Origin of the sequence: Bradyrhizobium sp. RD5-C2 (genome assembly GCF_019972155.1) — a bacterium.
Taxonomy (GTDB): Bacteria; Pseudomonadota; Alphaproteobacteria; order Rhizobiales; family Xanthobacteraceae; genus Bradyrhizobium.
In genome coordinates this window covers 19334-133127 of sequence record NZ_BOVL01000067.1, presented here as the reverse complement: position 1 = coordinate 133127, position 113794 = coordinate 19334, and the positions used below count along the sequence as shown (strand labels likewise).

At 65.1% G+C, this 113794-nt stretch carries 105 protein-coding genes and 1 tRNA gene (1 of these 106 only partly in view); 58 read left to right on the top strand and 48 right to left on the bottom strand.

All coding sequences use genetic code 11. The features are described 5' to 3' along the window. Positions 1-517 carry the 5' portion of a glycoside hydrolase family 3 N-terminal domain-containing protein gene (locus BraRD5C2_RS39215; protein ID WP_223977848.1) on the bottom strand. It extends 485 nt beyond the left edge of the window, so 517 of the gene's 1002 nt are visible here — the first part of the coding sequence; its start codon is at positions 515-517; the stop codon falls past the left edge of the window. A 187-nt stretch (positions 518-704) separates the two neighbouring features. Here BraRD5C2_RS39215 and BraRD5C2_RS39210 point away from each other — a divergent pair, with 187 nt between their 5' ends. Beyond that, complete coding sequence (locus tag BraRD5C2_RS39210; protein ID WP_223977844.1) at positions 705-2750, top strand: acetoacetate--CoA ligase; 2046 nt, start codon at positions 705-707, stop codon at positions 2748-2750. A 16-nt stretch (positions 2751-2766) separates the two neighbouring features. Here the strand turns inward: BraRD5C2_RS39210 and BraRD5C2_RS39205 are convergent, their stop codons facing one another. Further along, complete coding sequence (locus BraRD5C2_RS39205) at positions 2767-3690, bottom strand: LysR substrate-binding domain-containing protein (RefSeq protein WP_223977841.1); 924 nt, start codon at positions 3688-3690, stop codon at positions 2767-2769. Between the two features lie 71 nt (positions 3691-3761). Here BraRD5C2_RS39205 and BraRD5C2_RS39200 point away from each other — a divergent pair, with 71 nt between their 5' ends. From BraRD5C2_RS39200 to BraRD5C2_RS39190, 3 genes are read left to right on the top strand one after another with little or no spacing between them, the layout of a single operon-like run. Then, positions 3762-4922, top strand: coding sequence for a DSD1 family PLP-dependent enzyme (locus tag BraRD5C2_RS39200; protein ID WP_374708102.1), 1161 nt, complete (start codon positions 3762-3764; stop codon positions 4920-4922). A 17-nt stretch (positions 4923-4939) separates the two neighbouring features. Beyond that, entirely contained in the window at positions 4940-5596 is a 657-nt protein-coding gene (locus BraRD5C2_RS39195) for an HAD-IA family hydrolase (RefSeq protein WP_223977834.1), read from the top strand. Between the two features lie 13 nt (positions 5597-5609). After that, positions 5610-6743, top strand: coding sequence for a threonine synthase (locus tag BraRD5C2_RS39190; RefSeq protein WP_223977830.1), 1134 nt, complete (start codon positions 5610-5612; stop codon positions 6741-6743). Positions 6744-6758: 15 nt separating this feature from the next. Here BraRD5C2_RS39190 and BraRD5C2_RS39185 read toward each other — a convergent pair whose 3' ends face one another. The 4 genes from BraRD5C2_RS39185 to BraRD5C2_RS39170 are packed head-to-tail and all read right to left on the bottom strand — an operon-like array spanning position 6759 to position 10138. Continuing rightward, positions 6759-7790, bottom strand: a complete 1032-nt coding sequence (locus BraRD5C2_RS39185) for a glycosyltransferase family 4 protein (protein ID WP_275945296.1) — start codon at positions 7788-7790, stop codon at positions 6759-6761. Continuing rightward, positions 7790-8893 carry a UDP-2,3-diacylglucosamine diphosphatase gene (locus BraRD5C2_RS39180; RefSeq protein ID WP_308444491.1) on the bottom strand — a complete coding sequence of 368 codons (1104 nt, stop codon included), beginning with the start codon at positions 8891-8893 and terminating at the stop codon, positions 7790-7792. Before BraRD5C2_RS39180 ends, BraRD5C2_RS39185 begins: the two co-directional genes overlap by 1 nt. Next, on the bottom strand, positions 8890-9549 hold the full coding sequence (locus tag BraRD5C2_RS39175) for a DedA family protein (protein WP_223977827.1): 660 nt from the start codon (positions 9547-9549) through the stop codon (positions 8890-8892). Before BraRD5C2_RS39175 ends, BraRD5C2_RS39180 begins: the two co-directional genes overlap by 4 nt. A gap of 10 nt (positions 9550-9559) precedes the next feature. Next, on the bottom strand, positions 9560-10138 hold the full coding sequence (locus BraRD5C2_RS39170; RefSeq protein WP_223977824.1) for a class I SAM-dependent methyltransferase: 579 nt from the start codon (positions 10136-10138) through the stop codon (positions 9560-9562). 323 nt (positions 10139-10461) lie between these two features. Here BraRD5C2_RS39170 and BraRD5C2_RS39165 point away from each other — a divergent pair, with 323 nt between their 5' ends. Beyond that, entirely contained in the window at positions 10462-11136 is a 675-nt protein-coding gene (locus BraRD5C2_RS39165; RefSeq protein WP_223977821.1) for a response regulator transcription factor, read from the top strand. 5 nt (positions 11137-11141) lie between these two features. After that, positions 11142-12497, top strand: a complete 1356-nt coding sequence (locus BraRD5C2_RS39160) for a sensor histidine kinase (RefSeq protein WP_223977881.1) — start codon at positions 11142-11144, stop codon at positions 12495-12497. Here BraRD5C2_RS39160 and acmB read toward each other — a convergent pair. Beyond that, the gene (acmB, locus tag BraRD5C2_RS39155) at positions 12494-13687 is read right to left on the bottom strand and encodes a methyl acetate hydrolase AcmB (protein ID WP_223977819.1); all 1194 of its coding nucleotides are present in this window, start codon (positions 13685-13687) and stop codon (positions 12494-12496) included. The genes BraRD5C2_RS39160 and acmB overlap by 4 nt on opposite strands. A gap of 91 nt (positions 13688-13778) precedes the next feature. Next, entirely contained in the window at positions 13779-15419 is a 1641-nt protein-coding gene (locus BraRD5C2_RS39150; RefSeq protein WP_223977817.1) for a flavin-containing monooxygenase, read from the bottom strand. 299 nt (positions 15420-15718) lie between these two features. Between BraRD5C2_RS39150 and BraRD5C2_RS39145 the strand changes: the two genes are divergently transcribed. Beyond that, complete coding sequence (locus BraRD5C2_RS39145) at positions 15719-16621, top strand: helix-turn-helix transcriptional regulator (RefSeq protein ID WP_223977815.1); 903 nt, start codon at positions 15719-15721, stop codon at positions 16619-16621. A gap of 30 nt (positions 16622-16651) precedes the next feature. Here the strand turns inward: BraRD5C2_RS39145 and BraRD5C2_RS39140 are convergent, their stop codons facing one another. Continuing rightward, complete coding sequence (locus BraRD5C2_RS39140) at positions 16652-17686, bottom strand: aldo/keto reductase (RefSeq protein ID WP_223977813.1); 1035 nt, start codon at positions 17684-17686, stop codon at positions 16652-16654. Positions 17687-17708: 22 nt separating this feature from the next. After that, positions 17709-18890 carry an MFS transporter gene (locus BraRD5C2_RS39135; RefSeq protein WP_223977811.1) on the bottom strand — a complete coding sequence of 394 codons (1182 nt, stop codon included), beginning with the start codon at positions 18888-18890 and terminating at the stop codon, positions 17709-17711. A 101-nt stretch (positions 18891-18991) separates the two neighbouring features. On the opposite strand from BraRD5C2_RS39135, the gene BraRD5C2_RS39130 reads away from it, so the two are divergent. Both BraRD5C2_RS39130 and BraRD5C2_RS39125 read left to right on the top strand, forming a co-directional pair. Further along, the gene (locus BraRD5C2_RS39130) at positions 18992-19948 is read left to right on the top strand and encodes a LysR family transcriptional regulator (RefSeq protein ID WP_223977809.1); all 957 of its coding nucleotides are present in this window, start codon (positions 18992-18994) and stop codon (positions 19946-19948) included. Between the two features lie 7 nt (positions 19949-19955). Continuing rightward, positions 19956-20444 carry an SRPBCC family protein gene (locus BraRD5C2_RS39125; RefSeq protein WP_223977807.1) on the top strand — a complete coding sequence of 163 codons (489 nt, stop codon included), beginning with the start codon at positions 19956-19958 and terminating at the stop codon, positions 20442-20444. A 19-nt stretch (positions 20445-20463) separates the two neighbouring features. On the opposite strand, the gene BraRD5C2_RS39120 is transcribed toward BraRD5C2_RS39125, so the two are convergent. Next, a complete protein-coding gene (locus BraRD5C2_RS39120) occupies positions 20464-21213 on the bottom strand; it encodes a class I SAM-dependent methyltransferase (RefSeq protein WP_223977805.1) in 750 nt (249 codons plus the stop codon). A 348-nt stretch (positions 21214-21561) separates the two neighbouring features. Between BraRD5C2_RS39120 and BraRD5C2_RS39115 the strand changes: the two genes are divergently transcribed. The 4 genes from BraRD5C2_RS39115 (at position 21562) to BraRD5C2_RS39100 (ending at position 28483) form a co-directional block, all read left to right on the top strand. After that, a complete protein-coding gene (locus BraRD5C2_RS39115) occupies positions 21562-23937 on the top strand; it encodes a membrane-bound PQQ-dependent dehydrogenase, glucose/quinate/shikimate family (RefSeq protein ID WP_223977803.1) in 2376 nt (791 codons plus the stop codon). Positions 23938-23954: 17 nt separating this feature from the next. Next, a complete protein-coding gene (locus tag BraRD5C2_RS39110) occupies positions 23955-25316 on the top strand; it encodes a carbohydrate porin (protein ID WP_223977801.1) in 1362 nt (453 codons plus the stop codon). Between the two features lie 120 nt (positions 25317-25436). Beyond that, the gene (locus tag BraRD5C2_RS39105) at positions 25437-26756 is read left to right on the top strand and encodes an Hsp70 family protein (protein WP_223977799.1); all 1320 of its coding nucleotides are present in this window, start codon (positions 25437-25439) and stop codon (positions 26754-26756) included. A gap of 137 nt (positions 26757-26893) precedes the next feature. Next, positions 26894-28483 (top strand): ABC-F family ATP-binding cassette domain-containing protein, encoded by a 1590-nt coding sequence (locus BraRD5C2_RS39100; RefSeq protein WP_223977796.1) that lies wholly within the window; start codon positions 26894-26896, stop codon positions 28481-28483. An 812-nt stretch (positions 28484-29295) separates the two neighbouring features. Here the strand turns inward: BraRD5C2_RS39100 and BraRD5C2_RS39095 are convergent. Both BraRD5C2_RS39095 and BraRD5C2_RS39090 read right to left on the bottom strand, forming a co-directional pair. Then, positions 29296-29475, bottom strand: coding sequence for a DUF1127 domain-containing protein (locus tag BraRD5C2_RS39095; protein ID WP_223977794.1), 180 nt, complete (start codon positions 29473-29475; stop codon positions 29296-29298). A gap of 56 nt (positions 29476-29531) precedes the next feature. Beyond that, on the bottom strand, positions 29532-30947 hold the full coding sequence (locus BraRD5C2_RS39090; protein WP_223977792.1) for an MFS transporter: 1416 nt from the start codon (positions 30945-30947) through the stop codon (positions 29532-29534). A gap of 30 nt (positions 30948-30977) precedes the next feature. Here BraRD5C2_RS39090 and BraRD5C2_RS39085 point away from each other — a divergent pair, with 30 nt between their 5' ends. Further along, the gene (locus BraRD5C2_RS39085; protein WP_308444490.1) at positions 30978-31949 is read left to right on the top strand and encodes an ArsR/SmtB family transcription factor; all 972 of its coding nucleotides are present in this window, start codon (positions 30978-30980) and stop codon (positions 31947-31949) included. Positions 31950-31995: 46 nt separating this feature from the next. Here the strand turns inward: BraRD5C2_RS39085 and BraRD5C2_RS39080 are convergent, their stop codons facing one another. The 3 genes from BraRD5C2_RS39080 to BraRD5C2_RS39070 form a co-directional block, all read right to left on the bottom strand. Next, the gene (locus BraRD5C2_RS39080; protein ID WP_223977879.1) at positions 31996-32502 is read right to left on the bottom strand and encodes a GNAT family N-acetyltransferase; all 507 of its coding nucleotides are present in this window, start codon (positions 32500-32502) and stop codon (positions 31996-31998) included. A 147-nt stretch (positions 32503-32649) separates the two neighbouring features. Continuing rightward, complete coding sequence (locus tag BraRD5C2_RS39075) at positions 32650-32898, bottom strand: GIY-YIG nuclease family protein (RefSeq protein WP_223977790.1); 249 nt, start codon at positions 32896-32898, stop codon at positions 32650-32652. Between the two features lie 170 nt (positions 32899-33068). Continuing rightward, positions 33069-33158 (bottom strand) — tRNA-Ser (locus BraRD5C2_RS39070). A gap of 211 nt (positions 33159-33369) precedes the next feature. Between BraRD5C2_RS39070 and BraRD5C2_RS39065 the strand changes: the two genes are divergently transcribed. Next, a complete protein-coding gene (locus tag BraRD5C2_RS39065; RefSeq protein WP_223977787.1) occupies positions 33370-34233 on the top strand; it encodes an alpha/beta fold hydrolase in 864 nt (287 codons plus the stop codon). A 210-nt stretch (positions 34234-34443) separates the two neighbouring features. Here the strand turns inward: BraRD5C2_RS39065 and BraRD5C2_RS39060 are convergent, their stop codons facing one another. Both BraRD5C2_RS39060 and BraRD5C2_RS39055 read right to left on the bottom strand, forming a co-directional pair. Next, the gene (locus BraRD5C2_RS39060; RefSeq protein ID WP_223977785.1) at positions 34444-35601 is read right to left on the bottom strand and encodes an ROK family protein; all 1158 of its coding nucleotides are present in this window, start codon (positions 35599-35601) and stop codon (positions 34444-34446) included. Positions 35602-35710: 109 nt separating this feature from the next. Next, on the bottom strand, positions 35711-36514 hold the full coding sequence (locus BraRD5C2_RS39055) for an SDR family NAD(P)-dependent oxidoreductase (RefSeq protein WP_223977783.1): 804 nt from the start codon (positions 36512-36514) through the stop codon (positions 35711-35713). A gap of 124 nt (positions 36515-36638) precedes the next feature. On the opposite strand from BraRD5C2_RS39055, the gene BraRD5C2_RS39050 reads away from it, so the two are divergent. The 4 genes from BraRD5C2_RS39050 to BraRD5C2_RS39035 all read left to right on the top strand — a co-directional run bounded on the left by BraRD5C2_RS39050 (position 36639) and on the right by BraRD5C2_RS39035 (position 39452). Next, positions 36639-37589 carry a GlxA family transcriptional regulator gene (locus tag BraRD5C2_RS39050; protein ID WP_223977781.1) on the top strand — a complete coding sequence of 317 codons (951 nt, stop codon included), beginning with the start codon at positions 36639-36641 and terminating at the stop codon, positions 37587-37589. 255 nt (positions 37590-37844) lie between these two features. Beyond that, positions 37845-38324 carry a 50S ribosomal protein L21 gene (gene rplU / locus BraRD5C2_RS39045; protein ID WP_223977779.1) on the top strand — a complete coding sequence of 160 codons (480 nt, stop codon included), beginning with the start codon at positions 37845-37847 and terminating at the stop codon, positions 38322-38324. A gap of 92 nt (positions 38325-38416) precedes the next feature. Beyond that, positions 38417-38686: a 50S ribosomal protein L27 gene (rpmA, locus tag BraRD5C2_RS39040; RefSeq protein ID WP_024583287.1), complete on the top strand. Its 270-nt coding sequence runs from the start codon at positions 38417-38419 to the stop codon at positions 38684-38686. A gap of 169 nt (positions 38687-38855) precedes the next feature. Beyond that, positions 38856-39452 carry a GNAT family N-acetyltransferase gene (locus tag BraRD5C2_RS39035; protein WP_223977777.1) on the top strand — a complete coding sequence of 199 codons (597 nt, stop codon included), beginning with the start codon at positions 38856-38858 and terminating at the stop codon, positions 39450-39452. A 191-nt stretch (positions 39453-39643) separates the two neighbouring features. On the opposite strand, the gene BraRD5C2_RS39030 is transcribed toward BraRD5C2_RS39035, so the two are convergent. Further along, a complete protein-coding gene (locus BraRD5C2_RS39030; RefSeq protein ID WP_223977775.1) occupies positions 39644-40558 on the bottom strand; it encodes a DMT family transporter in 915 nt (304 codons plus the stop codon). A gap of 268 nt (positions 40559-40826) precedes the next feature. Here BraRD5C2_RS39030 and BraRD5C2_RS39025 point away from each other — a divergent pair, with 268 nt between their 5' ends. The 12 genes from BraRD5C2_RS39025 to BraRD5C2_RS38970 all read left to right on the top strand — a co-directional run bounded on the left by BraRD5C2_RS39025 (position 40827) and on the right by BraRD5C2_RS38970 (position 52189). Continuing rightward, positions 40827-41306 carry a MaoC family dehydratase gene (locus BraRD5C2_RS39025; protein ID WP_223977773.1) on the top strand — a complete coding sequence of 160 codons (480 nt, stop codon included), beginning with the start codon at positions 40827-40829 and terminating at the stop codon, positions 41304-41306. Positions 41307-41407: 101 nt separating this feature from the next. After that, complete coding sequence (obgE, locus tag BraRD5C2_RS39020) at positions 41408-42457, top strand: GTPase ObgE (protein WP_097675894.1); 1050 nt, start codon at positions 41408-41410, stop codon at positions 42455-42457. 91 nt (positions 42458-42548) lie between these two features. Then, complete coding sequence (gene proB / locus BraRD5C2_RS39015; protein ID WP_223977771.1) at positions 42549-43691, top strand: glutamate 5-kinase; 1143 nt, start codon at positions 42549-42551, stop codon at positions 43689-43691. Positions 43692-43814: 123 nt separating this feature from the next. Continuing rightward, the gene (locus tag BraRD5C2_RS39010; RefSeq protein WP_223977769.1) at positions 43815-45107 is read left to right on the top strand and encodes a glutamate-5-semialdehyde dehydrogenase; all 1293 of its coding nucleotides are present in this window, start codon (positions 43815-43817) and stop codon (positions 45105-45107) included. A 45-nt stretch (positions 45108-45152) separates the two neighbouring features. After that, the gene (locus BraRD5C2_RS39005) at positions 45153-45776 is read left to right on the top strand and encodes a nicotinate-nucleotide adenylyltransferase (RefSeq protein WP_223977877.1); all 624 of its coding nucleotides are present in this window, start codon (positions 45153-45155) and stop codon (positions 45774-45776) included. A gap of 184 nt (positions 45777-45960) precedes the next feature. Beyond that, complete coding sequence (gene rsfS / locus BraRD5C2_RS39000; RefSeq protein WP_092121653.1) at positions 45961-46329, top strand: ribosome silencing factor; 369 nt, start codon at positions 45961-45963, stop codon at positions 46327-46329. A 50-nt stretch (positions 46330-46379) separates the two neighbouring features. Continuing rightward, the gene (rlmH, locus tag BraRD5C2_RS38995) at positions 46380-46862 is read left to right on the top strand and encodes a 23S rRNA (pseudouridine(1915)-N(3))-methyltransferase RlmH (protein WP_223977767.1); all 483 of its coding nucleotides are present in this window, start codon (positions 46380-46382) and stop codon (positions 46860-46862) included. A 40-nt stretch (positions 46863-46902) separates the two neighbouring features. Continuing rightward, positions 46903-48303, top strand: coding sequence for a murein hydrolase activator EnvC family protein (locus BraRD5C2_RS38990; protein ID WP_223977765.1), 1401 nt, complete (start codon positions 46903-46905; stop codon positions 48301-48303). Beyond that, positions 48300-49685, top strand: a complete 1386-nt coding sequence (locus BraRD5C2_RS38985) for a S41 family peptidase (RefSeq protein WP_173639618.1) — start codon at positions 48300-48302, stop codon at positions 49683-49685. The genes BraRD5C2_RS38990 and BraRD5C2_RS38985 overlap by 4 nt, the downstream gene beginning before the upstream one ends. A gap of 150 nt (positions 49686-49835) precedes the next feature. Continuing rightward, on the top strand, positions 49836-51050 hold the full coding sequence (locus BraRD5C2_RS38980) for a divergent polysaccharide deacetylase family protein (protein WP_223977763.1): 1215 nt from the start codon (positions 49836-49838) through the stop codon (positions 51048-51050). A gap of 82 nt (positions 51051-51132) precedes the next feature. After that, entirely contained in the window at positions 51133-51636 is a 504-nt protein-coding gene (locus BraRD5C2_RS38975; RefSeq protein WP_223977761.1) for an RNA pyrophosphohydrolase, read from the top strand. 46 nt (positions 51637-51682) lie between these two features. After that, the gene (locus tag BraRD5C2_RS38970; RefSeq protein WP_223977759.1) at positions 51683-52189 is read left to right on the top strand and encodes an RNA pyrophosphohydrolase; all 507 of its coding nucleotides are present in this window, start codon (positions 51683-51685) and stop codon (positions 52187-52189) included. Positions 52190-52214: 25 nt separating this feature from the next. On the opposite strand, the gene BraRD5C2_RS38965 is transcribed toward BraRD5C2_RS38970, so the two are convergent. The 7 genes from BraRD5C2_RS38965 to BraRD5C2_RS38935 all read right to left on the bottom strand — a co-directional run bounded on the left by BraRD5C2_RS38965 (position 52215) and on the right by BraRD5C2_RS38935 (position 60419). Beyond that, positions 52215-53237 (bottom strand): helix-turn-helix transcriptional regulator, encoded by a 1023-nt coding sequence (locus BraRD5C2_RS38965; RefSeq protein WP_223977757.1) that lies wholly within the window; start codon positions 53235-53237, stop codon positions 52215-52217. 226 nt (positions 53238-53463) lie between these two features. Continuing rightward, positions 53464-55134, bottom strand: coding sequence for an adenylate/guanylate cyclase domain-containing protein (locus BraRD5C2_RS38960; RefSeq protein WP_223977754.1), 1671 nt, complete (start codon positions 55132-55134; stop codon positions 53464-53466). Positions 55135-55339: 205 nt separating this feature from the next. After that, positions 55340-55747, bottom strand: a complete 408-nt coding sequence (locus tag BraRD5C2_RS38955) for a F0F1 ATP synthase subunit epsilon (RefSeq protein WP_223977752.1) — start codon at positions 55745-55747, stop codon at positions 55340-55342. A gap of 116 nt (positions 55748-55863) precedes the next feature. Then, the gene (atpD, locus tag BraRD5C2_RS38950) at positions 55864-57306 is read right to left on the bottom strand and encodes a F0F1 ATP synthase subunit beta (RefSeq protein ID WP_163150765.1); all 1443 of its coding nucleotides are present in this window, start codon (positions 57304-57306) and stop codon (positions 55864-55866) included. Between the two features lie 25 nt (positions 57307-57331). Then, a complete protein-coding gene (locus BraRD5C2_RS38945) occupies positions 57332-58210 on the bottom strand; it encodes a F0F1 ATP synthase subunit gamma (protein ID WP_223977750.1) in 879 nt (292 codons plus the stop codon). Between the two features lie 119 nt (positions 58211-58329). Beyond that, positions 58330-59859, bottom strand: coding sequence for a F0F1 ATP synthase subunit alpha (gene atpA / locus BraRD5C2_RS38940; RefSeq protein WP_223977748.1), 1530 nt, complete (start codon positions 59857-59859; stop codon positions 58330-58332). After that, a complete protein-coding gene (locus BraRD5C2_RS38935) occupies positions 59859-60419 on the bottom strand; it encodes a F0F1 ATP synthase subunit delta (RefSeq protein WP_223977746.1) in 561 nt (186 codons plus the stop codon). Before BraRD5C2_RS38935 ends, atpA begins: the two co-directional genes overlap by 1 nt. A gap of 629 nt (positions 60420-61048) precedes the next feature. Between BraRD5C2_RS38935 and BraRD5C2_RS38930 the strand changes: the two genes are divergently transcribed. Then, positions 61049-61540, top strand: coding sequence for a septal ring lytic transglycosylase RlpA family protein (locus BraRD5C2_RS38930; RefSeq protein WP_223977745.1), 492 nt, complete (start codon positions 61049-61051; stop codon positions 61538-61540). A 102-nt stretch (positions 61541-61642) separates the two neighbouring features. On the opposite strand, the gene BraRD5C2_RS38925 is transcribed toward BraRD5C2_RS38930, so the two are convergent. Next, the gene (locus BraRD5C2_RS38925) at positions 61643-63853 is read right to left on the bottom strand and encodes a primosomal protein N' (protein ID WP_223977743.1); all 2211 of its coding nucleotides are present in this window, start codon (positions 63851-63853) and stop codon (positions 61643-61645) included. Positions 63854-64004: 151 nt separating this feature from the next. On the opposite strand from BraRD5C2_RS38925, the gene BraRD5C2_RS38920 reads away from it, so the two are divergent. Continuing rightward, complete coding sequence (locus BraRD5C2_RS38920) at positions 64005-64955, top strand: tyrosine recombinase XerC (protein WP_374708101.1); 951 nt, start codon at positions 64005-64007, stop codon at positions 64953-64955. A 159-nt stretch (positions 64956-65114) separates the two neighbouring features. Continuing rightward, the gene (locus BraRD5C2_RS38915) at positions 65115-65705 is read left to right on the top strand and encodes a DUF4337 domain-containing protein (RefSeq protein WP_223977739.1); all 591 of its coding nucleotides are present in this window, start codon (positions 65115-65117) and stop codon (positions 65703-65705) included. A gap of 172 nt (positions 65706-65877) precedes the next feature. Here BraRD5C2_RS38915 and BraRD5C2_RS38910 read toward each other — a convergent pair whose 3' ends face one another. The 12 genes from BraRD5C2_RS38910 to BraRD5C2_RS38855 all read right to left on the bottom strand — a co-directional run bounded on the left by BraRD5C2_RS38910 (position 65878) and on the right by BraRD5C2_RS38855 (position 80059). Further along, a complete protein-coding gene (locus tag BraRD5C2_RS38910) occupies positions 65878-66417 on the bottom strand; it encodes a hypothetical protein (RefSeq protein ID WP_092121615.1) in 540 nt (179 codons plus the stop codon). A 37-nt stretch (positions 66418-66454) separates the two neighbouring features. Beyond that, positions 66455-67855, bottom strand: coding sequence for a dihydrolipoyl dehydrogenase (gene lpdA / locus BraRD5C2_RS38905; RefSeq protein ID WP_223977736.1), 1401 nt, complete (start codon positions 67853-67855; stop codon positions 66455-66457). 81 nt (positions 67856-67936) lie between these two features. Further along, a complete protein-coding gene (locus BraRD5C2_RS38900) occupies positions 67937-68686 on the bottom strand; it encodes an SDR family oxidoreductase (RefSeq protein ID WP_223977733.1) in 750 nt (249 codons plus the stop codon). A gap of 72 nt (positions 68687-68758) precedes the next feature. Then, complete coding sequence (gene odhB, locus BraRD5C2_RS38895) at positions 68759-70003, bottom strand: 2-oxoglutarate dehydrogenase complex dihydrolipoyllysine-residue succinyltransferase (protein WP_092121612.1); 1245 nt, start codon at positions 70001-70003, stop codon at positions 68759-68761. A 173-nt stretch (positions 70004-70176) separates the two neighbouring features. Continuing rightward, the gene (locus BraRD5C2_RS38890; protein ID WP_223977731.1) at positions 70177-73137 is read right to left on the bottom strand and encodes a 2-oxoglutarate dehydrogenase E1 component; all 2961 of its coding nucleotides are present in this window, start codon (positions 73135-73137) and stop codon (positions 70177-70179) included. Positions 73138-73394: 257 nt separating this feature from the next. Continuing rightward, positions 73395-74276, bottom strand: coding sequence for a succinate--CoA ligase subunit alpha (gene sucD, locus BraRD5C2_RS38885; RefSeq protein ID WP_223977729.1), 882 nt, complete (start codon positions 74274-74276; stop codon positions 73395-73397). A 37-nt stretch (positions 74277-74313) separates the two neighbouring features. After that, complete coding sequence (locus BraRD5C2_RS38880) at positions 74314-74790, bottom strand: DUF1579 family protein (protein WP_092121609.1); 477 nt, start codon at positions 74788-74790, stop codon at positions 74314-74316. A 2-nt stretch (positions 74791-74792) separates the two neighbouring features. Beyond that, positions 74793-75989 (bottom strand): ADP-forming succinate--CoA ligase subunit beta, encoded by a 1197-nt coding sequence (gene sucC, locus BraRD5C2_RS38875; RefSeq protein WP_223977727.1) that lies wholly within the window; start codon positions 75987-75989, stop codon positions 74793-74795. Between the two features lie 161 nt (positions 75990-76150). Continuing rightward, positions 76151-77119, bottom strand: a complete 969-nt coding sequence (gene mdh, locus BraRD5C2_RS38870; RefSeq protein WP_223977725.1) for a malate dehydrogenase — start codon at positions 77117-77119, stop codon at positions 76151-76153. Between the two features lie 233 nt (positions 77120-77352). Then, positions 77353-78540: a cell division protein ZapE gene (zapE, locus tag BraRD5C2_RS38865; protein ID WP_223977723.1), complete on the bottom strand. Its 1188-nt coding sequence runs from the start codon at positions 78538-78540 to the stop codon at positions 77353-77355. A 157-nt stretch (positions 78541-78697) separates the two neighbouring features. Further along, positions 78698-79234 (bottom strand): RNA 2',3'-cyclic phosphodiesterase, encoded by a 537-nt coding sequence (gene thpR, locus BraRD5C2_RS38860; RefSeq protein WP_223977720.1) that lies wholly within the window; start codon positions 79232-79234, stop codon positions 78698-78700. Positions 79235-79399: 165 nt separating this feature from the next. Further along, positions 79400-80059: an arylesterase gene (locus tag BraRD5C2_RS38855; protein ID WP_374708104.1), complete on the bottom strand. Its 660-nt coding sequence runs from the start codon at positions 80057-80059 to the stop codon at positions 79400-79402. A 55-nt stretch (positions 80060-80114) separates the two neighbouring features. Between BraRD5C2_RS38855 and BraRD5C2_RS38850 the strand changes: the two genes are divergently transcribed. The 4 genes from BraRD5C2_RS38850 to BraRD5C2_RS38835 all read left to right on the top strand — a co-directional run bounded on the left by BraRD5C2_RS38850 (position 80115) and on the right by BraRD5C2_RS38835 (position 85057). Then, positions 80115-80834: an ABC transporter ATP-binding protein gene (locus BraRD5C2_RS38850; RefSeq protein ID WP_223977718.1), complete on the top strand. Its 720-nt coding sequence runs from the start codon at positions 80115-80117 to the stop codon at positions 80832-80834. Continuing rightward, entirely contained in the window at positions 80831-83401 is a 2571-nt protein-coding gene (locus tag BraRD5C2_RS38845; protein WP_223977716.1) for an ABC transporter permease, read from the top strand. Before BraRD5C2_RS38850 ends, BraRD5C2_RS38845 begins: the two co-directional genes overlap by 4 nt. A 234-nt stretch (positions 83402-83635) precedes the next feature. Then, a complete protein-coding gene (locus tag BraRD5C2_RS38840) occupies positions 83636-84427 on the top strand; it encodes a Bax inhibitor-1/YccA family protein (RefSeq protein WP_097675972.1) in 792 nt (263 codons plus the stop codon). Positions 84428-84526: 99 nt separating this feature from the next. Next, the gene (locus BraRD5C2_RS38835; RefSeq protein ID WP_223977873.1) at positions 84527-85057 is read left to right on the top strand and encodes a GNAT family N-acetyltransferase; all 531 of its coding nucleotides are present in this window, start codon (positions 84527-84529) and stop codon (positions 85055-85057) included. Positions 85058-85115: 58 nt separating this feature from the next. On the opposite strand, the gene BraRD5C2_RS38830 is transcribed toward BraRD5C2_RS38835, so the two are convergent. The 3 genes from BraRD5C2_RS38830 to acnA all read right to left on the bottom strand — a co-directional run bounded on the left by BraRD5C2_RS38830 (position 85116) and on the right by acnA (position 89703). Next, positions 85116-85487 carry a DUF2794 domain-containing protein gene (locus BraRD5C2_RS38830; RefSeq protein ID WP_223977714.1) on the bottom strand — a complete coding sequence of 124 codons (372 nt, stop codon included), beginning with the start codon at positions 85485-85487 and terminating at the stop codon, positions 85116-85118. A 509-nt stretch (positions 85488-85996) separates the two neighbouring features. Then, a complete protein-coding gene (locus BraRD5C2_RS38825; RefSeq protein ID WP_223977712.1) occupies positions 85997-86758 on the bottom strand; it encodes a DUF1223 domain-containing protein in 762 nt (253 codons plus the stop codon). A 224-nt stretch (positions 86759-86982) separates the two neighbouring features. Next, positions 86983-89703, bottom strand: a complete 2721-nt coding sequence (acnA, locus tag BraRD5C2_RS38820) for an aconitate hydratase AcnA (protein ID WP_223977709.1) — start codon at positions 89701-89703, stop codon at positions 86983-86985. Positions 89704-89943: 240 nt separating this feature from the next. Between acnA and ccmA the strand changes: the two genes are divergently transcribed. The 6 genes from ccmA (at position 89944) to BraRD5C2_RS38790 (ending at position 93396) form a co-directional block, all read left to right on the top strand. Further along, positions 89944-90546: a heme ABC exporter ATP-binding protein CcmA gene (gene ccmA, locus BraRD5C2_RS38815; RefSeq protein WP_223977870.1), complete on the top strand. Its 603-nt coding sequence runs from the start codon at positions 89944-89946 to the stop codon at positions 90544-90546. Continuing rightward, complete coding sequence (gene ccmB, locus BraRD5C2_RS38810) at positions 90543-91211, top strand: heme exporter protein CcmB (RefSeq protein WP_223977707.1); 669 nt, start codon at positions 90543-90545, stop codon at positions 91209-91211. Before ccmA ends, ccmB begins: the two co-directional genes overlap by 4 nt. A gap of 75 nt (positions 91212-91286) precedes the next feature. Next, complete coding sequence (locus tag BraRD5C2_RS38805; RefSeq protein WP_223977705.1) at positions 91287-92072, top strand: heme ABC transporter permease; 786 nt, start codon at positions 91287-91289, stop codon at positions 92070-92072. 4 nt (positions 92073-92076) lie between these two features. Then, positions 92077-92256 carry a heme exporter protein CcmD gene (gene ccmD / locus BraRD5C2_RS38800; RefSeq protein ID WP_223977703.1) on the top strand — a complete coding sequence of 60 codons (180 nt, stop codon included), beginning with the start codon at positions 92077-92079 and terminating at the stop codon, positions 92254-92256. Continuing rightward, positions 92253-92846 carry a DsbE family thiol:disulfide interchange protein gene (locus tag BraRD5C2_RS38795; protein WP_223977701.1) on the top strand — a complete coding sequence of 198 codons (594 nt, stop codon included), beginning with the start codon at positions 92253-92255 and terminating at the stop codon, positions 92844-92846. Before ccmD ends, BraRD5C2_RS38795 begins: the two co-directional genes overlap by 4 nt. Positions 92847-93021: 175 nt before the next feature. Beyond that, entirely contained in the window at positions 93022-93396 is a 375-nt protein-coding gene (locus tag BraRD5C2_RS38790; protein ID WP_223977699.1) for a ComEA family DNA-binding protein, read from the top strand. Positions 93397-93609: 213 nt separating this feature from the next. Here BraRD5C2_RS38790 and BraRD5C2_RS38785 read toward each other — a convergent pair whose 3' ends face one another. Beyond that, on the bottom strand, positions 93610-94212 hold the full coding sequence (locus tag BraRD5C2_RS38785; protein ID WP_223977697.1) for a septation protein A: 603 nt from the start codon (positions 94210-94212) through the stop codon (positions 93610-93612). A gap of 158 nt (positions 94213-94370) precedes the next feature. Beyond that, on the bottom strand, positions 94371-95309 hold the full coding sequence (gene ftsY / locus BraRD5C2_RS38780; RefSeq protein WP_223977696.1) for a signal recognition particle-docking protein FtsY: 939 nt from the start codon (positions 95307-95309) through the stop codon (positions 94371-94373). Positions 95310-95358: 49 nt separating this feature from the next. Between ftsY and BraRD5C2_RS38775 the strand changes: the two genes are divergently transcribed. The 3 genes from BraRD5C2_RS38775 (at position 95359) to BraRD5C2_RS38765 (ending at position 98579) form a co-directional block, all read left to right on the top strand. Further along, positions 95359-96060, top strand: a complete 702-nt coding sequence (locus BraRD5C2_RS38775) for an RluA family pseudouridine synthase (protein ID WP_223977694.1) — start codon at positions 95359-95361, stop codon at positions 96058-96060. 107 nt (positions 96061-96167) lie between these two features. After that, on the top strand, positions 96168-97307 hold the full coding sequence (locus BraRD5C2_RS38770; RefSeq protein WP_223977692.1) for a DUF2336 domain-containing protein: 1140 nt from the start codon (positions 96168-96170) through the stop codon (positions 97305-97307). Positions 97308-97613: 306 nt separating this feature from the next. Then, positions 97614-98579 carry a Bug family tripartite tricarboxylate transporter substrate binding protein gene (locus BraRD5C2_RS38765; protein WP_223977690.1) on the top strand — a complete coding sequence of 322 codons (966 nt, stop codon included), beginning with the start codon at positions 97614-97616 and terminating at the stop codon, positions 98577-98579. A gap of 289 nt (positions 98580-98868) precedes the next feature. Here BraRD5C2_RS38765 and mtaB read toward each other — a convergent pair whose 3' ends face one another. Together mtaB and dapF are read right to left on the bottom strand one after the other, a co-directional pair. Beyond that, positions 98869-100152: a tRNA (N(6)-L-threonylcarbamoyladenosine(37)-C(2))-methylthiotransferase MtaB gene (mtaB, locus tag BraRD5C2_RS38760; RefSeq protein ID WP_223977688.1), complete on the bottom strand. Its 1284-nt coding sequence runs from the start codon at positions 100150-100152 to the stop codon at positions 98869-98871. Between the two features lie 5 nt (positions 100153-100157). After that, entirely contained in the window at positions 100158-101033 is an 876-nt protein-coding gene (gene dapF, locus BraRD5C2_RS38755) for a diaminopimelate epimerase (protein WP_223977686.1), read from the bottom strand. A 186-nt stretch (positions 101034-101219) separates the two neighbouring features. Between dapF and BraRD5C2_RS38750 the strand changes: the two genes are divergently transcribed. Together BraRD5C2_RS38750 and BraRD5C2_RS38745 are read left to right on the top strand one after the other, a co-directional pair. After that, positions 101220-101930 carry a GyrI-like domain-containing protein gene (locus tag BraRD5C2_RS38750; RefSeq protein WP_223977684.1) on the top strand — a complete coding sequence of 237 codons (711 nt, stop codon included), beginning with the start codon at positions 101220-101222 and terminating at the stop codon, positions 101928-101930. A gap of 5 nt (positions 101931-101935) precedes the next feature. Then, entirely contained in the window at positions 101936-102664 is a 729-nt protein-coding gene (locus BraRD5C2_RS38745) for an SIMPL domain-containing protein (RefSeq protein ID WP_223977682.1), read from the top strand. A gap of 47 nt (positions 102665-102711) precedes the next feature. Here the strand turns inward: BraRD5C2_RS38745 and BraRD5C2_RS38740 are convergent, their stop codons facing one another. Further along, positions 102712-103779: an MBL fold metallo-hydrolase gene (locus tag BraRD5C2_RS38740; protein ID WP_223977680.1), complete on the bottom strand. Its 1068-nt coding sequence runs from the start codon at positions 103777-103779 to the stop codon at positions 102712-102714. A 377-nt stretch (positions 103780-104156) separates the two neighbouring features. Between BraRD5C2_RS38740 and ffh the strand changes: the two genes are divergently transcribed. From ffh to rimM, 3 genes are all read left to right on the top strand, one after another. Then, positions 104157-105704 (top strand): signal recognition particle protein, encoded by a 1548-nt coding sequence (ffh, locus tag BraRD5C2_RS38735; RefSeq protein ID WP_223977678.1) that lies wholly within the window; start codon positions 104157-104159, stop codon positions 105702-105704. 85 nt (positions 105705-105789) lie between these two features. Further along, the gene (rpsP, locus tag BraRD5C2_RS38730) at positions 105790-106122 is read left to right on the top strand and encodes a 30S ribosomal protein S16 (RefSeq protein ID WP_050402543.1); all 333 of its coding nucleotides are present in this window, start codon (positions 105790-105792) and stop codon (positions 106120-106122) included. Positions 106123-106139: 17 nt separating this feature from the next. Next, positions 106140-106661 (top strand): ribosome maturation factor RimM, encoded by a 522-nt coding sequence (gene rimM, locus BraRD5C2_RS38725; protein ID WP_223977676.1) that lies wholly within the window; start codon positions 106140-106142, stop codon positions 106659-106661. A gap of 10 nt (positions 106662-106671) precedes the next feature. Here rimM and gcvA read toward each other — a convergent pair whose 3' ends face one another. After that, positions 106672-107583 (bottom strand): transcriptional regulator GcvA, encoded by a 912-nt coding sequence (gene gcvA, locus BraRD5C2_RS38720; RefSeq protein WP_223977673.1) that lies wholly within the window; start codon positions 107581-107583, stop codon positions 106672-106674. A gap of 171 nt (positions 107584-107754) precedes the next feature. On the opposite strand from gcvA, the gene BraRD5C2_RS38715 reads away from it, so the two are divergent. The 6 genes from BraRD5C2_RS38715 to BraRD5C2_RS38690 all read left to right on the top strand — a co-directional run bounded on the left by BraRD5C2_RS38715 (position 107755) and on the right by BraRD5C2_RS38690 (position 113604). Further along, positions 107755-108954, top strand: a complete 1200-nt coding sequence (locus tag BraRD5C2_RS38715) for an MFS transporter (protein ID WP_223977671.1) — start codon at positions 107755-107757, stop codon at positions 108952-108954. Between the two features lie 135 nt (positions 108955-109089). Continuing rightward, entirely contained in the window at positions 109090-110172 is a 1083-nt protein-coding gene (locus BraRD5C2_RS38710; protein ID WP_223977669.1) for a quinone oxidoreductase family protein, read from the top strand. 9 nt (positions 110173-110181) lie between these two features. Then, a complete protein-coding gene (gene trmD / locus BraRD5C2_RS38705) occupies positions 110182-110943 on the top strand; it encodes a tRNA (guanosine(37)-N1)-methyltransferase TrmD (RefSeq protein WP_223977667.1) in 762 nt (253 codons plus the stop codon). Between the two features lie 108 nt (positions 110944-111051). Continuing rightward, positions 111052-111432 (top strand): 50S ribosomal protein L19, encoded by a 381-nt coding sequence (rplS, locus tag BraRD5C2_RS38700; RefSeq protein ID WP_092126446.1) that lies wholly within the window; start codon positions 111052-111054, stop codon positions 111430-111432. Between the two features lie 448 nt (positions 111433-111880). Continuing rightward, positions 111881-113287 carry a 3-isopropylmalate dehydratase large subunit gene (gene leuC / locus BraRD5C2_RS38695; protein WP_223977665.1) on the top strand — a complete coding sequence of 469 codons (1407 nt, stop codon included), beginning with the start codon at positions 111881-111883 and terminating at the stop codon, positions 113285-113287. Between the two features lie 107 nt (positions 113288-113394). Continuing rightward, on the top strand, positions 113395-113604 hold the full coding sequence (locus BraRD5C2_RS38690) for a hypothetical protein (RefSeq protein WP_223977663.1): 210 nt from the start codon (positions 113395-113397) through the stop codon (positions 113602-113604). The last annotated feature ends 190 nt before the right edge of the window (positions 113605-113794 follow it).

Genomic DNA, 113794 nt, shown 5'->3' with positions numbered 1-113794 from the left:
AAAGACCGACGCCTGCCTGCCGCGCCGCAGCGTCGACCAGGCGGGCGTTGGCCTCGACCTCGCCGATCTCGGACGAATAGGACCGCTTGATCCTGCCGATGTTGGGATTGTCGGAATTGTAATCCACGTCGATGACGGGCGCGAAATTGTAGCTGATGCCAAGCCGGCGCAGCTCGCCATAGCTTGCGGCCAGGATCGCCTGCTTGTCCGCATGTGCGAGCCGATTGAAATCCTTCGCGCTCGGCAGCGGCTGAAAACCCAGCCCGTCCTTGAGCCGGCGCACCAGACCGCCCTCCTGATCAATGAAGACCAGCGGCTGCGACGGCAGCGCTGCGATCTCGGCGCAGAGCGACCGCAGCTGCGCGGGCGAGGCGACGTTGTTGTCGTATTGCCGGGTCTGGCACGAGTAATCGAACAGGATCACCCCGCCGAGCCCGAACCGCGCAGCAAATTCCCTCAGCCAGGACGGGATGACCTTGCCGTGGAAGCCGAGGATGAAAAGTTCGCCGACGGACATGGCCGCTCGCTATCGGATAGGCATGGAATCAGCCCCGCACCCAACGCAATAGCACGCTACGGCGGCGGTAAGAATATGACGCAAGCCGCGACCGCGACTGCGTTCCCCGTGCTCGCATCACTATGTTAAGACACGAAGGCTTGCCTCGATCGCGCATGCCACAACACAAGAGATTCCGGAAACGCCCATGACCGCACCTTACGTCCCGCAAATGGCCCTGTACCGCGACTGGCTGAAGGAGACGCGCGGCCTTGCGTTTGCGGATTTCGAGGCGATGCGGCGCTGGTCGGTCACCGATATCGACGCCTTCTGGCAGAGCGTCTGGGACTATTTCGACCTGCGCTCGCCGACGCCGCATGCGGCAGTGCTGGCCGAGCGCAAGATGCCGGGCGCGGTGTGGTTTCCCGGCGCTTCGGTGAATTATGCGCGTCAGGTCTTTCGCCATGTCGCGCCGGCGCATGCCGCCGGCCTGCCGGCCCTGATCTCGAGCGGCGAGGATGGCAAGTTGTCGGAGATGAGCTGGCCGGAGCTGCAGCGCAAATCGGCGGCGCTGGCGCTGCACCTAAAGGCCAAGGGCGTCCGCGCCGGCGATCGCGTTGCGGCCTATCTGCCGAACATCCCCGAGACGATCATCGCGTTTCTGGCGACCGCGAGCCTGGGTGCGATCTGGAGCGTCTGCGCGCCCGACATGGCGGCGCCTGCGGTGATCGACCGCTTCAAGCAGATCGAGCCGACGGTGCTGATCGCCTGCGACGCCGTGACCTATGCGGGCCGGCGTCATGACCGGCAAGGTGTGATCGAGGAATTGCGGCGCGCACTGCCGACGGTCGAGCATGTCATCCTGCACAGCGACGCCGCGCCGTCAGAGACCCGATTGTCGTCCATCCTTGCGGGCCAGAGCGTGGAGATCGACGCCTTCGAGCCGGAATGGCTGCCGTTCCATCATCCGCTCTGGATCGTCTATTCCTCGGGCACCACGGGATTGCCGAAGCCGATCCTGCACAGCCATGGCGGCGTGATCGTCGTGGCGCTGCCGCTCTCGACCCTGCACAACGACATCGGCTGCAGCTATCAGCAAAACTCGTTCGGCGAACGCTTCCACTGGTACTCGTCGACCGGCTGGATCATGTGGAATTGCCAGGCCAACGGCCTGCTCAACGGCACGACCTGCTGCATCTTCGACGGCAGCCCTGGCGGCACCAAGGACAAGCCGGACTGGACCACGCTGTGGCGCTTCGTCGCCGACGCCAAGGCGACCTTCTTCGGCGCCGGCGCGGCGTTCTTCGCCAATTGCACCAAGGCCGAGATCGATCTCGCAGGTGTCGGCGACCTCTCGGGCCTGCGCACACTCGGCTCGACCGGCTCGCCGCTCAGTGCCGACACGCAGGCCTGGTTCAACGAACGCTTCGCCGCGCTTTCGAAGCGCAACGGCAACGCCGCGCAGGCCGACATCTGGTGGGCCAACATCTCCGGCGGCACCGACTTCGCGGGCGCCTTCATTGGCGGCAACCGCGAGCTGCCGCAGACGCCGGGCATCATGCAGTGCCGGCTGCTCGGCTGTGCGGTGGAAGCCTTCGACGAGCAGGGCCGCGCCGTGATCGACGAGGTCGGCGAGCTCGTCTGCACCGAGCCGCTGCCCTCGATGCCGCTGCGCTTCTGGAACGATCCCGGCAATGCGCGTTATCTGTCGAGCTATTTCGAGACCTATCCCGACAATTTCGACGGAAGTGGCCGCGGCCCGGTGTGGCGGCATGGCGACTGGCTCAAGATCAACCCCGACGGCTCCTGCGTGATCTACGGCCGCAGCGACGCCACCATCAACCGCCATGGCTTGCGGATGGGCACCAGCGAGCTCTATTCGGCGATCGAGGCGCTGCCGGAGGTGCTGGATTCGATGGTCGTCGATCTCGAATACCTCGGCCGTGACAGCTACATGCCGCTGTTCGTGGTGCTGCGCGAGGGCGTTGCCCTCGATGCTGCGATGAAGGCGAAGATCAACAAGGCGGTTGAGGCCGGGCTGTCGCGCCGCTTCCTGCCCAGCGACATCTTCGTGGTGGCGGAAATTCCGCGCACGCTGTCCGGCAAGAAGCAGGAGCTGCCGGTCAAGAAGCTGTTGCTCGGCCACCCCGTCGAGAAAGTCATCAACCGCGACGCGATGGCCAATCCCGGCTGCCTCGACTGGTATCTCGATTTTGCAAGGAGCTATCTGAGCAGGCAGGCCGGCGCGGCATAAGCGATCGCGCCGTCCGTCAGCGCGGCCTGCTGCGCCAGGGCGGCGGCGTAAGGGCGGCGCGCAGATGCTCGACAAAAGCCTGCGTGCGCCTAGCCCGCCCGCCGCGGCCCGGATTGAGCAGCGCAACGATGTCGGCCGGCGGCAGGCGGAAGTTCGGCAGCACACGCACCAGCCGGCCACCGGCGAGGTCCTCGGCGACATCCCACTCCGACCTCACGATCAGGCCGTGATCCATGAGCGCCCAGGCCTTCACCACCTCGCCGTCATTGCTCGACAGCATCGGCTCGATCCTGACGACGTCAGGCTCCGACGCCGCGCGCCTTCGCGAGAAGCGCCAGAGCGTGACGTCCTCCTCGTTCTCGCGCAACGCGATGCATTGATGCCCGCGCAGATCCTGCGGGCTCGCCGGCATTCCCTTGCGCTTCAGATAGGCCGGTGCGGCGCAAAGAAAGCGTTCATTGGGCGCAAGGCGCAGCAAGCGAAGCGTGGAATCCTTCAGCGCCCCGATATGGATCATGACATCCCACGCGCTCGCGGCGGCACGCGCCGGCCGATCGGACAGTTCGAGCTCGACCGACACATCGGGATGCCGGGACCGGAAGGCAGCAACGACCGGGGCGACGTAGCGGCGTCCGAAGCCGAGCGGCGCAAGAATTTTCAGGTGGCCGGCGATGGTTCCGCGCCGCGCCTGCAGCGCTTCCGTCAACTCCGTCGCCTCGTCGAGCAGCGTGCCGCCGCGCAGCACCAGCAGCTCGCCCTCATCGGTCAATGTCAGCCGCCGGGCCGAACGGCTGACCAGTTGAACGCCCAGGCGCTGCTCGAGGCTCTGCAGCCGCTGCGAGACGGCTGAAGGCGTCACGTCGAGCGCTCGGGCCGCGGCCGCGAGCGACCGGGCCGCAGCGATGGCCAGGAAGAAGCGGATGTCGTCGGTGGAGAGCATTAAGTCCAGACTTAATCCAAGAATGACATTCGGTAAATTGTACTTAGCATGGAAACGGCTAGTCTCGCCGGATGTCAGCAGCCCCTGTTTTGAACGCCCCGCATCCGCTTGCCGATATCGAGACACCCTGCCTCGTCCTCGACGAAGACCGGATGCTGCACAATATCGCCCGCCTGAAGACGCGGCTGTCGCGGCTTGGCGTGCCGCTGCGCCCGCATCTGAAGACCGCGAAATCCATTCCGGCGGCGCGCGCCGTCATGGACGGCCCAGGCGGCCCGGCGGCGGTCTCGACCCTCCAGGAAGCCGAGGTGTTTGCTGCGGCAGGCGTGAAAGACATCCTCTATGCCGTCGGCATCGCGCCGCAAAAGCTTGATCGCGTCGCCGCGCTGCGGCGGCAGGGCGTGGACCTCTCTGTGGTGCTCGACAGCCCTGAGCAGGCGGCGGCCGTCACCACGATGGCGCGCATGACGAACGATCGCATTCCCGTGCTGATCGAGATCGATTGCGACGGCCATCGCGCCGGTGTCGGCGCGCACGAGCCGCAGCTGGTCGAGATCGGCCGCGCGCTGCATCAAGGCGGCGCTGAACTGCGCGGCGTGATGGCGCATGCCGGCGAATCCTATTCCTGCCGCAGCGTAGCGGCGCTCGAGCAGGCGGCCGAACAGGAGCGTGCCGCCGCGGTCGCCTGCGCCGAGGCATTGCGCGCGGCCGGACTGCCCTGCCCCGCGGTCAGCGTCGGCTCGACGCCGACCGCGCATTTCGCGTGCCGGCTCGATGGCGTCACCGAGGTGCGCGCCGGCGTGTTCGTGATGTTCGACCTTGTCATGGCCGGGATCGGGGTCTGTACGGTCGAGGACATTGCGCTGTCGGTGCTGACGACGGTGATCGGCCATCGCGCCGATCGCGGCTGGACCTTCATCGATGCGGGCTGGATGGCGCTGTCGCGCGATCGCGGCACCGCGAAGCAGCCGATCGACCAGGGCTACGGCATCGTCTGCGATATCGATGGACGGCCCTATCCCGATTTGATCGTGACCGAAACCAATCAGGAGCACGGCATCATCGCGCTCCGTCCCGGCAGCACCGCGCCGCAGGTGACGCTGCCGATCGGCACGAAGGTGCGGATCCTGCCGAACCATGCCTGCGCGACCGGAGCCCAGCACGACCGCTACCATGTCGTCGCCGCCGGCTCCGGCTCGGTCCGGCAATGGGAGCGGTTTCGCGGATGGTAGGAAACGGAGCACAGCCCATGACCCGAGCCTATGACGCCGTTCTGTTCGATCTGCTGACCGCGCTGCTCGACAGCTGGACACTCTGGAACAAGGTGGCGGGCTCCGACGAAGCCGGGCTGCGCTGGCGTGCCGAGTATCTCAGGAACACCTATGCCACCGGACGCTATCGTCCCTATGAGGATCTGGTGGGCGAGGCTGCGCGCAATGTCGGGCTGCCGTTCGAATTGGCCGAGGAGCTCGGCGCAAGCTATGCTAAGCTCGATCCCTGGCCCGAGGTTTTCGATGTCCTGCAAACGCTGCACGAGGCCGGCGTCGCGCTCGGCGTCGTGACCAACTGCTCGGAGCGACTCGGCCGCATCGCCGCCGATCGCCTCGGCGTTCCCCTCACCGTGTTCGTGACGGCCGAACGCGCCGGCTATTACAAGCCGCAGCCGCAACCCTATCAGCTCGCCCTCGACGAATTGCCGGTCCCGGCCAATCGATGCCTGTTCGTCGCGGGATCGGGCTATGATCTGTTCGGTACGGCACGTGTGCAGTTGCCGACTTGGTGGCATAATCGGGCCGAAATGAACCTGCCGGAAGGGGCGCCCGCCCCGATCATGGTTCGTGACAGCCTTGCGACCTTGCCGGCTTTCGTGCTCGGTCGCGAAATGTCCGACCGGACCGTGCCTTGAGGACTGAATAGAGATGCCTTCACCTGGTTATATCGACCCGCTCAACGGAAAGCTCTATCCGCTGGATGTTCCGCGCTGGTGCTCCGACGAGGGCAAGCCGCTGCTCGTCACACCGCTGCCCGGCATCTCCCGCGACGAGGTCGACCGCGGGACGCGCTCGCTGTGGCGCTACCGCGCGGCGCTGCCGGTCGAGATCAGGCAGCCGATCACGATGGGCGAAGGCTGCACGCCCGCGGTCGAGAAGCCGTGGGGCGATCTGCGGCCGCATTTCAAGCTCGAATGGTTCAACCCGACCGCAAGCTTCAAGGATCGCGGCACCACCGTGATGCTGTCTTTCCTGCGCCAGCTCGGCGTCGACGCGGTGCTGGAGGACTCTTCCGGCAATGGCGGCGCGTCGGTCTCGGCCTATGGCGCGGCGGGCGGCATGCGGGTCAGGATCCTTGCGCCGGCGACGACATCGCCGATGAAGGTGGCGCAGATGCACGCCTTCGGCGCCGAGGTGCAACTGGTCGAGGGCCCGCGCGAGGAATCCGAGGCGGAAGCGATCCGCCAGTCGAAGCAGACCTTCTACTCCAGCCACAACTGGCAGCCATTCTTCCTGCAGGGCACCAAGTCGCTGGCCTACGAGATCTGGGAGGACTTCGGCTTCACCGCGCCGGACAATGTCATCATGCCGGTCGGCGCCGGCAGCAGCCTGCTCGGCTGCCATATCGGCTTCAAGGAGCTGCTTGCGGCCGGTCAGATCAAGAAGCTGCCGCGGCTGTTTGCCGCGCAACCACTCAATTGCTCGCCGGTCGATGCCAGCTTCGCCGCCGGCCTCGACACGCCGGTCGATCGCGCGGTCCGCAAGACCATCGCCGAGGGTACCGCGATCAAGCATCCGCTGCGCCTCAAGCAGATGATCGCGGCGCTGAAGGAGAGCGGCGGCGGCACGGTCGCGATTCCCGAAGACGGCATCGTCGCCGCATTGAAGCGGATGGCGCATACGGGCCTGTTCGTCGAGCCGACCTCGGCCTCGGCCGCCGCCGCACTCGACGTCCTGAAGGAGCGCGGCGCGATCCGGCCGGCAGAGCGCACCGTCGTCATCATCAGCGGGACCGGGATCAAGGCAGCCGGGCTGATCACCGAATTGCTGGGTAACCAGTAGGCCCGGAAACCGGCCTCATCCTCCCGCTACGGCGGCGCGCGCCGGTGAGGCGTGCGCCCGCCCGATATTGTCGAGGAACTGACGCACGCTTTCCTGCCAGGTGAAGGTCAGGGCGTGGGCGCGGCATTTCTCGCGCGGCACCTGCAGCGCGCCGAGCGCCGCGCGGCGCAGATCATGATCGAGACAACCGCAGCCTGACTTGCCGATCACGTCGAGCGGCCCCATCACCGGAAAGGCCGCAACCGGCAGGCCGCTGGCCAGCGCCTCGAGGATCACCATCCCGAACGTATCGGTCAGACTTGGAAACACCATGACGTCGGCGGATGCATAGACATCGGCGAGCGCGCGGCCGGTCCGCGTGCCGAGAAAATGGACCTGCGGAAACCGGGCCTGCAATGTGCTGCGCTGCGGCCCGTCCCCGACCACGACTTTCGAGCCCGGCAGGTCGAGACCGAGAAAGGCATCGAGGTTCTTCTCGACCGCAACGCGGCCGACATAGAGGAACACCGGCGCCGGGAAGGCGAGCGGCCGCTCGGCACGCGGACAAAACAGCTCGGCATCGACGCCGCGCGACCATGGCATCAATTTGCGGAAGCCATGGGCCTTCAGCGCCTGCTCGAGCGACGCCGAGCCGACCATGATGCCGTCTCCGCTATTATGGAAACGGCGCAACGCCGCGTAGCTCCACCGCAGCGGGACCGGCAGCCGCGCGGCGAGATATTCGGGAAAGCGCGTGTGATAGCTGGTCGTGAACGGATAGCCGCGGGTCTGGCAGACGTGTCGGCTGATCCAGCCGATCGGACCTTCGGTCGCGATGTGCACCGAGTCCGGGCGCGCAGCCGCGATGGCACGCGCGATCTGTCCGATCGTCGGCAGCGCGAGCCGGATTTCGGGATAGCCGGGCAGCGGCACGGTACGGAAATCGGCCGGCGTCAAGAAGCTGATCTGGGCGCCGAGCGACGGCGCTTCACTGGCGAGATATTCGAGCGAGCGGACCACACCGTTGATCTGCGGCCGCCAGGCGTCGGTTGCCACCAGCACGCGCATCAGGCCGCCGCCTGCGCGAGCGGCACAAGCTCCGCCGCATCCAGCGTCGTTCGCGCCTCCGTCCATCGGACGATTTCAAACTGCCCGTCATAGCGCTCGACCACGCCCGTGCACGACTCCACCCAATCCCCGGTGTTGATGTAGCGGACGCCGAAATCGTCGTGCAGCGCCGCGTGATGGATGTGGCCGCAGATCACGCCCTGAACGTTGCTGCGCGCGGCCTCCGACGCCAGCACCTCCTCGGACCGGCCGATGTGGTTGACCGCATTCTTGACCCGCAATTTCACCCAGGAGGAGAACGACCAGTAGCCGAACCCAAATCGGCGCCTGATCCAGTTGAGCCAGATATTGCAGGCGAGCGCAGCCCGATAGCCGGCATCGCCGATCAGCGCGAGCCAGCGCGCATGCCGCACCACGAGATCGAAATGATCGCCGTGAACGACGAGATAGTCGCGTCCGTCGAGGCCACGATGGATCGCCCGATCGACAATCTCGACGCCGCCGAACGCCGCACCGGCATAGTCACGCAGGAACTCGTCGTGATTTCCGGGAATGTAGACCAGGCGACAGCCTCGTTGCGCGAGCTCGATCAGCTCCCGCGCAACCGCATTATGCGCCGTGGGCCAGTACCAGCTCGAGCGCAGACACCAGCCGTCGACGATGTCGCCGACCAGGAATACGGTTTCGGCATCATGGTGACGAAGGAAGTCGATCAACCGCTCGGCCTGGCATCCCCTAGTTCCGAGATGGACTTCGGAGACGAACAGGCTCCTGACCTTGACGACATCCCGAGGCGTGTGATTGCCAGCCCCATGCATCGCAAGTTGGGAGTCGACCTTGCCGTCCGGCCGAAACGCCGCCGCCATGGCTTCGACCAATCCCGCAAGAACCTTCGTAACATCGCGGCTGGCGCATCGCCGGAAGATCGATCGGTGCCAATAGATGCCTGCGATAAGCACCAGCAGCGCGAACTCGGCGGCACGATATCGCCCGCCGGAAGCCGCGTGACCGAACTGATAGCTTGCGGCCAGGACCAGCAGCGTCGCGGCGGCGCGCTCGAGCGTATCCGAGCCCGGCCGCAGGCGGGACAACAGGGTTCTCATACGCCTTCCTCCACCGGCAAGCGTGAGGGTAGCGCGAGCGGTTTTGCCAAAGGCCGCGGCGCGAGCGAGCGCTTGTAGAAGCGAAATCCCAGGAACAGCGCGACCTCCACGGCGATCAGGATGACCACCACCCAGAAGCCGAGGCTGATCGGATCTTGGCCGCTGCCGCGCAGGACATAGCCAAGTGTGAGGAACGGCATGTTCCAGATCAGGGTCCCGATCGCCGTCGCCATCACGAAGGCGCGCGGCTCCAGGTGCAACACACCGGCTGGGAGAGCGAGGTAAATCCGCACGGTAGGCAAGTTCTGACCGATCAGCGTCACCCAGAAATGATTGCCGCGATAGGCGTCGGTGAGCTGTCGATAGAGCGAAGGCCGCAGCAACACGAACTTGCCATAGCGCGCCACCAGCCCCTCGATGCGCCGCGAGCCGAGCGCGCGCCCGAGCCCGTACCAACCGATGGCACCGACGACGGACCCGACGCTGGTCGCGAGGATGGTCATTGCGAGCATCGAGCCGTCGGAGATCGTCAAGCCGAGCAGCATCAGCAGCACGTAGGACGGCAGCAGCGGAATGAATTTCTCGGCGACGGCGAGGCAGCCAACGCCCACCAGGCCGAAGTGCAGAAACATCGCGATCGTGCTCGACGTGTCCATGGCGCCTCGATCAAGCGTGGGTGTGGCGGCGGCTGATCCGGTACACGGAAGCCGGCGGCAGGTTGAGGAACGTCTGCCCGATGCAGCTCGCCTGCAGATCGAGACGATCCAGGATCGCGTCTGCGACAGGACACCGCGGGCCATAGGTGATCTGGTAGAACGCGCCGCCAGCGCGGAGATAGCCGAAGGCGCCGTGCAGGATGGTGATGACCTTCTCCGGCGGCATCATGAGAAGCCCGAGGCCGCTTACGACCGCACCGACCGGCGCCCCGTCGAACAGGCTCTCCCTGCGCAGCCAGGCCGCGTCCATCCAGAACACCCGCGCGCCCGGGAAGCGCCGCTGCAGCAGCGGGATGAACTCGGAGCCGTACTCCACGAGCGTGAGATCCTGCTGCCTCACGCCACGCTTCAGCAACGCGCGGGTGAAGACGCCCGTGCCGGGGCCGAGCTCGAGCACGGGGCCGGTGTCCGCGGTGATTTCCTGCGCCATGAGCGACGAGACCGCGGGCCCCGACGGCGCGACCGCGGCGACACGCAACGGATTACGCACCCAGGCGCGGACGAACGGCAGGATGTCAGCGGCGGACATGCTGGAGCTGCCGCACGGTGAGCGCGCAATCGGTCTGGCGCCGCGGATTCGATAACAAGAGCATTCGCGTGTCTTTCGCATTGCGGGGGCCCACCATCATGTGTGGTAGGCTCCCGTCGGTTGAGCAGTGCCGGTCGGTGTCGAGACGATTCGATCGTCCCGATGCACGCTTCTGTCTCATGCGAAGCTTGCGCGAGCCTGTCGCGAATCCACGCGCGTGCGAAATTTTGGCGTACGACGCAATCACGCGGAGCAAACCGCAAGGTTGCCGCAATGAATGAGACATAAAGTCGGCAGATCGATGCGGAGGTAGAGACAACGAAATGCGGGTGCTGTTGGTGGAGGACCAGCCGGACATGGTCGCGGCGTTGCGTGCGGCACTCGCTCGCCACGACATGCTGGTCGATCACGCGCCGGATCTTCTGGAAGCCGAGGCGATTGCCGCAGCGGGAATTTACGACGCGATCGTGCTCGACCGCCAATTGCCTGACGGCGACGGGCTGTCGCTGATCCCGAAATTGCGCGCGAGCGGCAACACCGTGCCGGTGCTGGTGCTGACCGCGCGCGGCGAGCTGGCGGACCGAATCTCGGGCCTCGACAGCGGTGCGGACGATTATCTCGGCAAGCCGTTTGCGTTCGAGGAGCTGCTGGCTCGGCTGCGCGCGCTGCTGCGCCGGCCCGCCAACGTGCAGCAGCATGCCGCGCGGATCGGCCGCCTGTCGTTCGACTTCACCCATCGCGAGGCCAGCGTCGACGGACGCCCGCTGGAGATGCCGCGTCGCGAGCGGCTGGTGCTTGAAACACTGATGCATCGGATGGGACGCATGGTGCAGCGCTCCGCGCTGATGGAGGCGGTCTACGGCCTCGACGACGACGTGCAGCCCAATGCGCTGGACAGTCATGTGTCGCGCTTGCGCCGCAGGCTCACAGAGGCCGACGCCGGCGTCACCATCAACGGCGTTCGTGGCCTAGGCTATATGCTGCGAGAGACACCGTGAGCCTGCTGCGACCGCGATCCCTCACCTGGCGCCTGGTCGGACGCCTCGCGGGTCTGCAGGCCGTTGCGTTGACTCTCCTGATTCTGCTGATCGGGGCCGCCGCGATCGGGCTGCTGTGGGCAGGGCTCTTGATCGGCGAGTACCAAGGCAGCACCCTCGATACGCTGAGGGACGCCATCACACGCGATGAAGCGGGCGGACTGACGCTGCGCAAGACACCGGAATTGGCCGCCTTGCGCGCCGAGCACGCCGATCTCTGGTTCATCATCCGCGACGCTGACGGTCACCAGATCTCCGAGGGCACCGTGCCCTCGCAATTCGCACCGATCGCATCGGCCCTCGAGCATGTCAGCGAGGCGGTGCTCAAGTGGAACGACGCCGTGGCCGCGCGTCCCGCTGGGCTCGTCAAATCGGTCGACACGTCGGCTGGATCAGTCCAGATCCTGACCGGAACATACGGCGAGCTCTCGATGTGGCGAGCCCTGCAGATCACACCGCAGCTGTTCCTCAACATGATCCTGCCGATCGTCGTGCTGATGACGCTGGCGACGTTGGTCGCGACCCCTTTCGTGGTGCGCCGGGCAATGAAAGGCCTCGCACTGGTCGCGGCGCAGGCCGAACGCATCGACATCGACCAGCGCGGCGCGCAATTGCCGCTCGACGAGGTGCCGGTCGAGATCACCCCGCTGGTCAAGGCCATCAATGCCGCGCTCGACCGCCTCGACAAGGGTTACGAACGCCATCGCCGCTTCCTTGCTGATGCCGCGCACGAGCTGCGCACGCCGATCGCTATCCTCTCGACACGGGTCGCTTCGCTGGAGGCCGGACCGGAGAAGACCCATCTGCTCGAAGACGCGACCCGCCTCAGCGTCATGGCCGGCCAGCTGCTGGACCTGCAGCGGCTCGATCAGCGCGCCGACACGTTCGGCCCCGTCAATCTCGTCGGCATCGCGCGGCAGGTCGTGCTCGACCTCGCGCCGCTGGCTTTCGCGGCCGGGTATGAAATGTCGTTTGAGCACGATGGCGAGACGGTCATGGTGACCGGCGACCAGACCTCGCTCGAACGGGCCCTCACCAATCTCGTGCAGAACGCTGTCGACCACGGGCAGCGTCGCGGCACGATCCTGGTTCGGGTGACGTCAGCCGGCCAGATCGAGGTCAGCGACGACGGCGACGGCATTCCGCCGGACGAACGCGAGCAGATCTTCGAACCGTTCCGCCGGCTACATCCGGGCGGGCGCGGCGCCGGCCTCGGCCTCGATCTCGTGCAGAGCATCATGCGTCTGCACGGCGGCCGGATCGACGTCGATCAGGCGCCGTCCGGCGGCGCCTGCATGCGCATGGCGTTCCCGCAGGTTTAACCCGCCTTGCGCAGTTTCAGGGCCTCGTAGAATGAGGTCTCGAAATTGATGTAACCGACGAAGGATGTCGGATCACCAAACGGCAGGATCTGCGTCGCCCAGAATCCGCCGAAGCCGTTCTGGCGATCGATCCAGTAGAACAGGTTGGCGAGGCCGGCCCAGCCGAGCGCGCCGGCGGGACGGCCGGTCGGAGCCTGCTCGTCATTGATCATGAAGCTGAGCGCCCATGATTTCGACTGGCCGGGGAAGAACTCGGCGTCGTTGGCGAGCGAGGTGATCACGCCGGTAATGGCGGTGACCTTGTTGTTGCCGAGATGGTTCTTCTCCGCCATCCGCACGGTTTCGGCTTTCAGGACCCGGCCATGCTCGCCGGCGCCGTCGTTCAGCCACATCCGGATGAAGCGCATGTAGTCGCCGATGGTGCCGTAGAGCCCGTGGCCACCCATATGGATCTCCGGATTGGCCGGCAATTCGAAATCCATCGGCGTGAGCGATCCGTCGGCGTTGCGGGCGTGAATGCCGGCGAGCTGGCGGCGCATCGCGTCGGTGAGCTCGAATGCCGTGTCCTGGATTCCGAGCGGCTCGAAGATCCGCGTCTTGAAGACCTCGCCGAGCCGGCGGCCGGCGATCGACTCGACGATCTGGCCGCACCAATCCAGGTTGGTGCCGTATTCCCATCGCTCGCCGGGATCGAACAGCAGCGGCGTCATCAACGACGCCTTGGACGCCGTGATCACGCTGGGCTGCCCCTTCTCCTGCGCGAGGCGATTATAGGTGTGATTGATGAAGTCGTAGCCCAGGCCTGCGCTGTGGACCATCAGCATGCGCGTGGTGATGTCGCGCTTCGGTGCACGCAGCCGCGGCTCGCCCTTGTCGTCAAAACCCTCGATAACCCTGAGCTTGCCGAGGTCGGGCGCGTAGGTCTTGGCCGGCGCGTCGAGATCGAGCTTGCCCTCCTCGACGAGTTGCAGGACCGCTGTCCCGGTAATCGCCTTGGTGGTCGAGAAGATGGCGAACACGCTGTCGGTCGTCATGTCCGCGGCCTGGTCGAGACGGCGCTTGCCGGCGGCGCCTTCGTAGATGTTGCGATGGCGGTCGGTCACCATGGCAACGACGCCGGGAACGCGCGGGTTGGATGTCACGACGCCGTCGAGAATCGCATCTGCTGCCGCACCAAAATTCATGCTCATTGTCGTCCTCCCATATTCTATCTTGTGATATGATCGATCGTGGGCGGCGGCACGGTCAGCGAAGACCGCAGCGCCGTATCGCGATCAGGCGCTACTGAATGGCAAAGCCCTGATAGCCGCTCGCGGCGACCTCATCGCATTTCTGGCGATAGGTACCGACGCCGCCGCAATAGGACAGCACCCGGCGCGGCTTGCCCTCGACATTCGAGCCGAGGTACCAGGAGTTGGTCTTGGCGATCAGCGTTGCGTTGGCGGTCTCGTCGTGATGCGCCACCCACTGATCCTCGGTATCCCTGGTCGGCTCGATGACGTTGAGGTTCTTGCCGCGCAGATATTTGATGCAATCGGCGATCCACTCGACCTGCTGCTGCAGGCAGGTCGTCATGTTGCAAAGCGCCGCCGACGGCGCGAGCGGCACCGCGGTCGTGAACAGGTTCGGATAGCCATGGACCTGCAAGCCCATCGTGGTGCGGATGTCCCTGCCCCAATCGTCCTTCAGCGATCGCCCCTCGCGACCCCGGATGTCGATGCGCGTCAATGCCCCCGTTCCGGCGTCGAAGCCGGTGGCGAGGATGATGACGTCGAACGCGTGGACCGTGCCGTCGGCGGTCTGGATGCCTTCGGATGTGATGCGGGCGATCGGATTGTTCTTGACGCTGACGATCTCGACATTGGGCCGGTGGAAGGCCTCGAGGAAGTTGCTCTCCAGCGGCACCCGGTGCGTGCCGAAACCGTAGTCGGACGGAATCAGCTGTTCGCAGAGCTTGGGATCCTTGATCCGCTCGCGCATCTTTTCGCGCACGAATTCGGTGATCTCGGCGTTGATGGCTTCGTCGAAGAACAATTCGGCGAACGACGAAACCCACAATTTGAGCGATCCGTCATTCCAGCAATCCTCGATCACCTGGCGTCGCTGCGGCGGCGTCAGGTCGGCCCAGACGTGCTCGAAGTCGAACTCGAATCCGGTGAACGTCTTCGGCAGCCGTTCGGTGAGGAACTTGAACTTCGACTTGTAGGCCGCGGCATCCGCCGCATCCCATTTCGGGTTCTTCATCGGGATGATGTATTGCGGGGTGCGGATGAACACCTTGAGATGACCGACCTCGCCGGCGATCGACTGGATCACCTGGATTCCGGTCGCGCCGTTGCCGACCACGCCGACGCGCTTTCCCGCGAGCTCGATCGGTCCCTTCGGCCAGCGCGCGGTGTGGAACAGCTCGCCCTTGAAGGTCTCCTGTCCCGGGAAGGACACGTGCGGCGCCGAGAGCATGCCACAGCAGGTGACCAGGAACTGGGTGTCGATCACCTCGCCCTTGTCCGTCGTCACCAGCCAGCGCTGCGTCCCCTCGTTGAAGTGCGCGCTCTTGACCGTGGTGCCGAACTGGATGTCCTTCCTGAGATCGAGGCGGTCGGCGACGTAGTTCAGCCAGCGCTCGATTTCGGGCTGGCCCGGGAACCGCTCGCTCCAGCTCCAGCCTTTGTAGAGTTCCTCGGAGAACAAATACTGATAGGTGTGGCCTTCGGAATCGAAGCGCGCGCCGGGATAACGGTTCCAGTACCAGGTGCCGCCGACGCTTGACCCGGCATCGATCGCCTTCACGCTCAGTCCCTGTTCGCGCAGGCGGAACAGTTGGTAGAGACCGGCGACGCCGGCCCCGACGACCACAGCGTCGAGCTTGGTCGTTGCACGCGCACCATTGCTTCCATTCGACCTTGTGACGGTCTCGGTCATCGTTTCCTCCCGTTGTCTTGCTTCGCACGCGCTCATACCCGCCGTGTCGCCGGGCGATGGTGCGTTGCGTCAATTGGGTCTCGGCCGCTGGCGCTGTCGCCGAGACGCAGAGCAGGCTACGGGTCGTGCGACCGAGCGGCTTGGATGAAACCGACAATCTCTGGAACGCCGCCGTTCAATCGAGCCATCGGCCGTTGGTCGCCTTGGCAAACCGCGAAAGCGGCCTATCCTGCGCTCAGACGTCCAGCCAAGAAGAAGCGGTCAACCGCGCCACGGATTCCACGGAGGAGGCTCGCGCGATGGGCCAATTGATCACGGTCGAGGAGCTGCCGCGCTATGCGCCCGGTGAGCTGAAGCTGGACAGCGCCTCAGTCGGGAGGAGCGACTTCCGGCTGCGGATCTTCCGCTATGAGCCATCGGATATCTGGGTTCCGCCGTCGGAAAACTTCCTGCTCGTGCTCTATCGCGACGGCGTGACGTCGATGAACCGTCGCGTCACCGGTGCGTGGAAGCAGGATCACGTCGGTCGCGGCGTCACGTCGCTGCTGACCCGCGCCGAGCCATCAAGCTGGCACTGGAAGAACGACATCGAGGTCACCCATTTCTATATCGCTCCAGCGCTCATGATGAAGACCGCGAGCGATGCCTTCGACCGCGACGCCGAAGCGATCGAGCTTCACGACCTGCTCAAGGCCGAAGATCCGATGCTGACCTGGATCAACGACCAGATGGTCCAGGAGGTTGCCGCAGGCGGTCCGGGTGGACGCCTCTGCTATGACGCGCTGGCGCTGCAGGCGAGCGTGCACATCCTGCGGAAATATGCCGCGATCGAATTCAAGATGCCGTGCGCGCAAGGGCGCTTCCGCCCGGCGCACGCCCGGCTGATCGAGGACTATATCGAGCAGAACATCTTCCGGAACATCACGCTGGAGGAGCTGGCGAACATCTGCAATTGCACGCCGATCCAGTTCGCCCGCAAATTCCGCGTGCATTACGGCACGCGGCCGCATGCCTATGTCCTTCGGCGCAAGGTGGAACACGCGTGCCAGCATCTGCGCAAGGACCGCGTGGCGCTGAAGGAGATCGCGCTGCTGAGCGGCTTTGCCGATCAGAGCCACCTCAATCGTGTGTTCCGGCAGCACATGAACGTCACGCCGGCGGAATACCGCCGGCAAGTCTGCGAGCATCCCGCGCAGGCGTGAGACCGTGACGCTGGTAGGCCGGCGGCCGGCTCACACCGGCGGCGGGTTCAGCCGCGCAAAACCGTCCTGGATTCGGTAAGGGTAGTACGGATAGGCCGGCATCACCGCGCTTGCCTTGTCGAGACGCGCGATCTGGTCTGCCGAGAGCGACCACCCGACTGCGCCGAGATTGTCGCGAAGCTGCGCTTCATCGCGTGCGCCGATGATGACTGACGACACGCTGGGCCGCGTGACCAGCCAGGCAATCGCAACTTGCGGCACGCTGCGGCCGGTCTCTGTGGCGACGACGTCCAGCGCGTCGACGATCGCGTAAAACTTCTCGTCGTCGACCGGCGGCCCGAACTGCGCGGTCTCATGCAGCCGGCTGTTCGCCGGCAATGGTTGCCCGCGCCTGATCTTGCCGGTGAGCCGGCCCCAGCCGAGCGGGCTCCAGACCAGCGCGCCGACGCCCTGGTCGAGCGCGAGCGGCATCAGCTCGGATTCATAGTCGCGGCCGACCAGCGAGTAGTAGACCTGGTGGGCCACGTAACGCGGCCAGCCGTGCCGCTCGGCGATTCCGAGCGATTTCATCAGGTGCCAGCCGGAGAAATTCGAAGCGCCGACATAGCGCAGCTTGCCGCCGCGCACCAGCGCATCGAGCGTCGACAGCACCTCGTCGATCGGCGTGAAGGCGTCGAAGGCATGGAGCTGCAGAAGGTCGATGTAGTCGGTGTTGAGCCGCTTCAGCGCCGCATCGACCGAAGCGACGAGGCGGTAGCGCGACGTGCCGGCATCGAGCGGACCCTCGCCCATCGGCAGGCCGGTCTTGGTCGAGATCAAGACCTTGTCGCGGCGGCCCTTGATCGCGGCGCCGAGGATCTCCTCCGAGGCGCCGTTCGAATAGACATCGGCGGTGTCGAACAAATTGACGCCGGCATCGAGACAGATGTCGATCAGCCGTCGCGCCTCACTGGCGTCGCTGCGGCCCCAGGCCGAGAACAGTGGTCCCTGACCGCCGAAGGTGCCGGTGCCGAAGCTGAGCACCGGGACCTTCAGGCCGGACGCACCGAGATTGCGATATTCCATTGTCATACTCCCTTGATCCGGTTCATTCGGCCGGGCACTGCGTGGCGAGGACGACCGGCCGGTCGAGGCGCAGACTCCACAGCGCAAGCAATAGCCCGACCGCGGTGATGACGGCGGCAACCAGCGGCAGCGCGCCGAGACCGAAGCCACGATCGATGGTGACGCCGCCGGCCCAGGCGCCGAGCGCGTTGCCGAGATTGAAGGCCGCGATATTCAGGCTGGACGCCAGCGTCCGCCCTTCGACACCGGCGGCTTCGAGCACGCGAAGCTGCAGCGGCGCGACGGTCGCGAACGCCGCGATCCCGAGCACGAACAACAGCGTGACCGCCAATGCCTTGATCGAGATCACCGCCGCCAGCGCGACGAGGACGGCGGCAAGGCCACCGAGCGACACCAGCAGCGCACGCGCGAGCCCCTTGTCGGCGAGCCGGCCGCCCGCGACGTTGCCGAACGCTAGCCCAGCGCCGAACACCAGCAGGATCGGCGACACCGCGGCGTCGGAAAATCCGGTGAGCCGGGTCAGGATCGGCTGCACATAGGTGAAGACCGCGAACAGCCCGCCGAAGCCGAACACCGTCATGGCAAGCCCGAGCAGGACCTGCGGGCGGCCGAGCACGGCGAGCTCCTCGCGCAGCGGCGCGGGCTTGTCATTGGCGCCGACATGACCGGGGACCAGCACCGCCAGCACGATGAAGGCGAGCACGCCGATCATTGCCACGGCCCAGAACGCCGCGCGCCAGCCGAGCATCAGGCCGAACCAGGCGCCGAAGGGAACGCCGAGCAGGGTCGCGACCGTCAGGCCAATGAACATCGTGGCGATCGCCGACGCGCGCTTGTCTTCGGGCACGAGGCTGGTCGCGACCACCGAGCCGACGCCGAAGAAGGTGCCGTGCGCCAACGAGGTCAAAATGCGCGCCGCCATCAGCAGCTCGTAATTCGGCGCCAGCGCGCAGGCCGCGTTGCCGAGCGTGAAGATCGCCATCAGCGCCAGCAGCACCGCCTTGCGCGGCATCCGCCGCGTCGCCAGCGTCAGGATCGGCGCACCGACGAACACGCCGAGCGCGTAGCCGGAAATCAACAAGCCCGCCGCGGATAAGGATACCTGCATGTCGGCGGCGACCTGCAGCAACAACCCCATGATGAGGAATTCGGTGGTGCCGATGCCGAAGGCACCGGCGGTCAAGGCAAGGACTGCGAGAGGCATGTGTCGCTCCGGAGGGAAAGGATTCCGCAATGCGACATAGCGGTCCGGACCGAGAAGGATTAGAATGGCCAGAATCCAATCATTTGTGACGTGAATTCAAGATGTCCCGAACAGACACCAACCGCTCCGGCGAGATGGACGTGTTCGTCCGCGTCGTCGATCTCGGCGGCTTCACGGCGGCCGCAAACAGCCTGCGCCAGACGCCGTCCGGCGTCAGCAAGCTGGTCTCCCGGCTCGAGACGCGGCTCGGCACGCGGCTGGTCAACCGCACCACACGCAAGCTGCAACTGACCGAGGAAGGCCAGGCCTTCTATCAGCGCGCCCAGCGCATCCTCGCCGACATCGACGAGGCCGAACGCGAGGCCGCTTCATGCGTGCCGCGCGGCCATCTCACCGTGAACAGCAACATCCCGTTCGGCATGCTGCAAGTGATGCCGCTGCTGCCGCGCTTCATGCGCGAGCATCCCGACATCACGCTCGACATCGTGCTGACCGACACGCTGGTCGATCTGATGCAGGCGCGCGCCGACGTCGCGATCCGCGTCGGCCCGCTCGGCGCCTCGCGGCTGATCGCGCGCAAGCTCGGCACCAGCCGCATGGTGGTGGTCGCCGCCCCGTCCTATCTCGCGCGCTTCGGCACCCCGAAGACCCCGGCCGATCTTGCTACCCATCGCGGCATCGGCTGGACGTTTCCGCGCAGCATCCGCGGCTGGCCGTTCCGCCGCGCTGAAAAGATCGAGGAGGCGCTGCCGCCGCCGGTCGCCCGCGTCAGCGACGGCGAAGCCGCGCGCCAGCTCACGCTCGGCGGCATCGGCCTCGGACGGCTGGCGCTGTTTCATATCGGCGAGGATATCGAGGCCGGCCGCCTGGTGCCGGTGCTACAAAATCTCAATCCCGGCGATCGCGAGGACATCCACGCGGTCTATGTCGGCCACGCCGGTCCGCTGCCGGCACGGGTCCGCGCCTTCATCGACTTTCTCGCGCAGCACATCCGCACCGGCGATCCGGCGCTGCGGCGTGGCGGGGACGGGAAATGGAAAGTCGTAAGTGACAAGTGAGCATTTGATGACGAACGAAACCTCGGCTTTGCAGACTGTCACCGAGTCGATCCGCATTGCCGCGGAGCCAACGCATGTCTGGGACGCGATCATCGACCCCAAGGCCGGCGAGACATGGCGCAACGCGCATTTCAACACCGATTGGCAGGTCGGCGCACCGATCGAGATCGAGGCGGAGATCGGCGCGAAGCGTTATCGCGACAAGGGCCGCGTCATCCATGTCGAACCGCCGTCACGGCTCGCATATTCCTATTGGTCGCAGGTCTCCGGCCTACCGGATATTCCGCAATCCTATGCAACAATCACGATGACGCTCGCGGCCGACGGCGGCGAGACGTTGCTGACCGTCACCCAGCAAGTGCCGCCATCGCCGATCCGCCGCGGACAGGGGTGGGAAATCGGCGCCGACTCCGGCGCGAAGCATGTCGCGTTCTACTGGCGCATGGCGCTGCCGCGCCTGAAGCAGGCAGTCGAGCAAGGACACGCCGCGCAATAGCGAGGTCTCGAAAAATGCTCTATGCCCGCTTCAGCAAGAAGAGCTGCGTGACATAAGGAAACACCACCTCGTCGGCATCACCGAGGCCGGCCTCACGCAGGATGGCGTCGGTCCTGTCGCGAATACCCGCCTTTTCCGCATCGGGAAGATTGGCGACATAGCTGGTCGACACCACACGCTCATAGACACCCTGGCGCGCCATCCGGTGCGGATGGTCCTGCACGATTTCCTTCTCGAGCACGAAGCGGGGATCGTGCAAGATCCAGCGCCAGTGCCCGGAGCGTTGCCGGGGTGTGTCTCCCGCATATTTCTCAATCATGACCGACAACGCGTCGACCCACGGCGCGCGGTCATCCCTGTTGTTCCAGACCAGCGCCAGCGTCCCGCCGGTACGCAGCAGGCGCGCGATCTCCGCGACCGACGGCTCGTTGTCGAACCAGTGGAACGCCTGCGCGCAGGTCACGAGATCGACGCTGCCGGTTTCGAGGGCGATCGCATCGGCGCGGGTGTTGATGACCTCGATCCCTGCTTCGTTCGCGAGTTTCGCCGACATCTCGGCGACCGGCTCGATCGCGACCAGCCGCGCCGTCCCGGACAAATGCGGACGCAGCAGGCGGGTGAACTTGCCGGTTCCGGCTCCGAGATCGACGACACAGCGCGTGTCCTGCAGCGGCAGCGCGGCGACGATCTCCGCCGGATAGCTGGGCCGGCCCGCCTCATAGGCAGCGACCGCGACACGATAATTCCTGGCCGTCGGGTTCAATGTCATTCGTGCTTCTCCTGCGAGCCGGGCATCTGCGATGAAACGCGCGGAACGGTATAAAGCAGCGCTGGCGCAGAACTGGAAGAGCACGTCGAGTCAAGATTCGCTGAGCACCCGTCACCTCTGCGTCAGTGCCACGCACCTGGCGTTGCTCCTTGTTGAACAAAGTGCACGCGGTTTGAATGATCTTGCTGCGCCAGGAATCGATGGCGCAACTTGGCACGCTTGTGTTGCATCATCGCCGCAGTTCCCGGTTGCAAGTTACTGTTGATTGAACCACAGTTCTTGAAAGCGGACGCGGTCTGTTGCGCTTGCGCAGGACAAGCCCGGTGCCTCTTCCGCACTGGTGCAGCCATGCCGCGATCCAGGGCCGTCTTTGTCACGGGTGTCGTCTACGCCTTGATCGGCTTGGTCCTCGCGGGCGGTGGCATCTGGCTCGCCGCGCTCGGCGGATCGATCTCTTACATTGTCATCGGCGTCGGCATTCTCGCGACCGCTGCGCTCTTGCTGGCACGGCGCCGTTCTGCGCTTTGGCTGTTTGCGATCGTGCTGGTCGGCACGCTGGCCTGGGCCCTCTACGAGGTGCAATTCGACTGGTGGCCGCTCGCGGCGCGCGGCGACATCATCTTCCCGATGGCGCTCTGGCTGCTGACACCGGTGATGGTTCGCGGGCTCGTCCGAAACGAGCCGGTGTCATACGCACGCGCCACGGCGCCGCTCTGGGTCGGCGTCGTGGCGGCTGCGGCTGTTCTCGTGGTCGGGTTGCTGTCGAGCTATCACGACATCAATGGCACGATTGCCGAAGCCGGGCCTGCCGTGCAACAGAGCGAAGCCGACCCGCAACCCGATGGCGACTGGCGCGCCTATGGACGCACGCAATTCGGGCAGCGCTATTCGCCGCTGAAGCAGATCACATCAGACAATGTCGGCAAGCTCAAGGTTGCCTGGACCTTCCGCACCGGCGACGTGAAGACACCGGAGGATTCCGGCGAGACCACCTTCGAGGTCACCCCGATCAAGGTGCGCGACACGCTCTATCTCTGCTCGCAGCATCAGGTGCTGTTCGCGCTCGACGCCAGGACCGGCACCGAGCGCTGGCGATACGACCCCAAGCTCGTGCACAACAAGACGTTCCAGCACATGACCTGCCGCGGGGTCTCCTATCACGAGACCGCGGCAGGTGCCGTCGACAGCAGCAGCAATCCGGCGCCCGCCGATTGCCCACGCCGGATCTTCCTGCCGGTCAATGACGGCCGCATGATCGCGCTCGATGCCGACAGCGGCAAGCTCTGCGATGGCTTTGCCGATCACGGCGTCCTCGACCTGCAGCAAGGGATGGGGATCAAGACCGCAGGCTTCTTCGAGCCGACCTCGCCGCCGGTCGTCGGCGACAGGATCCTGGTCGTCGCTGCCGCGGTGATCGACAACTACGCCGTCGAAGTGCCGTCGGGCGTGATCCGCGGCTTCGATGTCTACACCGGCAAACTGGTCTGGGCCTGGGACTCCGCTGCAGCCGACGAGAACGCACTGCCGTCACCGACGCGGCATTACACCAACGGGTCACCGAATTCCTGGATCACGGCCTCGTTCGATCCGAAATTGAATCTGGTCTACATCCCAACCGGCAACAACGGACCCGACATCTGGGGCGGCAATCGCGATGCGCTGGTCGAGCGCTATTCCAGCTCCATCGTCGCGCTTGATGTCGACACCGGCAAGCGTATCTGGTCGTACCAGACCGTGCATCACGATCTCTGGGACATGGACATTCCGTCGCAACCGAGCCTGGTCGATGTGACGACGGCCAAGGGCATCGTTCCCGCGATCATCCAGCCGACCAAGGTGGGCAACATCTTCGTGCTCGACCGCAGGACCGGCGAATTGATCGTGCCGGCGCCGGAACGTGCGGTGCCGCAGGGCCCTGCGCCCGGCGACCGCTCCGCACCGACCCAGCCGTTTTCCGAGCTGACGTTCCGGCCGGAGGCCAAGCTGACCGGCGCCGACATGTGGGGCGGCACGATCTTCGACCAGCTGCTGTGCCGGATCATGTTCCACCGACTGCGCTACGAGGGCACGTTCACGCCGCCGTCGTTGCAGGGCACGCTGGTCTTCCCAGGCAATCTCGGCATGTTCGAATGGGGCGGCATCGCGATCGATCCTGTGCGGCAGATCGCGATCGCCAATCCGATGTCGTTGCCGTTCGCGTCACGGCTGATTCCGCGCGGTCCGCAAAATCCTCCGGCGCCCACCGCCGAGAAGCCGGTCGGCAGCGAGATCGGGACGCAGCCGATGTACGGCACGCCGTTCGGCGTGGATATCTCGAGCTTCCTCTCGCCACTCTCCGTGCCGTGCTACCGGCCGCCATGGGGCTCGATGGCCGCCATCGATCTCAGGACGATGAAGATCGTCTGGCAGCATCCGAACGGCACGATCCGGGACACCACGCCGCTGCCGCTTCCGTTCAAGATGGGCGTGCCGATGCTCGGCGGGCCGATCACAACCGCCGGCGGCGTCGCGTTCTACACCGGCACCTATGAGTACACGATCCGCGCCTATGACGTGCGCGACGGCAAGGTGCTGTGGGAAGATCGCCTGCCCGCCGGCGCGCAATCGACGCCGATGAGCTACGAGGCCGGCGGCAAGCAGTACGTCGTCACCGCGGCCGGCGGCCACGGCTCGTTCGGCACCAAGCGCGGCGACTACGTCATCGCCTACGCGTTGAAGGATTGAACCCGGAGAGCGTCGTCATGCTTGCGTCCGGCGACCGAGCGAAGCATCCGACGGCGTTCTGTCTCTGGCTGGGTCTCACAGCGCTGGCGGTCTGCGCAGGCGGTGAGCTCGCACATGCCGCCGATCTGACGGCTCAAGGCGCGGCGGCCAACCCGGCGCCGGCACCGGTCCCCTGGCTGCTCGGCGATTGGGACGGCGCGCGAACCCGGCTGTTGAATGCCGGCATCGATTTTCAGTTCGGCTACACCAGCGAGCTTGCCGGCAATGCGACGGGTGGCCAGCGGCAGCAGGTCGCCTACACCGATCAATGGACCTTCGGCACGACGTTCGATCTTGCAAAGCTGGGCGTCGTGCCCGGCGGCACGATCCAGGTCACATGGACCGACCGCAACGGCAGCAATCTGAGCGATGACGCGCGCCTCGGCACGCTACAGCAGGTGCAGGAGCTGTTCGGACGCGGCCAGACGCTGCGGCTCACGCAGTTCTGGTACGACCAGAAATTCATCGGCGGCCTGGTCGACTGGAAGATCGGACGCATCACCTTCGGCGAAGACTTCGCATCCTTCGCGTGCGACTTCCAGAACCTGACCTTCTGCGGCGCGCAGCCCGGCAACCTCGTCGGCAATTACATCTACAACTGGCCGGTCAGCCAGTGGGCCACCAGGCTGAAATTCAATTTGCCGGGTTTCGGCTATTTTCAGTTCGGCGTCTATGACGCCAATCCCAATTATCTGAAGGTGTCGCAGTCGGCGCTTCCGGTGTTCTACTCGGGATCCACCGGCCTTCTCATCCCGGCCGAGATCGCCTGGCTGCCGAAATTCGGCAATCTGCAGGGCAGCTACAAGTTCGGCGGCTGGTACGATACGTCGAATGCCCCTGATGCGGTCACCGACATCAACGGCAACCCGGCCGTGCTCAGCGGGCAACCGCTGCTGCAGAGCCGCGGACGTTACGGGGCCTATGTCAGCTTTGTTCAGCAGGTGCTCCGCCCGTCGCAAGCGAGCTCCGCGGGCATGCTCAGCCTGTTCTTCAATGCGACCATGGCCGACCGCCGGACCGCCACCACCGATTATCAAATCGCCGGCGGCCTGACCTATACCGGCCCATTCCAGTTGCGACCCGAGGACGATATCGGATTTGCGGTCGGCACCACCCATGTCAACGGCCGCATCGCCTGCTCGGAAGAGCTGCAGAATCTGGCCGGCCTTGGTCCCGTCGCCGTCCAGGGCAATGAATACGTCATGGAACTCTACTACACCTATCGGCCGCTCGCCGGCCTGCAAGTGCGACCGAACGTCCAGTACGTGATCGACCCCGGCGGCACCAGCAGGAACGCCAACGCATTGGTGTTCGGCCTGAAGACGGTCGCGAATTTCTGACACGCGCATGACGCCCGTGTCACTCCGCGGATCGTGAACTTTGCGACGTCCGAAAGGGTTGGCAAACGTGGTCAAAGCCGCTAAAGGTCCGGCCCCTTTCACAGACAATCCGAGCATGACATGTCGAGCGCCCCGCGCGCCGTCTCGATTGGCGTCGATTTTGGCACCAGCAACACCGTTGTCGCGCTGTCCGATAGCGACGGCCGCGTCGAAGCGATCCGCTTCGACCATGGCGGCCGCACGCATAGCGTCTATGTCTCCGCGCTGTGCTTCTGGGAGGACCGGCCGGGCGCCGGCCTGCATCCGCGCGCCGAGGGCGGGCCGTGGGCGATCGAGCAGTTCCTCGAGGGACGCACGATCCATCGCTTCATCCAGTCGTTCAAGACTTTCGCGGCGAGCTCGGCGTTCAACACCACCCAGATCTTCCGGCAACGCTACAAGTTCGAGGACCTGCTCGCAGCGTTCCTGCGCACGCTGACGCGCCATGCCGGCGAAGGCTTCGATCTCGGCGCACCGACCATCATGGTCGGCCGCCCGGTGACGTTTGCCGGCGGCAATCCCAATGACGAGCTCGCCATGCAGCGCTACCGGGCCGCGTTCGAGCGGCTCGGCGCCGGCCACGCGCGCTATGTCTACGAGCCGGTCGGAGCGGCGTTCTCCTTTGCGCGCAGCCTCGATCACGATGCGACCGTGCTGGTCGCCGATTTCGGCGGCGGCACCAGCGACTTCTCCGTGATGCGCTTCTCGCGCAAGGGCGGCGTGCTGAGCGCCGAGCCGCTCGGACATTCCGGCATCGGCATCGCCGGCGACACCTTCGACCACCGCATCGTCGACCACATCGTCTCGCCGCGGCTCGGCAAGGGCACCAACTACCGCTCGTTCGACAAGGTGCTGCCGATCCCCAATCACTATTATTCGAGCCTCGCGCGCTGGCATCAGCTCGCGATGATGCGGGGCAATGGCGATCTGCGCGAGTTGCAGCAGCTCGCGCGCACCGCGATCGATCCGGCGCCGCTGCACGATTTCATCACCATCGTCGACCACGATCTCGGCTTCGCGCTGTATCGCGCCGTGTCGGATACCAAGGTCGCGCTGTCGAGCCGCGACCGGGTCGAGTTCCGCTTTGCCCGGCAAGGCATCGATATCGGCACGACCGTGACCCGCGACGATTTCGAATCCTGGATCGCCGACGACATCGAGCGGCTCGGTGCGACGGTGGACGAGGCGCTGGCGAAATCCGGCATCACCGCGCGCGACGTCGAGAAGGTGTTTTTGACCGGCGGCACCTCGTTCGTGCCGGCCGTGCAGCGCCTGTTCGCCGAGCGCTTCGGCGAAGCGCGGCTGACCTCGGCGGATCAATTTGAATCGATCGCCTATGGCCTCGCCTTGATCGGCCACACGCCGGATCCGGACCGCTGGACCTTCGCCGAAGCCGCGTGACGGTTCGCGTCGCGCCTTGATACCGGCCCAATGCGCGGCTACATCAGTTCAACATCAATTCGAGAGGATGCCGACAGCCATGGATTTCATCCGGACCGCAACGCCCATCAGCCTTGCCCACCGGGATATCCATCGCCATGCCTGCATCGATCACGCTCGCCCATCTGACCCTGTCCGCGCCTGACGGCCGGGTTCTCCTTTCCAATATCGATCTCAATTTCGGCCCCGAACGGACCGGCCTTGTCGGCAGGAACGGCGTCGGCAAGACGACGCTGCTCGGCCTGATCGCGGGCGCACACGCGCCGCAATCAGGCACGGTCTCGGTTCAGGGACGCGTCGCGATGCTGCATCAGGCGGTTCAGCTGAAGCCCGACGAATGCGTCGTCGATCTGTTCGGCGCGCGCGGTGCGCTCGCCGCATTGCGCCGCGCCGAACGGGGCCTTGCGAGCACTGAAGAGCTTGCGGATATCGACTGGACGCTCGACGCGCGCATCGCGTCGGCACTCGAGCGCGTCGGACTGAACGACGTGCTCGAAGCCCCGCTGGCGACGCTGTCCGGCGGACAGGCCACGAGGGCGCGCCTTGCCGCACTGACCTTCGCGCAACCCGACTTTCTGCTGCTGGATGAGCCCACCAACAATCTCGATCGCGCGGGACGCCAGGCGGTGATCGACCTGCTCGCCGACTGGCGGCATGGCGCCATCATCGTCAGCCACGACCGCGAACTGCTGGAGACCATGGATGCGATCGTCGAGCTGACCTCGCTGGAAGCCCGACGCTACGGCGGCAATTGGAGTCAGTACCGTGCGCGCAAGGCCGTCGAGCTGTCGGCAGCACGACACGATCTGGCCGATGCCGAGAAGCGCGTCGCCGAGATCGACCGCAAGGCACGGGAAACATCCGAACGGCAGGCGCGCAAGGACGGCGCCGGCGCGAGGAAGCGCGCCAAGGGCGATCTGCCACGGATCGCCGCCGGGCTGCGCAAGGATCGCAGCGAGGACACCGGCGGCGAGAACGCCCGCCTCGCCGAGCGGCGGCGGACGCAAGCGCTCGAACTGGCCACCGCGGCGCGCCAGCGCATCGAGGTGCTGCAACCGTTCTCGGTGCAGCTGCCGTCGACCAATCTGCCGGCGAGCCGGATGGTGCTGCGGATCGAAGCCGCCGATGCCGGCTACACCGCGGAGGCGCCGATCCTGCGCGATCTTACCTTCTCCATGTCAGGACCGGAGCGTGTCGCGATCACAGGCCCCAACGGCGCCGGCAAGACAACGCTGCTCAAGCTCGTCAGCGGCGAGCTAACCGCAGCGCGCGGCACCGTCGAGGTGATGACCCGCTTTGCGATGTTCGATCAGGCGGTCAGCCTGCTCGATGCGACTGCTTCGATCCTGGATAATTTCCGGCGCATCAATCCGCATGCGAGTGAGAACGCCTGCCGCGCCGCGCTGGCGCGTTTCATGTTTCGCGCCGATGCGGCCCTGCAGACCGTCGCGAGCCTGAGCGGCGGCCAGTTGCTCCGCGCCGGCCTCGCCTGCGTTCTGGGTGGCGTGAGCCCGCCGCCGCTCCTGATCCTGGACGAACCGACCAACCATCTCGACATCGAATCAATGGAAGCGGTCGAGGCCGGACTGCGCGCCTATGACGGCGCGCTGCTAGTGGTGAGCCACGATGAGACCTTTCTCGAAGCCATCGCCATCACCCGCAGGTTGGATCTCGCTGAGTGGAGGTGATGGGTCAGGAAGTGAACAGCCGAGCACGCGTCGCCTTGGGGTAGGTCGTAAGGCGCGGTGCTCGGCTGTCAGGCCGCGCGGCGGTGCGGCCATTCCGCCAACCTCACTCGTCCCCACGAGCGAGGCCGTCGGAGCTGAATCTCGCCGGTTGCTAAATCCGCGCCGTCGAATGGAGTGCGTTTCTCCAAAGGGCAAATGCGACGAAGCCTGCCAGCAGCAAAAAGCCACCACCGGCCGCGATCAAAAAGTGCGCGAACGTCATCTTGGAAATCCCAAATTGAGAAGCATCCTGCGGCGCGACACGCACCGCAGCCTGGCAATCAATGCACTTCACAAATTGATTTGCCCCGCCGGCCGCCGCCGGACAGCCCGAAAGGTGGCTGGCACTGTGCTCTGCCCACCCTTCGATTCCAGAGAGGTCGTCAAGCCACTCGGTTGTTGCCTCTCATCGTGCGGTTCGTCACGCCGCTCAAGTGTCACGAGGATAATCGATAAAACTTTAACGACAATCGAAACAGAAAATTAAGGTTACCGACGCGGGGTCGGACGCGGCTCCGTCAAAATATCGAAAACAACCCCATGCAAAGTAGCCGGCAGCGCTCCGGCCTGAGCGGCGGTCAATCGGAACAACGTCCTGCGGACGAAGGTGCGGGCGGCATGGCCGGGAACCCACGGTCCGAGCTACTAGACCAGGTGCGCATTCATAAATTTCGCAATATCTGCGGCGATCCGGATCGCGACTTCTCCGCGCGCTCCCGTCCATCTCGAACGAAGTTGGCTGGTACCCCCTCGCCAGAGGCAGCGGGTGCTATTCAAGCCCGCCAGAAGGGTTTCGCGACTTCCAGAGCGATGTCGCTCCAGGAAAGCCCGACATCATGCAAGTCGCGGTCGGTCCATTGCGCCAACTCGCGACGCCGCCGAACCCGGTCGCGCCAAGTGTGCAGGGTGTCGCTGACTTGCTTCACAAGACCCCAACCATGATGATTTGTCATCGACGCCCTGGTCTTCGGTCTCCGGGCACCACACGGGCTCGACCTGCACCTCCCCTTCATCGCCCCTGCTCTGCCCGGCCCTGCACGATCGCGATCGCACCGGCGAGCAGCACAGCGGCCGATATCACGAGCGAGGCATGCGCGCCTGCCATGAACGCGTTGTTGCCTCCGACCAGCGAACCGAACAGGGCAACGCCAACCACGCTGCCGGTCTGCCGCGCCGCGTTCAATACACCGGCGGCGATGCCGGATCGCGATTTCTCGACACTGCCGAGCAGCGTCGAGGTCAAGGACGGCACGACCAGCCCGAGCCCCCCGCCGAGGATGACGAGCTGAGCGCCGATCGCCCAGTAGCTGGTACCTGAGGCCATAGGCAGCAGCGCAACGCAGCCCGCGGCGGTGATCATACAAGCCAGCGCGATGGCTTGCGGCGCGCCAAGACGCTCGCTGACCGATGCGGCGATCAGGTTGGCGGGGAGCACCATCGCCATCATGGGTACGAAGGCGAGGCCCGTTGCGAACGGCGACCAGCCATTGACGTTCTGGAAGTAGAGACTGAGCACGAAGATCAGGCCGTAGAAGGCGATGTTGAAGAGAAGCCCGACCAGAGCGGTCAGCGCGAACATGCGATGGCGGAACAGCGACAGCGGCAGCATTGGTTGCAGCGCGCGTGCCTCGCGCCATACGAACAGGAGTCCGATTACGGCCGCCCCGGCGAAGCCCGCGATGACGAGCGGATGGCTCCAGCCGAGCACGCCGCCCTCTATCAGGGCGCCGGCCAGCGTGCCGAGGGTTGCAATCGCCGCGATCTGTCCCGGCAGATCAATCTCGCGCTGCGCGAGCCGCGGCGTCTCCTCGGCGTAACGCCAGGCGAGCCAAAGGCCGGCGGCGCCGATCGGCAAGTTGACAAGAAAGATCGCGCGCCAGCCGACCAGCGCGATCAGCGCGCCGCCAACCAGCGGCCCCGCAGTCAGTGCGACGCTCGCACCTGCGGCCCAGAAGCCGACCGCGCGGCCGCGCGCCTTCGGATCGGTATAGGCGTGATTGAGCAGCGTCAGCGAGTTCGGCACCAGGATTGCCGCCGCGAGGCCCTGCACGGAACGAGCAACGATCAGGAACATCGCCGACGGAGCCAATGCGCAGGCGAGCGAAGCCAACGTGAAGATTGCAAAGCCCCCTATGAATATCCGTTTGGCGCCAACGCGATCACCGAGCGCACCAGCGGTCAGAATGAAGGCGGCGAATGCGATGGTATAGGCGGTCACTACCCATTGCAGCTCGGCCACGCTGCCGCCGAGCGAGGTGCTGATGCTGCTCAGCGCGGTATTAACGATGGTGATGTCCAGCTGCACGATGCCGAGGCCGAGGCTCGTGGCGGCAAGCGCCAGCGCCGCGGCGAGAGGCGAACGGGATGACGCGCTGTCAGAGCCGACTTGCTCCGGCTGCCTTGTGTTGAGCGAAGTTGCTTGCATTGATCACACTCGGTTGTCTGTGAGATTTTGATGGCTCAGACCAGCGCGCTTTGCGATTATCATTCGAAGCCAATCGAGTACTTGGAGCCGCGAGACGATCTTTCGTCCCGTCGCGGCGATGCCTTTCGCTGCGGCTTGGTGTTGTCAGACAACCTATGTCCCGCGATTGAACCGGTCTTGCAGAAACACTACGGTCTTGGCCGAAGTATCCGTGCTTGGCACTGCGTCCTCGTCGGCGTAAAACAAGACATGGACACAGGACCCAAGATCGCCCAAGTCGCGGCACTCATCGGCGATCCGGCGCGCGCCAACATGCTCAGCGCGCTGATGGATGGTCGAACGTTGACCGCCTCGGAGCTGGCCTATGTGTCTGGCGTGGCGCCGCAGACTGCGAGTGGCCATCTTGCGAAACTCAGCGACGCTGGATTGCTTGCGCTCGCAAAGCGGGGCCGGCGACGATATTTCCGCCTGGCCTCTCCGCACGTCGCGCGCGTGCTGGAAGGTCTCATGGTCGTGGCGCAGGAAGGCCCCGCCCGGCGCGATCTCTGGCGCGGCGGAGAGACACTCCGACACGCGCGCACGTGCTATGACCACATGGCCGGCCGCATCGCCGTCGCGATCGCCGACCGGCTTGTCCAGCAGTCGTTTGTTCTGCTCGACGAGGATGGCGGACAACTGACCGATGCCGGTCGGTCATTCTTCGATGAGTTCGGCGTTGATCTTCACCTCGCCTCCAGGCGCAGGGTGTTCTGTCGCCCCTGTCTCGACTGGAGCGAGCGCCGGCCGCATCTGGCCGGGGCACTCGGCGCGGCCATCCTTCATCACGCTCTCGAGCACGATTGGGTTGAGCATGTCCGGGATAGCCGCGCGCTCGTCGTGACGCCTGCTGGTGTTAGAGGACTTGCCACAACGTTCGGCATCGAGGGCGCCCCCTCGAGGGACGGCCGCGAAGGGCAGGTTGCATCACTCTCCAGAGGCCGGGTAGCGGCCTTCTCGGGTTGAGTCAGATCCAACGCGTCCGATACCCGGAGCAAGTTCAGATCGCGCTTCACGCATCTCCACGCGGCGGCCGATAGCGGTAGACGAGATCATGCGGATCGTCCCTCGGCGCTGACGGATCGAGCTCGCCGCCCAATCGCTTCGCCACCGCGGCGGACATCGCGTTGTCAGGCGACATGTAGCTGACCAGCGAAGACAGCTTCAGCGTCGCAAAGGACCAGTCGCGCAAGGCGAGCGCCGCTTCGGTGGCGTAGCCGTGTCCCTCGTGTCCGTCATAGAGCAACCAACCGAGTTCCTTCTCCGGAAACAGCGGCCAATGGTTGATGCCGACCTGGCCGACGCACTGCCTCGAGGCTGTGAGCTCGATCGTCAGCGCGCCATGGCCGAACAACCGCCAGCACGCCAGGTCGTGGCAAAACATCCCCCACGCCGCACGCACATCGAACGGACCGCCCATGCCGGCGGAGCGCGGCGAAGCCAGGAACGCGAGGTAAGCGGGGAAGTCCTCGACCACCTGCGGTCGAAGCGTCAGGCGAGCGGTCGAGATCGTTGGAATGTCAGGGGGACATGGCTAATCGTCACGCGGCGCGGACCGGATCACGGCCAGCCGCGTCGTCCTCGTCCGGCATAGCAGGATACGAACGTATGCCTCGTTGCTGTTTGATACGTAAATCAAAAACTGGCTGCTGCGCCGCGGCGCGCGCTAGTCTGACTTTCCAAGAAAGCGCTTCTTTGCAAACGCCTTACCGGAGCCGGATTTGAAATAGCGCTCGAGTTCGCGCGCCGTTCGTTCATGCGATACCGCGACGTAGGAACACAGGACGATCGGCAGGAAGTTGCGCGTGGAGACGACATGCCCTTGCTGGTGGGACGCGATCCTGCGGCGAAGATCATTGGTCGAGCCGACATAGATGTCGCCGTTATTTAGCTCGAGAAAGTAGACGTACCACAAGCGATGCCCCCCTGCGCTTCTCACGGACCTTCGGGAGACGTTCTTCACGCGTCAAGTAGCAGCCGACTATGCCGAGACAGTCTCCCTGCGCTTCGCCGAAGCTTCGGGAGACACCCTTCGCCCTGGTCAGAAAGGGTGGCCTGCCACCCGAAGCCCGGCAGGGCGAAGGGTGGCGGAGAGGGGGGGATTCGAACCCCCGATAGGCTTGCACCTATGCCGCATTTCGAGTGCGGTACAATCAACCACTCTGCCACCTCTCCAGCGGCCCAGGTGATTTGCACCACCCGCGGTCGGGCGTGTTCTAGGCGAGGATGGCGGGACAGACAAGGCGCTGCAATAATATTTCCGCCACCGGCGCCTCGCGCCAACGAAGCGCCGGGTGGCGCAAGAAAGCGCGCGGAAACAATGCGCTAGCGGGACGGTTCGGGTCCGGTCGGCGCACGGGCGAAGCAAAAGCAGCAGGAGCGGCCCATGGAGCATGTGACGATTCGAGCCAACGGGGCGGCGTTCCACGTCGCGCGGACCGGCAACGGGCCGCCGCTGCTGCTGTTGCACGGCTGGCCGGAATTCTGGCTGACCTGGAAGCCGGTCATGGCGCGGCTCGCCGACCGTTACACCCTGATCGCGCCCGACCTGCGCGGCTTCGGCGACAGCGACAAGCCGCAAGGCTCGTTTGGCCCCGATCAACATACCGACGACATGCTGGCGCTGCTGGACGCACTTGGTATCGACAAGGCGGGCGTGGTCGGCCACGACGTCGGCGGCGCGGTGATGCAGCCGCTCGCCCGCAAGGCGCCCGGGCGCATCGCCGGGCTGTTCTTCTTCGATTTCGTCTACCCCGGCATCGGGCCGCGGATGGCCGCGCCGGACCGGCTGAACCACATCTGGTACCAGTCGTTCCATCAGATGGAGATGGCGCCCGCGCTGGTCGGGGCGAACAGAGAGACCTGCCGCACGTATATCGGCCATTTCCTGCACAACTGGACGCATCGCAAGGCCGCGTTCGACGACGTGATCGAGGACTTCGCCGACAACTTCTACAAGCCGGGCAACCTCGCCGGCGGCTTTGCTCATTATCGCGCGTCGCATGCGGGCCGCGTGAAGATGATGCAAGGCGAAGCGCCCGTGCTGCCGCCGATCACGCTGCCGACCTGCATCCGCTGGGCCGAGCACGACCCGCTGTTTCCCTATGCCTGGACCGACCGGCTGGGCGAGACCTTCTCGAATCTGGACCTGAAGATGTTTCCCGATGTCGGGCACTTCCCGCATCGCGAGGACCCCGACCGCGCCGCCGCCGAGATCGCCGGCTTCTTCGGGCGGATCAATTGGAAGTAGAAATTGGTGGGACCGCCAGGACGCGACAAAAACTGGCGGTCCCGTGCCGCTTCTCAATATTGCCGGCCGGGAAGTGCGGCTTCGCCGGTCGGCGGGAGCGACGCCTTCACGGTAGCGGCCGGGGCCCAAACGGCAACGCGAACCCGATCTTAACCTAACCGATCAACCTTACCGGGCGATCGGCTGCGCCCAAGCGTCTCAGGCAGCGTCTCAGGCGTCAGCCTTCTTGGCTTTCTTGGCCTTTTTCTCGCTCTTTTCGCCCTCGTCGTCCTTGGCCCTTTTCTCGGCCTTCTTGTCGTCCTTGCCGTTGTCTTTCTTGCGATTGGTGTAGCGGGCATTGCCGAGCCCGGTTCCGATCGTCAGCACGCCCCAACGCGTGACATCCTGCATGAACGGGACTTCGGCCAGTCCCTGCGCCACGCCGTCATTGTGCATCACGATCGCGGTGTCATGATCGCCGATCTGCGGGATCGCCTCGACCAGGCTCGCCGGCAGGTTGAATTTGCTGCTCTCCCAATTACCCGGCAGATTCTGTGCGCCCTTCTCGATCGAACCGTCCTCGTTGATGACGCCGGGACAGGAGATGCCGATGAACGGCGCGAGCTTGAGGTTCTCCTTCTCGGCGGCGGTGATCAGATCCTTCAGCATCTTCACCAGCCGTTTCACCGCGCCTTCGCGCGTCGGCTCGTCGTCGGCATGGCGCCACAGCTCCGATTTCCAGACCGTGGCCTTGGAGAGATCGGGCGCCTTCTTCCAGCGCGTCTCGACGACGCCGCAGCGGATATTGGTGCCGCCGATATCGACGGCGAGCATGCCGTCATGGGCCTCGAAAATCCACGACGGCGCCAGATGCAGCGTGCCGATCAGCCCGGCATCATCGGGATGAAAGCGGATCGGCACCATGTCGACCTTGAAATCCTCCGACTTCAGGATGATGTCGGTGCGCGCGATGGCAAGCTCGCCGAGCCTGGAGTCGCGAAAGCCGCCGCCGACCACGATGCGCTCGGTCTTGGCCCAGGCCTTGGTGCCGAGGAAGCGCCGCGTCACATAGGCGAGCTCCTGCGCAAACTCCTCGATCGCGCTGTGCACGACCGCGGAGGCCTCGGTGTCGTCGCCGACCAGCAATTCGTCGAGCTTCTTCTTGCTGATCTGGTCCGACGGCTCGTCGCCGAACGGATCCTCGTCCGATTTGCGCAGCGGCTTGCGCCAGCGGTCGAGGATCTTGCGGAAAGCGCCCTTGGAGGCGCGATCGCCGAGAAAGCCCTCGTCGTCCTTCAGCTCGATGTTGAAGCTGTCGATGTCGACGGATGGCAGCCGCGCGGCACCGTGGTGCGCGATTCCCGTGGTCAGTCCGGTGTCTTCAGCCATTCGCCCTGCCCGCTTGAGGTTCCCAGCACTAACGACTGGGAACTCAAATGGTTGCGTCCCGCACTGCGGCGCTCGGCCGGCGCGCGGGACGCAATGATCGCAGGGGGCGTCAGGCGGCCTTCACCCCGTAGCGGGCCGCGGGCGTGCTGCGCGACAGGTTCGGCATCAGCTTCTGGCGGGCCGCCTCATAGGCCTGCCAATCCGCAGCCTCCGGCAGCGACGGCACGGTGAAGACCTCGCCCTGGTCGAGGCCGGCCAGCGCAGCGTTCACCATGTCCTCGGCCTTCATCACGATCTCGCCGGGCAGATGCGCGACCGGCGTGCCGGCGACGTCCCAGAACTCGGTGGCGGTGGCACCCGGCAGCACGGCCTGGACGCGAATGTTCTTGTCCTTCAGCTCGTGCTGCAGCGAGTGGGTCAGCGCCAACACGAACGCCTTGCTGCCGCCGTAGACGCCGTTGAGCAGTTCCGGCTGGACGCCGACGACCGAGGCGATGTTGATGATGGTGCCGCCGCCGCGCGCGACGAATCCCGGCACCGCCGCATAGGTGAGGCGCATCAACGCGTCGACGTTGAGCGCGATCATGTCGCTCATCTTGTCGACATCGGATGCGAGCAGCGGCGCGGTGGCACCGACGCCGGCGTTGTTCACCAGCACGCTGATGCCTTCGTTGCTGCGCAGAATGGATTCGATCCGCGACACATCGGCACGCTTGCTGAGGTCGGCGGCGACGATCTCGATCGATCGGCCTGTCTCCGTCGCGAGACGCTTGGCGAGCCCATCGAGGCGCTCACGGTTACGTGCAACGAGGATCAGATCGTAGCCACGCCGTGCGAGCCGGTCCGCGTAGATGGCACCGATTCCGGACGACGCACCGGTAACGAGCGCCGTGCCCTTGGCTGACTTGGTCATGTTGGTCTCCTGTTTGACCTGAACGGCCGGACTTGGCCGTTGCTCAGGTTCTACAGGCCCCCTTGCATGTCTCAAATGTCACATATACACCTTTTTAGGACACAGGCTGCGGTTGGAGAGTTCCATGCAGGAGATCGGCTTTGTCGTCTTTCCGGAGTTCCAAGTGATGGGCTTTACCGCCATCACCGCCTTCGAGGTCGCCAATTTGATCGCAGGCGCGCCCTTCTATGAGGTCACGCTGCTGTCGGAGAACGGTGGACCGGTGCGGTCATCCGCCGGCTTCAATGTCGAAACCGAAGCCTTTGGCGATCGCAGCTTCGACACGGTCTTCATCGGCGCCGGCCACGAGCTTCATCCGGCATCGGCGAAGTTGATCGACTACATGCGGCGCGCCATGACGACATCGCAGCGCATCGCCGCGCCCTGCATCGGCGCCTTCTCACTGGCTGAAGCCGGCCTGCTCGACGGCCGGCGCGTCTCCACGCACTGGCAATTCGCCCCGGAATTGCAGGCCCGATTTCCCGGGCTCAAGGTCGAGCAGGACCGCATCTACATCGTCGACGGGCCGATCTGGACCTCGGCCGGCATGACCGCGACGATCGATCTGGCGCTGGCGATGATCGAGCATGATTTGGGCGTCGAGGTCGCCCGTTCGGTGGCCCGCAAGCTCGTCGTCTATCACCGCCGCACCGGCGGACAGTCGCAGTTCTCGGCGCTGCTCGAGCTCGACCCGAAATCCGACCGCATCCAGAACGCCCTGCACTACGCCAAGGCGCATCTGCGCAACGAGCTCTCGGTCGAGGAATTGGCCGAGGTGGCTCGGCTCAGTCCGCGCCAGTTCAGCCGCGCCTTCCGCGCCGAGACCGGCCAGTCGCCGGCCAAGGCGATCGAGCAGCTCCGGGTCGAGGCGGCGCGCGAACTGATCGGCGATGGCCGCCATTCGATGGACGAAATTGCCGTCGAGACCGGCTTTGCCGACCGCGAACGGATGCGGCGGGCGTTCCTGCGGGTGCTGGGCCAGCCGCCCCAGACCATCCGCCGGCACGCGCGAGCCGCGGCAAAGACCGCGGCCTGAGGGGCAATCCGGGCCAAAATCGTGCCAAACCCTTCATTTTTGGCCGGTTTTTGCCCTGCTTTACCTTGACTCCGCGTCGTCAGCAGCTATAAGTCCGCCCATCCGGCGCGGAGTTTTCTCGCGCCGATTGTTTTTGTGCGATCCAGTTTGGGAATTCATTCCCTTCGCGCGAAACACATAACCCATAGCGACTGAACAAAAAGCCGACCCGGGCTAACCGTCCGAGGCCGGAACCGAACACGAAGGAATCAAACGATGTTCGCAGTCATCAAAACCGGCGGCCGGCAGTACCGTGTCGTTCCGAATGATGTACTCGAGATTGGCAAGATCGCCGGCGATGTCGGCACGATCGTGCAGCTAGGCGAAGTTCTGGTGCTCGGCGGTGACACGCCGGTGCTGGGAACGCCCACCGTGGCAGGCGCCACCGTTGCGGCCGAAGTGCTGCAGCACAAGCGCGGCGCCAAGGTGATCGCGTTCAAGAAGCGTCGCCGCAAGAATTCACGCCGCAAGCGCGGCTATCGCGACGAACTCACGGTGCTTCGCATCACCGAGATCCTCGCCGATAACGCCAAGCCGACCGTCGGCCCGCGGCCGAAGAAGGAAAAGGTCGCAGCGCCCGCCGATGATGGCGAGGACGCAGCACCGAAGGCGGCCAAGAAGAAGGCGCCCGCAAAGGCGCCGGCCGCGAAAAAGGCTCCGGCCAAGAAGGCCGCGGCGAAGAGCGAGAAGAAGTGATCGTCGCGCTTTCAGATTTGAAGCGTGACAAAACGTGAAATGATTCCGTCAAGGAATTGATCTAGAGATCAAAGCGAAGTCGGAGACGAGCTATGGCTCATAAAAAAGCAGGCGGTTCATCGCGCAACGGACGTGATTCCAAGGGCAAGCGCCTTGGCATCAAGGCGTTCGGTGGCGAGCGTGTGATCCCCGGAAACATCATCGCGCGTCAGCGCGGCACCACCTGGCATCCTGGCCTTAATGTCGGCATGGGCACCGATCATACTCTCTTCGCCAAGGTCGAGGGTCATGTCGAGTTCCGTGCCAAAGCCAATGGCCGCACTTTCATCTCGGTTATTCCGATGGCAGAGGCGGCCGAGTAGACGGTGGACGCACATGAGTCCGCCGGGTCCTGTTGAACCGGCGGAGTCGTAAAGGGCTCTAAGGGGAGGCGGGATGACCGGCCTCCCCTTTTCGTTGCGCGCGATCCGGTTCGACCGCGCGTGACGTTCCAAGCGTTGCGTACCGATTGTCGCATCACAGGAGCTCGACATGTTGCAGGACATCCCGACGCCGACCTTGCGCGAGGCAAGAGCTTGCGTCCTCGAGACCGAACGGCTGACCTTGCGCAAGCCGACGCTCGCGGACGTAAAAGCGATCGCACGCCTCGCCAATGACCGCCGCATCGCGGAGAACACCCGCCGCCTGCCGCATCCCTATACCCAGGACGACGCCATCGACTTCGTGCGCGCGCTCGGCGCCGGCGGACGCGAAACCGTTTTCCTGATCGAGAACAATCACACCCCGATCGGCATGGTCGGCATCGACTGGCGCGAGGAGACCGCGGCCGAGCTCGGCTACTGGCTCGGCGTCGACCATTGGGGCCAGGGTTTTGGCACCGAGGCCGCGCGCGCCGTGATCGATTATTTCTTCGAGGAATTCGACCGCGACCAGCTGATCGCGGGCGCCCGCGTCGTCAACCCGTCGTCGCGCAATATCCTCGAGAAGTGCGGCTTCCAGTGGAGCGGCGTCGAGCTGCACCGCTTCGAAGCGCTGGGCTCATCGAGCCCGGTCGATGCCTTCCGGCTGTCGCGCGGCGTCTGGGCTTCGCTGAAGAGCTGGAACAACTCGACCCGGCGACGGAGCTGAGGCCTCTCCGACCTTCACCCTCCCCTGGAGGGGGAGGGTCGCTGGGCATGCAGCGGAGCGGAATGCGCAGCGGGGCGGGGTGACGGTCTCTCCGCTCGGACGCTGCCCGAGTTGAGAGATCACCCCACCCCGTCTCACATTTCGCTGCGCTCAATGTGATCCGACCCTCCCCCTCCAGGGGAGGGTAAGAATCACGCCGGCGGATTGATCGCGGAGTCGGTGCGCCCCAGCTGCTGCTCGCGCACGAAGATGTAGAGGCCGGCCGCGATGATGATTGCGGCGCCGATGATCGTGGCCCAGGACGGCACGTCGCCGAACACCACGAAGCCGAAGATCACTGCCCAGACGATCATCGAATACTGGTACGGCACCACCACGCTCGCCGGCGCGAGTTTCAGCGACCGATTCACGCACAGCAGCGCCGCGACCGAGATGATGCCGGCGGTAAAGAACAGCACGAGGCTGCCGGCCGATGGCGTCACCCAGCCGATCGGCGAGAGCACGAGGCCGAGGATGAAGGTGCCGCCGAATTGCGTGGTCGCGAGCACGATGTCGGGCGTTGCGCGCAGCGAGCGCGTGATCAGCATCAGCACCGCAAACGACAGGCTGCCGCCGAGCGCGATCATCGCCGGCCAGCTGATGGTCTGCGCCGATGGCCTGAGCGCAATCAGCACCCCGCAAAAACCGACCAGGATCGCGGTCCAGCGCCGCCAGCCGATATGCTCGCCGAGCACCAGGCCCGACATCGCGGTGACGAAGATCGGTCCGGCCAAATAGTAGGTGATGACGTCGGCGAGCGGCAGATAGACGGTCGCGAGGAAGAACGCCGCGACCTCCAGCGTCGACAGCGTGACCCGCAGCAATTGCAGCCACGGCCGCTCCAGATGCAGGAAATCCGCGCGCCGCTTCCACACGATCGGCAGCAGCACGAGCAGCGCCGCGCAGGCGCGCAGCCACAGCAATTGCCCGACCGAATAGGTGGCGACGAGGAATTTGCCCATCGCGTCGCCGAACGAGAACATGAAGATCGACAGCAGCATCAGGCCAATGCCGGCAAGCCGCGCCGATCGATCGTCGTAGGAGGACAGTTTTGCGAACAGGCTCATTGTTCTCTTGTTGTCGCCGCCTCTGAGTCGGGCGGTCCTGTCGCCGGTTTTACCGACGTCGTTGCGCAGGACAACCCCGGCGGCGGTAGATCGAACCAATTGTCGCAGTCGGGCGCCTGCGCTACCGGTAGAGCGTATTCGAGCGAAGTGGGTACCGGTTCGCGTGAAGAAAACGCGTCAAAACAAGAATCTAGAGCCCCGTTCCGATTCAGTCGGAACAGGATAGGCTCCAGGACAGCCATTCAAGAAGCAGAGCAGGAAACGCCGCATGAGCGAATTCGACCCCACCCAGCATCGCATGGTCTCCGCACAGCGGTGGTTCGAGGATTTCGTGCTCGGCGAGCGCTTCGTGATTCCGAGCCGGACCCAGACCTCGGCGGTATTCGCGGCGTTCCAGACCGCCAGCGGCGACACCCATCCGATCCATTACGACGTCGAATATTGCCGCACGCGCGGCATGCCGGACCTGCTCGCGCACGGCTTCCAGACCCTGGTGCACACCGCGCCCGGCGCCGGGCTGTTTCCCTATGTCGTGGAGGAGTCGCTGATCGGTTTCCTGGAACAGTCGAGCAAGTTCCTGAAACCGGTCTATGCCGGCGATACCATCTACCCGGCGCTGGAGGTGATCGAGCTCGTCCCGGGTAAGACCACCGGCGTCGTAACGCTGCGCTCGACCGTGCACAACCAGCGCCGCGAGCTGGTGCTGGAGGGGATGCAGAAATTCCTGGTCCGGCGGCGCCCTGTTTAGCGCCAAGGGCCGCAAAAAGGCCCGAAAATTAAGGCTTTTCGCCGAAGTCGGCGCGCTTGCGGGTTGCCGCAGGGACCGGCCTGCCCTAACTAGTACGGATCATGAAATTCCTCGATGAAGCCAAGGTCTATATTCGCTCCGGCGACGGCGGCAACGGCTGCGTCGCGTTCCGGCGCGAGAAGTTCATCGAGTTCGGCGGCCCCTCCGGCGGCAATGGCGGCCGCGGCGGCGACGTCATCATCGAGGCCGTCGACGGGCTGAACACGCTGATCGACTACCGCTACCAGCAGCACTTCAAGGCGCCAAAAGGCACCAACGGCATGGGCAAGGACCGCCACGGCGCCAACGGCAAGTCGATCGTGCTGAAAGTGCCTGTCGGCACCCAGGTGTTCGACGAGGACCGCGAGACGCTGCTGCACGATTTCACCGAACTTGGCGAGAAATTCGTGCTGGCTGAAGGCGGCAATGGCGGCTTCGGCAATGCGCATTTCAAGTCTTCCACCAACCGCACGCCGCGCAACGCCAATCCCGGCGCGCCGGGTGAGGAGCGCTGGATCTGGCTGCGGCTGAAGCTGATCGCCGATGCCGGCCTGGTCGGCCTGCCCAATGCTGGCAAATCGACCTTCCTCTCGGTGGTCAGCGCGGCGCGGCCGAAGATCGCCGACTATCCCTTCACCACGCTGCATCCGCAGCTCGGCGTCGTGAACTACGGCGGCCGCGAATTCGTGCTCGCCGATATCCCCGGCCTGATCGAAGGCGCGCATGAGGGCGCGGGCCTCGGCGATCGTTTCCTCGGCCATGTCGAGCGCTGCCGGGTGCTGCTGCATCTGGTCGATGCGACCTGCGAGCATGCCGGCAAGGCCTACAAGACGGTGCGCACCGAGCTTGAAGCCTACGAAGGCCATCTCGCCGACAAGATCGAGATCGTCGCGCTCAACAAGATCGACGCGGTCGAGCCGGACGAGTTGAAGAAGCAGAAGGACCGCCTCAAGCGGGCAGCGAAGAAGACGCCGCTGCTGATCTCGGGCGTGACCGGCGCAGGCGTGCAGGACGCGCTGCGCGCGCTGGTCGAGGTGATCGGCGAGGCGCCGGTGTCGAACAAGGCCAAGGCTCAGTCGGAACCGTGGGCGACGCCGCTGCCGCAGGGTTGAACGGCAAGTCCGAACAACGCCTGCGCCTCACAAGCACTTCCAAGCCACCTCGTGGCGCATACTGCCTCCACCTTCCTGCCAGACCGAACCCATGAAACGCCCCGCGCTCAAGAACTTTCGCCGTATCGTCGTCAAGGTCGGCTCGTCGCTATTGGTCGACTCGCAGGCCGGCGAAGTCCGCGCATCCTGGCTCGCCGCGCTGGTCGACGACATCGCAAAGCTCCACAAGCGAGGCTGCGAGGTCATGGTGGTGTCGTCGGGCTCGATCGCGCTCGGCCGCAGCCGCCTGAAGTTGCCGCGCGGCCCGCTGAAGCTCGAAGAGAGCCAGGCTGCCGCCGCGGTCGGCCAGATCGCGCTGGCGCGGACCTGGTCGGAGGTGCTCGGCCATCACGGCATCGGCGCCGGACAGATCCTCGTGACGTTGCAGGATACCGAGGAGCGCCGCCGCTATCTCAATGCGCGCTCGACCATCGCCAAACTGCTGGAATGGGGCGCGGTGCCCGTGATCAACGAGAACGACACGGTCGCAACCACCGAGATCCGCTACGGCGACAATGATCGCCTCGCCGCCCGCGTCGCCACCATGGCGAGCGCGGATCTGTTGATCCTGCTGTCCGATATCGACGGCCTCTACACCGCGCCGCCCGCGGTCGATCCCGATGCGAAATTGATCCCGGTGGTCGAGAGCATCACCTCGGAGATCGAGGGGATGGCCGGCTCAGCCGGCTCCGAACTGTCGCGCGGCGGCATGACCACCAAGATCGAGGCTGCGAAGATCGCGACCACCGCCGGCACCCACATGCTGATCGCCTCCGGCAAGATCGAGCATCCCTTGCAGGCGATCGCCGACGGCGGCCGCTGCACCTGGTTCCTGACCCCGGCCAATCCCGTCACGGCGCGCAAGCGCTGGATCGCGGGCTCGCTCGAGCCGAAGGGCACGCTGACCATCGATGCCGGCGCGGTGGCGGCGCTGCGCGCCGGCAAGAGCCTGCTGCCGGCCGGCGTGATCCGGGTCGACGGCCAGTTCGCCCGCGGCGATGCCGTGGTCGTGCGCGGCCCCGATACCCATGAGATCGGCCGCGGCCTGGTCGCCTACGACGCCGAGAACGCCGAGAAGATCAAGGGCCGCTCCTCGCCCGACGTGATGGCCATTCTGGGCATCAGCGGCCGCTCCGAGATGATCCACCGCGACGACCTCGTGATCGGCCCAGCCGGCGCGATCCCGGCCAAGTAGGCCGTCGGGTAGGCCATTGGCCGAGCGGGGCAGCCTGCCGCCCACCTGCCATGCCGGTTCCGCGCCTCGCCACCCCTCAATTGCCATGCTAGAACATGGCCTTAATCGAAAGCCGGGACTTCCATGAGCGCCCCCCTGAAGGCGATCGACGGCAACGCCGATCTCGCCGCCCTGATGACCGACCTTGCCGCCAAGGCGCGCGCCGCCGCGCGCGTGCTGGCGCTGGCGCCGCCGGAGCAGAAGAACCGGGCGCTCGCCGCAATCGAGCGCGCGATCCGCGCCAACGCACCGGCCATTCTCGCCGCCAATGCCGAGGACGTCGCCGAGGCGCGCGCGGGTGGCATGACCTCCGCTTTCGTCGACCGCCTGACGCTGACGCCGGCGCGCGTCGACGGCATGGCCGATGGCGTTGCAACCGTGCGCGAGATTGTCGATCCGGTCGGCGTCGTCACCGAAAGCTGGCAGCGGCCGAACGGCATGACCATCGAACGCGTCCGCGTGCCGCTCGGCGTGATCGGCGTGATCTTCGAAAGCCGCCCCAACGTCGCCGCCGACGCCGGCGTGCTGTGCCTGAAATCCGGCAACGCCGTGATCCTGCGCGGCGGCTCCGACAGCTTCCGATCCTGCCGCGCGATCCATGATTGCCTGGTACAGGGGCTGCGTGAAGCCGGCCTGCCCGAGGCCGCGATCACCCTGGTGCCGACCCGTGACCGCACAGCCGTCGGCCTGATGCTGACGGGATTGAACGGCGGCATCGACGTGATCGTGCCGCGCGGCGGCAAGAGCCTGGTCGCACGCGTCGAGGCGGAGGCACGCGTTCCGGTGTTCGCGCATCTGGAAGGCGTCAACCACATCTATGTCGATGCCAGCGCCAGGCTCGATATGGCCAAGGCGGTCGTGCTGAACGCCAAGATGCGCCGTCCCGGCGTCTGCGGCGCCGTCGAGACCCTGCTGATCGATCGCAACGCTGCCGCGACGAAGCTGAAACCGCTGGTCGAGCTGTTGATCGATGCCGGTTGCGAGGTGCGCGGCGACGACATCGTGCAAGGCGCCGATGCCAGGGTGAAGCCCGCATCCGACGAGGACTGGAACACCGAATATGAGGACGCGATCATCTCGGCGAAGATCGTCAGCAGTCTCGATGAAGCGATCGCGCATATTCAAAATCACGGCTCGCATCACACCGATGCGATCGTGACGGAAGATGCCGCCGCCGCGCAGAGATTCCTCAATGAAGTCGACTCCGCGATCGTGCTGCACAACGCCTCGACCCAGTTCGCCGACGGCGGCGAGTTCGGCTTCGGCGCCGAGATCGGAATTGCCACCGGCAAATTCCACGCCCGCGGGCCGGTCGGCGCCGAGCAACTGACGAGCTTCAAGTACCGCGTCCACGGCACCGGGCAGACACGGCCGTGATCATTGTCGCACGCGCACGGTAGACCATTGCAACAAGCTTCCACCGTGCCGTCATCCCCAGCCCAGGCGCTTCCGTTCTATACCAACGGCATGCGCATCGGGCTGCTCGGCGGCTCGTTCAATCCGCCGCACGCCGCGCATCGCGCCATCAGCCAGTTCGCGCTCAAGCGTTTGCAACTCGACCGCGTGTGGTGGTTGCTGACGCCGGGCAATCCGCTGAAGAACCATGACGGCCTGCATGCGCTCAACGAGCGCGCCGCGGCTGCACGACGAGTTGCCGACGATCCGCGCATCGACATCAGTTGTCTCGAAGCTGTCATCGGTGTTCGCTACACTGTCGACACGATCATCCACTTGCGCCGCCGTGTCTCCGGCGTGCACTTCGTCTGGATCATGGGCGCTGACAATCTCGCGCAATTTCATCGCTGGAAAGATTGGCGGCGCATCGCGTCCGATGTGCCGATTGCCGTGATCGACCGTCCGCCCCAGAGTTTCCGCGCCCTTGCCGCACCGGCGGCGCAGGCGCTCATGCGCTATCGCTTGCCCGAAAATCAGGCGACACGGCTGGCCGATCAGCAGGCGCCGGCCTGGGTGTTCCTGACAGGAATGAAATCCAATCTGTCTTCGACCGGACTGCGGAACCCGGACGGGAGCTGGAGAACGGCGTGAGGCGTAAAAGGGTTACTGGAATATTGAAACCATTAACCCCACATGCGTAGAATGGTGCGTGGGGCCGGATTCGGCACCCGCGATACAGTGAAAGGAATGGTCCCTGGCCACATCTGTATTGTCAAAGTCTGTTTTACCCAAGGTTCCAAAGACTGCGCGTAAAACATCGACGAAAACCGCGGCCTTGCAGGCGCAACCGGACGCCGACAAACCGGATGCCAACAAGACGCTGAGCCTGATCCTCTCCCGCCTCGACGACATGAAAGCGGAAGAGACGGTCACCATCGACCTTCGCGGCAAATCCGCATATTCCGACTACATGATCGTCACCACCGGCCGGGTTAACCGGCACGTTGGCGCGATCGCGGAAAATGTGACGAAGAGCCTCAAGGAAAACGGGGTCAAGAACATCCACGTCGAGGGCATGCCCAATTGCGACTGGGTGCTGATCGATTCCGGCGAGGTGATCGTGCACGTGTTCAGGCCTGAGGTGCGCGAGTTCTACAACCTCGAGCGGTTGTGGACTCAGAACCCGGCGGTCGCGGCGGTCTAAGGCGTATCGAAGCCGATGCGAATCGGCTGCAGCGCAGCTAGTCTGCGTTGATGCGTCTTGTCGTGATCTGCATCGGCCGCCTGAAACAGGGCCCTGAACGGGAGCTCGCCGAGCGCTACCGCGAGCGCTTCGAAGATATCGGCCGCAAGCTCGGCTTTCGCGGCCTTGAGATCCATGAGATTGCGGAGAGCCGCGCGCGCGACACGCCAGCGCGCATCGCCGAGGAGGCCGCGGCGATCGCGGCGCTGCTGCCGGAAAAGCACATGCTGGTCGCGCTCGACGAACGCGGCAAGAGCATCGACAGCGCGAGCTTTGCGCAGCAGCTCGGCCGCTGGCGCGACGAGGGGACAGCGCATACTGTCTTCGTGATCGGCGGCGCGGACGGACTTTCGCCTGAATTGCAGCGCAAGGCTTCGTTGCGTATTGCATTCGGCTCCGCGACCTGGCCGCACCAAATGGTCCGCGTCATGCTTCTGGAACAGATTTATCGGGCCGCGACCATTTTGGCCGGCCATCCCTATCATCGCGCCTGAGGCGCGGTGACGGACAGTCGAAAGCGCTGAACGCACGCGAATGCAGCACAAGCGGGACACAGCTTCGGATTCGCATCTCGGCAGCGCGCGCCGCCGCTGGCTGCCGGCATCCCTGCCTCTGTCGATCGCCATGCTCGCTGCGTATCCGCTGAGCGCGGCGCATGCGCAAACGACACCAGCCGCACAACAGTCTGCACCGCCGGCACAGCAGGCCGCGACAGCGGAGACATCGCCCGACGCCATCAAGCAGCGCGAGCAGGAGCTCGAGGCCGCGCGCGAACAGCAGCACAAGGCCACCGAGCTGCAGGAGAAGCTGAAGGCCGACATCGCCGCGATCGGCCAGGACCGCAGCAAGCTCAATCAGCAGCTGATCGACATTGCCGGCCAGGTGCGCAGCGTCGAGACGCGGATCGCCGACGCCGAGGCCCGCTTGCAGCCGCTCGACGGCCGCGAGCGCGACATCCGCGGCTCGCTCGATTCACGGCGCTCCGAGGTGATCGAGGTGCTGGCCGCGTTGCAGCGCGCCGGACGGCGCACACCGCCGGCGCTGCTGGTGCGGCCCGAGGACGCGCTGCAATCGCTGCGCACCGCGATGCTGCTCGGCGCGGTGGTGCCGGAGCTGCGCGTCCGCGCCGAGAAGCTTGCGGCCGATCTCGGCGAACTGGTGGCGCTGCGCAAGACCATCTCGACCGAGCGCGATGCGCTGGCGGCGGATCGCGACAAGCTGAAGGAAGACCAGACCCGCCTGGCGGCGCTGGTCGACGAACGGCAGCGGCAGCAGAGCACGGCCGAAAAGGACATGGAAGCCGAAGGCGCCCGCGCCATCGCGCTGTCGAAGCAGGCCGCCGATCTGCAGGGCCTGATCGCCAAGATGGAGCAGGACCTCAAGAGCGCGGCCAAGGCGGCCGCCACGGCCAGCCTCCAGGGGGCGCCGGCGACCGTGAACGGCAAGCCGAATCTGGGGGCGCTCAAGGACCCGGCCCGCATGAGCCCGGCGGTCGCCTTCGCCTCGGCCAAAGGCCTGTTCTCCTATCCCGTGAATGGCACCAAGATTCGCGAATTTGGCGGTTCCGATGGCGCGGGGGGCGTACAAAAGGGCATTTCTTTGGCCGCCAAACCGGGCGCCCAGGTCACAACCCCGTGTGACGGCTGGGTTGTTTACGCTGGTCCTTTCCGCAGCTATGGACAACTCTTGATCCTCAATGCCGGGGGCGGGTATCATGTCCTGATCGCCGGGATGGAGCGTATTTCGGTAAACATCGGCCAGTTTGTGCTAACGGGGGAGCCGGTTGCGACCATGGGGTCGACGTCCCAGGTTGCATCGATTCTCGCGACCAATGCGAGCCAGCCAGTGCTCTATGTCGAGTTCCGGAAAGACGGCACTCCAATTGATCCAGGTCCATGGTGGGCCGCAAATGAAGGCGAAAAGGTTCGCGGATGATGCGCAAGACTTCGGTAATTCTCCTTAGCGCCGCCACCGGCGCGGCCCTGACGCTTTTCGTCACGCAGCCCCGCGCTGTGCTGATGGGATCGAGCGCGCGCGCCGCGACGTCGGACACCTACCGCCAGCTCAATCTGTTCGGCGACGTGTTCGAACGGGTGCGCAGCGACTATGTCGAGAAGCCGGATGACAGCAAGCTCGTTGAGTCCGCGATCTCGGGCATGCTGTCCGGCCTCGACCCGCACTCGAGCTACATGGACGCCAAGAGCTTCCGCGACATGCAGGTGCAGACCCGCGGCGAGTTCGGCGGCCTCGGCATCGAGGTCACGATGGAAGACGGCCTGATCAAGGTGGTCTCGCCGATCGACGACACCCCGGCCTCGAAGGCCGGCATCATGGCCAACGACATCATCACCAACCTCGACGACGAGGCCGTGCAGGGCCTGACCTTGAACCAGGCCGTCGAGAAGATGCGCGGTCCGGTCAACACCAAGATCAAGCTCAAGATCATCCGCAAGGGCCAGGACAATCCGATCGACGTCACGCTGGTGCGCGACAACATCCGCGTCCGCTCGGTACGCGCACGCGTCGAGGCCGACGACATCGCCTATATCCGGATCACCACCTTCAACGAGCAGACCACCGAAGGCCTGAAGAAGGAGGTCGCCAACCTGCAGAGCCAGATCGGCGACAAGCTGAAGGGCTACGTCATCGATCTCAGAAACAATCCCGGCGGCCTGCTCGAAGAGGCCGTCACCGTATCCGACTCCTTCCTGGAGCGCGGCGAGATCGTATCGACCCGTGGACGCAATGCCGAGGAAACCCAGCGCCGCGCCGCTCACCCAGGCGACCTGACCAAGGGCAAGCCGGTCATCGTGCTGATCAACGGCGGCTCGGCCTCGGCCTCCGAAATCGTCGCCGGCGCACTGCAGGACCACAAGCGTGCGACGCTGGTCGGCACCCGCTCGTTCGGCAAGGGCTCGGTGCAGACCATCATCCCGCTCGGCTCGGGCAACGGCGCGCTGCGCCTGACCACTGCGCGCTACTACACGCCGTCGGGCAAGTCGATCCAGGCCAAGGGCATCGTGCCCGACATCGAGGTGCTGCAGGACGTGCCGGAAGAGCTGAAGGCGCGCACCGACACCAAGGGCGAGGCTTCGCTGCGCGGCCATCTGAAGAACGATGGCGACGAGAAGACCGGCTCGCAGTCCTACGTCCCGCCGGACGCCAAGGACGACAAGGCACTGAAGATGGCCGACGACCTGCTGCACGGCATCAAGTCGACCTCGAACGCTACGCCGGCACCGGCCGCTCCGTCCGGTGACAAGGCAACCGGCGACAAGGCCGCCGCCGACAAGCCGGCCAACAAGTCCGCGAACTGATCCCATCCAATTGATTCGACGAACAGGGCGGCCCTCGGGCCGCCCTTTCTGTTTTCGCCGTCCACCGCCGGCCGTGCTTTGACGGGGAGGCCGGCGCGCGGGAATGCACCGCATCGTGCTATCGTTCGCGCTGTTGATTCGGGGAGGGTCATGGCAGAAGCGGCCGACGAACTGAGCACGCCGCTTGGGCAGAACACCGCGGGCAGGACGCGCCGTGTCCGCCTGCCGTTCACGGCGATGCAGGCGCTCGCCGTCCTGCTGGGCCTCGTGCTGGTCGGTTTCGCCGGCGTCGCCCTGTTCAACGACAATCCGCTCGGCGGCGAACCGATTGCCCGCATCGCCCTCCGTAATCCCGCGCCCGCAGCCACCGACGATAAGCACGCCCCGGCCGAACCGGCGGTCAAATCCGCCGCCAAGGCGCCGGCCGCAGCCGGCGACGCAAAGAACGACGCCAAGACCGTCACCATCATCGACGGCTCCAGCGGCAAGCGCCAGGACGTCGTGATCGGCGCCGGCGATCCAGCGGAAAAGACGACGGATGGCGATGCGCCGCCGCTCGCGATGACCGGGATCGACCCGCGCCTGCTGGAAAAGTCGCGCTACGGCATGATCCCTGTCGTCGCCGACGGCCTGAAGCCGTTCACGGTCTATGCGGGCGAAGCCGACCGCGCCAAGGCGGCCCGGATGCCCGTGGTCGCCATCGTCGTCGCCGGCCTCGGGGTCGGCGCCGCCAAGACCACTGACGCCATCATGAAGCTGCCGCCGGCCGTGACGCTGGCCTTCACACCCTACGGCGCCGACCCCGGCAAGCTCGCGGAACGCGCCCGGACCCAGCGCCACGAGATACTGCTGCAGATTCCGATGGAGCCGTTCGACTATCCCGACAACGATCCGGGCCCGCAGACCCTGCTGACCACATTGAGCAGCGAGCAGAACCTCGACCGTCTCTATTGGCACCTCAGCCGCCTGCAGGGCTATGCCGGGATCGCCAATTTCATGGGAGCCCGGTTCGTCGCGACCGATCCGGTGATGCAGCCCATCGTGCGCGAGGCGGCCAAGCGCGGTTTGAGCTTCTTCGACGACGGTTCCACCCCGCGCAGCCTCGCGCAGAGCCTCTCGGCCGGCCAATCGTTGCCGTTCGCCAAGGCCGATTTCGCCATCGACGTGGTGCCGACATCGGCGGAAATCGACCGCGCGCTGGTCAAGCTGGAAACAATCGCCAAGGAACGCGGCACGGCCGTGGGCGTCGCATCGGCGCTGCCGGTCTCGATCGAGCGGCTCGGCGTCTGGCTCAAGACACTGGACTCCAAGGGCATCATGCTTGTGCCATTGACAACGGCGATGCTGAAATCAAAATCGGGCTAGAGATCAATCTGTTGGTGCAACCTAAGACCTTGCCGGGGGGCCGGGTCGGGCGACACCAGGAACTGTGCGAGGTAGCGGCAGCATGGCACGTTATGAGGACCTGCCCTATCGAACCTGCGTCGGCATCATGCTGCTCAATACGGCCGGGCTGGTCTTCATCGGACGCCGCGCCGGCGGCATCGAGCATGTCGACGACGCCCATGTCTGGCAGATGCCGCAAGGCGGCGTCGATCCCGGTGAGGATACGTTTCAGGCCGCGCGACGCGAGCTCTATGAAGAGACCAGCGTCAAATCCGTGGAGAAGCTCGGCGAGGTCTCGGACTGGCTGATCTATGATATCCCGCGCACCGTCGCAGGCCGCGCCTGGAAGGGCCGCTATCGCGGCCAGCGGCAGAAGTGGTTCGCATTGCGCTTCACCGGCAACGAGAACGAGATCAACGTCGCCCACCCCGGCGGCGGCCACAAGGCCGAGTTCGTCACCTGGCGCTGGGAGCCGATGAAGAATCTGCCGGAGCTGATTGTGCCGTTCAAGCGTCCGGTCTATGAGCGCGTCGTGAAGGAATTCGCCGGTCTGGCGGCCAAGTAATTGGCCAGGTGATCGGCCAGATCAACGCGCGACGCACCGGTCGAGAATGTCATCAGATAAACCCTATCGCCCCAATGTGGGCATCGCGCTGTTCAACGGCGACGGACGCGTGCTGATCGGCCACCGGATCAAGGACGACGGTCCGGAGATCGTGCTGCCCGGCCTCGAATGGCAGATGCCGCAAGGCGGCATCGACGCCGGCGAGGATCCGCGCCAGGCGGTGATGCGCGAATTGTGGGAAGAAACCGGAGCGGTTAACGCCGACTATCTCGGCGAGACCGACTGGATGACCTACGAATTCCCGGCCTATGACGGGCCGGCATCGCATCGGCTGGCCAAATTCCGCGGCCAGCGGCAGAAATGGTTCGCGCTGCGCTTCACCGGACGCGACGACGAGATCGATCCGTTGACGCCGCGCAACGGCCAGCCTGCGGAGTTCGATCAATGGCGCTGGGAGCGTCTCGATCGCGTCGCCGATCTCGTGGTGCCGTTCCGCCGCGAGGTCTATCGCGCGGTCGCGATCCGGTTCGCGGAATTCGCTAAAGCGCGATGAGATTAGGTTGAATCGTCATCGCGCTTTAGATTCTTGTTCGAGCATGATCTTTTCGGAAAACCGCTTCACACTTTTCCGGATCATGCTCTAGCTGATCCTGCGGCGGAAGACGCCGTGCATCGCCCGGCGTCATGTCGTAGGTCGCGCGGAACACGCGATAGAAGGTCGCGATGCTGTCGAAGCCGCATGAGAACGCGATCTCGTCGATGCCGCGTTCCTGCATCGATGAGAGAAGCCGCATCGCCTCCTTCAACCTCGTCGCCGTCAGCGTTCGCGCAAACGAGAGACCGGTCGGCTCGAACAGCGCATGCAATTGCCGCAGTGAAATGCCGAGCTCGGTGGCGACCGCGGCCGGCGTGAGCGCGGCGCGATGCAGATCGCGCAGCAGGATTTCGCGCGCGGCATGGAGGTAGCCGGCATGCAGCGCGGCACGGATCTCATCCTGGCGTGGCCGCACGCGTCCGCGCGCCAGCAGCGCCAGCCGCACCATATGCGTGACCTCGCCGGCGAACCGCCCGGCCTGCGCCGGATCGCGCGTCATGGAGCGGAACATGGCGCCGACCAGCCGAGTCAGTCTCGCATCACGCGCCAGCGCGACCAGCGGCACGTCCTCGATTCGCGCACCGAGCACGAGTTCGTCCGTGACGGGAATCTTGAGGCTGAAGAAGCGAAAGCCGTCGGTCCGATCGGGCGTCGAGGCAAACGGAAGATTGGAATGGCCGAACACCATATCTCCGTTGCCGACCCATTGGATGCGATCGCGGCCGATATTCATGTGGCCGGGGCCGCGCACCTGCCAGCCGAGATGCAGGCTGTTGCTCGGAATGCGTCCGATGTCGGATGAGGTCCGGCTGACGCGGTAGGATGACGCCGACATTTCCGCCAGCACGGCATCGCCGACCTGCGTCGCGGAAAAGCGACCGCGGAAATCGGGCCGTTTCTCACGCTCGAGCTCGATGGTGACCCCGAACAGGTTTTTGCCGCGCACGTCGCACCAGTGCTCGAAGCGGTCCTGCGGGCGGAGAGCATCGGTGGAAAAAGTCAGCACAGCATCTTGTCCGTTACGTCAGAAGTAGCATCACGATGCGATCGGGCCAATTCGTCATCCCGCCGCAGCTTGTCATCGGTGGCCAATGCCTGCTGTTAGCTGGTTCACATTTCTCGGATCGCGCTCTACTGCGCGATGAGGTGAGGTTAACTCCTCATCGCGCATTAGCTCCTTGTTTGAGCATGATCTTCTCGGAAAACCGCTTCGCACTTTTCCGGATCATGCTTTAGTTCGGGCCGACCGTGAACGGACCGATCGCGATGACATAGCAATCGCTGTCGCGCTTGGCGCAGTCACCGAGCGCGGCGCTGACCGCGCCCTGCTCGTTCTCCTCCTTCAACCCCAGTCCCGGCCGTCCCTGCGTCCCGACCGCAACCGCATTCCAGCCTGCCGTCGCTTCGGCAAGCTTCCGCGCGACGTCGCTCCGCTCGCCCGGCACGATGACCGAGCTGTCCGCGGCCTTGAAGAAGCCGGTCACGCGCAATGTGGACGGAACCGGAACCACGAAGACATCGTCGACCACGACGATCGTGCAGGGCACGCCCGCGACCGCGCCGCAGCCCTGCAAATTGCGCCGCGCCGATTCCTCGAGCGAATCGATGCCCGAACTGAAAAAGAAGTGACCACCCGGACCGAGCGCGATGGTTCGCGTCTTGCGCCCCGGCACAAACAGACTGTCGAGCCGGGCCTTGGCCGCCTCGCGCAGCAGCGGAACATCCTTGGTGGCGTACGGCTTCTCGACCAGCGCATCACGCTTGACCCACGGCAACGGCGGGACCGGCGGTAGGCCATGGGCATACACGATCGTATTGCCGACCGCATACAGCTCGCACTTGCGCGGCGAGCCCACATTGTCGGCGCGCTTCTGGCATTGCTCCAGCGCCGAGGTCTTCGCCGCGTCCGCGTTCGGCTGCGCCGCGCTCCAACCGGAGAAACCGTTGATGTTGATGGCAAGCGCCTTGGAATCGCCCGCGGGCACATATTCGGTCGCGAGCGCAACGCGGGTGCGGTCGCTGACGAACGGAATGATGTCGGTGGCGAGCTTGTCGCCTGATGTGATCGATGGCGACGGCGAGGATGCCGATGCAGCCGGCGTCTGCGGCGACGCAGGCTTGGCAGCCGGCGCGGTCGACGCTGATGGCGACGTTGCGACCAACGGTGCCGGTGAAGCCGATACCAGCGGCGCGGGTGCCGGCGTGGAGCTTGCCACGACGGCAGGCTTCGTCGCCGATGTCTCGAGCTTGGTGTAATAGAGGAAACCGCCGACACCGATCGCGGCCAACAGCACCACGGTGATGGCAGCGGGCCACATCCAGGCCGGTGCGCCCGCAGCAGCGGCCTTGATCGGCTTCTTGACCTGCGGCATCGCGTAGGTGCCGTCCTCACGCCGCATCGCCACCATGTAGGCGTGCACGGGGGTCGGGATGTTCTTCACTTCCTGCGCGCCGATGTCGGCGAATTGCACCGACAGCTTGTTGGCGACCTGCTCGTGCACGGCGCGCGACACGCAGATGCCGCCGACCTCGGCGAGGCCCTCGAGCCGCGCGGCGATGTTGACGCCATCACCAAGCAGATCGCCGTCGCGCTCGACCACGTCGCCGATGGTGATGCCGATCCGGAACGACATCTGCCGGCTCGGCGGATAGGCCATGTTGCGCGTGCGCAGGCTTTCCTGGATGTCGATCGCGCAACGCACGGCCTCGACCGCGCTGGGAAATTCCGCGAGCACCGCATCGCCCGCGGTGTTGAAAATGCGGCCGCCGCACTTTGCAATGAAATCGTCGGTGACCTGACGATAGGAGGCGAGCCGCCGCAGCGTCTCTTCCTCATCCTCGGCAACCAATCGACTATAGCCTGCAATATCGGCCGCGAAGATCGCTGCGATCTTGCGCTTCATGAGGACCAGCCCCGCAACCCAAATATGCCGGGCAGAATGCCGCCAGACGCTTCCGGGCGCAACAAGCATTCAACGCCCGCCGGGGTACGGCGAGCGTTGAATGCTTCAAGTCTTCGTAGACGATGACTGGAAAAGTGTGAGCGATTTCACAAGGAGAGCCGGCTCACTCGGTGCTGTGGCGCGATCGCTGGTCGGCAACCGCGCCTTAGTGCATAGCCGTGGTGTTGAGCTCGTGCTGGATGCTCTTGAAGTGGTCGAGCCGCTCGATCGCGTGATCGAGCTCGGAGCCTTCCTGCTCGGCGAGCTTCTCTTCCATCTCCTTGATGGTCTCCGCGAACTTCGCACGATCAAGTTCGGCAAGCGTGGTCGCGACGTCGGCGAGCACGGTGAGGCCCTTGTCCGACACTTCAGCGAGGCCGCCGAGCACGATCACTTTCTCGCGCTTGCCGGCGGTCGTGATGGTCAGGATACCCGGACGAATCGTGGCGATGACGGGAGCATGACCGGCGAGCACACCGAAATCACCCTCCACGCCGGGGACGTCAACCTGATCGACCTCGCCGGAGAAGGCGAGCTTTTCGGGAGAGACGAGATCGAAGTGGAAGGTGGCCATGGTCTTTCCGTTCTTTGCGCTGTCACCCGCGGGCTTGACCCGCGGGTCCATCAGTCAAAACAGTTCTCGTTCGATGGATCGCCGGATCAAGTCCGGCGATGACGACATCATGAAGCTTAGGCCGCTTCGGCGGCGAGCTTCTTGCCCTTCTCGACGGCTTCTTCGATCGTGCCGACCATGTAGAACGCCGCTTCCGGCAGATGGTCGTACTTGCCCTGGCAGAGATCGCGGAAGCCCTTGATGGTGTCGGCGAGATCGACGAACTTGCCCGGCGAACCGGTGAAGATTTCGGCGACGTGGAACGGCTGCGACAGGAAGCGCTCGACCTTGCGGGCGCGGGCAACCGTCAGCTTGTCCTCTTCCGACAGTTCGTCCATGCCGAGAATGGCGATGATGTCCTGCAGCGACTTGTAGCGCTGGAGGATCTGCTGGACGAGACGCGCGGTGTTGTAGTGCTCTTCACCGACGACCAGCGCCGACAGCATGCGCGAGGTCGAGTCGAGCGGGTCCACCGCCGGATAGATGCCCTTTTCCGAGATCGCGCGCGACAGCACCGTGGTGGCGTCCAAGTGCGCGAACGAGGTGGCGGGCGCCGGGTCGGTCAAGTCGTCGGCCGGCACGTAGATCGCCTGCACCGAGGTGATCGAACCCTTCTGGGTGGTGGTGATGCGCTCCTGCAGCGCGCCCATGTCGGTCGCGAGCGTCGGCTGATAACCCACGGCGCTCGGAATACGGCCGAGCAGCGCCGACACTTCCGAACCCGCCTGGGTGAAGCGGAAGATGTTGTCGACGAAGAACAGCACGTCCTGGCCCTGGTCGCGGAAGTGCTCGGCGACGGTCAGGCCGGTCAGACCGACGCGGGCGCGGGCGCCCGGCGGTTCATTCATCTGGCCGAACACCAGCGCGCACTTCGACTTCACGCTCGGATCCGGATTGTGCGGATCGGCGTTGACCTTCGATTCGATGAACTCGTGATAGAGGTCGTTGCCTTCGCGGGTCCGCTCGCCGACGCCGGCGAACACGGAGTAACCGCCGTGGGCCTTCGCGACGTTGTTGATCAGTTCCTGAATCAGCACGGTCTTGCCGACGCCGGCGCCGCCGAACAGGCCGATCTTGCCGCCCTTCGCGTACGGAGCGAGAAGGTCGACGACCTTAATGCCGGTGACGAGGATTTCCGCTTCGGTCGACTGATCGGTGTAGGACGGCGCTTCCTGGTGGATGGCGCGCAGGCCTTCGGACTTGATCGGACCGGCTTCGTCGATCGGCTCGCCGATGACGTTGATGATGCGGCCGAGCGTGCCTTCGCCGACCGGCACCCGGATCGGTTCGCCGGTGTCGGTCACTTCCTGACCGCGCACCAGACCTTCGGTGATGTCCATCGCGATGGTGCGGACGGTCGATTCACCGAGATGCTGTGCGACTTCGAGCACCAGGCGGTTGCCGCCGTTCTTGGTCTCGAGCGCATTCAGAATCGCCGGAAGGTGGCCTTCGAACTGCACGTCGACCACGGCGCCCGTGACCTGGGTAACGCGACCGATCTGATTGGCTGCTGTAGCCATGGACTGTTCTCCTTCGAAATCTGCCTTAGACCGCCTCAGCGCCGGAGATGATTTCAATCAGCTCCTTCGTGATCTGGGCCTGACGGGTCCGGTTGTAAATCAGGGTTTGCTTGCGGATCATTTCGCCTGCGTTGCGCGTCGCGCTGTCCATGGCGCTCATCTGTGCGCCGTAGAACGAGGCGTTGTTCTCCAGCAGCGCACGGAAGACCTGCACCGCGAGGTTGCGCGGCAGCAGGCTGCCGAGAATCTGGTCCTCTTCAGGCTCATATTCGTACGAGGTCGCGGGAGCCGCACTGGCCGCGGGCGCAGCCACCTCGAGCGGGATGATCTGCTGCGCGGTCGGGACCTGCGCGATCACCGACTGGAAGCGCGAATAGAACAGCGTACAGACATCGAACTCGCCGGCCTCGAACCGCGCCAGCACCTTGTTGGCGATATCCTCGGCGTTGACGAAACCGATCTGACGCACCGAACGCAGGTCGAGGTGCTCGACAATCCGCTTCTCGAACGTCCGGCGCAGCTGCTCGTAGCCCTTGCGGCCGACGCAGAAGAATTTGACTTCCTTGCCCTGCGCGAGCAGCGCGTTCGCCCGCTCGCGCGCCAGGCGTACGATCGCGGAGTTGAAAGCGCCGGACAGGCCGCGCTCGCCGGTGCAGACCAGAAGCAGGTGCACCTGGTCGTTGCCGGTACCCGCGAGCAGCGCCGGCGCGCCGGGCGTGCCGTTGGCCGCGGCAGCGATGTTGGAAATCACCGCGTCCATCTTGGTGGCATAGGGCCGCGCCGCCTCGGCGGCGTTCTGCGCACGGCGCAGCTTCGAGGCTGCGACCATCTGCATGGCCTTGGTGATCTTCTGCGTCGCCTTGGTCGAGGCGATGCGGACCCGCATGTCTTTAAGTGACGCCATTCTTCGTCCACCCCGGCAATCCGACCACTGGGGTCAGATCGCAAGCCTCTCTGTTCCTATCGCCCGGCCAACGGCCAGGCGATGCCCTTATGCAAAGGTCTTCTTACGCAAACGTCTCGTTACGCAAACGTCTTGGCGAAGCCCTCGACCACCGTCTTGAGCTTGGCGGCGACGTCGTCGGACAGATCACGGCTGGTGCGGATCGCGTCGAGGATCTCGACGTTCTTGCCGCGCAGCAGCGAGAGCAGGCCGTCCTCGAACGCCTTCACCTTGTTGAGCGGCAGCGGATCGAGGTAGCCGTTGGTGCCGGCCCAGATCACGCAGACCTGCTCTTCCATCTTCAGCGGCGAGAACTGCGGCTGCTTCAGGAGCTCGGTCAGGCGCGAGCCGCGGTTGAGCAGGCGCTGGGTCGAAGCGTCGAGGTCCGAGCCGAACTGCGCGAACGCCGCCATTTCGCGGTACTGCGCGAGCTCGCCCTTGATCTTGCCGGCGACCTTCTTGGTTGCCTTGGTCTGCGCCGACGAACCGACGCGCGACACCGACAGACCGACGTTCACGGCAGGGCGGATGCCCTGGAAGAACAGGTCGGTTTCCAGGAAGATCTGGCCGTCGGTGATCGAAATCACGTTGGTCGGAATGTAGGCCGACACGTCGTTGGCCTGGGTTTCGATGACCGGCAGCGCCGTCAGCGAGCCCAAACCATGCTCCTTGTTGAGCTTGGCGGCGCGCTCGAGCAGGCGGGAATGCAGATAGAACACGTCGCCCGGATAGGCCTCGCGGCCCGGCGGGCGGCGCAGCAGCAGCGACATCTGGCGATAGGCGACGGCCTGCTTGGACAGATCGTCATAGATGATCACGGCGTGCATGCCGTTATCGCGGAAGTATTCGCCCATGGTGCAGGCGGTGAACGGCGCGATGTACTGCATCGGCGCCGGATCGGAGGCGGTGGCCGCGACGATGATCGAGTATTCCAGCGCGCCCTGCTCTTCGAGCACCTTGACGAACTGCGCGACGGTGGAGCGCTTCTGGCCGATCGCGACGTAGACGCAATACAGCTTGAGGTTCTCGTCCGGCTGGGCGTTCAGCGGCTTCTGGTTCAGGATGGTGTCGAGCGCGATCGCGGTCTTGCCGGTCTGACGGTCGCCGATGATCAGCTCACGCTGGCCGCGGCCGATCGGAATCAGCGCATCGATCGCCTTCAGGCCGGTGGCCATCGGCTCGTTCACCGACTTGCGCGGAATGATGCCGGGCGCCTTGACGTCGACGCGCTTGCGTTCGGTGGCCTGGATCGGGCCCTTGCCGTCGATCGGATTGCCGAGCGCGTCGACGACGCGGCCGAGCAGGCCCTTGCCGACGGGCGCGTCCACGATCGCGCGGGTGCGCTTGACGGTCTGGCCTTCCTTGATCTCACGGTCGGCGCCGAAAATCACGATACCGACGTTGTCGGTTTCGAGGTTGAGCGCCATGCCGCGCGTGCCGTTCTCGAACTCGACCATTTCACCGGCCTGAACGTTGTCGAGACCGTAGACGCGGGCAATACCGTCACCGACCGACAGCACCTGGCCAACTTCGGTGACTTCGGCTTCCTGGCCGAAATTCTTGATCTGGTCCTTGAGGATCGCAGAAATTTCTGCGGCGCGGATGTCCATCAGCCTGCCTCTTTCATCGCGTTCTTGATCGAATTGAGTTTGGTGCGAAGCGAACTATCCACCATGCGGCTGCCGAGCTTGACCACCAGGCCACCAATAATGGAGGGATCGACCTTCACGTTGAGCGCGACGTCCTTGCCCGTCACTGATTTCAGTGCGGCCTTCAGCCCGTCGAGATTCTTGTCACTGAGCTGCTCGGCGACGGTGACTTCCGCAGTCGCCTCGCCCTTGAACTTCGCCACCAGCGCGCGGTAGGCGCGGACCACATCGGCCACGGCAAACAGCCGGCGATTGGCGGTGAGCACCTTGAGGAATTTTGCCGACGTCCCGGAGATGCCGGCCTTGTCGAGCACCGCGGTCAGCGCCTTGAGCTGGGCGTCCGCGGAAAACACCGGGCTGCGGACGAGGCGCTTGAGATCGGCGCTCTCGTTGAGCATGGCCTCGAATTTGTCGAGGTCGGCCCGGACCTGATCGACGGATTGCTCGTCGCGCGCCAACTCGAACAGGGCCGTTGCGTAACGACCGGACACTCCCGAAACGGACGGATCTTCAGCAGCCACGAGCTCGCTCTTTTTTGCTGTCAAATTCGCAAGGGAAAAACCGTCGCCACCAAAGCAGCGCCTAGCGATCCAAGCCCTTGGAATTCAAGCGGGACTTCGATTTTCGACCGGCACAGGACGTGCCGGGATCGTTAAAATCGCGGCTTTGCTAACATAGCAATCGCGCAGGTGCAACATGACGGCATCGTGCGAGCCGCCTTGTCGCATGCGGTTTTTCGCGACCGCAGCCGGCGCTCGAATCGGAAAAATTCGGCGCGCGGAAATTCAGCACGTGGCCCCCGATTCGCGCCACCGCGGTTTTGTTCCATCGAAATTTGCATGGGCCTATGGCCGAGCGCGCAAGGAACCCGGAACGGGCCGCCGCTTCATTTGGCGATTACTTACTGAAAACTTACTTCTGGCCTACTAATCAGTATTCGTATGTATATTAGTAGTTAAAAATTAGTTAAACGCCAAGATTACGGAACCTCGATTGAATACCCCAAAGCGGTAACAAGATATTTCAACCCGAGACAATCGGGATTTACTGCCCAATTCGTGCCTCATTGCGAAACCAAACGGCTTTGGTCAACGAAGGGACGGGGGTCCACTTGCCGCGTTTGTGGCAATACTGTCTGAGGGTCTTATCAATGCTGAATATCAAGAAGGCGGCGGGCAATGTAACCCGCTCGCGTACGGCGCTTGCATTTGTAGCCGCAACTATCCTGGTCGGGGGCAGCGTGACGGAGGCGTCCGCGAAGTCCAGGCACCATCATCAGCGCCACCACCATCATCACCACGCCCGCGCCGAAGGCTCGTCCTGGCGCGACGCCAATGCATCGATCCAGCCGTCCGGCGGCCACACGTTCTCGGGGATGGCCTCGTTCTACGGCAATGAGTCGGGCAGCCGCACCGCTTCCGGCCAGCGCTTCAACCAGAACGCCATGACCGCAGCCCATCGCTCGCTGCCGTTCGGCACCAAGCTCCGCGTCACCCATGGCGGCCGCAGCGTCGTCGTCACCATCAATGATCGTGGCCCGTTCATCCGCGGCCGCGTGCTCGACCTCTCGACCGGCGCAGCCCGCGCCATCGGCCTGACTGGTGCCGGCGTCGGCCGCGTCACCGCCGAGGTCGTCTCGTAAGGCGTTCAGTACGCGTTGCGTTGTGTAGCGGCCGCGAGGCCTGCTTCGTACCAAAAGGCCTGCCGTCGCAAATGACGGCAGGCTTTTTCTTTGCCGGCTCGCCTACAAAAAACTTTGCGGATCGACGTCGACCTCGAGCTTCAGATTGCCCTTGGTCTTCGGACTGGCCTCCAGCCATTCGCGCAGATATTGCGACAGGTCGACATTGCGCAGCGACTTCACCAGCAGGCGGAAGCGGTAGCGGCCCTTGATGACGGCAAGCGGCGCCTCGGCGGGGCCGAGCACCTGGATCCGCTCGTCGAGCGGCGCGACCGCAGCGAGCTTGCGGGCAAACCCCTCCGCTGTCGGCCGGTCGCCGGCGGAAATGATCAGGCTCGCCAGCCGGCCGAACGGCGGATAGCCGGTGCGCTCGCGGATATCGATCTCGCTGGCGTAGAACGCCTCGCGGTCACTCGCGATCAAGGCCTTGATGACCGGATGTTCCGGCTGATGGGTCTGCAGATAGCCGACGCCACGGCCCTGCTCGCGGCCGGCCCGGCCGACCACCTGGTTCAGCAACTGGAACGTCCGCTCGGCGGCGCGCGGATCGCCGTTGCTCAGGCCGAGATCGGCGTCGATGACCCCGACCAGATTGAGCCGCGGGAAATTGTGTCCCTTGGCCACCAGCTGGGTGCCGATGATGATGTCGACCCGGCCCTCGGCGATCTCGTTCAGTTCGCTGCGCATGGTCTCGATCGAGGTGATGAGATCGCTCGACAGCACCATGGTGCGAGCCTCGGGAAAGATACTCGCAGCCTCCTCCTGCAGGCGCTCGACGCCGGGGCCGACCGCAACCAGCGATTCCTCGGCCGCGCAATGCGGGCAGATGTTCGGGCGCGGCATCGAGAAGCCGCAGTGATGACAGACCAGCCGCTGCCGGAACCGATGATCGACCAGCCACGCGTCGCAGATCGTGCAGGCAAAGCGGTGGCCACAGGCGCGGCAGAGCGTCAGCGGCGCATAGCCGCGGCGATTGAGGAACAGCAGCGCCTGCTCGCGGCGCTCGATCGCATGGCGAATCTGCTCGGCCAGAACCGGCGAAATGAAGCGCCCGCGCGGCGGCGGTGCGCGGCGCATGTCGATCGCCTCGATATGCGGCATGTGCTGGCCGCCGAACCGCGACGGCAGCGCCACGCGCTGGTAGCGCCCCTTGCGCGCATTGACCTCGCTCTCGACCGAGGGCGTCGCCGACGCCAGCACGATCGGGATTTTTGCGATATGGGCGCGGACCACCGCCATGTCGCGCGCGTGATAATGCGCACCCTCGTCCTGCTTGTAGGCCTGGTCGTGCTCCTCGTCGACGATGATCAGTCCGAGATCGGCATAGGGCAGGAACAGCGCCGAGCGGGCGCCGACCACGACCGGCGCCTTGCCCTCGGAGATCGCGGCCCAGTTTCGCGCCCGCGTGCGCGGCGTGAGCTCCGAATGCCATTCCAGCGGCCGGACGCCGAAGCGCTGCGCGAAACGGTCGAGGAACTGGCCGGTCAGCGCGATTTCCGGCATCAGGATCAATGTCTGCTTGCCGCGGCGGATATTCTCGGCGATCGCCTCGAAATAGACCTCGGTCTTGCCGGACCCGGTGACACCGTCGAGCAGTGCGACATGAAAGCTGCCGCTCGCCGCCAGCGTCCGCATCGCATCGACTGCACTGCGCTGCTCGCGCGAGAAATCCGGCTGCGCAAAGGCGGGATCAGGAATCGGTGGCGGTGCGGGCGGCGGCATCGCCTCGACCGTCAGCGTGCCCTCGTCGACCAGGCCGTCGACCACGCCCGAGCTGACGCCGGCCTCCCGCGCCGCCTCGGACTTGCCGTGCAGCAAGCCATCCGACAGCACCTCGATCAACCGCCGGCGCGCCGGCGTCAGACGCCGTGGCGGCTCGCCGACCAGGCGGACCCCGAGCCGCGTCCGCTCCGGCCCGAGATTCTCGCCCATCCGCAGCGTCATCCGCAGCACCATGCCGCGCGCCGACAGAGTGTAGGTGGAGACCCAGTCGACGAGCTGGCGCAGCTCCGCCCTGAGCGGCGGGACATCGAGCTTCTCGCTGACGTCCTTGAGCCGGTTGTGCAGCCGCGGATCCGGCCTGGCATTCTCGGCCCACACCACCGCTACGACCTCGCGCGGCCCGAGCGGAACACAGATCACGTCGCCGGGCGCAAGCTCCATGCCGCGCGGCACGCGGTAGGAATAGGTCTGGTTCAGCGCGACAGGCACCAGCACGTCGACGATTCGTGTCGTCGATGCGGGAGCTGGGCTGGGGCGGGTGCTATGGTCCATTGAATCAGAAACCTTGAACCCGGTCGGGCTAGCACCGCTTCGCTCTCTTAGCGAACGGTAAACGAAGGCAGTGCGATATAATCAGGAGAATCGCAGCGCCAATAGCCCTCAAGACATGGCCGCTCAAGACATGGCCCGGACCGATCAGCCCATGCAACCGCTCGAGCTCGACTGCGCCGACGTCTCGGTCACGCAGGAGATGACGCGCTGGCTGTCGCATCTGCGCGCGGAGCGGCGGCTGTCGCCGAAGACGCTCGAGGCTTACACCCGCGATGTGCGGCAATGCCTGGCCTTCCTTGCCGGGCACTGGGGCGCGCGCGTGACGCTTGCGGCATTTTCCGCGCTCGAAGCCAGCGATGCCCGCGCCTTCATGGCGATGCGCCGCGCCGACGAGATCGGTGGACGATCGCTGATGCGGGCGCTGGCCGGCCTGCGCTCGTTCGGACGTTTCCTGGAGCGCGAAGGCAAGGGCAAGGTCGGTGCGCTGTCGGCGATCCGCGCCCCCAAGGTGGCGAAGAGCCTGCCGAAGCCGATCCATATGGAAGCGGCGAAACGCTTTGCCGATGCAGACGAGCGCGCCGGCGAAAGCCGCGAGACCTGGATCCTGATGCGTGACGCCGCCGTGATGGCGCTGCTCTATGGCTCGGGTCTGCGCATCTCCGAGGCGCTGGGGCTGAAGCGCCGCGACGTGCCGAAGCCGGGCGAAGGCGACGTGCTGGTTGTCACCGGCAAGGGCAACAAGACCCGCATGGTGCCGGTGCTGCAGAACGTGCTGCAGTTGATCGCGGATTATGCGGCGGTCTGTCCGCATCAGCTCGGCCCGACCGGACCAATGTTCGTCGGTGCGCGCGGTGGCCCCTTAAGCCCGCGCATCATCCAGCTCACCATGGAGCGGCTGCGCGGCGCGCTCGGCCTGCCCGACAGCGCAACGCCGCATGCGTTGCGGCACTCCTTCGCCACGCATCTGCTCAGCCGCGGCGGCGATTTGCGCGCGATCCAGGAATTGCTCGGCCACGCATCGCTGTCGACCACGCAGATCTACACCGGCATCGACAGCGAGCGCCTGCTCGAGGTCTATCGCTCCGCGCACCCGCGCGGCTGAACGCGCGCGGACCTGGGTTCAAAATATGGTGCGGGGCCGGCACCGACGCGCCGTTCATCTTGCGCCGTTCATATTCATACGGCCGCCACAAATCGCTCGGCACTTGCCTTGTGCGCCGCATTCAGCAATCGTGGCGCGGTCTCATCCGGAGGGGGAATCATGAGCGCACAGGAAAGTATGGAGCACGCGGAGCATGCCGAGCATGCGTCGGGCGAGAACAAGAAGATCGCCCTCCTGATCGCGGTGATCGCGCTCTGCCTGGCGCTGTCGGAAACGCTCGGCAAGGGCGCCCAGACCGAATCGATCAGCAAGAACGTCGAAGCCTCCAACCTCTGGGCCTTCTTCCAGGCCAAGAGCATCCGCCGCACCTCGGTGCAGACCGCGGCCGAACAGGGCAAGCTCAACCTCGCGACCACCACCGATGAGGCGGCCAAGGCCGCGCTTCAGAAGCAGATCGACGACTGGCAGAAGACCGCGGCGCGCTACCGCTCGGAGCCGGAGACCGGCGAGGGTTCAGAGCAGCTCGCCGAACGCGCCAAGCACGCCGAGCATGAGCGCGACGAGGCCACCGCGAAATATCATCACTTCGAGCTTGCCTCCGCCGCCTTCCAGATCGCCATCGTGCTGGCGTCCGCGACCATCATCACCGGCATCGCCGCGCTGGCCTGGATATCCGGCCTGGTGACGCTCGCCGGCGTCGTGATGACCTTGCTCGGCCTGTTGCAGCCGCATCTGCTACATCTGCATTGAGGTCGCGGAGCGGCTTCGCTCTCTGACCGTCATCCTGAGGTGCGAGCGACGCGAGCCTCGAGGGGTGCACGGCCACCAGCCGGGCCGCTCATCCTTCGAGACGCGCGTTCCGCGCTCCTCCAGCGACAGAGGCGAAGGCTTTGCGCGGGGATGACGTACCGATCAGCGTTGCTTAGAGAACCTTGCTGGTCTGGTGGACGCTTTTGCGGAAGCGCGCGATCAGGCGCAGCGTGCGCGCGGTCCAGCCGTCGCCGTCACCACTGATCATCTCGAGGATACGCCGCTTGACCGGCTCGACCAGCGCGGTGGCCTTGGCCCGCAACCCCATCACGAAATTATAGAGCGCCTCGAACCAGGGCATCTCGAGCAGTTTCGACCGCGTCACGTCGAACAGGAAGGCGGTGACGCCGACGCCGACGATCTTGGCGAACAGGATCAGCGAGACCGCGCTGAACCAGTATTGGTTCGCCAGCAGCCACAGCCCGACCAGCTTGAGCGGAAACAGCGGGATCAGCGGCACGACGAAGACGATCAGCGTCATCGCCGGCGACAGCGAATCGACCCGCTCGGCAAGCCATTGCTTGAGCGCGCGCAGCGGGATCCACGCCACCACCCGGGCCACGATCGGCTCGACGTGATCCCATAGCCAAGCCTCGATCAGGAAAATGATCGCAAGCAGGACCCAGAACGGCTGAAGCAGACGGCGCAACATCACTATGATCTCTACCCCGCTCGCGCGGGACGTTCGATCACATATGGATGGCGCGCTTGCCCACCGCAAGCGCGGCTTCCTTGATCGCCTCGGAGCGGGTCGGATGGGCGTGGCAGGTGCGCGCCAGATCTTCGGCCGAACCGCCGAATTCCATCAGGACGCAGGCTTCGTGGATCATTTCGCCGGCTTCCCGGCCGACAATGTGCACGCCGAGCACCCGATCGGTCTTCGCATCTGCGAGAACCTTCACGAATCCGTCGGTGGTCTGATTGACCTTGGAGCGGCCGTTGGCGGTGAACGGGAATTTGCCGACGGTATAAGCGATGCCGGCCTGCTTGAGATCTTCCTCGGTCTTGCCGACCGACGACACTTCCGGCGTGGTATACACAACACCTGGAATGACGTCGTAGTTCACATGGCCGGCCTGGCCCGCGATGATCTCCGCGCAGGCAACGCCCTCGTCTTCCGCCTTGTGCGCCAGCATCGGCCCGGCGACGACGTCGCCGATCGCGTAGATGCCCTTCACGTTGGTCGAGAAGTGCGCGTCGATCTCGACGCGGCCGCGATTGTCGAGCGCGACGCCGGCTTCCTTCAGCCCGAGGCCCTCGGTGTAGGGCACGCGGCCGATGCACACCAGCACGACGTCGGCCTCGATGGTCTCCGCAGCGCCGCCCGCGGCCGGCTCGATCTTGGCCTGAAGCGTCTTGCCCGAGGTGTCGACCGCGGTGACCTTGGCGCCGAGCTTGAAGGTGAAGCCTTGCTTTTCCAGGATGCGCTGGAATTGCTTCGCCACCTCGCCGTCCATGCCGGGCAGGATGCGGTCGAGGAATTCCACCACGGTGACCTTGGCGCCGAGGCGATGCCAGACCGAACCGAGCTCGAGCCCGATCACGCCAGCGCCGACGATCAAGAGGCTCGACGGCACCTTCTCCAGCGACAGCGCGCCGGTCGACGACACGATGCGCTTCTCGTCGATGTCGATGCCCTTCAGCCGCGCGATGTCGGAGCCGGTGGCGATCACGATGTTCTTGGTCTCGACGGTCTCGGACTTGCCGTCGCCGGAGACCTCGACCTTGCCGGCACCGAGGATCTTGCCGGTGCCCTTGAGGACGTCGATCTTGTTCTTCTTCATCAGGAACTCGACGCCCTTGACGTTGCCGTCGATGCCCTGCTGCTTGAAGTCCATCATCGCGGGCAGATCGAGCTTCGGCGCCGAGACGCTGACGCCCATCTTGGCGAACGAGTGCCCGGCTTCCTCGAACATCTCGGAGGCGTGCAGCAGCGCCTTTGACGGCATGCAGCCGACATTGAGGCAGGTGCCGCCCAGCGTCGCGTTCTTCTCGACGACGGCAACCTTCATGCCGAGCTGCGCTGCGCGGATCGCGCAGACGTAACCGCCGGGGCCAGTGCCGATGACGACGAGATCGTAAGAAGCCATGATTGAGGTCCTGTAGCTAAACTCAGTGACAGTTGGGCGGGCGCATCCCGATCGGAAGACCGCTTCCCGCTTGATCGTGTTCTAGCGACCGCCCGACACGTCGAGGATCGCGCTGGTGACGTAGGAGGCTTCGTCCGAGATCAGCCAGACGATGGCGTTGGCGATCTCGTCCGCGGTGCCGACGCGCTTCATCGGCACCATGTGGGCCAGCCGATGGGCGCGATCGGGCTCGCCGCCCGCGGCGTGGATGTCGGTGTCGATCAGGCCCGGCCGGATGCCGGCGACCCGGATTCCTTCAGCCGCGACTTCGTGGCCGAGGCCGACCGTGAAGGAATCGATCGCCCCCTTGGAGGCGGCATAGTCGACATAGGTGTTGGGCGCGCCGAGCTTCGCCGCGACCGAGGAGAGGTTGACGATGACGCCGCCCTGGCCGCCGTGCTTGGTCGACATGCGCTTCACCGCCTCGCGCGCGCACAGGATGCTGCCGGTGACGTTGACCGCCATCATCTGCTGGATGCGTTCGGCCGACATCTCGTCGACACGCACGCCACTTTTGCCGACGATTCCGGCGTTGTTGACGAGCGCGCCCAGCGTGCCGAACCCGTCGGCGGCCTTGAACAGCGCCAGGATATCCTGCTCGCTGCCGACGTCACACTTCACCGCGATCGCCTTGCCGTTCTTGGCCTCGATCGCGGCGACGACCTCGTTGGCAGCGGCCTGGTTTGTGGCGTAGCCGACCACGACGCGATAACCGCGCGCGGCAGCCGCAAGTGCGGCAGCGCGGCCGATGCCGCGGCTGCCGCCGGTGATGACAACGACCTTGTCCGTCACATTGATCCCCAAACGTGAGCACCCAACCAATCGCGACGCCCGAACCGATCGGACGCCGCGCGCGACATGACCTTAGAGATCCAGCACCAGGCGGGCCGGATCTTCCAGGCTCTCCTTGACCCGCACCAGGAAGGTGACCGCTTCCTTGCCGTCGATGACGCGGTGATCGTAGGACAGCGCCAGATACATCATCGGCCGCACCTCGATCTTGCCGCCGACCACCATCGGCCGCTCCTGGATCTTGTGCATGCCGAGGATGCCGGACTGCGGCGCGTTGAGGATCGGCGTCGACATCAGCGAGCCGTAGATGCCGCCATTGGTGATGGTGAAGGTGCCGCCCTGCATCTCGTCGATCTTGAGTTGACCGTCGCGGGCGCGGCGGCCGTAGTCGGCGATCGACTTCTCGATCTCGGCGATCGACTTGTGGTCACAGTCGCGCACCACCGGCACCACCAGGCCGCGGTCGGTGCCGACCGCAACGCCGATATGATAGTAGTTCTTGTAGATCAGGTCGGAACCGTCGATCTCGGCGTTGACGGCCGGAATGTCCTTCAGCCCCTGCACCACCGCCTTGGTGAAGAAGCCCATGAAGCCGAGCTTCGATCCGTGCTTCTTCTCGAACGTATCCTTGTAGAGGGCGCGCAGCTTCATCACCTCGGTCATGTCGACCTCGTTGAAGGTCGTCAGCATCGCGGCGGTGTTCTGCACGTCCTTGAGGCGGCGCGCGATGGTCTGGCGCAGCCGGGTCATCTTCACGCGCTCCTCGCGCGCGGCATCGTCCGCCGGCGACGGCGCGCGAACCTGCACGGCGGCGGCGGGCTGGTTGACCGGGGTCGGCGCCGAGGCGGCCTTCTCGATCGCGGCCAGCATGTCGCCCTTGGTGACGCGGCCATCCTTGCCCGAGCCCGGAACGGTGGAGGCGTCGACGCCGCTTTCGGCGGACAGCTTGCGCACCGAAGGCGCGAGCGGCGCATCCGCCGGCGGCACCTTGGGCGCGGCAGGGGCCGGCGCGGGAGCGGCGGCAGGGGCCGCAGCGGCAGCCTTGGCCGGAGCGGCAGCAGCAGCCGACTTGGCCGGCGCCGCGCCGTCATTGATCTGGCCGAGCAGCGCGCCGACGGCGACGGTCTCGCCATCCTTGGCGATGATCTCGCCGAGCGTGCCGGCGACCGGCGCGGGCACCTCGATGGTGACCTTGTCGGTCTCCAGCTCCACCAACGGCTCGTCCACCGCGACGGCCTCACCGGCCTTCTTGAACCAGCGGCCGATCGTGGCCTCAGTCACGGATTCACCGAGCGTTGGAACGCGAATTTCAGTCATGATCTTTTCCTCGATAACCTTGCGGTCGAAAATTTGGTCCAGCCACCCTTCGCCAAAGCGAACGATCCGGTACTCCGTGACGACAGCGGTGAGGCTGGATGACGCGGGATACCGGATGCCCCGCTCCAGTGCGCAATTGCGCACAGAGCGGGGCATGGCTTCAGTGAAGGCCGTTAGTTCAGTGCGTCGTCGAGCAGCGCCTTGAGCTGCGCCAGATGTTTCGACATCAAACCGGTGGCGGTCGCCGCCGATGCCGGACGGCCGGAATAGCGCGGACGCTTGTTGGCGGCGTTGGTCTGGTTCAGCACCCATTCCAGATAGGGCTCGATGAAGTGCCATGAGCCCATGTTGCGGGGCTCTTCCTGGCACCAGACCACCTCGGCCGCCTTGAAGCGGCCGAGCTCCTGCACCAGCGCCTTCAGCGGCACCGGATACAGCTGCTCGATGCGCATCAGATAGATGTCGTCGACGCCGCGCTTCTCGCGCTCCTCGTACAGGTCGTAATAGACCTTGCCCGAGCACAGCACGACGCGACGGATCTTGTCGTCCGGCACCAGCTTGATCTTCTCGTCCGGCAGCATCTGCGCGTCATCGTACAGGATGCGGTGGAAGGTGGCGTTCTTGCCGAGCTCGTCGAGCCGCGACACGGCGCGCTTGTGGCGCAGCAGCGACTTCGGCGTCATCAGGATCAGCGGCTTGCGGATTTCGCGATGCAGCTGGCGCCGCAGCACGTGGAAGTAGTTTGCCGGCGTGGTCGGATTGACCACCTGCATGTTGTCCTCGGCGCACATCTGCAAATAACGCTCGAGGCGCGCGGAGGAGTGCTCCGGTCCCTGCCCCTCGTAGCCATGCGGCAGCAGGCAGACGAGGCCCGACATGCGCAGCCATTTGCGTTCGCCCGAGGAGATGAACTGGTCGAACACCACCTGCGCACCATTGGCGAAGTCGCCGAACTGGGCTTCCCAGAGCGTCAGCGCATTCGGCTCGGCCAGCGAGTAGCCATACTCGAAGCCGAGTACCGCCTCTTCCGACAACAGCGAGTTGATGACCTCGTAGTGGCCGGTGTCCTCGCCGCCGAGATGGTTGAACGGCGTGTAGCGGCTCTCGTCCTCCTGGTCGATCAGGACCGAATGGCGCTGCGAGAAGGTGCCGCGCTCGGAATCCTGGCCGGACAGGCGCACATGATGGCCCTCCTGCAGCAGCGTGCAGAACGCCAGCGCCTCGCCGGTCGCCCAGTCGATGCCGACGCCGGTGTCGATCGCCTTGGCGCGATTGTCGAGGAAGCGCTGAATGGTGCGGTGGGCGCGGAAGCCGTCCGGCACCTTGGTGATCTTGCGGCCGATCTCCTTGAGCACGGCGACATCGACACCGGTGACGCCGCGGCGGGCGTCTTCTTCCTGATCGGCCGACTTGAAGCCGGCCCATTTGCCGTCGAGCCAGTCGGCCTTGTTCGGCTTGTAGCCTGAGCCGGCTTCGAGCTCGGCATCGAGCCGTGCGCGCCAATCGGCCTTGGCCTTCTCGACCTCGCCCTCGGTCAAGACGCCGTCGGCGACCAGCCGCTTGGCGTAGATCTCCAGCGTCGACGGGTGCGAGGCGATCTTCTTGTACATCACCGGCTGGGTGAACGCCGGCTCATCGCCCTCGTTGTGACCATGACGCCGGTAGCAGAACATGTCGATGACGACCGGCTTGTGGAATTTCTGCCGGAACTCGATCGCGACCTTGGCCGCGAACACCACGGCCTCCGGATCGTCGCCATTCACATGGAAGATCGGCGCATCGATCATCTTCGCGACGTCGGACGGATAGGGCGACGAGCGCGAGTAGCGCGGATAGGTGGTGAAGCCGATCTGGTTGTTGACGATGAAGTGCAGCGAGCCGCCGGTGCGGTAGCCCTTCAGGTCGGACAGGCTGAAGCATTCCGCAACCACGCCCTGGCCTGCGAACGCCGCGTCGCCGTGCATCAGGAGCGGCAGCACCGAGATGCGCATATCAGGCGGATCGCCGTGCTGATCCTGCTTGGCGCGCACCTTGCCCATCACGACCGGATCGACGATCTCGAGATGCGACGGATTTGCGGTCAGCGACAGATGGATGTTGTTGCCGTCGAACTCGCGGTCCGAGGATGCGCCGAGGTGATACTTGACGTCGCCGGAGCCTTCGACCGAGTCGGGGTTGGCCGAACCACCCTTGAATTCATGGAACAGCGCGCGGTGCGGCTTGCCCATCACCTGGGTCAGCACGTTGAGGCGGCCGCGATGCGGCATGCCGACCACGATCTCCTTCACGCCGAGATTGCCGCCGCGCTTGATGATCTGTTCGAGCGCCGGGATCAGCGATTCGCCGCCGTCGAGGCCGAAGCGCTTGGTGCCGGTGAACTTGGTGTCGCAGAACTTCTCGAAGCCGTCGGCCTCGATCAGCTTGTTGAGGATCGCGCGGCGGCCCTCGGGCGTGAAGCTGATCTCCTTGTCCGGACCTTCGATGCGCTCCTGGATCCACGCCTTCTGCGCGGCATTGGAGATGTGCATGAACTCGACGCCGAGCGTCTGGCAGTAGGTGCGCTCGCAGATCTGGACGATCTCGCGCAGCGTGCCGTATTCGAGGCCGAGCACGTGGTCGAGGAAGATCTTGCGATCGAAGTCGGCCTCGCTGAAGCCGTAGGAGCGCGGATCGAGCTCCTCGCGATCGCGCGGCGCCTCAATGCCGAGCGGATCGAGCTTGGCGTGGAAATGGCCGCGCATGCGGTAGGCGCGGATCAGCATCAGCGCGCGAACGGAATCGCGGGTGGCCTGATGCACGTCGGCGTCGGACAGCTCGGCGCCCTTGACCTGCGCCTTGGCGGCGAGCTTGGTGCCAACCGCCTTCTCGACCTGGGCCCAATTGCCGTCGAGTGCCGAGGTCAGATCGTCACGCGGCGTCACCGGCCAGTTGGCGCGGCCCCACGAGGCACCCTCGGCGTTCTTCTGGACGTCGGCCGGGGCGTCCTTCAGGCTTTTGAAGAAATCCTGCCATTCGGCGTCGACCGACGATGGGTCCTGCTCGTAGCGGGCATAGAGATCGTCGATGTAGGCGGCGTTGGTGCCCTGCAGGAATGATGAGAGAGCAAAAGCAGCATTCGCGTCTTGGCGAGACATGGGGCAGTCCTGGTGATTTTTTTCGGTTCGCGCGTAGGAGACGGCGCTGATGCCGGTCTGGAAGTGCGCCGGCTGGATAGATACCCTTTACCCCATCTAGGCGCGATATTCCTGCCTAAAAGAACCAAGAAATGAACTTATTTTCATATTTTATTGATCAGCATTCTGGCGGCAAAACGCAATAAAAAGGCGGGTTCCCCAATGAGAACCCGCCCAAAATCACGCCAAAACGCGAAGGGAACTTCGCCTGACGGAGGTTACTTCAGCATCTCCGCGAGCGTGTGCCCGAGCCGTGCCGGCGACGGCGACACCCTGATGCCGGCGGCTTCCATCGCCGCGGTCTTGGAACCGGCGTCGCCCTTGCCGCCGGAGATGATCGCGCCGGCATGACCCATGCGGCGGCCGGGAGGTGCGGTAACACCGGCGATGAAACCGACCATCGGCTTCTTGCGGCCGCGCTTGGCCTCGTCCTTGAGGAACTGGGCGGCGTCTTCCTCGGCGGAGCCGCCGATTTCGCCGATCATGACGATCGACTTGGTCTTCTCGTCGGCCAGGAACATCTCCAGCACGTCGATGAACTCGGTGCCCTTGACCGGATCGCCGCCGATGCCGACCGCGGTGGTCTGGCCGAGGCCCTCCTGGGTGGTCTGGAACACCGCTTCATAGGTCAGGGTGCCGGAGCGGGAGACGATGCCGACCGAGCCGGGCTTGAAGATGTTGGCCGGCATGATGCCGATCTTGCACTCGCCGGCGGTCATCACGCCCGGGCAGTTCGGCCCGATCAGCCGCGACTTCGAACCCGACAGCGAGCGCTTGACGCGTACCATGTCGAGCACCGGAATGCCCTCGGTGATGCAGACGATCAGCGGGATCTCGGCATCGATCGCCTCGCAGATCGCGTCGGCGGCGCCCGGCGGCGGGACATAGACCACGCTGGCGTCGGCGCCGGTCTTGGCACGCGCGTCCGCGACGGTGTCGAACACCGGCAGATTGAGATGCGTCTGACCGCCTTTGCCCGGCGCCACGCCGCCGACCATCTTGGTGCCGTAAGCGATCGCCGCTTCCGAATGGAACGTGCCGTTCTTGCCGGTGAAGCCCTGGCAGATGACCTTGGTGTTCTTGTCGATCAGAATGGACATGGTTCGAGATGCTTTCGCGAGACGATCGGTGAAGGGTTCAGTGGATACGCCGGTACACGCCGGTGAGCACGTCGGCCCACCCTTCCGCGTCAGGCGAGAATTGGATCTTCATGTTGTAGGTGTTGTCGTCGACGACCTCGTAGACGTGACGGGCATTGCCGCGCAGCGAGCCGCGCACCAGGATCAGCGACTTGCCCGCCCAGCCGCCGGACGCCGGCGACGGCGGGTAGTATCCGAGTGAATCGTGCCAGAACAATCGGTAGGCGCGATCCTCGCGGTCGTAGGTGAAGACGCCGTGGGTGGCGAAGCTCTCCTTGCCGTCACGGGTCTGCACGCAGTCCTGGATCAGGTAGAAACCGTTGAGCGCGATGCGCGCAACGACATGGGAAGTGGCCGGACCGCCTGCGGTCCAGCGCGACGGATAGACCATCTCGTCGCCGTTCCACTCGCCCGCGAAAACCGCGAGCTTGCGGTGTTCGTCCAGCGGGGTCGGAGCGTCGAGATGATCGGCCATCGTTAGCCTCCCTTGACGGCTTTCACGATCTTCTGTGCGGCGTCATCGAGATTGTCGGCGGGCACCACGTTGAGACCGCTGTCGCGGATGATCTTCTTGCCCTGCTCGACATTGGTGCCTTCGAGGCGCACCACGAGCGGCACCTTGAGGCCGACCTGCTTGACCGCGGCGACCACGCCCTCGGCGATCACGTCGCACTTCATGATGCCGCCGAAGATGTTGACCAGGATGCCCCTCACGTTCGGATCGGCGGTGATGATCTTGAACGCAGCCGCAACCTTCTCCGCGCTGGCGCCGCCGCCGACATCGAGGAAGTTCGCCGGCTCCATGCCGTAGAGCTTGATGATGTCCATCGTCGCCATGGCGAGGCCGGCGCCATTGACCATGCAGCCGATCGTGCCGTCGAGCGCGACATAGTTGAGGTCGTATTTCGACGCCTCGATCTCCTTGGCGTCCTCCTCGGACTCGTCGCGCAGCGCGACCACGTCCGGGTGCCGGTAGAGCGCGTTGCTGTCGAACGACACCTTGGCGTCGAGCACGCGGAGCTGGCCCTGCTTGGTGACGACGAGCGGATTGATCTCGAGCATCGCCATGTCCTTGGCGGCGAACGCGGCATAGAGCTGACCGGTCAGCTTCTCGGCCTGCTTTGCGAGATCGCCCTTCAGCTTCAGCGCCTCGGCAACCGTGCGGCCGTGGTGAGCCATGATGCCGGTGGCGGGATCGACCGAGAACGAGACGATCTTTTCCGGGGTCGAATGCGCGACGTCCTCGATGTTGACGCCGCCTTCGGTCGACACCACGAAGGAGATCTCGGAGGTCTCGCGATTGACCAGGATCGAGAGATAGAACTCCTTGTCGATGTCGGAGCCTTCCTCGATGTAGAGGCGATTGACCTGCTTGCCGTGCGGGCCGGTCTGCACCGTGACCAGCGTCGCGCCGAGCATCTGCTTGGTGAACTCGTCGACCTCGGCAACCGACTTGGCGATGCGGACACCGCCCTTGTCGCCGGCCGAAGCCTCCTTGAACTTGCCCTTGCCGCGACCGCCGGCATGGATCTGGCTCTTCACCACCCAGATCGGGCCGGGGAGCTGCTTGGCCGCCGCATCGGCATCCTCCGGCTTCAGCACCGGCACGCCGCGCGAGATCGGCACGCCGAATTCGTGCAGCAACGCCTTGGCCTGGTATTCGTGGATATTCATGGAAAGACGCTCCCAAACCCTCGTGCGGCGACCCTTTAGGTCAGCCTTGAGACTGGCATACCATATACCAAGACTCGCGCAACTACAAAATTCGCCGGAATTTCATCATCTTGCGCCCGACAGGCGATAGAAGTCGCCTATCGGGCCATTGCCGATTGAGATTACTTGCCGAGCAGATCGGGCGCGATCTTCTTGCAGGCGTCGACCAGGCCCTGCACCGAGGCAACCGACTTGTCGAAGGCTTCACGGTCCTTGCCGGCGAGTTCGATCTCGACGATGCGCTCGATACCCTTGGAGCCGATCACGGTGGGCACGCCGACATACATGTCCTTCACGCCGTACTCGCCGTTGAGATAGGCGGCGCAGGGCAGCACGCGCTTCTTGTCCTTCAGATAGCTCTCGGCCATCTGGATCGCGGACGCCGCCGGCGCGTAGAAGGCCGAGCCGGTCTTGAGCAGGTTGACGATCTCGGCGCCGCCGTTGCGGGTGCGGTCGACGATCTCGTCGATGCGCGCCTGCGAGGTCCAGCCCATCTTGACGAGATCGGGCAGCGGAATGCCGGCGACGGTCGAGTAGCGGGTCAGCGGCACCATGGTGTCGCCGTGGCCGCCGAGCACGAAGGCGGTGACGTCCTCGACCGAGACGTTGAATTCGTCGGCCAGGAAATAGCGGAAGCGCGCGGAGTCGAGCACGCCGGCCATGCCGACCACCTTCTTGTGCGGCAGGCCTGAGGCCTTCTGCAGCGCCCAGACCATCGCGTCCAGCGGATTGGTGATGCAGATGACGAAGGCGTCGGGCGCGTACTTCTTGATGCCGGCGCCGACCTGCTCCATGACCTTGAGGTTGATCGACAGCAGATCGTCGCGGCTCATGCCAGGCTTGCGCGGCACGCCCGCGGTGACGATGCAGACCTTGGCGCCGTCGAGTGCTTCATAGGAGTTGGCGCCGACCAGATTGGAGTCGAAGCCGTCGACCGGCGACGACTGCGCGATGTCGAGCGCTTTGCCCTGCGGCACGCCCTCGGCGATATCGAACAGCACGACGTCTCCGAGTTCCTTGAGGCCAACCAGGTGCGCCAGCGTTCCGCCGATCTGTCCGGAGCCAATCAGAGCAATCTTGTCGCGTGCCATGGGAAATCAGTCCTTTGAACTGGTGCAGGAGGGAGGGAAGTCGGTTGCAAGGGTGGTTATCCCTTTCGAATGATCCATTCAAGTCGCGGCCTGCCCGATTGCGGGTCGTGCCTGCAATTCGGTCAGGCATGCCAGCAACATCCGCCCGGAGACACGAAAAGTTGCTCCGATCCGGACCGCGCGCAAGACCAATTTCAAGACCGAATTTCGAGACTGGATTTCAAGGCTGAATTTCAGGTTTCGACCAGGCCGGTCGACGCGCCGCTGGCCGAGGAGTCCTTGCGGCCGTGCGGCAGCGCCAAATAGGATTCCGAGCTCATCTCGATCAGGCGCGAGGACGTGCGCTTGAACTCCATCGCCTCGATGCCGTCTTCCGCAAGGTACAACGACACCGGATCGGCCTCGGCCGAGGCCATCAGCTTCACGGCATTGTCATAGAGCGTGTCGATCAGCGAGATGAAGCGCTTGGCAGCGTTGCGCTCGGCGTAGTCCATCACGGGAATATGGTCGATCAGGATCGTGTGGTAGTCGTGCGCGAGCCTGAGGTAATCGGACGCGGCAAGCGGCTTCTCGCAGAGATCGGCGAAGCTGAAGCGCGCGACGCCATGCGACGAGCACGGCACAGTCAGCAAACGCTTTTTGATCTCGATAAGGCGCGCCTTGCACGGCGCGTTGCCGGTCATCTTGCGCCACGCCGCATTGAGCACATCGCGAGCCGCGTCATCGGCGGGCACCAGCCACATCTTCACGCCGACGAGCTTCTCGAGCCGGAAGTCGGTACGCGCATCGAGCCGCAGCACATCCATGTGGTCGGTGATCTGTGCGATGAACGGCAGGAACAGCGCGCGATTGAGGCCGCCCTTGTAGAGATCGTCAGGCGCGACGTTCGAGGTCGCGACCACGACGGTGCCGAGATCGAACAGCTTTGCGAACAGCCGTCCGAGGATCATCGCATCCGCGATGTCGGTGACGTGGAATTCGTCGAAGCAGAGCAGCCACGCTTCGTCGAAGATCGCTTGCGCGGTGAGCGCGATCACGTCGCCGTCTGCGATCTCGCCGCGCGCGATCTGCTGGCGGTAGCCATAGATGCGCTCATGCGCCTCGGCCATGAATTCGTGGAAATGCGCACGGCGCTTGTGCTCGACCGGGCTCTGCTGGAAGAACAGGTCCATCAGCATGGTCTTGCCGCGGCCGACCTCGCCATGGACGTAGAGGCCGCGCGGCGGCTTGTCGTCCTTGTCGCCGCCGAACAGCCGTCCGAGCAGGCTTTGCTTGCGCTGCGGCTTGTAGCTCACGAGCCGCTCGTCCAGCGCACCGAATGCTTCGGCGGCGCGGGCCTGCGCGGGATCGGCCTCAATCGCGCCGGAGGCGACCAGGGCGTTGTAGTGTTCGAGAAAGGAACTCGGCGAGGTGGACAGCATGGGCCCACCTTACGGCCCTAGTGCGCGGAAAATTGCAAGCCGTGAATTGGGCCAGTGGGTATGCAAGGCAGGTGGGTATGCAAGCGCAAGCCCTTGCATACCACGGCCGACCGCACCAGCCGCTGCCCAACACCTCAAGCCGCGATCCTAAGAAACCTTACGCGCAGAGCGCGTAGGCATCCTCGACCACGTAGGGGCCGCCGCCCGTCGACGCGCGCGACGAGAACAGCACGAAGCGGTCTGCCATGAAGCTGCGGCTCGGAAAGTAGCCGCGCACCGACAGATAATCCGCAACGTCCTGGCTCGATGCGTCATGCAGACGCGCGAGCGTGACATGGGGCGTGAATTTCCTGCCCTCGGGATTGAGCCCCATCCGCTGCATCATCCGCTCGAGCTCGGCCTGCAGTTCGATCAGCGGCCGGCTGGGCTCGACGGCGGCAACCACCGCGCGCGGCTTGCGTCCGCCGAAGCTCGACAGGCCCTGCAATTTGACCTCGAACGGCTTTCGGTTCACCCGAAACAGCATCGTCGCGATCTCGTTGGCCCAGAGGCCATCGATATCGCCGATGAAGCGCAGAGTGACGTGATAATTTTCGGGATCAATCCAGCGTGCGCCGGGAAGGCCGCCACGCAAATTGGAAAGTGTCTGGCCGATCTCGGCCGGAATTTCCAGTCCAGTGAACAGACGCGGCATCGCATTAATCCTCGATGCTTGGCGCGGGTTTTGGGAGCCCGGCCCTGTAACAGCCCGGTGACGAATCACCGATGCCTATTTGTACCCGAGATATGTGACTCTGCGAAGCACGACCCGTTAACAGCTCGTAAACCTACGGGCACAACACGGCCCGCTGCCTGCGTTTCAACTGCGTTGCCCTGATATTGCGCCGAGAAATGCCTCCACCGTGGGCAGGATATTCTTCACGACGATGTCCACACCTTCCGCCGTCGGATGCATGCCGTCCGCCTGATTGAGCTTGGCATCGGCAGCCACGCCATCGAGGAAGAACGGATAGAGCGGCACGCCAAGCGATTTCGACAGATCCGGATAGATCGCGTTGAACTTCGCCGCATACTCGCTGCCATAGTTCGGCGGCGCGAGCATGCCGCACAAGAGCACGGCGATCTTGCGCGCCTGCAACTTTGTGATGATGTCGGTGAGCGCGGCACGCGTCACCGAGGGATCGATGCCGCGCAGCGCATCGTTGGCGCCGAGCTCGACGATCACGGCGGCAGTTCCGTCGGCCACCGACCAGTCGAGCCGCTCGCGGCCCCCTGAGGCGGTGTCGCCGGACACTCCGGCATTCGTCATCTCGACCTTTATCCCCTTGGCTTCCAAGGCTTTTTGCAGCCGGACCGGAAATGCCGCCGCGGCCGGAAGGCCGTAACCGGCGCTCAGGGAATCGCCCAGAACCACCATTTTGATCGGTTTCGCCGAACCTTGCGCCGGGGCATTGTCCGGTGCTGGCGTCTGCGCACTTGCCGCCGTCATCAAGCCCATAAGCAACACGAGTATGTGCACGAAGATCCTCAACCGGCCCTCGACCGCAGCAGCGGAAGTGCCATATGACCGAACCATGGACAGTCTCATCGAATCCTCTTCACTGACCGACGTCGAGCCGGACACCATTGCCGTCAGGAACGTCAATCTCTCGCTCGGCACCGGCGCGGCTCGGGTCCATATCCTCAAAGATATCAGCCTTCGTGTGGCAGCGGGTGAGGCCATCGGCCTGATCGGCCCGTCGGGTTCGGGCAAGTCGACCTTGCTGATGGTGATGGCGGGGCTTGAACGTCCTGACAGCGGAGAAGTGGTCGTCGACGGCACCTCGTTCAATGCCCTCGATGAAGATGCGCTGGCGCGCTTCCGCGGCCGCCAGGTCGGCATCGTGTTCCAGTCGTTCCATCTGATCCCGACCATGACGGCGCTGGAGAACGTCGCCGTGCCGCTCGAGCTCGCCGGCAATCCCGATGCCGCCGCGCGCGCCGCGCAGGAGCTGCAATCGGTCGGGCTCGGCGAACGGCTGCATCATTATCCGACGCAGCTTTCCGGCGGCGAGCAGCAGCGCGTCGCGATCGCGCGTGCGCTCGCACCCGATCCGACCATCCTGGTTGCCGACGAACCGACCGGAAATCTCGACGAGACGACGGGAAAGCAGATCATCGATCTGCTCTTCACCAAGCACGCCGAGCGCGGCATGACGCTGGTGCTGGTGACGCACGACCTCTCGCTGGCGCAGCGCTGCGATCGTGTCGTGCGGCTGCGCTCCGGTCGCATCGACGGACAATCAACGACATGAGCATTGCGTCCGAAGTCGCGGTGCAGGGCCGCGCGTCGTCGCTTGCCTTCCGTTACGCGCTGCGCGAACTGCGCGGCGGCCTGCGCGGCTTCTATGTGTTCATCGCCTGCATCGCGCTCGGCGTGATGGCGATTGCCGGCGTCGGCTCGGTCGCCGCGAGCCTTGGCGACGGCCTGTCGCGCGAGGGTCGCACGCTGCTCGGCGGCGACGTCGCATTCTCGCTGATCTCGCGCGAAGCCAAGCCCGAGGAGGTCGCGTATCTGCGCACCCGCGGCGAGGTGTCGGTGGCGGCCACGCTGCGCGCGATGGCCCGCAGCGGTGACGGCAAGCTGGCGCTGGTCGAGCTCAAGGCGGTCGACGGCAGATATCCGATGCTCGGCGAGCTGACGCTCGAGCCGAACATGCCGACAGCCGACCTGCTGGCCGAAAGCGACGGCGCCTATGGCGCGGCCGCCGATTCAACGCTGTTGGCGCGGCTCGACCTGAAGCTCGGCGACCGCGTCACCATCGGCAGCGCGACCTACCAGATCCGCAGCGTGGTGGCGGCCGAGCCCGACAAGCTCGCCGGCGGCGTCGGCCTCGGCCCGCGCTTCCTGATCAGCGAAGCGAGCTTGCGCGCCACCGACCTGTTGCAGCCGGGCAGCCTGGTACGCTGGATCTACCGGGTGAAGCTGCCCGACGGCGCCAACGACGATCGCGCCACCACCGCGTTGATCGACGGCGCACGGGCTGCTGCGCCGGAGGCCGGCTGGGAGGTCCGCAGCCGCAACAACGCCTCGCCGCAGCTTGAGCGCACCATCAACCGTTTCACCCAGTTCCTGACCCTGGTCGGCCTCGCCGCACTCTTGGTCGGCGGCGTCGGCGTCGCCAACGCGGTGAAGAGCCATATCGACCGGCGCCGCGACGTCATCGCCTCGTTCAAGGCGCTCGGCGCAACCGGCCGCGACGTCTTCACGATCTACTGCACGCAGGTGGTGGTGCTGGCCGGGATCGGTTCGGTGATCGGGCTGGTGCTCGGCGCCGCGCTGCCTTTCGTCATCGTCGACCTGTTCGGCAAGGTGCTGCCGCTGCCGGTGGTGCCGGCGCTGCATCCCGACGAGCTCGCGCTCTCGTTCCTCTACGGCCAGCTCACCGCGCTGGCGTTCGGGCTGTGGCCGCTCGGCCGGGTCCACGACGTACCGGTCGCCGCGCTGTTCCGCGAGACCGTCGCCAGCGAGTGGCATCGCCCGCGCTGGAGCTATCTGGCGCTGATGGCCGTGGTGGTCGCGCTCCTGATCGGGGTTGCGATCGGGCTCGCCTATGACAAGCGGGTCGCCACCGTGTTCGTTGCCTCGTCGATCGCGGTGTTCCTGCTGCTGCGCGGGATCGCCGAAATCCTGATGGCGGTGGCGCGGCGGCTGCCGCGCAGCCGCATCACCATGCTGCGGCTCGCAATCGCCAACATCCACCGGCCGGGCGCGCTGACGCCGTCGGTGGTGCTGTCGCTGGGCCTCGGGCTCGCGGTGCTCGTCACCATCACCCAGATCGACGGCAATCTGCGCCGGCAATTCCTGGCCGCATTGCCGGAACGGGCGCCGTCGTTCTTCTTCATCGACATCCCCTCCACCGAAGCCGACCGCTTTGGTGCTTTCCTCAAGCAGATCGCTCCGGACTCGACCATCGAGGACGTGGCGATGCTGCGCGGGCGCATCGTCGCGGCGCGCGGCGTCAAGGCCGACCAGCTCAAGCCGTCGGTCGATTCGGAATGGGTGCTGCAAAGCGACCGCGGCCTGACCTACACGGGCGAAGTTCCCAAGGGCTCGAAGATCGTCGAGGGCGAATGGTGGGGACCGGACTACAGCGGACCTCCGCTGGTCTCGATGGAGAAGAAGATCGCCGACGGCCTGTCCTTGAAGATCGGCGACGAGATCGTGGTCAATGTGCTCGGCCGCGATGTTCCGGCCAAGATCGCCAATCTGCGCAACATCGACTGGCAGGGCCTCGGCATCAACTTCGTGCTGGTGTTCTCGCCGAATGCCTTCAAGGGCGCCCCGCATAGCCACGTCGCGACCCTGACGGAACCCCATGCCGGCGCCACCGATGATGCGCGTATCATCAAGCAGGTCGCCGACGCGTTCCCGATGGTGACCAGCGTCCGGGTCCGCGAGGCGCTGGAAACGGTCGGCGCCGTGGTCAGCAATCTGGTGCTGGCGATCCGCGGCGCCAGCGCCGTGACGCTGATCTCGGCGATCCTGGTGCTGGGCGGCGCGCTCGCCGCCGGCCACCGCCACCGCGTCTATGACGCCGTGATCCTCAAGACGCTCGGCGCAACCCGGGTGCGATTGCTCGGCGCCTACGCGCTGGAGTATCTGATGATCGGCTTTGCAACCGCAATCTTCGGGGTGATCGCCGGTTCGGTCGCGGCCTGGCTGATCGTGACGCGGCTGATGACGCTGAGTTTCATCTGGCAGGCCGGCAGCGCAGCGCTGGTCGTGGTCGCCGCGCTGGTCGTCACCGTCGGATTGGGGCTGGCGGGAACGCTGCTCGCGCTGAACCAGAAGCCGGCCTCGGTGCTGCGGAATTTGTGACAATTTGTAGCGGCGGCAGCGCCGTTTTGCCTACAAATGCTAGGCTAGAGCGACATTCGGCCGCGCGTGGAAGCTTGCGTCGGATGTGTTAATTTCCCACATACCACTCGGGTCGGATAGTCGGTTTGAATGACACGCAATTAATGTTCCGCAAACCGAGCCATCTGAGATAGATTTAGAACCGGCGCCGCAAATCCCTTGCGCTCCACCGGGACCAACCACGGGAATTCGACCATGTCGGACCTAGACCGTAACTACGCTTCTCCTTTCGGCCGGGCCGCCGGGCGCATTGACGCTGCGGCCGTCGACGCCGGTCTGCGCGCCTACATGCTGCGCATCTACAACTACATGAGCATCGGCCTCGCCATCACCGGCTTGGCCGCGCTCGGTGTCTACATGGGTGCGGTGACCACTGATCAGTCCGCCGCCGTCGCCAAGTTCGGCAACGCCTATCTGACGCAGTTCGGCTACGCGATGTTCGTGAGCCCGCTGAAGTGGCTGTTCATCCTCGCCCCTCTGGCGATGGTGTTCGTCATCTCGGCCGGCATCAACCGCCTGCAGCCGGCGACCGCCCAGCTGCTGTTCTGGGTGTTCTCGGCGCTGATGGGCCTGTCGCTGTCGTCGATCTTCCTGGTGTACACGCACACCTCGATCGTGCGCGTGTTCTTCATCACCGCGGCGACGTTCGGTGCGCTGAGCCTCTACGGCTACACCACCAAGCGTGACATGAGCGGCATGGGCTCGTTCCTGTTCATGGGTCTGATCGGCATCATCATCGCGAGCCTGGTCAACCTGTTCCTGGCGAGCTCGGCGCTGCAGTTCATCGTCTCGGTGGTCGGCGTGCTGGTGTTCGCGGGCCTCACCGCCTGGGACACCCAGCGGCTGAAGAACGACTACATCTACGGCTACGCCTCGCAGGGTGGCGTGGCGGCAGAGCGTGCGGCAATCACTGGTGCGCTGTCGCTCTACCTGAACTTCATCAACCTGTTCACGCTGCTGCTGCAGCTGCTCGGTCAGCGCGACTAAGCGCCTCGAGCGAACCGATCGACCAGAGCCCCGGCCTTGCGGCCGGGGCTTTTCTTTTGCGCAGGGCAAAAATACGCTTGCGGCATGTCCACACCAGCTCTGCCCGATCCGGAAATCAGGCCGACCGCCGAGGCGGACCTGCCCTCCATCACCGCGATCTATGAGCACGCGGTGCGCTTCGGCACCGCGACCTTCGAGCTGATCCCGCCCGACCTTGCCGAGATGACCCGCCGCTACCGGGCGCTGATCGATGGCGACTTCCCCTATTTCGTCGCCGTGCTGGACGGCCGCGTCGCCGGCTACGCCTATGCCGGCCCCTACCGGCCGCGGCCGGCCTATCGCTTCACGGTCGAGAACTCGGTCTATCTGGATCCCGCGGTCCATCGCCGCGGCATCGGCCTCAAGCTGATGGAGCGCCTGATCGCCGAATGCGACGGACGCGGCTTCCGCCAGATGATCGCGGTGATCGGGGACCAGGCCAATGCCGGCTCGATCGGCCTGCACCGCCGCTGCGGCTTTCAGATGATCGGGACGCTCCCGAATGTCGGCCTGAAATTCGGCCGCTGGCTCGACACCGTGCTGATGCAGCGCGCGCTCGGCGAAGGCGCGGCGACGGTGCCGGCGGATTAGACGGGTTGGATATACCCCGATCTGTAGCCCGGATGAGCGAAGCGCCGAGTTGCCGCGCCTACACCAGCGACAGCTTGCGATCGATCACGAACAGCACCCGTTCGAGTTCGTGGCCGCGACGCAGGATCAGGCCGGTCGCCGAAATCACGCTGTACATGCCCTGCTTGCGCGCCAGCCGGGGATCCTTCTCGATCCGGTAGATCGGCACTTCGGATGCGCGCCGGAACACTGAGAACACGGCGCGGTCCTTGAGGAAGTCGATCGCATAATCGCGCCACTCGCCATCGGCAACCATGCGGCCGTAGAGATTGAGAATGCGGTTGAGCTCAAGTCGATTGAATGTCACGCGGTTGGGCTGAGGGGTCGCGGCGGCGGGACGCGCCGCGGCACGATTCCCACTCGGATCAGTGTCCTCCGAGTTCAGACTCATCGAGCGCCTCCTGTTATCCCGGTGACGATCGGGTTCCGAAGGCCGGTGCCCCCACTTCGGGATCGTCACGTGAGTGACATGATTGCGCTAAGCGCAGAACGCCGCAAGGGGCCATTCGCAACGCAACCAGCCCTTAACCACGGTCAGGCGCGACGGATTGTCCGGAAAACCGAAGAGTCACGGGAACGTTAGAGGAATCATATTGCTGCCCCACTTCCGCCCATCGCCCGCCCCGCTGCCCTGCGAAAAGAAAATCCTGCGTTGGCCCGGTCCTTTCGGTTCCGGATTCCTCAGCCCCCAGCCCCCCGGGGCCGTCGGGATCGGGCCTGTTCGCAGGGGAATCAAATCCCAACACTGGGCCAACGAAAGTTGGTCCTTTTTGTTTTGGGGACCCTGCTCGATCAGCGCGACCGAGACGCATGCGAAGCCTCGGCGCTTTGCTTTCAGCAAATCAGTGGATGCGCGCTTGCCGACGCGCGGAGCTCCACGACCGCGAGCGCTGCGGAGTGCTAGTGAAGCGAGGTGAATGCGGCGCCCAGCATCGGGCCCGGCTTGTCGCGGTTGCCGTCCTGGACGTAGACGGCCGCGGCATCGACGCCATCGCGCGTGATGTTCTCCAGCGGCACGGTCCAGCTCCCGGACGAGCCGTTCCAGTCACCGACCTTCAGGAGATTGCGCACCACGTTGTGGTACGTGATCTCGTGGCCGCGATTCTCGCCGCGCGAGATCGAGATCGGCACCGACTTCGAGATCGAGCAGATCCAGACTTCACCGCGCGACACTGCGGGCGATTTCGACGCGGCGACCGACACGTTGATCTGCTTGCCGCTCAGCGTCATCGTCACCGGCACCGACATCACGTTGCCGCTCTTCTCGGTGTCCTTGATGGCGCTCTCGATGCTGGCACGGTCGCTGCCGATCACATGCATGGAGCCGTTGATCACGGCCTGCGGCGTGTAGACGTCGCGATCGCCGCGCATGTGCGAATAGGCCTTCTGGCGCGCGCTGAAACGGGAATCAGCCAGCGTGTCCTTCCAGCCGAGATAGTCCCAATAGTCGATCGGCATGCTCAGCGCGATGACGTTGGGGTCCTTCGCGAGCTCCCCGATGATCTTGTCCGCGGGCGGACAGGAGGAGCATCCCTGCGAGGTGAAGAGCTCGACGACAGCACGCGGGTCGGCGTGAGCGGGGCGGATGATAGCGACGATCGCGCAGAAACCGAGGGCGCTGGACCATCGCGAGATAGAATTATAGGCCATCATCGCTGTCATACTGCGAACCAGTCGTGATGATTTCTATCCGTAATTGTACGGAGCATGAAGTCTGTCCCTGAACTTGCGTGCCCCAAAACGCGAGAAAGCGGCCCTGTCATAGGCCGCCTTCTTTTTAGCCGCTACTCACTAAGCAGTGAGGCACCGATCACAAATCCGCGCAAGAGCATGGTCCGGAAAAGTGTGAAGCGGTTTTCCGGGCAGACCATGCTCAAACAAAAGGCCTAGGCCGCGAGTTTGCGCAGCACGTAATGCAGGATGCCGCCGTTGCGGTAGTAATCGAGCTCGTCCAGCGTATCGATGCGGCAGAGCAGCGGCACATCCCGCTTGCCGCCGTCGGCGGAGACGATCTCGGCCGTCAGCGTCTGCCGCGGCTTCAAATCGCCCTGCAGCCCGCGGATCGTGACCTTCTCGTCGCCCTTGAGGCCGAGCGAGGACCACGAGGTGCCGTCCTGGAAGGTGAGCGGAAGCACGCCCATGCCGACCAGGTTGGAGCGGTGGATGCGCTCGAAGCTCTGGCAGATCACCGCGCGCACGCCGAGCAGGCGAGTGCCCTTCGCAGCCCAATCGCGCGACGAGCCGTTGCCGTATTCGGCGCCGGCGAACACCACCAGCGGCACGTTCTCCTGCTGGTACTTCATCGCCGCGTCGTAGATCGACATCTGTGCGCCGTCGGGCCAGTGCTTGGTGAGACCGCCTTCCGGAATATTGCCGTCGGCGCCCTTCAGCATGAAGTTCTTGATGCGGATGTTGGCGAAGGTGCCGCGCATCATCACTTCATGGTTGCCGCGCCGCGTGCCGTACTGGTTGAAGTCGGCGGGGCGCACCTGGTGCTCGCTGAGGAACTTGCCGGCGGGCGAGGTCAGCTTGATCGAACCGGCCGGCGAGATGTGGTCGGTGGTGATCTTGTCGCCGAACATCGCGAGGATCCGCGCGTCGACCACGTCGACGACCGGGTCCGGCTGCTTCTTCATGCCTTCGAAGTAAGGCGGGTTCTGCACATAGGTCGAGCTCATGTTCCAGCGATAGGTCTCGCTTTCCGTGGTCTTGATCTTGCGCCAGTTGGTGTCGCCCTTGAACACGTCGGCATACTTCTTCTTGAAGATCGTCGCGGTGACGTACTTCTTCATGAAGGCGTTGATCTCCTTGGTGGTCGGCCAGATGTCCTTCAGGAACACCGGCTTGCCGTCCTTGCCGATGCCGATCGGCTCGACTGCGAGATCCTTGGTCACGGTGCCGGCGAGCGCATGCGCAACCACCAGCGGCGGCGAGGCGAGGTAGTTCGCCTGCACGTCCGGCGAGACGCGGCCTTCGAAGTTGCGGTTGCCTGACAGCACGGCGGCGGCAACGATGCCGTTGTCGTTGATCGACTTCGAGATGTCTTCCGGCAGCGGACCGGAATTGCCGATGCAGGTGGTGCAGCCGAAGCCGACCAGGTTGAAGCCGACCTTGTCGAGATCGGCCTGCAGGCCGGAATTGGCGAGATATTCCGCCACCACCTGGCTGCCCGGCGCGAGCGAGGTCTTCACCCACGGCTTGGCCTTCAGACCCTTGGCGGCCGCCTTGCGCGCCAGCAGCCCGGCGCCGATCAGCACGCTCGGGTTCGAGGTGTTGGTGCAGGAGGTGATCGCGGCGATCACGACGTCGCCATGGCCGAGATCGAAATTGCGGCCCTCGACCGCAAAGCGCTTCGTCTCACCCTCGGGCTTCTTGTATTCGCCGACCAGCGCGGTCGCGAAGCCGGTCGACACCGCCGGCAGCGCGATGCGGCCCTCGGGGCGCTTCGGTCCGGCCATCGACGGCACGACGTCGGCGAGATCGAGCGTCAGCGTGGTGGTGAACACCGGATCGGCCGACTTGGCGGTACGGAACAGGCCCTGCGCCTTGGCATAGGCCTGCACCAGCTTGACGCGATCGGCCTTGCGGCCCGAGGTCTTCAGGTAATCGATGGTCGCGGCATCGACCGGGAAGAAGCCGCAGGTCGCGCCGTATTCGGGCGCCATGTTGCCGATCGTCGCCTTGTCCGCGACCGACAGGAAATCGAGGCCCGGGCCGAAGAACTCGACGAACTTGCCGACCACGCCGAGCTTGCGCAGCATCTGGGTGACTGTCAGCACGAGGTCGGTCGCGGTGACGCCTTCCTTAAGCTGGCCCTTGAGCTTGAAGCCGACCACTTCCGGCAGCAGCATCGACAGCGGCTGGCCGAGCATGCAGGCTTCCGCCTCGATGCCGCCGACGCCCCAGCCGAGCACGGCGAGGCCGTTGACCATGGTGGTGTGCGAGTCGGTGCCGACCAGCGAGTCCGGATAGGCGACCTCGAAGGTGCCGGTCTTCTTGCCGACCGTCATCTTCTCCTTCTTGGTCCACACCGTCTGGGCGAGATATTCGAGATTGACCTGGTGGCAGATGCCGGTGCCGGGCGGCACCACCGAGAAGTTCGAGAACGCCTTCTGGCCCCACTTCAGGAACTCGTAGCGCTCCTGGTTCTGCTTGTATTCCTCGGTGACGTTCTTCGCGAACGCCTTGTTGTCACCGAAGAAGTTGACGATCACCGAGTGGTCGATGACGAGATCGACCGGCACCAGCGGGTTGATCTTCTCGGCATCGCCGCCGAGGTTCTGCATAGCGTTGCGCATCGCCGCGAGATCGACCACGGCCGGAACGCCGGTGAAATCCTGCATCAGAACGCGCGCCGGGCGGAACGCGATTTCGTGCTCGAGCTGGCGCTTCTTTAGCCACTTCGACACCGCAACGATGTCTTCCTTCTTGACGGTGCGGCCGTCCTCGTTGCGCAGCAGGTTCTCAAGCAGAACCTTCATCGAATACGGCAGCTTCGAAATACCCTTCAGTCCGTTCTTCTCTGCCTGGGGCAGGCTGTAATAGACGTAGGACTTGCCGCCGACCTTCATGGTCTTGCGGCATTTGAAGCTGTCGAGTGAGGTCATGCGGAGGATCCCAATTCTCAGTTATACCCGGCAAGGGTAACTAAACACCGGCGACCGACATGGGCCGAGGGGATGGCCTGGATGGCTTGCGGCCGCCGATTGTGTGTGCTGCATCAAGTTCCGGGCTTATAGAACCTTTCTAGAAGCACCGCCACACCGACAAGCGTGCGACAGCGTTGCGCGACCCAAAAATTCTCACGCGGTAGCGAAAGATTTCAGAGGGCTGTGACACAACGAACCATGCGGCTCTCGGGACGAAATCTGAAATGCGTGCGCGGCGGACGCGAGGTGTTTGCTGGCCTCGATCTGTCGGCCACGGCCGGCGAGGCGCTTGCCGTCACCGGGCCCAACGGCGCGGGCAAGACCTCGCTGCTGCGCGTCCTCGCCGGGCTCCTGGTTCCCGCCGAGGGCATGGTCGCGCTCGACGGCGGCGACGCCGAACTCAGCCTGCCCGAACAGGCCCACTATCTCGGCCACCGCGACGCGCTGAAGCCGGCGCTGAGCGTCGCGGAAAATCTTTCCTTCTGGCGGGAATTCCTCGGCGGCGAGACGGAGGATGCCGGCCGCTGCCTTGCTGCCGTGGCTCTCGACCATGCCGCGCACCTGCCGGCGGCCTACCTCTCGGCCGGCCAGCGCCGCCGCCTGTCGATCGCGCGCCTGCTCTCGGTGCGGCGGCCGGTCTGGCTGCTGGACGAGCCGACATCGGCGCTCGATGCGGCCGGACAGGCGCTGTTCGTGGGGCTGATGCGCGACCACCTCGCAAGCGGCGGCCTGATCGTCGCTGCCACCCATCTGCCGCTCGGCATCGATGCGCGCGATTTGCGGATGGGAGGCGCGGCATGAGCGCGCTGGCCGCATTGATCCGCCGCGACATCCGCATCGCGCTGCGCGTCGGCGGCGGGGCGCTGATCGGGGTGCTGTTCTTCCTCACCGTCACGGTGCTGATGCCGTTCGCGGTCGGGCCCGATCTGGCGCTGCTGTCGCGGCTCGGCCCCGCGATCCTCTGGCTCGGCGCGCTGCTGGCGAGCCTGCTCACCCTCGACCGGCTGTTCGCGGCCGATCACGAGGACGGCTCGCTCGATCTGATCGTGATGAGCCGGACGCCGCTGGAACTCGCCTGCGCGGCCAAGGCGCTGGCGCATTGGATCGCCGCCGGGCTGCCGCTGATCATCGCAACCCCGGTGCTCGGCCTGCTGCTCAATCTCGACGGCACGGCGACCCTTGCGGTCGCAGCGACTTTGCTGGCGGGAACTCCGGCGCTGACCTTCACCGGCATGATCGGCGCGGCATTGGCGGTGACGCTGCATCGCGGCGGGCTGCTGCTCGCCGTGCTGGTGCTGCCGCTATCGATCCCGGTGCTGATCTTCGGCGTCGCCGCCTCACAGGCGGCGATCTCGGGTCCCCTACTTTTTGGAACACCGTTCTCGATCCTTTGCGCGCTGTCGCTTGCCAGCCTCGTGATCGGCCCGTTTGCCGCCGCCGCGAGCCTGCGGCACGGGCTGGACTGAAATGGCCTCGATCAAATCTCGCCGAGAGCGGTTCGGCCAATTGCTTGCGACACATTGGGCGACTATCAGGGTGCCATGAAGCTGACTGAGACGCTGAACGACCTCGCCAATCCGACCAGGTTTCTGGCGCTGACCGCGCGGACCCTGCCGTGGCTCGCTGGCGTGACCGCGATCCTGCTCGCGATCGGGCTCTACCAGTCGGCGATGGCGCCCGACGACTACCAGCAGGGCGCCACGGTCAAGATCATGTTCATCCACGTGCCGAATGCGTGGCTGTCGATGTTCGTCTGGGGCGTCATGAGCGTGGCCGCGCTCGGCACGCTGGTGTGGCGGCATCCGCTTGCCGACGTCGCCGCGAAGGCTGCCGCCCCGATCGGCGCCGCCTTCACCTTCCTTGCGCTGGTCACCGGCTCGCTGTGGGGCCGGCCGATGTGGGGCACCTATTGGGAGTGGGACGCGCGCCTGACCTCAGTCTTGATCCTGTTCCTGATGTATCTCGGCCTGATGGCGCTGTGGCGTGCGGTGGAGGACCCTTCGCGCGCGGCGCGGGCGGCGGCGGTCCTGACCCTGGTCGGCGCGATCAACATCCCGATCATCAAGTTCTCGGTCGACTGGTGGAACACGCTGCATCAGCCGTCCTCGGTGCTTCGGATGGGCGGATCGACGCTCGACAAGGCGTTCCTGTGGCCGCTGCTGGTGATGGCGATCGCGTTTTCGCTGCTCTTCATCACCTTGCATCTGGCGGCGATGCGCAACGAGATCCTGCGCCGGCGCGTGCGCAGCCTGCAGATGATGCAAGCCAGCCGCGTCGCGTTCACTAGCGAAGCGGCCGCCGGTCCAAAAGAAATTGGAGCGGCGTGACGCGATGTCGCTTGGTCCCTACGCCTCTTTCATCGTGACGTCCTATGCGCTGGTCGCCGCGGTCGTGCTGCTCCTGATCGTCTGGATCACCGCCGACTATCGCCGCCAACAGGCGCGCCTGAAGGAGATCGAGGCCAGCGGCATCACGCGCCGCTCCGGCCGCAGCGCGGCGGATATTCGATGAGCGATCAGGCGACCAACAGTCCGCCGCAAGCCCGCCGGCTGCTGGTGGTGCTGCCGCTGGTACTTTTCCTCGGGCTCGCCGGACTTTTCCTGCTGCGGCTCTATGGCGGCGATCCCTCCAAAATTCCGTCGGCGCTGATCGGTCGGCCGGCACCGCAGACCGTCCTGCCCGCGCTCGACGGCCTCGTGAAGGACGGTGCGCCTGTCCCCGGTCTCGATCCCGCCGCATTCAAGGGCAAGGTCTCAATCGTCAACGTCTGGGCGTCCTGGTGTGTGCCCTGCCATGACGAGGCGCCGCTGCTGACCGAGCTCGGCCGCGACAAGCGCTTCCAGATCATCGGCATCAACTACAAGGACTCGCCCGAGAACGCGCGCCGCTTCCTCGGCCGCTACGGCAATCCGTTCGGCATCGTCGGCGTCGACGGCAACGGCCGCGCCTCCATCGAGTGGGGCGTCTATGGCGTGCCCGAAACCTTCCTGGTCGGACGCGAGGGCACGATCGTCTACAAGCTGGTCGGCCCGGTGACGCCTGATAACGTCAACACCGTGCTCAAGACCGAGATCGAGAAAGCGCTGCGCGCGGACAAGTAATCGCATCGGCACGCCGCGGCTCGCGAACATGAATCGAGCATGAACGACGCGAGAAAACACCTGCGGCATAATACTTCGACGGGTTTATCTGCGGTTCATTTCCCGGCCACGGCGACGCCACGAACTCAACCCTAACTCCATGGCGTGACTTCACTCATTCCTCGGAGAGGGACATGTGCGCAAGACCACGCTCGCTTCACTTCTTGCTACCGCGCTCACGCTCGGCCTGATGACGGCCACGCCGTCGATGGCCCAGTCGCCGCAGCCGGTCGCGCCCGCCGCCAAATCCGAGAGCCACATCGCGCCAGCGCCGAAAGCGGCGGCCCCTGATCTGAAGACGACGGGAATGGCGAAGGACGACCTGCTCGACATCAACAGCGCCGGCGCGGACCAGCTCGACGCGCTGCCTGGTGTCGGCAAGGCCTACTCGGCTGCGATCATCAAGGGCCGCCCCTACAAGGGCAAGGATGAACTGGTGCAGAAGAACATCCTGCCGCAGGCGACCTACGACAAGATCAAGGACAAGATCGTCGCCAAGCAGAAGAGCTGAGGCGGTTCACTTCACCTCTCCCCGTTCTTTACGGGGAGAGGTCGAAATTCGCGCGAAGCGGGAATTTCGGGTGAGGGGCTTTGGAAGGTATTCGCAACAATCTCCGACCTATCCGTGGAGATAGCCCCTCACCCCAGCCCTCTCTCCGCATCCGCCTTCGCCCGAAGGCGGGCTTCGGCGGACAAGAGAGCGGGGCGAGGGAGCAGACTGCCGCTACCCCTTCCGCACATCGCCGGCGTCCGCCTCGCTGGTCTCCAGCGAGACCGGCTCCAGATGATAGCGCTTGGTCAGCGGCATCTGCGCGATGGCGAAGATCATGGTCAGCGGCGTCACGCCGAACACCTTGAAGTTCACCCAGAAATCCGTGGTCTGCGTCCGCCAGACGATCTCGTTGAGGATGGCCATGCCGGCGAAGAACAGCGCCCAGCGCATGGTGAGGATGCGCCAGCCCTGCGGCGTCAGATTGAACATCTGGTCGAACATCACGGCGATGAAGGAACGGCCGAACAAGAGCCCGCCGCCGAGCACGGCCGCGAACAGGCCGTAGATGATGGTCGGCTTGAGCTTGATGAAGGTCTCGTCGTGCAGCACCAAGGTCAGGGTGCCGAACACCAGCACGATCGCGCCGGTCACCAGCGCCATGATTGGCACGTGTTTGGTCACGACATAGGACGCAATCATCGCCGCCACGATCGCCACCATGAACGCAGCCGTAGCGACGAACAGATGGTACTTGGCGTTCGCGATGAAAAACACGAGCAGCGGGCCGAGCTCGGTTGCGAGCTTGAACAGCGGATGTGGCTGGGTCTTGTCCATCAATTCAGTCCATTGAACTCGTGTCTTGGCCATCCTTCGAGACGGCGCTCCGCGCCTCCTCTGGATGACGACCTTTCGTATCCCACCGTCATCCCTGCACAACGGCTTTGCCGTTGTTGCTGGAGGAGCGCGCACCAGCGCGCGTCCCGAAGGATGAATTATTCGATCCCGGCAATTGCCTTGGCAAAATCCTTCGCCGTGAAGGGCGCGAGGTCCTCGACGCCTTCGCCGACGCCGATGAAATGTACCGGCAGCTTGTGCTTCTCCGACAGCGCAACAAGGATGCCGCCGCGCGCCGTGCCGTCAAGCTTGGTCATCACGAGGCCGGTGACGCCTGCCGTACGATGAAACGCCTCGACCTGCGACAGCGCATTTTGTCCCACCGTGGCGTCGAGCACGAGCAGCACCGCATGCGGCGCCGACGCATCGACCTTCTTGATGACGCGAACGACCTTTTCGAGCTCGTTCATCAGCTCGGACTTGTTCTGAAGGCGGCCGGCGGTGTCGATCAGCAGCACGTCGCGCGCCTGCTCCTTGGCCGCGGTCAGCGCGCTGAAGGCGAGGCTTGCCGAATCCGACCCTTGCGCGCCCGCAATGACCGGCGACTTGGTGCGCTCGCCCCAGACCTTGAGCTGCTCGATCGCCGCGGCGCGGAAGGTATCGCCGGCGGCCAGCATGACCTTGTGGCCCTCGGCGGAGAATTTCGCCGCAAGCTTGCCGATCGTCGTGGTCTTGCCGGAGCCGTTGACGCCGACGACCAGGATCACGAACGGCTTCAGCGTCGCATCGATCTCGAGCGGCTTCGCCACCGGCGCCAGCACCTTCTCGACCTCGGTCGCAACGACGTCCTTGACCTCATCGGCCGAGATCGCCTTGTCGTAGCGGCCCTTGCCGACCGCCTGCGCAATGCGGACCGCGACATCGGTACCAAGGTCGGCGCGCAGCAGCACATCCTCGATGTCATCGAGCATGGCAGAATCGAGCTTACGCTTGGTGACGAGGTCGGCGACCGCGGTCCCGATCGAACTCGAGGTTCGCTTCAGGCCGCCTTTCAGCCGCTGCCACCAGCTCTGTTTTGTTCCCGTGGTATCGTTCATGGCGGGGGTGTGTTAGCCGTTTCGCCTCACAAACGAAAGTCTCGACGAATTGATCGATGTTCCCCAATTGACCGCGGAAGAGATCCTGGCGCGGGTGCTCCACCGCGATGGATTGATGCTGGTTATCGACAAACCGGCCGGCCTGCCGGTGCACCGCGGTCCCAAGGGTGGCCCCAATCTGGAGGCCTCGTTCGACGCGTTGCGGTTCGGCCTGCCGCGGCCGCCGGTGCTGGCGCATCGGCTGGACAAGGACACCTCCGGCTGCCTCGTCCTGGGACGCCACCGCAAGGCGACCGCCTCGCTCGGGCTGTTGTTCAAGCACAGCAAGATTGCGAAGACCTATTGGACCGTGGTCGAGGGCGGCCCCACCGAGGACGAAGGCACCATCGACATGCCGCTCGGCCGGCTCAATGCCGAGCGCGGCTGGTGGCAGAAGCCGGACCCGGATGGCCAGAAGGCCGTCACCAACTGGAAGGTGCTGGGACGCGGCGAGGGCATCGCCTGGCTCGCGATGGAGCCGGTCACCGGCCGCACCCACCAGCTCCGGGTGCATTCATCGGCGATGGGCTGGCCGATCGTCGGCGACAATATCTATGGCAACGGTCCGCGCTTCGGCGAGCCGACCCTGCATCTGCATTCCCGCGAAATCGGCATCCCGATCTCCCGCAACAAGGACCCGGTGCATGTCGTAGCACCTGCGCCGGCGCACATGCAGGAGCGGCTCAAGGCCTGCGGCTGGAACGGCGAGTAATCCTCCGGGATTCTACTGACCATTATCCTTACGAAACGTTCAGGTCCGCCCGATAGAGCTGCGAGCTGGCTTAGAACAAGCGCATCGGGACGGGCTCAGGACGAGCAATGCTGACTGCCGGGCAGGCAATTATCGACGAGGTCGAGGCTGCGATCCGCGCCGGCTCCGCCGAAAAATGCATTGCCACGGCGAAGCGCGTCACTGATCTGTTCCTCCTCTCCGCCGGCAGCTTCAACAGCGAGCAGGTCGAACTGTTCGACAATGTGCTCGAACGGCTGGTCAAGACCATCGAGCTACGCGCGCTCGCCGAGATCAGCGCCCGGATGGCGCTTGCCGAGATCAGCGAGCAGCTCGCCCCGGTCGCGCAGGCACCGCCCGCGATCGTTCGCCGCCTCGCCAGCAACGACGAGATCCGGGTCGCGCGGCCGATGCTGCAGGAATCCTCACGCCTCAGTGCCGAGGACCTGGTCGAGATCGCGCAGACCAAGAGCGAACAGCACCTGCTCGCCGTCGCCGGCCGCTGGTGGCTGAAGGAAGTCGTCACCGATGCACTGCTGGCCCGTCGCTTTGCAAGCGTGAGCCACCGCCTGGTCACCAATCCCGGCGCCAAAGTATCGCCGGACGGATTTGCCGTCGTCCTCGCACAAGCCGAGCACGATCCGACCCTCGCAGTCGAGACCGGCATCCGCGCGGACCTGCCGGCGGAGCTCCGTCTTCAGCTCCTGCGCCGGGCAACGGAAGAGGTGCGCGGCCGTTTGCTGGAGCGTGCCCCGCCGTATCTCTACGAGGAAATCCGGCACGCGATCGCCGCAGTCGCCGCCGGCGTCGAGCGCGACATGTCGCAGGTCCGCGATTTCACCGCAGCCAAGCGCCACGTCGCGAGGCTAAAGGACAGCGACAAGCTCAACGAGGCCGCCCTGCTCGGCTTCGCCAGGCAGCGGAAATATGAGGAGACCGTTGTCGTGCTCGCGGATCTTGCGCGGTCGAACGTCGAGGTGATCCGCTCCCTGATGCAAAGCCTGCGCAGTGAAGGCCTGCTGGTGCCGTGCCGGGCGGCAGGCCTGAGCTGGGAGACCACCGCCGCGGTGATGGAATGCCGCTATACGACCGGCTCCATGGGCTCCGTTGAGCTCACTCATGCAAAGGGCCAGTTCACCAAGATGACACGCGGAGACGCCGATCGCCTGCTGCGGTTCTGGCAGGTTCGCGCGTCGCAACCGCCAAAGCCCAACGGACGCGCGCACTGACAACGTCGCGCGAGATGGCGCGGATGATTCCGATTTCAACCTGTCAAACCAGCTGGTTCGGCATCATCACGACCAACAACAACCATCGTAGTTGTGGGTCCCTGCTCCCGTGCGCAATTGCCCACTAGCCGGGGACGACGTCGAGATTGTTGGCGCACCGGGGAATGACGCGGGAGAAAAATGCGTACCCCGAAAGGATGCGCACGGCTTTCGACCCAGACAAGATCTGCGATTTGTTGACGTTGGCTGGGGCACCCGCACTGTAGTTAGATGACGCTGCGACGGATGATCGGGCAGCGTGTTCGCATGAAGCGACGAACCTTCATCGCAAGCTCAGTCGTCCTGCTGGCCGCACCGGGCATCGTGCGGGCGCAGGCCTATCCGGCACGACCGGTGCGCATGATCGTTCCGTTCGGGCCAGGCGGGAACGCCGATGTTTTCGGCCGGATCATCGCGCAGAAATTATCCGAGCGGCTCGGAGAGCAGTTCTACGTCGAGAACGTGAGCGGCGCCGGCGGCAACATTGGCGTTGGCCGCGCGGCCATGGCGGCGCCCGACGGATACACCGTTCTCGTCACGCCGCCCAGCTTCACGATCAATCCCGCGTTGCACGACAAAGTCCCCTATGATGCTCGCACGTCGTTCGATGCGGTCACGCTCGCCGTCAGCACAAGTGTCGTGCTCGCGGCAAATCCGTCTGTGCCGGCGCAGACGCTCAAGGAGCTGGCTGCCCTGATCAAAAGCAATCCCGGCAAATTCAACTACGCGACCGCCGGGGTGGGGTCGCCCGGACATATCGTCGGCGAGATGCTGCGCCAGTCGCTCGGCGTCGACCTTTTACACATCCCTTACAACAGCGCGGCTTTGGCAATCGGCGCGACGGTGGCGGGCCATACGACAATGTGCCTTGCCGCACCGGCACCAATTGTGCCGCAGGTCGGGGACGGCCAGCTGCGCGCACTGGCGATGGCATACCGGAGACGGTTGCATGCGCTCGCCGACGTACCAACGACGGCAGAAGCAGGCTATCCGGACATCGAGTTCGACAATTGGTTCGGTGTCTTTGTTCCAGCCGTCACCCATCCGGATATCATTGCGCTCCTCAACCGCGAGATCGTCAGGAGCATGTCAGATCCGGGCATGAGGGCACACCTGCTGACACTTGGTCTCGAGCCAATCGGGAGCACGCCGGCAGAGTTCAGCAGACAAGTCGCAATCGAACTCGAAAAATGGGCCAAGGTCGTCCGGGCCGCGAACATCAGGACTGAGTGAGGGCGCAGTCCGCGTTCATCGCATTCCGCACCGCGTTCGTGGCGATCGCGAAGCGCCCCTCAATCGCGTGAGACCGGCATATTGAACATCTGAAGTGGTGAAGCGCGACGCGGAATTTTGCCCGTCGGGTTGATGTGTCGCAGGGCCGCATTCTCTCCCCGTCATTCCGGGGCTCGCGAAGCGAGAGCCCGGAATCCATCGGGCCACATAGCAAATGGACGAATGGATTGCGGGCTCATGCTTCGCATGCCCCGGAATGACGAGAGGGGAGCGGGCGGAGAGCGTCGTCTCAATGAACGTCGCCGGTCGATGCCGTGAGACGCACACCATCGTGGCCGGTCACAACGAGGCGCCGCACCATGCCCCGCTCATCACCGTCGATCGCAACCGGCAGGAAATGCTCAGTACGGCCCTGCCTGTCGCTCTCGATCAGCACCTCGCGCGTCGCGCCGGCTTCCGCAGCAAGCCGCCGCAGCAGCGCGGCTTCGCCGGCCGCGCGCAGCCGCCTGGCGCGCTCCCTGATCGTCCCGCCCTCGACCTGCGGCATCTGCGCCGCCGGCGTGCCCGGACGTCGCGAATAGGGAAACACATGCAGGAAGGTGAGATCGCATTCCGCGATCAGATCGAGCGAGCGCACAAACATCTCCTCGGTTTCGGTCGGGAAGCCCGCGATGATGTCGGCGCCGAGCGCGATGTCCGGCCGCAGCCGGCGCACCTGCGTACAGAAATCGATCGCGTCCTGGCGTGAATGCCGGCGCTTCATCCGCTTCAGGATCATGTCGTCGCCGGATTGCAGCGACAGATGCAGATGCGGCATCAGCCGTGGATCGTCGGCGATGACATCGAGCAGGTCGCGGTCGGCCTCGATCGAATCGATCGAGGAGATGCGCAACCGCTTCAGCTCGGGCACATGGCGCAGGATCTGCCGGGTCAGCTGGCCGAGCTTCGGCGCGCCCGGCAAGTCGGCGCCATAGCTCGTGAGATCGACGCCGGTCAGCACGATCTCGGCATGACCGCGCTCGACCAATGTGCGGACCTGATCGACCACCGCGCCCATCGGCACCGAGCGCGAATTGCCGCGGCCGTAGGGAATGATGCAGAAGGTGCAGCGATGATCGCAGCCGTTCTGCACCTGTACGAACACCCGTGGCAGGCCGCGCTCGAAGCCGTCGAGGAGATGCGGCGCCATCTCGGTCACCGCCATGATGTCGGCAACCGCGACTTTCTCGCTCGCATCGATGCCAAGCGGCGCATCGAAAGCGGCGCGCGTCGCCTGCCAGGCGCCGCTGCGCATCTTCTCGTCATTGCCGACGACGCGATCGACCTCGGCCATCCCGGCAAACATGTCGGCTTGCGTCTGCGCCGCACAGCCGGTGACGACGATGCGCGCCGCCGGGCGTTCGCGTTTCAGTTTGCGGATCGACTGCCGGGCCTGCGCCACCGCCTCATTGGTAACGGCGCAGCTGTTGATGACGATGGTGTCGGTGAGCCCGGCCTGCTCCGCCTCGTGCCTGATCACCTCGGATTCGAATGCGTTGAGGCGGCAGCCAAAGGTGACGACGTCGACGCTCATGATGGTCAGGCGACGTTGGCGAACAGCGCCGGATCGAAGCGGCCCTCATATTCGAAATCGGCGGTGCCGGTCATCAGCGCGTGGTCGTCGCGCTCGCGCCACTCGATGCCGAGCTTGCCGCCGGGCAGCGTGACCTCGACAATCCGGTTGGCCCGCTTCAGCCGCGCCGCGGCGACCGCGGTCGCGCAGGCCGCCGAGCCGCAAGCCCTGGTGAGGCCGGCGCCGCGCTCCCAGGTACGGATCGTGATGTGGTCGCGATCGACGATATGGGCGAGCGTGATGTTGGCCCGCTCCGGGAAGATCGGATGATTTTCCAGCAGCGGCCCGAAACGTTCGAGGTCGTGGGCATTGACGTCGTCGACCCAGAACACCGCGTGCGGGTTGCCCATCGAGACCACCGAGGGCGAATGCAGCACCGGATTGTCGATCGGCCCGACCTGCAGCTCGATGTAGCGGGTGTCGCGAAATTCCTCAGCCAGCGGAATGTCCTGCCAGCCGAACTTCGGCACGCCCATGTCGACGGTGTAGAGATCGGGCGCCGGCCCCTGCCAGCAATTGAGCAGCCCGGCGCGGGTCTGGAACGTCGCCGATGTCTGGCCGGTCTTCTCGAAGATCCGCCGCACCACGCAGCGCATGCCGTTGCCGCAGGCCCCGGCCTCCGAGCCGTCATTGTTGTAGATCGAGATGAACGCTTCGGTGCCGTCGAGCCGCGGCGGCTGCAGCACCATCAGCTGGTCATAGGGCACGCCGCCGGCCGGCGACGCCACCGCGCGCGCCTCATCAGCCGAAACCTGCGCTTTGGAATCGCGCAGGTCGACGACGACGATCTCGTTGCCGATGCCGTTCATCTTGGCGAATGCGTGATTGGCGAGCGCGCTCATCGATTTTCCTAAATTCTGCCCGGTTATATGGCGAGTGGTGGCCCATTGGCCAGTCAGAATGGCCCTATGACACATCTGTCATGGGACGAATGCAGAACTCGCGTGTTAGGAATATCGCACCTCAGGGACCGCGCGCGCCGGGACAGATCGAGCGGCCGTTTGAGGGAAGGGGATGGAGAATACCGAATGAACCGTATCAACACACTCCGCGCGGCCCTGGTCGCGCTGCTCCCTTTGGCCGCGATCGCCCTGGCAAGCCCGGCGCCTGCACAGTCGCCATCAGCCTCGCCCGCTCCGGCGGCAAGCCCGAGCCCCGTTCCCGCGCCAGCGCCATCGGCAACGCCGGTGCCCCCGCCGGCCGAGACCAAGTCGCCCGCTGACAGCCCGGCCGCATCGCAGTCCCCTGCGCCGCCGCCGGCCGCCCCGGCGCAGACCGCCGACCCGTTCGGCGAGCCGTTCACGCTGGAACCGAAGAAGGTCGTGATGCTGAAGGGCACGGCCAACTGGGATTCGGCCTTCGACGCGCTGATCGAGGCGTTCAAGCAGCTCACCGCGCTGCTCGACAAGGACGGCGTCAAGGCCGCGGGCAATCCGATGATCGTCTACACCTCGACCGACGACACCGGCTTCACCTTCATCGCCGAAATTCCGGTCGACCAGGACGTCAAGAACCTCGGCAAGAACATGAGCATGGGCAATTCGCCGGACGGCAAGGCGCTGAAATTCGTTCATCGCGGGTCCTACGACAACATGGACAACACCTATGAGGCGATCACCAATCACCTCGACGACAAGAAGCTCGAAGCCAAGGACACCTTTATCGAGGAATACATCACCGATCCGCTGAAGACCGCCGAAGACAAGCTTGTGATCAACGTCTACGTACCCCTGAAGTGAGCCAGATGACCTATCGCCTTCCCCTCGGCCTCCCCATCGCCGCCACCCTCATCGCGACCACGCTGCTGGCTGCGCCCGCATTCGCCGACAGCGACTTTCCGCCGGCGATCTCGGTCACTGGCGAGGCGACCGTATCGGCGGCGCCCGACGAGGCGCAGCTCGACGCCGGCGTCACAACCGACGGCAAGACCGCACGCGAGGCCACCGACGCCAACAATGTGACGATGGGCAAGGTGCTGGCCGCGCTGAAGGGCGCCGGCATCGCGGAGAAGGACTATCAGACCTCGCGGCTGTCGCTGCAGCCGCAATTCGCCAACCGCCCGCCGTCGTCGCCGAACGCGCCGCCCAGCATCGTCGGTTACCACGCGAGCAATCGCGTCACGATCAAGCTGCATGATGTGAGCAAGGTCGCGGGTGTCATCGACGTGCTGGTGGGTGCCGGCGCCAATGATATCGGCGGGCTCAATTTCTCGGTGTCGCAGGCCTCGAAGCTGCTCGACGAGGCACGCGAGCGGGCGATCGCCGACGCCCGGCGCAAGGCGGAGATCTACGCCAAGGCCGCCGGCGTCACGCTCGGCGCGCCCTTGAACATCTCGGAAGTCGGCTCGGCGCCGGTGCCGATGTTCCGCGCCAAGATGGCCACGGCAGGCTTCGCCGCACCGACGCCGGTCGCGCAAGGCGAGGAAACGCTGACGGTGAATGTCAGCGTCTCCTGGGCGATCAAGGAGAAGTAATTCAAGCCGGCCAATTAACGTCGTCCCGGCGAAGGCCGGGACGACGGTCAAACCTCGAACACCTGTCCCGGCTTCAGCGTCAGAAACCTCTCGCGCGACACCTTGGCCGCGTCGAGCGCTTCACCGAGTGCGATCGCCGGCGCGTCGATTGCCTCGTCGGTCAATTGGAACGTGCCGTGGTGATGCGCCAGCGCTTGCGTCGCCCCGCAATCGGCCAGCGCCTTCACGGCGTCCTCGGGGTTCATGTGCTGGTCTTGCATGAACCAGCGCGGCTCATAGGCGCCGATCGGCAGGATCGCGAGCCGCAGCGGGCCATGCGCCTCGGCAACCCGGCGAAAATGCCGGCCGTCGCCATAGCCGGAATCGCAGACGATGTAGAGCTTGCCGGCCGGCGTCTCCAGCACGAAGCTCGCCCACAGCGCCTTGTTGCGATCGAACAGGCCGCGCGCCGACCAGTGCCGCGTCGGCACCAGCGTCACGGCAACGCCGCCGCCGAGTTCGACGCGCTGATGCCAGTCGAACGCCTCGGCTTTGATCGCGGCATCGGAGGCGCGCATCGTGACGTCGTTGCCGAGCGGCGTGATCACGCGCGGCGTAAACGCCGCAGTCAGCTTCGACAGCGTCCCGACATCGAGATGATCGTAATGGCCGTGCGACACCAGCACGACGTCGATCCTGGGCAACTTCTCGAAGGCCACGCCCGGATCATTGTGCCGCTTCGGACCTGCGAAGCTGAACGGCGAGGCCCGCATCGACCAGACCGGATCGACCAGAATGTTGAGGCCGCCGGTCTGGATCAGCCAGCTGGCGTGACCGATAAAGCAGAACCGCACCTTGTCGCCATCGACGCGCGGCGGCGGCGTATCGGCATAGGGGCTCGGCGCCCATTCCGGCCAGACCGCGCGCTGCCGCCTGCCCCCGAACTGCCAGCGCAGCACCTCGCCGAGCGATTTCGGCGGCGCGCCATCCGGATCGAAGAAGTGCAGGCCGTCGAAGTGATCGGAGACGGGGCCGTCATAGGTTTTCATCAGGGACATCCAGATCGAGGGCACGCCGATCGCGGCAGTGGCTCTGGTCAAGGTTGCAAGAAGGCGGCGGCGGGTGACGATGGGCACGCGGGTTCCCAACAGGAGGCAGGCTCCGTTTATATGGGTGACGATGCCGAATTCGGAACCAGCGTGGCAAATTGATGCGATTTCAATGCCTTATGGCTCAGGCTACGCCAATTGCGGCGAAACTTTCCTTGACTTTGCCGCCCCGGCAGCGTTTAACGCCGCGACTTTCTCGGAAAGATCCGTCTTTTCGACCCGCCGACTGGCCCTGGAGGCCAGAGGCCAACGCCCGACAGCGCGATGCGCCCTCGGGCGCAAAAGTGTTTGGACCATCGTCTTGGCACGGTGCCGAGGCGGACTATGTGGTCATCACCCGCGAGAGCGGGTCATGACCGGAAGCGAGTGAAGCGCGCTCACGGGCGCAACGAAGGACAACGGCATTGTTCGACAATCTGTCGGAACGGCTTGGTGGCATTCTCGATCGTCTGACGGGGCGCGGCGCGCTGACCGAAAAGGACGTCGATGCCGCGATGCGCGAGGTGCGCCGCGCACTGCTCGAGGCCGACGTCGCGCTCGAGGTCGTCCGCAGCTTCATCGACCGGGTCCGCGAGCAGGCGATCGGCGCCACCGTCGTCAAGTCGGTGACGCCGGGCCAGATGGTCGTGAAGATCGTCCATGACGAGCTGGTCGCCACGCTCGGCTCCGACGGCCAGACCATCGACATCAATTCCGTGCCGCCGGTTCCGATCATGATGGTCGGCCTGCAAGGCTCCGGCAAGACCACCACCACCGCAAAGCTCGCGCGCCGCATGGTCCAGCGCGACAAGCGCAAGGTGCTGATGGCCTCGCTCGACGTCTACCGCCCGGCGGCGATGGAGCAGCTCGCGGTGCTCGGCCGCGATCTCGACATTCCGACACTGCCGATCGTCGCCGGCCAGATGCCGCCGCAGATCGCGAGGCGCGCGTTGGAGGCCGGCAAGCTCGGCGGCTACGACGTGGTGCTGCTCGACACCGCCGGCCGCACCACGCTCGACGAAGACATGATGAAGGAGGCGGCCGAGATCAAAGCCGCCGCCAACCCGCATGAAGTGCTGCTGGTCGCGGATAGCCTCACCGGCCAGGACGCGGTCAACCTCGCACGCGCGTTCGACGAGCGCGTCGGCCTCACCGGCATCGTGCTGACACGCGTCGACGGCGACGGCCGCGGCGGCGCCGCGCTGTCGATGCGCGCGGTCACCGGCAAGCCGATCAAGCTGCTCGGCACCGGCGAAAAGACCGACGCGCTGGAAGACTTCCATCCGAACCGCATCGCCGGCCGCATCCTCGGCATGGGCGACGTCGTCTCGCTGGTCGAGAAGGCTGCGGCGAACATCGACGCCGAGAAGGCCGCGCGCACCGCCGAGCGCATGCGCAAGGGTCAGTTCGACCTCAACGACATGCGCGAACAGCTGCAGCAGATGGCGAATATGGGCGGCATCGGCGGCCTGATGGGCATGATGCCCGGCATCGCCAAGATGAAGAACCAGATCGCAGCGGCCGGCATCGACGACAAGATCATCAAGCGTCAGGTCGCGGTGATCGATTCGATGACGCGGCAGGAGCGCAAGAATCCGGACATCCTGAAGGCGAGCCGCAAGAAGCGGATCGCGGCAGGCGCCGGCCAGAGCGTCGAGCAGGTCAACAAGCTGCTGAAGATGCATCGGAACATGGCTGACATGATGAAGGCCATGGGAAGCGGCAAGCGCGGCCCGCTCGCCGGGATCGCGCAGGCGATGGGCTTTGGCGGCGGCATGAAGCCGCCCTCGGCCGATGAGATGAAGGCGCTCGCCGAGAAGATGCAGGGCGGCGCCGGCGGCGGTCTGCCCAATTTGCCGAAGGATTTGCCGGCCGGGCTGCGCGGCGGTCTGCCGAACGTGCCGGGCCTGACCGGCCTTTCCGGCAAGCCGATGCTGCCGGGCCTCGGCGGTTTCCCGGGCAAGAAGAAATGAGGAATTCGTCGTGATGGCTCACATGCAGCCGGCGCGACGCGGAATGCCAATCAATCGAACACATCGACCTTTGAAGGAGAACTAAATGTCCGTTGTTATCCGCCTCGCTCGCGCAGGCACCAAGAAGCGTCCGGTCTATCACGTCGTCGTCGCCGACTCGCGTTTCCCGCGCGATGGCCGCTTCATCGAGCGTCTCGGCCACTTCAACCCGCTGCTGCCGAAGGACAACGAAGCCCGCCTGAAGCTCGACATGGACAAGGTGAAGGCTTGGCTCGCCAAGGGCGCGCAGCCGTCGGATCGCGTGACCCGCTTCCTCGACGCCGCCGGCGTCGTCAAGCGCGCCGCGCGCAACAACCCGGAAAAGGCCGTGCCGCGCAAGGAGCGCAAGGCGCAGGCCGAAGCCGCCGCCAAGGCATAGACTGAACGGCGACCACGGTGACTGCACCGGTCTGTGTCGCCCGTATCGGCGCTGCGCATGGCGTGCGCGGCGCCGTCCGGCTGTGGACCTTCACCGAAGATCCGCTGGCCGTGAAGGACTACGGCCCGCTGATGACCAAGGACGGCACGCGCCAGTTCGAGCTCACGCATGCGCGCGAGGCCAAGGACCATCTGGTGGTGACGTTGAAGGGCGTCGCCAGCCGCGATGACGCTGAACGGCTTAATGGTCTCGAGCTCTACGTTCCGCGCGATCGGCTGCCGGAAACCGACGACGGCGAATATTACCACACCGACCTGATCGGCCTCGCCGCCGTGACGACATCAGAGCAGACGCTCGGCAAGGTGATCGCGATCCATAATTTCGGCGCCGGCGACATCATCGAGATCGCCCCGCCGCAGGGCGCGACGATGCTGCTGCCCTTCACCAATGCTGTGGTGCCGACAGTCGATCTTGCCGGTGGCCGCGTCGTGATCGACCTGCCGCAGGAAGTCGACGGCGACGATCCGTCGGCAGCCTGAACCGAAAATATCAGCCCGTCATCCGGCCCTGCTGCTCGAGCCAGTCGCAGAACACCGCGCTGTGCGGATCGTTGCTGCGGCCTGCAGGGAAATAAGCGAAGTAGCTCCGCGCCGGCAGGCTGATCGCGGGGAACGGCGTCACCAGACGCCCGACCGCGAGATCGTCCGAAATCAGCGCGGTCGGACCCATCGCAACGCCGAGGCCATCGAGCGCAGCCTGGATGGTCAGATAGAAATGATCGAAGGTAAGCGAACCCGCCGGCTCCAGCGCGGAGTGCCCGGCCTCGGTCAGCCAGTCGCGCCATAGCCGCGGCATCGACGTGACATGCAGCAGCGTATGCCGGGAGAGATCCGCGACCTCATCGAGCGGCAATTGCGCAAGCAGCGACGGACTGCACACCGGCAATCGCCGCTCCGAAACCAGGAAGCGCGACGAGAAGCCATGAAACGTATCCGGACCGCCGCGGATCACGACGTCGAATGATTCCGGCAGCGCATCCACCGGATCGTTCGACGTGCTCAAGCGCACCTCGATGTCGGGATGCTCGTCGCGAAACCGGCTCATCCGCGGCAACAGCCAGCGCAGGCTGAAGGTCGCGAGCGCGTTGACGCGCAACACCGCCACCGCGGCGTCGCCGCGTCGCGCGCGATGCTGCTGCACGGCGGCCGAGATCCGGTCGAGCGCCGGCGCGAACTCCGCCAACAGCGCCGCGCCCGCCGGTGTCAGCACCACGCGCCGCACCGATCGCCGGAACAGCGCCGGCGCGCCCAGCCACTCCTCGAGCAGCCGGATCTGCTGACTGACGGCGCCATGGGTCACGCTGAGCTCGGCGGCGGCCTCCTTGAAGCTGCCGAGCCGCGCGGCGGCCTCGAAGGCGCGAACCGCATTGAGCGGCGGCAGGCTGCGGCGTGGGACGAACATGACCTCTCAATACCAGATTTTCTAACGCATGATCCGATTATTAATGATTTGTGACAGCGCCGGTTCGGGCGCATATTGCGCAACAAACTACTCATATATCTCTTCTTTTCGAAAGACCTCTCCGATGCGCAGCCGCTCTATATTTAGTTTTTCTTGCTTTGGAGGGCGGCGATGAGCGTATCCACGGAAGCGGGCGCATCCCGGCCCGGCCAAACCCAGGCGACGCGCGCACTCACGGTGACCGGGCTCAACCACGCCCTTCATGACGGCTACACCGACCTGATCTATGTGCTGCTGCCGGTCTGGCAGGCGGAGTTCGCGCTGAGCTACGGGCTGCTGGCGCTGCTGCGCGGGCTCTATGCCGGCGCCATGGCCGGCTTGCAGATTCCGGTCGGACGCCTCGCGGAGCGGATCGACGGCAAGATCATCCTGATCGCCGGCACGGCGCTGTCGGCGCTCGGCTATGTGTTCGCCGGATTCTCCGGCGGCGTCATCGGGCTTGGCCTGGCGCTCGCACTCTCCGGCGCGGGTTCGAGCACGCAGCATCCGATCGCATCATCAGCGGTGTCGCGCGCCTATGGCGCGGCTGCGCGCGGCCCGCTCGGCATCTACAATTTCTCCGGCGATCTCGGCAAGGCGGCGATCCCCGCGCTGACCTCGATCCTGCTCGTGATCATGTCGTGGCGGCACACGCTGCTCGTGCTCGCGTTTGCAGGCCTGCTGGTCGCGATCTGCATCGCGCTCTGGATGCCTTCGGTCGGCAAGGGTGCCGAGCACACGATGGCCGCCGCGTCGCGCCGCGAAGCCGCCGGCGGCGGCTTTCACTGGCTGCTCGCGATCGGAATTCTCGACACCGCGGTCAGGATGGGTTTTCTCACCTTCCTGCCGTTCCTGTTGCGCGACAAGGGCGCCTCGCTGCCAACCAACGGCCTCGCGCTGGCGCTGGTCTTCATCGGCGGCGCTGCGGGGAAATTCACCTGCGGCTGGCTCGGCGAGCGCGTCGGCACGTTGCGCACCGTGCTGATCACCGAAAGCGGCACGGCGGCGCTGATCCTTGCGGTGCTGGTGTTGCCGCTGACGCCGGCCATCGTGCTGCTGCCGCTGCTCGGCGTGATGCTCAACGGCACCTCCTCGGTGCTCTATGGCACGGTGCCCGAGCTCACGCCGCCACATCAGACCGAGCGTGCCTTCGCGCTGTTCTATACGGGCACGATCGGATCGGGCGCGATCGCACCCGTGCTCTACGGCCTGCTTGGCGACGCGCTCGGCCCGACGCTTGCGACGGTAGCGACCGCGATCACAGCGCTGGCAATCTGTCCGCTTGCCATGGCGCTCGCGCGGCATCTTGCCGACGATCCAACGGCCGCGTGACACTTGATCAGCCTGGGTCTGTAGCCCGGATGACGCGCAGCGAAATCTGGGATCGCTCCTCATTGCCGGCGCGATTCCCGGATTGCGCTTCGCTCCATCCGGGCTACTTAAGCAATGGTCTCACGGAGCATCGCAATGACAAGCACGCACAAGGCCTGGCGACTGCACGCCCACAATGATCTTCGCTTCGAGGATGTCGCAACGCCGAAGCCTGCGCCCGATGGCGTCGTGGTCCGGATCGAGGCCGGCATGGTGCTGTCCTACACCAACAAGCTCTTGTCGGGCGCGCTGCCCTACAGCCTGCCGCCGATGCCGTTCGTGCCCGGCACCAACGCGATCGCGCGAATCGTCGCCACCGGCGACAACGTCACCCATGTGCGGAGCGGCGACCGCGTGTTCCTCAGCCCGCATCTGCGCGGCGACGTGCCGGATCGCGATCCGCCGCAAATCCTGATCGGCCTCACCGCCACGGTGACAACGCCGGAGGCGCTGGCGTTGCAGGCGCGCTGGCGCGACGGCGTGTTTGCCGAGATCGCGCACTGGCCTGCCGCCTGCGTCACGCCGCTTGCCAATCTCGACGACAAGCCGGCGACCGAGCTGATCGGGCTGGCGAAACTGATCGTGCCGTTCGGCGGATTGCAGCGCACCGGCCTGCGCGGCGGACAGACCATCATCGTCAACGGCGCGACCGGCTATTTCGGTTCGGGCGGCGTGATGCTCGCGGTCGCGATGGGCGCGGGCCGCGTCGTCGCCGTCGGACGCAAGCAGGCCGCGCTCGAGCAATTGCGCGATGCATTCGGCCCGCGCGTCATTCCCGCCGTCGTCACCGGCGATGCCGCCGCCGACCTTTCGATCATCCGCCGCGCCGCCGGCGGCAGCGCCGATGTCGCGCTCGACCTGCTCGGCGCCGCCAAGAGCACCTCGACCACACTGTCCGCCCTGCGCGCGCTCAAGCGTGGCGGCCGGATGGTGCTGATGGGCAGCGCCGAGGCGCCGCTCGAACTCTCGTTCCGCGAGATGCTGGCCAACGACTGGGAAGTGGTCGGGCAGTTCATGTACAACCGCACGGCACCGGGCCAGCTGGCCGGCCTCGCCGCCGAAGGCCTGCTCGATTTGCGCAAGATCAACATCGCGACCTTCAAGCTCGCCGACTTCCGCCGCGCGGTGGACGCGGCCGCCATAATGCAGAGCCTCGACCTCACGGCCGTGGTGCCGTAACCAGAGGCCATGACATCGCAAGCGCCCCCATCCCAAGCGACGCCATGGCGCGCCACCGTGCTGACCTTGTTCCCGGACATGTTTCCGGGACCGCTCGGCGTGAGCCTGGCCGGCAAGGCGCTGGCCACGGGTCTCTGGGCGCTGGAGGCGCGCGACATCAGGGCATCGGCGACCGACAAGCACCGCAGCGTCGACGACACGCCGGCCGGCGGCGGCCCGGGCATGGTGCTGCGGGCCGACGTGCTGGCGGCAGCGATCGACGCCGCTGATATTGCGCCGGACCGCCCGCGCCTCCTGATGAGCCCGCGGGGTCGGCCGTTGACCCAGACCCACGTCGCCGAGCTGGCGGCCGGACCTGGCCCCCTGATCGTCTGCGGCCGCTTCGAGGGCATCGACCAGCGGGTGATCGAGGCTAGGAACCTCGAGGAGGTTTCGATTGGCGATTACGTGCTGTCCGGCGGCGAAATCGCGGCGATGGCGCTGATCGACGCCTGCGTCCGCCTGCTGCCGGGGGTGATGGGGAAGCTGGCCTCGGGAACCGAGGAGAGCTTTTCTGAAGGACTACTGGAATACCCCCAATACACCCGTCCGCAGGAGTTCGAGGGCCGCCAAATCCCGGAAATCCTCATTTCCGGCGATCACGCCAAGGTCGCGGCCTGGCGGCTGGCCCAGTCCGAGGCCCTGACGGCGGCCCGGCGGCCCGATCTCTGGGCCCGGAAGGCCAGCCAAAAAGCGGCCCGGCGAGGGACAAAAAACACGACAGACGGGTGACAAACCCTGCGCTTTGCCTTATAGGCACGGCCTAATCCGCACACGCGCAGGATAGATGGACGTTTGCGCAGCCCGCACAGGCTGGGCGCGCCGCCGATGGAGATTTCGATGAACCTGATTCAGCAGCTCGAAAAAGAGCAGTTCGACAAGCTCGCCGCCACCAAGACCATTCCGGAATTCGGACCCGGCGATACCGTCATCGTCAACGTGAAGGTGGTCGAAGGCGAACGCACCCGCGTGCAGGCCTATGAAGGCGTCTGCATCGGCCGTTCCGGCCACGGCCTCAACGAGAGCTTCACTGTGCGCAAGATTTCGTACGGCGAGGGCGTCGAGCGCGTTTTCCCGGTGATGTCGCCGATGATCGACTCGATCAAGGTCGTGCGTCGCGGCAAGGTGCGTCGCGCCAAGCTCTATTACCTGCGCAGCCTGCGCGGCAAGTCGGCCCGCATCGTCGAGAAGCAGGACCGCCAGACCGCCGTCGGCGAGTGATTCACCCCGAAAGGGATGTGACCAAAAGCGCGGGGCCTGCCCCGCGCTTTTTTGTTGCGGCATACCTATGTGGAAGGTCAGCCTCGACTGTCATGCGCGGATCAGGCCCGCGCATCCATCGAAATGAGCACTCTCGTTCAAGAGGATGGATTGCCGGGTCGAGCCCGGCAATGACGACAGGGGCACCCGCGCAATCGATCGATTGTCGCGGCCACGAGCCCTGTGTTAGAAATTTAGAATGGTTCCGGATCAAGCAAGCCAGCGCTGCCAGCGCGTCGTGATCGACGATCGCTCGCGGCTGCCCGGCCGCTTCTTCGGACGCTTTGCGACGTCGGCAACGTCAGAGCTTACGCGCGCAGCGTAACGCTGCCTGGACGCTGTCGCCGGCTCGCGCGCCGAGACGCGCTTGACGCCATTCACCACTGAATTTCTTCTGGAGCTGAAGCTCATGTCCAAACCGACCACGCTGTACGACAAGATCTGGAACGACCATCTGGTCCACGAGGCCGAGGACGGCACCTGCCTGCTCTATATCGACCGCCATCTGGTGCACGAGGTGACCTCGCCGCAGGCGTTCGAAGGCCTGCGCGCTTCGGGTCGCAAGGTGCACGCGCCCGAGAAGACGCTCGCCGTCGTCGACCACAACATCCCGACCACCGATCGCTCGAAGCCGAACCCCGACCCGGAAAGCATCGAGCAGATGCGGGTGATGGCGGAGAACGCCAAGGAATTCGGCATCGAGTATTACAACGAGTTCGACAAGCGCCAGGGCATCGTCCACGTCATCGGCCCGGAGCAGGGCTTTACGCTGCCCGGCACCACCATCGTCTGCGGTGACAGCCACACCTCGACGCATGGCGCGTTCGGCGCGCTCGCGCACGGCATCGGCACCTCCGAGGTCGAGCACGTGCTGGCGACGCAGACGCTGATCCAGAAGAAGGCCAAGAACATGCGCGCGATCGTCGACGGCAAATTGCCCGACGGCGTGACCGGCAAGGACATCATCCTGGCGATCATCGGCGAGATCGGCACCGCCGGCGGCACCGGCTATGTGCTGGAATATGCCGGCGAGGCGATCCGTGCGCTTTCGATGGAAGGCCGCATGACGGTCTGCAACATGTCGATCGAAGGCGGCGCGCGCGCCGGCCTGGTTGCGCCCGACCAGAAGGCGTTCGACTTCCTGCGCGACCGCCCGAAGGCGCCGAAGGGCGCGGCCTGGGATGCCGCGATGCGCTACTGGGAGACACTGCGCTCCGACGAAGGCGCGCATTTCGACCACGAGCTGCGGCTGGACGCTGCAAAACTGCCGCCGATCGTCACCTGGGGCACGAGCCCTGAGGACGTCATCTCGGTGACCGGCTTCGTGCCCGATCCCGACAAGATCGCGGACGAAGCGAAGCGGCTCTCCAAGCACCGCGCGCTGAAATATATGGGCCTGACCGCCGGCACCAAGATCACCGACATCAAGCTCGACCGCGTCTTCATCGGCTCCTGCACCAACGGCCGCATCGAGGACCTGCGCGCCGCCGCCAAGGTCGCCGAGGGCAAGACCGTCAACGCCAACGTCAACGCGATGATCGTGCCGGGCTCGGGCATCGTGAAGGAGCAGGCGGAAGCCGAAGGGCTCGACAAGATCTTCCTTGCGGCCGGCTTCGAATGGCGTGAGCCGGGTTGCTCGATGTGCCTCGCCATGAACCCGGACAAGCTGAAGCCGGAAGAGCGATGCGCCTCGACCTCGAACCGCAACTTCGAGGGCCGCCAGGGCTTCAAGGGCCGCACCCATCTGGTGTCGCCTGCGATGGCTGCGGCCGCCGCGATCGCCGGCCACTTCGTCGATATCCGCGACTGGCGGTAAGGTAAGCGCGGTTTTCGTCTCAAGCTCGAGCCGTTGTGGAAACGGCTCGTTAACGTGACGTACGCACACTGGGTCCTCGCGAACACAAGTTTCGTGGGGAGCCGGACGTGGCCGACAAGAACGAATTCGTCGACATGATCAGTGAGGCGACGCGGCAGAAGCGCCGTCGCGCCGCACCACGCATCATCGATCCGCTTCCCGAGGTGAAGGAAACCTCGCGCCTCAGCCACTGGCCGCCGGAGCGCTGGACGCAATGGCGGATGGAAAACCTGACGCCGTGGAAGATAAAGCCCTGGAAGCTGAAGAACTGGGATTAGCCTGACAAAACGGGCGCCGTGAGGCGCCCGCTGTCATTTCAGGCCTTACCACGCTGCACAACAACAGCCGGTATCACTGCGTCAGCCGGTGCTGACAGCGAAGCACTTTGCGATGTCGTCAGCCGGTTACCGCGTGAACCCTTTGCTAAGGGTTGGCATCTAGGGTTAACCGACAATCAATCAGAAAATT

Coding starts and splice junctions, on each gene's coding strand:
- BraRD5C2_RS39210 (WP_223977844.1), top strand. CDS start 705: ATGACCGCACCTTACGTCCCGCAAATGGCCCTGTACCGCGACTGGCTG.
- BraRD5C2_RS39205 (WP_223977841.1), bottom strand. CDS start 3,690: ATGCTCTCCACCGACGACATCCGCTTCTTCCTGGCCATCGCTGCGGCC.
- BraRD5C2_RS39200 (WP_374708102.1), top strand. CDS start 3,762: ATGTCAGCAGCCCCTGTTTTGAACGCCCCGCATCCGCTTGCCGATATC.
- BraRD5C2_RS39195 (WP_223977834.1), top strand. CDS start 4,940: ATGACCCGAGCCTATGACGCCGTTCTGTTCGATCTGCTGACCGCGCTG.
- BraRD5C2_RS39190 (WP_223977830.1), top strand. CDS start 5,610: ATGCCTTCACCTGGTTATATCGACCCGCTCAACGGAAAGCTCTATCCG.
- BraRD5C2_RS39185 (WP_275945296.1), bottom strand. CDS start 7,790: ATGCGCGTGCTGGTGGCAACCGACGCCTGGCGGCCGCAGATCAACGGT.
- BraRD5C2_RS39180 (WP_308444491.1), bottom strand. CDS start 8,893: ATGAGAACCCTGTTGTCCCGCCTGCGGCCGGGCTCGGATACGCTCGAG.
- BraRD5C2_RS39175 (WP_223977827.1), bottom strand. CDS start 9,549: ATGGACACGTCGAGCACGATCGCGATGTTTCTGCACTTCGGCCTGGTG.
- BraRD5C2_RS39170 (WP_223977824.1), bottom strand. CDS start 10,138: ATGTCCGCCGCTGACATCCTGCCGTTCGTCCGCGCCTGGGTGCGTAAT.
- BraRD5C2_RS39165 (WP_223977821.1), top strand. CDS start 10,462: ATGCGGGTGCTGTTGGTGGAGGACCAGCCGGACATGGTCGCGGCGTTG.
- acmB (WP_223977819.1), bottom strand. CDS start 13,687: ATGAGCATGAATTTTGGTGCGGCAGCAGATGCGATTCTCGACGGCGTC.
- BraRD5C2_RS39150 (WP_223977817.1), bottom strand. CDS start 15,419: ATGACCGAGACCGTCACAAGGTCGAATGGAAGCAATGGTGCGCGTGCA.
- BraRD5C2_RS39145 (WP_223977815.1), top strand. CDS start 15,719: ATGGGCCAATTGATCACGGTCGAGGAGCTGCCGCGCTATGCGCCCGGT.
- BraRD5C2_RS39140 (WP_223977813.1), bottom strand. CDS start 17,686: ATGGAATATCGCAATCTCGGTGCGTCCGGCCTGAAGGTCCCGGTGCTC.
- BraRD5C2_RS39135 (WP_223977811.1), bottom strand. CDS start 18,890: ATGCCTCTCGCAGTCCTTGCCTTGACCGCCGGTGCCTTCGGCATCGGC.
- BraRD5C2_RS39130 (WP_223977809.1), top strand. CDS start 18,992: ATGTCCCGAACAGACACCAACCGCTCCGGCGAGATGGACGTGTTCGTC.
- BraRD5C2_RS39125 (WP_223977807.1), top strand. CDS start 19,956: ATGACGAACGAAACCTCGGCTTTGCAGACTGTCACCGAGTCGATCCGC.
- BraRD5C2_RS39120 (WP_223977805.1), bottom strand. CDS start 21,213: ATGACATTGAACCCGACGGCCAGGAATTATCGTGTCGCGGTCGCTGCC.
- BraRD5C2_RS39115 (WP_223977803.1), top strand. CDS start 21,562: ATGCCGCGATCCAGGGCCGTCTTTGTCACGGGTGTCGTCTACGCCTTG.
- BraRD5C2_RS39110 (WP_223977801.1), top strand. CDS start 23,955: ATGCTTGCGTCCGGCGACCGAGCGAAGCATCCGACGGCGTTCTGTCTC.
- BraRD5C2_RS39105 (WP_223977799.1), top strand. CDS start 25,437: ATGTCGAGCGCCCCGCGCGCCGTCTCGATTGGCGTCGATTTTGGCACC.
- BraRD5C2_RS39100 (WP_223977796.1), top strand. CDS start 26,894: ATGCCTGCATCGATCACGCTCGCCCATCTGACCCTGTCCGCGCCTGAC.
- BraRD5C2_RS39095 (WP_223977794.1), bottom strand. CDS start 29,475: ATGACAAATCATCATGGTTGGGGTCTTGTGAAGCAAGTCAGCGACACC.
- BraRD5C2_RS39090 (WP_223977792.1), bottom strand. CDS start 30,947: ATGCAAGCAACTTCGCTCAACACAAGGCAGCCGGAGCAAGTCGGCTCT.
- BraRD5C2_RS39085 (WP_308444490.1), top strand. CDS start 30,978: ATGGCTCAGACCAGCGCGCTTTGCGATTATCATTCGAAGCCAATCGAG.
- BraRD5C2_RS39065 (WP_223977787.1), top strand. CDS start 33,370: ATGGAGCATGTGACGATTCGAGCCAACGGGGCGGCGTTCCACGTCGCG.
- BraRD5C2_RS39060 (WP_223977785.1), bottom strand. CDS start 35,601: ATGGCTGAAGACACCGGACTGACCACGGGAATCGCGCACCACGGTGCC.
- BraRD5C2_RS39055 (WP_223977783.1), bottom strand. CDS start 36,514: ATGACCAAGTCAGCCAAGGGCACGGCGCTCGTTACCGGTGCGTCGTCC.
- BraRD5C2_RS39050 (WP_223977781.1), top strand. CDS start 36,639: ATGCAGGAGATCGGCTTTGTCGTCTTTCCGGAGTTCCAAGTGATGGGC.
- rplU (WP_223977779.1), top strand. CDS start 37,845: ATGTTCGCAGTCATCAAAACCGGCGGCCGGCAGTACCGTGTCGTTCCG.
- rpmA (WP_024583287.1), top strand. CDS start 38,417: ATGGCTCATAAAAAAGCAGGCGGTTCATCGCGCAACGGACGTGATTCC.
- BraRD5C2_RS39035 (WP_223977777.1), top strand. CDS start 38,856: ATGTTGCAGGACATCCCGACGCCGACCTTGCGCGAGGCAAGAGCTTGC.
- BraRD5C2_RS39030 (WP_223977775.1), bottom strand. CDS start 40,558: ATGAGCCTGTTCGCAAAACTGTCCTCCTACGACGATCGATCGGCGCGG.
- BraRD5C2_RS39025 (WP_223977773.1), top strand. CDS start 40,827: ATGAGCGAATTCGACCCCACCCAGCATCGCATGGTCTCCGCACAGCGG.
- obgE (WP_097675894.1), top strand. CDS start 41,408: ATGAAATTCCTCGATGAAGCCAAGGTCTATATTCGCTCCGGCGACGGC.
- proB (WP_223977771.1), top strand. CDS start 42,549: ATGAAACGCCCCGCGCTCAAGAACTTTCGCCGTATCGTCGTCAAGGTC.
- BraRD5C2_RS39010 (WP_223977769.1), top strand. CDS start 43,815: ATGAGCGCCCCCCTGAAGGCGATCGACGGCAACGCCGATCTCGCCGCC.
- rlmH (WP_223977767.1), top strand. CDS start 46,380: ATGCGTCTTGTCGTGATCTGCATCGGCCGCCTGAAACAGGGCCCTGAA.
- BraRD5C2_RS38990 (WP_223977765.1), top strand. CDS start 46,903: ATGCAGCACAAGCGGGACACAGCTTCGGATTCGCATCTCGGCAGCGCG.
- BraRD5C2_RS38985 (WP_173639618.1), top strand. CDS start 48,300: ATGATGCGCAAGACTTCGGTAATTCTCCTTAGCGCCGCCACCGGCGCG.
- BraRD5C2_RS38980 (WP_223977763.1), top strand. CDS start 49,836: ATGGCAGAAGCGGCCGACGAACTGAGCACGCCGCTTGGGCAGAACACC.
- BraRD5C2_RS38975 (WP_223977761.1), top strand. CDS start 51,133: ATGGCACGTTATGAGGACCTGCCCTATCGAACCTGCGTCGGCATCATG.
- BraRD5C2_RS38970 (WP_223977759.1), top strand. CDS start 51,683: ATGTCATCAGATAAACCCTATCGCCCCAATGTGGGCATCGCGCTGTTC.
- BraRD5C2_RS38960 (WP_223977754.1), bottom strand. CDS start 55,134: ATGAAGCGCAAGATCGCAGCGATCTTCGCGGCCGATATTGCAGGCTAT.
- BraRD5C2_RS38955 (WP_223977752.1), bottom strand. CDS start 55,747: ATGGCCACCTTCCACTTCGATCTCGTCTCTCCCGAAAAGCTCGCCTTC.
- atpD (WP_163150765.1), bottom strand. CDS start 57,306: ATGGCTACAGCAGCCAATCAGATCGGTCGCGTTACCCAGGTCACGGGC.
- BraRD5C2_RS38945 (WP_223977750.1), bottom strand. CDS start 58,210: ATGGCGTCACTTAAAGACATGCGGGTCCGCATCGCCTCGACCAAGGCG.
- atpA (WP_223977748.1), bottom strand. CDS start 59,859: ATGGACATCCGCGCCGCAGAAATTTCTGCGATCCTCAAGGACCAGATC.
- BraRD5C2_RS38930 (WP_223977745.1), top strand. CDS start 61,049: ATGCTGAATATCAAGAAGGCGGCGGGCAATGTAACCCGCTCGCGTACG.
- BraRD5C2_RS38925 (WP_223977743.1), bottom strand. CDS start 63,853: ATGGACCATAGCACCCGCCCCAGCCCAGCTCCCGCATCGACGACACGA.
- BraRD5C2_RS38920 (WP_374708101.1), top strand. CDS start 64,005: ATGCAACCGCTCGAGCTCGACTGCGCCGACGTCTCGGTCACGCAGGAG.
- BraRD5C2_RS38915 (WP_223977739.1), top strand. CDS start 65,115: ATGAGCGCACAGGAAAGTATGGAGCACGCGGAGCATGCCGAGCATGCG.
- BraRD5C2_RS38910 (WP_092121615.1), bottom strand. CDS start 66,417: ATGTTGCGCCGTCTGCTTCAGCCGTTCTGGGTCCTGCTTGCGATCATT.
- lpdA (WP_223977736.1), bottom strand. CDS start 67,855: ATGGCTTCTTACGATCTCGTCGTCATCGGCACTGGCCCCGGCGGTTAC.
- odhB (WP_092121612.1), bottom strand. CDS start 70,003: ATGACTGAAATTCGCGTTCCAACGCTCGGTGAATCCGTGACTGAGGCC.
- BraRD5C2_RS38890 (WP_223977731.1), bottom strand. CDS start 73,137: ATGTCTCGCCAAGACGCGAATGCTGCTTTTGCTCTCTCATCATTCCTG.
- sucD (WP_223977729.1), bottom strand. CDS start 74,276: ATGTCCATTCTGATCGACAAGAACACCAAGGTCATCTGCCAGGGCTTC.
- BraRD5C2_RS38880 (WP_092121609.1), bottom strand. CDS start 74,790: ATGGCCGATCATCTCGACGCTCCGACCCCGCTGGACGAACACCGCAAG.
- sucC (WP_223977727.1), bottom strand. CDS start 75,989: ATGAATATCCACGAATACCAGGCCAAGGCGTTGCTGCACGAATTCGGC.
- mdh (WP_223977725.1), bottom strand. CDS start 77,119: ATGGCACGCGACAAGATTGCTCTGATTGGCTCCGGACAGATCGGCGGA.
- zapE (WP_223977723.1), bottom strand. CDS start 78,540: ATGCTGTCCACCTCGCCGAGTTCCTTTCTCGAACACTACAACGCCCTG.
- thpR (WP_223977720.1), bottom strand. CDS start 79,234: ATGCCGCGTCTGTTCACTGGACTGGAAATTCCGGCCGAGATCGGCCAG.
- BraRD5C2_RS38850 (WP_223977718.1), top strand. CDS start 80,115: ATGGACAGTCTCATCGAATCCTCTTCACTGACCGACGTCGAGCCGGAC.
- BraRD5C2_RS38845 (WP_223977716.1), top strand. CDS start 80,831: ATGAGCATTGCGTCCGAAGTCGCGGTGCAGGGCCGCGCGTCGTCGCTT.
- BraRD5C2_RS38840 (WP_097675972.1), top strand. CDS start 83,636: ATGTCGGACCTAGACCGTAACTACGCTTCTCCTTTCGGCCGGGCCGCC.
- BraRD5C2_RS38830 (WP_223977714.1), bottom strand. CDS start 85,487: ATGAGTCTGAACTCGGAGGACACTGATCCGAGTGGGAATCGTGCCGCG.
- BraRD5C2_RS38825 (WP_223977712.1), bottom strand. CDS start 86,758: ATGACAGCGATGATGGCCTATAATTCTATCTCGCGATGGTCCAGCGCC.
- acnA (WP_223977709.1), bottom strand. CDS start 89,703: ATGACCTCACTCGACAGCTTCAAATGCCGCAAGACCATGAAGGTCGGC.
- ccmA (WP_223977870.1), top strand. CDS start 89,944: ATGCGGCTCTCGGGACGAAATCTGAAATGCGTGCGCGGCGGACGCGAG.
- ccmB (WP_223977707.1), top strand. CDS start 90,543: ATGAGCGCGCTGGCCGCATTGATCCGCCGCGACATCCGCATCGCGCTG.
- BraRD5C2_RS38805 (WP_223977705.1), top strand. CDS start 91,287: ATGAAGCTGACTGAGACGCTGAACGACCTCGCCAATCCGACCAGGTTT.
- ccmD (WP_223977703.1), top strand. CDS start 92,077: ATGTCGCTTGGTCCCTACGCCTCTTTCATCGTGACGTCCTATGCGCTG.
- BraRD5C2_RS38795 (WP_223977701.1), top strand. CDS start 92,253: ATGAGCGATCAGGCGACCAACAGTCCGCCGCAAGCCCGCCGGCTGCTG.
- BraRD5C2_RS38785 (WP_223977697.1), bottom strand. CDS start 94,212: ATGGACAAGACCCAGCCACATCCGCTGTTCAAGCTCGCAACCGAGCTC.
- ftsY (WP_223977696.1), bottom strand. CDS start 95,309: ATGAACGATACCACGGGAACAAAACAGAGCTGGTGGCAGCGGCTGAAA.
- BraRD5C2_RS38770 (WP_223977692.1), top strand. CDS start 96,168: ATGCTGACTGCCGGGCAGGCAATTATCGACGAGGTCGAGGCTGCGATC.
- BraRD5C2_RS38765 (WP_223977690.1), top strand. CDS start 97,614: ATGAAGCGACGAACCTTCATCGCAAGCTCAGTCGTCCTGCTGGCCGCA.
- mtaB (WP_223977688.1), bottom strand. CDS start 100,152: ATGAGCGTCGACGTCGTCACCTTTGGCTGCCGCCTCAACGCATTCGAA.
- dapF (WP_223977686.1), bottom strand. CDS start 101,033: ATGAGCGCGCTCGCCAATCACGCATTCGCCAAGATGAACGGCATCGGC.
- BraRD5C2_RS38750 (WP_223977684.1), top strand. CDS start 101,220: ATGAACCGTATCAACACACTCCGCGCGGCCCTGGTCGCGCTGCTCCCT.
- BraRD5C2_RS38745 (WP_223977682.1), top strand. CDS start 101,936: ATGACCTATCGCCTTCCCCTCGGCCTCCCCATCGCCGCCACCCTCATC.
- rpsP (WP_050402543.1), top strand. CDS start 105,790: ATGTCCGTTGTTATCCGCCTCGCTCGCGCAGGCACCAAGAAGCGTCCG.
- gcvA (WP_223977673.1), bottom strand. CDS start 107,583: ATGTTCGTCCCACGCCGCAGCCTGCCGCCGCTCAATGCGGTTCGCGCC.
- BraRD5C2_RS38715 (WP_223977671.1), top strand. CDS start 107,755: ATGAGCGTATCCACGGAAGCGGGCGCATCCCGGCCCGGCCAAACCCAG.
- BraRD5C2_RS38710 (WP_223977669.1), top strand. CDS start 109,090: ATGACAAGCACGCACAAGGCCTGGCGACTGCACGCCCACAATGATCTT.
- trmD (WP_223977667.1), top strand. CDS start 110,182: ATGACATCGCAAGCGCCCCCATCCCAAGCGACGCCATGGCGCGCCACC.
- rplS (WP_092126446.1), top strand. CDS start 111,052: ATGAACCTGATTCAGCAGCTCGAAAAAGAGCAGTTCGACAAGCTCGCC.
- leuC (WP_223977665.1), top strand. CDS start 111,881: ATGTCCAAACCGACCACGCTGTACGACAAGATCTGGAACGACCATCTG.